Below are 113439 nucleotides of genomic sequence, written 5' to 3'. Positions count from 1 at the left end.
TCTCGTCCCGATCGGGGTCCGGCACCGGCTGGAGAACAAGGGCACCGAGGCCGCGGAGCTCGTCTACCACCTGGGCCCGCTGGCCCCGCGTCCCGACCTCGGGCACGTGGACACCGAGGACCTGCCCTTCCCCGAGCTGGCCCCGGCGGGAGAGCCGCGATGAGCGACTGGGGAGCCGTCGTCACCGGGGTGGGCGTGGTGGCGCCGGGCGCCGTCGGCCGGGCGGCCTACTGGGATCTGCTGACCGCCGGCCGGACCGCGACGCGCGGGATCACACTGTTCGACGCCGCCGGCTTCCAGTCCCGGATCGCGGCGGAGGTCGACTTCGACCCCCTCGCGGCGGGGCTGACGCCGCACGAGGTGGAACGCATGGACCGCAGCGCGCAGTTCGCCGTGGTCGCCGCCCGCGAGGCCCTCGCGGACGCCGGTCTGGAGCCCGGGCAGACCGACCCGGAGCGGGTGGGCGTCAGCATCGGCAGTGCGGTCGGCTGCACCACCCGGCTCGAGGACGAGTACGTGGTGGTCAGCGACTCGGGCAAGAACTGGGAGGTCACGCCCGAGTTCGCCACCGACCACCTCTACCGGGCGCTGATCCCGAGCACCCTCGCGGTGGAGGTGGCGTGGACGGCCGGCGCGGAGGGGCCGACGACGGTGGTCTCCACCGGCTGCACCTCCGGGCTCGATGCGGTCGGCCACGGGGTGCAGCTCATCTCGGAGGGCGCCGCCGATGTCGTGATCGCCGGGGCGACCGACGCCCCGATCTCCCCGATCACGGTGGCCTGTTTCGACGCCATCGGCGCCACCTCGCGCAACAACGAGGACGCCGCGCACTCCTCACGCCCCTTCGACCGGGACCGGGACGGCTTCGTGCTCGGCGAGGGGTCCGCGGTGCTGGTCCTGGAGAGCCGGGAGCACGCGGCCCGCCGGGGCGCGCACGGCTACGCGGAGATCATCGGGTTCGCGCAGCGCAGCAACGCCTACCACATGACCGGGCTCAAGCCGGACGGGCTCGACATGGCCGAGGCGATCGAGATCGCCATGCGCCGGGCCGGCATCACGCCCGACATGATCAGTTACGTCAACGCCCACGGCTCCGGCACGGCGCAGAACGACCGTCATGAGACGGCAGCGGTGAAGAAGGCCCTGGGCGAGGCGGCCTACCGGGTTCCCGTCAGTTCCATCAAGTCGATGATCGGTCACTCGCTCGGCGCCATCGGCGCCCTGGAGGTCGCTGCCTGCGCGCTGGCGATCGAGACCGACACGGTCCCGCCCACGGCCAACCTGCAGCACCAGGACCCGGCTCTGGACCTCGACTACGTGCCGCTGGCCGCGCGCAAGAACGTCAACGACATCGTGCTGAGCGTGGGCAGCGGTTTCGGCGGCTTCCAGTCGGCGATGCTGCTGGCCCGGCCCGGCCTGGCAAGCAGGAAGTGACGGAATGACCAAGAACCGTCGCACCGTGTTCAGTGGTGTGTCAGCGATCGCCCCGAACGGCTCCACCACCAAGGAGTTCTGGGACGCGACCCTCAACGGTGTCAGCGGCATCGGGCCGATCAGTACCTTCGACGCCTCCGGATATCCGGTCCGTCTGGCCGGCCAGGTCGCCGACTTCGCGCCGCGCGACAGCATCGACGGCCGGCTCATGGTGCAGACCGACCGGTGGACGCAGCTCGGCCTGGTCGCCGCGGGACGCGCACTCGAGGACGCGGAGATCGATCCGGCGGCCCTCGACGAGTACGACATGTCGGTGATCACGGCGACCTCGTCGGGCGGAAACGAGTTCGGCCAGCGCGAGATCCAGAAACTGTGGGACAAGGGCGCGCGCTATGTCGGGCCGTACCAGTCCATCGCCTGGTTCTACGCGGCGACCACCGGCCAGATCTCCATCCGGCACGGCATGAAGGGCGCCTGCGGGGTGCTGGTGGGCGAGCAGGCCGGCGGTCTCGACGCGCTGGGCCAGGCCCGTCGGGCGCTGGTCGACGACGCGACGACGGTGGTCAGCGGCGGCACGGACGCCCCGCTCGGCCCCTACGCGCTGGCCTGTCACGCCACGTCCCGACTCCTGACGGAACGTCAGGACCCGGTCGGGGCCTACCGGCCCTTCGACGCCGAGGCGGACGGATACGTCGCGGGCGAGGGCGGGGCGATCTTCATCCTCGAGGCAGAGGACACCGTACGCGCCCGTGACGCCGGTCCGGGCTACGGAGTGCTCGCCGGCTACGCCGCCACCTTCGACCCGCGTCCCGGTTCGGGCCGCGAGCCCGGACTGCGGCGGGCGATCGTGCGGGCGCTGGCCGATGCCCGGGTCGACCCGTCCGAGGTCGACGTGGTCTTCGCCGACGGGCTCGGGGTGCCCGAGGCCGACCGGGCCGAGGCCGAGGCGATCAGCGCGGTCTTCGGGGCGCGCGGGGTGCCGGTGACGGTGCCCAAGTGCCTCGTGGGACGCCTGCATGCGGGCGGAGCACCGCTGGACGTGGCGATGGCGCTGCTGTCCATCCGGGACTCCGTCATCCCCGGCACCCCGAGCCTGGGCGAGCTCGCCCCGGGCATCGACCTGGACGTCGTACACGAGACGCGTCAGGCGACCGTGCGCACCGCGCTGGTGCTGGCGCGCGGCTTCGAGGGCTTCAACGCGGCCGTCGTCATCCGGTCCGTGTAGGACCTCCGACTCACGAACTCACAGAAAGGCACACCCCACCGTGACCGCCACCGTGATCTCCCTTGACGAGTACGCCGAACTGATCAACCGTGCCTCGGGTGCGGGCCTCACCGCCGACCAACTCCTCGACGAGACGGTGTCCTTCGACTCCCTCGGCGTCGACTCGCTCGGCGTGCTCGGCGTCGTCTCCGAGCTGGAGCAGCGCTACGGCCTGGAGCCGGACAGCGGCGCCGACCACAGCAAGAGCGCCACCGCGCTGCTGTTCGCCCTGAACCGGCGGCTGGTCGACGCCGGCCTGCTGACGGCGGGCCACACCGAGCAGAGCATCGTCATCGACGCCCCCTACGACGAGGTGTGGCGGCAGACGAACGACGTCGCCGCCTGGCCCGAGCTGTTCAGCGAGTACGCGAAGGCCGAGATCCTGCAGACCGCCGAGAACTCCGTGACCTTCCGGCTCAGCATGCACCCCGACGAGAACGGAACGGTGTGGAGCTGGGTGTCGGAGCGGACCCTGGACCCGGAGACGGGCACGGTCCGCGCCCGCCGGGTCGAGACCGGCCCGTTCGAGTTCATGGACATCGTCTGGACGTACCGCAAGGTCGAGGGGGGTGTCGAGATGCGCTGGGTCCAGGACTTCGCCATGAAGCCGCAGGCGCCGGTCGACACCGAGACCATGACGGCCCGCATCAGCACCAACTCGTCTCTGCAACTGGCGCTGATCCGCCGCCGGGTGGAGGAGCGCGCCCGCCTCGCCGCGTGACACTCCCGCACCCAGGAGAAGCGGCCCCCCGGCTCCGGGCGGGCCGCTCGTCCTGGCTCAGCCGATGCTCTGCGGGAAGCGGAACAGCCGGTACGGGTCGTACCTGCGCTTGACCTCGACGAGGCGGGCGTAGTTCTCCGCGTAGTACGCGGAGCGCCAGTTCTCCAGCCGCGGGTCGACGAAGTTCTGGTACGTCTCGCCGTTGGCGTGCGGGTCCAGGACGCCGAAACCGGTGTCCGCCCACTGCCGGGCGGCGGCCCGCGCCGATTCCTCCACGGGGCCCACGGCGATCACGCCCAGGCAGCTGACGTTGAACAGGGCGTCGCGGTGGACATAGGCGGTGTCGGTGCGGCCCGGGTCGTTGGCGGCCCCGCCCAGGGCGCCCACCTGGAGGAGATGCCGCTGTCCCGGCACCCGGACCTGGTCGAACAGTCCGACCACGTCCTCCCACATGGTGCGGGCCGGCGGCCCGTCGAAGAGCCGGCTGCGCTCCGTGGCGAAGGCCGCCCGGGGCAGCCGTGCCTCGGGGTCGGAGCCGGTCCGGTGGCACTGTGGCACGGAGTAGTCGCCGCAGCCGTACTGCTCCATCATCGCGGTGACGTAGGGCTTGGTGGTGGTCTGCTGCCGGGCGGGGGCCCGGCCGACCGCGGAGACCAGCCGTGCCGCCTCCGCGGCCAGCACCTCCGGTCCGCCCGTCGAGCCCAACAGGACGGACACCAACGGGGTGTTGCCCGGCGCCGCGTCGGGCAGGGCCACGACCGTGGAGCCGCCGACCGTGCGCGGGGCGTCCACGATCCAGCACGCCCAGGCGTCGAGCACGTCGACAGCGGCGTCGTAGCTCCACTCCAGGGTGGCGCGCGAGAGCTCGGTGACGGGCACGGGGTCGATTTCGTACGACGTCACGATGCCGAAGTTGCCGCCGCCGCCTCCGCGGATCGCCCAGTACAGGTCGGCGTGGCGGTCGGGCGAGACCCGGACGTGCCGTCCGTCGGCGAGCACCACCCGGGCGGCTCGCACGGTGTCGCTGGCAATACCGGCGTAACGGGTGAGCAGTCCGGTGCCCCCGCCCTGCAGGAAACCGCCGAGGGCCACGGTGGGGCAGAACCCGCCGGGCACGGCAAGGCCGTGCGGGGCGAGCGCGTTCGTCGCGTCGACGAGCTGGGTGCCGGCGCCCAGCGTCGCGCGGTCCGGGCCGACGCTCACCCCCGCGAGTCCGGACACGTCGATGACGAGGCCGGTGGTGGTGGAGTATCCGGCGGCGCTGTGACCGCCGCTGCGGGCGGCGAGCGCGAGGTCCTCGTCCTGGGCGAAGGCCAGGCACAGCGCCACGTCGGCGGGGCTCGCGCAGCAGGCGACGGCCTGCGGGTGGATGCTGTCGAACTCGGCGGTGCTGAGCTGTTTGGCCAGCGGATAGGCGCTGTCCCCCGGGAGCACCAGACGGCCCTTCAGATGGGCCCGCAGCCGGTCCCAGTCCGCCGTGCCCCGCGGCCCGGCCGAGGGCGGTGCGGCCCCGAGGGAAAGGGTCATCGCGCCGGCCCCGGCCGCCCCGAGCAGTGCTCTTCGCGTGATCATGCCGTGCCTTCCTGGTCATGGTGAGGCTCGTGACAGGTCGAATCGCATGAGAGGGCTGCCGCTGGCGGGGGATCACAGCGGCAGCCCATGGCCACGATAGCCCAAAACGTTAGCCAGCAAGCTAATTGGTTGATCCGCCGGGCCGTTTGTCGCCCCCTCACAACGGCTTTATCCGTGACATCGAGGATGTCGCCAGGCGGTCGGGGACCGATCGGCCACCGGGAAAAGGAGTGCTCATGCAGTACACGCTCATCGTCGCGCGCATGGCCCCCGAGGACAGCGGGGTCGTCTCCGACATCTGGGCCGAGTCGGACGCCACCGAACTCCCCCGTCTCGTGGGGGTGAAGCACCGCAGGCTCTTCCAGTTCCACGGCCTCTACTTCCAGTTGATCGGCTCCGAGGGCGACATCGGCGGCCGGATCGAGGAGGTGCGCGGCCACCACCTCTTCCAGGACGTCAACGAGAAGCTGAAGCCGCACATCGCCGCCTACGACCCGGTCACCTGGCGCGGTCCGGCCGACGCGATGGCCAAGGAGTTCTACTCGTGGAACGCGTGACCGCGGCCCCGGACGTGCTGCGGATCGTGCGGGGCACACCCGACGCGCACGAGACGGCAGCGGTGGTGTCCCTGCTCGTCGCCCGGCTCGGTGGCCCGTCCACCGAGCCGCCTGCGATCCGGCCCGAGCGGCCCCTCTGGCAGCCCTTCACCGGGCACCGCACCGGCGGTTGGGGGCGGCCGTGATCCGCACCGCACTGGACATGCGCGTCCGCGAAGGATGCACCGACGCCTTCGAGCGGACCTGGCGGGACGCCGCCGAGGTGGCGAGCCGCTACCCCGGCTCCATCGGCCAGACGATGCTGCGCGGCGCCGAGGACCCCCTGCGCTACACCATCACCGCGGACTGGGAGACGGCCGAGCACCTCGGGCGCTACCAGCGCAGCGAGGACCGGCAGGCGCTGTCCGCCGCGCTGGACCAGCTCCGGGACTCGGCGACGAAGACCCTCTTCGAGGTGGTGGCCCACATCGCCTCGCCCGCACCGAGCGAGACCTCACCGACCGAGAAAGGAACGGCTCCGCGATGAGTATCCGCGTCATCATGACCGCGACCATCAGGCCGGAGGACTTCGAGGCCTTCGAGAAGGCGTACATCGAGGTCACCGGCAAGGTCCGGGGAACGCCCGGCCATCTGCGGGACGAACTGGTGCGGGACACCTCCGACCCCACGAAGTACGCGCTGATCGCCGAGTGGGAGTCGGAGGAGCTGTTCCGGACGTGGGCGGACGACCCCGAGCACATGCGGCAGTCGGCCGCCATGTTCCCGTACTGGGCCGACTCCTTCCGGCGCTCGATCCACGAGGTGCGCGCCACGCTCGAGTCGTACCGCACCCCGGGCGACCTGCCCGCGGCCGGCTGAGGGGATCGCCATGTCCGTGCAGAAAGCAGTGGTGATCGGCGCCGGTATCGGCGGCCTCACCACGGCGATCGGTCTGCGGCAGGCCGGCGTCGACGTCAAGGTGTTCGAGCGCAGGACCGAACCGAGCCGGCTGCTCACCGGCGGCGGTTTCATGCTGTGGCACAACGCGTTCGTCGCCCTGCGGAAGCTGTCCCTCGACGACCAGGTCGCCAAGGTCAGTTCGGAGATACTCGTCCACGAGTTCCGCTCCGACAGCGGCCGCACCCTGGCCCGCTGGCAGATCGGGCCCGAGGCGCAGCGCATCGGCGCGCCGGCCGTGGCGCTGCGCCGCTCCGACCTCAACTCCCTCCTCCTGGAGGAGGCGGGTGACTCGGTCGTGATGGGCGCCCAGTGCGTCGGGTTCGAGCAGGACGCCGAGGGGGTGACCGCCCGGTTCGCGGACGGATCCGTGGAGCGTGCCGACGTACTGATCGGCGCCGACGGCATGCGGTCGGCCGTACGCAGCACACTGCGGCACGGCCACGACCTGCCGCCCCGCTACGCCGGCTACACGGCGTGGCAGGCGATCGCCGAGCTCCCCGGCGAGGACGTCGTCCCCAGCGGCACCTTCTTCAACCTGTGGGGGCGTAACGGACTGCGCTTCCTCTACTGCCGGCTCAACGACCGCGAGGTCTACTGGGACGCGATCACCTCCGACGAGACGAGCGCCGCCTTCGACATGTTCCGCAAGACCAAGCGGGACGTGATGTGCGAGACGTACGCGCACTGGCCCGACCCCATTCCGCGGATCCTGGCGGCGACCCGCGAGGACGCGATCCTGCCCATCGACATCGCGGACCGTCCGCCGACGCGTGACGCGGCCTGGGGTCACGGACGGGTCGTGCTGGTCGGTGACGCGGCGCACGCCATGACCCTCAATCTCAGTCAGGGCGCCGGCCAGGCCATCGAGGACGGTGTCGTGCTGTCCGGGCTGCTGGCCCGCGAGCCGGATCTCGGAACCGCCGTCGCACAGTACGAGAAGGTGCGCCGGGAGCGGGTGGAGGCGATGGTGCGCGGCGCGTACCGGATCGGCGAACTCGGCAAGTGGCGCGGCTCGTTGGTGTGCGGGGCGCGCGATCTGTTCATGCGCGCGTTCTTCGGGACCTTCGCGAAGAAGGGGACCTACCGCCTGATGATGAACTTCGACTACTGACGACCGAGGAGCCGGTTACCCATGTTCGTCGACGCCCTGGCGGCCCTGCTCATCCTGCTCAGCGGTGCGCTGGCAGGCGTACTGGTCGCCGTCGAGATCGCGGTGGTCCCCATGCTCGCCGATCTGCCGGGTCGGCGGTACGTGCAGGTCCACCGGCTCCTGGACCCCCGTTTCGACCCGCTCATGCCCACCATCGACAAGATCGCGCTGGGTGTCGGTCTGCTGCTGATCGTCCTGGCACCCGGCGGGGACGCGAAGCTCGCCTTCGCCGTGGCGGAGGCGGGCCTCGTCGGTGTCGCGCTGGTGTCGGAACTGTCCAACGTCCGGATGAACCGGATCATCGACACCTGGGAGCCCGAGCGGCTGCCGGAAGCCTGGGCCGAGACCCGCAGCCGGTGGGCTCGCGCCAACCGCCACCGCACCTGGATCGCCCTGGTCGGCTTCGCCGCGGCGATCGCCGGAATGAGCCTCGTCTGACGTGGCTCCACGTCACCCGAGAACGGGAGCACATCATATGGAGAAGGTACTGGTGGCCAACCGCGGCGAGATCGCGGTGCGCGTCATCCGGGCCTGCCGGGACGCGGGGCTGCGCTCCGTCGCGGTCTACGCGGACCAGGACCGGGACGCGCCGCACGCCCGGCTCGCCGACGAGGCGTACGGCCTGCACGGCAGCACGGCCGCGGACACCTATCTGGACGTCGGCAAGATCCTGGCCGTCGCCGCCGAGTGCGGCGCGGACGCGATCCACCCCGGCTACGGCTTCCTCTCCGAGGACGCCGGATTCGCCCGGGCGGTGCGCGCGGCGAACCTGACCTGGATCGGCCCGCCGCCGGAGGCGATCGAGCAGCTCGGTGACAAGGTGGCCGCCCGCGAGATCGCCCGGCGGGTCCGGGCCCCGCTGGCACCGGGCACCGACCGCCCCGTCGCCGGACCGGACGAGGTCCTCGGCTTCGCCCGCGAGCACGGGCTGCCGCTGGCCATCAAGGCGGTGGGCGGAGGCGGCGGCCGCGGGCTCAAGGTGGCCCGCACCCTGGAGGAGATCCCCCCACTCCTGGAGTCCGCCGCCCGCGAGGCCGCCGCCGCCTTCGGCCGGGGCGACTGCTTCGTGGAGAAGTACCTGGACCGGGCACGGCACGTCGAGACGCAGTGCCTCGCGGACAGCCACGGCAACGTGGTGGTGGTCTCCACCCGTGACTGCTCCGTGCAGCGGCGCCACCAGAAACTGGTCGAGGAGGCGCCCGCGCCCTTCCTCACCCCCGAACAGGAGGAGACGCTGCGCGCCGCGTCGAAGGCGGTGCTCGCCGAGGCCGGTTATGTGGGTGCGGGCACCTGCGAGTTCCTGCTCGGGGAGGACGGCACCATCTCGTTCCTGGAGGTCAACACCCGGCTGCAGGTGGAGCATCCGGTGACCGAGGAGATCACCGGGATCGACCTGGTCCAGGAGCAGTTCCGCATCGCCGCGGGCGAACCGCTCGGGTTCACCGACCCGGTGGACCGGCGAGGCCATTCGGTCGAGTTCCGGATCAACGGCGAGGACGTGGGGCGCGGCTTTCTGCCCACCCCGGGCACCGTCACCGGATGGCGCACGCCGGCCGGCCCCGGCATCCGCGTGGACACCGGGATCGAGGAGGGCGCGGTCGTCGACGGGGCCTTCGACTCGATGCTCGCCAAGCTCATCGTCACCGGCGCCGACCGGGGGCAGGCACTGGCACGGGCGCGGCGAGCCCTGGAGGAGTTCGAGGTCGACGGGATACCGACGACCCTGCCACTGTTCCGGGCGCTGCTGGACAGCCCGGAGTTCACCGCGAGCGACCCCGCCGTCGGCCTCGCGGTGCACACTCGGTGGCTGGAGTCGGAGGCGCCGCTGCGGATCGACCCGTGGGAGGGCGACCCGGCCGAGACCGCCGAGCGGCCCGAGCAGGTGACGTACACCGTCGAGGTGGGCGGGCGCCGGCTGGAGGTGGCGCTGCCCGAGTCACTCGCGGCACCGAAGGCGGTGACCACCGTGCGCCCGGGCGGATCCGCGGTGCGCCGCAAGGCGCGTGTCTCGTCGGTGGCGACGGCATCGGACGGCACGGTCCTGACCAGTCCGATGGTCGGTACGGTGGTCAAGGTGTCCGCCGCCGAGGGCGCGGAAGTCTCGGAGGGCGACGTGCTGTTCGTCATCGAGGCGATGAAGATGGAGCAGCCCGTCAAGGCCCACCGTCCCGGCGTGGTGCACGCCATCAAGGTGGCCGCGGGGACCGGTGTGTCCCGGGGTGCCCCACTGTGCGAGGTGCGTACGGCAGGCTGAACGGCGCTCCCCTTCAGGGCCCTTCGCCCTGGCCGCCCCCACTCCCGGCTCCCCGGAGCACACGAGGAACCCGGCACGGCAGGGACACCGTGCCGGGTTCCTCCGTTCGGACCGTCAGACGGGAACGACCCGGAAGATCGGGATTCCCGGGGCCGCCCGCTCGAAACTCTCGGGGCTCTTGTCGGCGACCACACCGTTCTTCACGAAGATGCCGGCGCCCATCGGAACCTGCGTCGGGAACTCGCGGGCGATCCGCCCCCGCTGCGCCTCCGGAACCTCGATCAGCTGCACGGGCCGGGCCTTGCGGCCGCGGATCATGGTGCCCCGGCCGGCGGCGCGGACGTTCTTCACCCAGTCCGACTTGGGGAAGGCCTGGAGGATGTACATGTCGCCGTCGATCTTCACCGGAGCCACCGGGTTGGTGAACTCCCGGCCGGACACCCGGCCCTTGACGCGCAGCAGGTGCATGGGCCCCACGGGCATGCCCATGGAGTGGAACATCTGCATCATCTTGTTGCCGAACTTCAGGAAGGGTGAAACGGGGGGCCGGGTGGTCGTGGCCATGATCTCGCTCATCTCTCTTCGTGAGTACTGAGGGGATGTCAGAGCCGGCCGACGGCCGCGCGGGGCATCCGCGTGAACCGTGGGCTGCCCGGGCGTACGAGACCGGTTCGGTAGGCCGTGGTGATCACGTCGATCCGGCTCTTGAGTTCGAGCTTGCCCATGAGGCTGTGCACATGGCTCTTGACGGTGGCTTCGCTCAGGTCCAGTGCTTCGGCGATCTCCACATTGCTCCAGCCGCGCAGCATCAGCTGGACGACCTCGGTCTCCCGTGCGGTGAGCCGGTCGAACCGCCATGGCGGACGCCGCTGGACGGGCACGGTCTGGCCCGACTGGCGGTGTTCCGCGATGAGCAGGTATCCGGAGCGCAGCAGCCTGAGCGCGGGCATCAGGGTCGCGTGACTGGTCCGGTTGACCACGACTCCGGCGATGCGGGCACGGGTGAGGTCCCCTTCCCCACGCTTGTGGGTGGGCGATACGACGAGGAGGCGCGGCCGGGGTGTACTGGCCGCCACCGCGTGAATGAGGGGAAGCGCGTCGGCGCCGAACACCACCGCGATGTCGGGCCGGCGCTCGGTGATGATCCGTTGCACCTTGCCCGGGTCGGCGGCATACCCCGCTGCGGAGAATCCTTCCTCCTTGCCGAGAGTCGACACGGTCTCGATCCGACTGAAGAGACTGCCGCCCAGCACGACGACGGATGTGGGTCGTGTGTGCTCGGGATCGCGTAAGTGGTGTTGGTCTGGGAGCACTACGACTGTCCTCCAGCAAGCGGCGCGTCAGCCAGACGGAGCGCCGCGCCTAGATGTCGAGGCGGTAACTTAATTACGTAGCGAGCTATCTAAATGGTGGCATGGGAGTACGGCTGTGTCAACGACGTCCTGCCACGTCAACCTGGTCGCCCAACCCGACCACCCCGTATCCCGGACCCCTCAGCCGCATGATGGCACTCCTGCGGACCACTGACCCGGCAGTGGCCTGAAATCGCGGAAGAGCTGCTGAAACAGGCCACAGCGGACGCACGTGGCAAACACAGCGAGAGCCCCTGCCGACGGCCCGTTCCCGGTCCGTGTCAGGGGCTCGCTGCCCATATCGCCCGGCGCCGGGCTCACGCTCCGGAGGTGGGGCGGGGGGCCGGCACCGAGGCTGCTGCGGCCTGGATGTTCCGGTGGATGTCCAGCGCCGCCGTGGACCGGTTGAGGGTGATGTAGTGCAGCCCCGGCGCACCCTCGGCAAGGAGGCGCTCGGCCATGGCCGTTGCGTACTCGACACCGATGCGGTGGGCCGTGTCCGGGTCGTGGCGGGCATGTTCCAGCCGGTGGGCCAGGTCCTCGGGGAAGGCCGCGCCGGACAGTTCGGCGAAGCGGCGAATCTGGCGCACGTCCGTTGCGGGCATGATCTCGGGGATGATCGGGGTCTCACAGCCCGCGGCCGCGACCCGGTCACGCAACCGCAGATAGTCCTCGACGTCGAAGAACATCTGCGTGATCGCGTAGTCGGCGCCCGCCCGGCACTTGGCGACGAAGTGCCGGAGGTCGCTCTCCCGGTCGGGCGACCGCGGATGCCCTTCGGGAAAGGCGGCCACCCCGATGGTGAAGTCCCCCAGGGAGCTTACGAGTTCGACGAGTTCACGCGCGTAGGTGAAGCCGGCCGGGTGAGGTGTCCACGGGCCGTTCGGGTCGCCGGGCGGGTCGCCCCGCAGCAGGAGGACGTCCCGGATGCCCGCGTCCGCGTACTGGCCGATGATGTGGCGCAGTTCCGCGACCGAGTGGCCGACCGCGGTGAGGTGGGCGACCGGCCGCAGGGTGGTCTCGGCGGCGATACGCCGGGTGACGGACACGGTCCGGTCCCGGGAGGAGCCACCCGCTCCATAGGTGACGGACACGAAGTCGGGACGCAGGGCTTCCACACGGCGGATCGCGTCCCAGAGGGTGCGTTCGCCCGCCTCGGTCTTCGGGGGGAAGAACTCGAAGGAGAAGGTCGTCATCGTCGTTCTCCGGAACTCCTCGGACAGCCGGACCCCGATCCGCTCCGCGGAGCCGCGGCTGTCATCGCCGCACCGCCAGACGAGCGGCGAGCCCGTCCACCGCGGACACGCCGTAGGTGTCGCGGATCCGCCCCAGCAGATCCTGACCGGACAGCATGTACTGCTGTGTACCGGTGGACTCCAGAACCGTGGTGGCCAGGGCACTCCCCAGTCGCGCGGCGCTCTCCAGGCCGAGCCCCCAGGCGACGGCCGCGAGGAAGCCGGCCCGGAAGGCGTCCCCCGCGCCGGTGGGCTCGGTCGCGCCCGACGGCGGCACCGACTTGACGACGACCGGGCGGTGCCCGGCTCGCTGGACGACGGCACCTTCGGCACCCCGCGTGATCACCCAGCCGCCCACCCGGCCGAGGATCTGCTGCTCGGTCCAGCCGCTTCGCTCCTGGATGAGCACGCTCTCGTACTCGTTGGTGAACAGGAACTCGGGTCCCGCCAGCAGCGCTCGGACGTCGTCGCGCGCCATGCGCGCCAACTGCTGCGAGGGGTCGGCGACGAAGGGGACGCCCAGTTCGGTGCACTCGCGGGTGTGCCGCACCATCGCTTCCGGGTCATTGGGCGATACGACGACCAGGTCGAGGGCGCCCGTTCGCTCCTGCACCGTCCGCAGACCGATGAGCCGGGCCTCGCTCATGGCGCCGGCATAGAAGGACCCGATCTGGTTGTGGTCCCGGTCCGTGGTGCAGACGAACCGTGCTGTGTGCCTGGTTTCGCTCACCCGGACCGGTCCGGTGTCGACGCCGTGCCGCTCCAGCCGTGCCCGGTACTGCTCGAAGCCCGGCCCCACGGCGCCCACGAGCAGGGGACGCAGGCCCAGCGAACCCAGGCCGAAGGCGATGTTCGCCGCCACTCCCCCGGCACGGATCTCCAACTCGTCGACCAGGAACGAGAGCGATACCTTGTCCAGGCTCTCGGCGATGAACTGTTCCGTGAACCTGCCCGGGTAGACCATGAGATGGTCCTCGGCGATCGACCCCGTGACTGCGATTCTCATCTGCTGTCCCTACCCCTGTCTCCGGACTGTCGGCGGCCGCGTTCGGGGCCCGTACTGCCCGTACGCGGCGGCGGGTCCGTTCATCGTCCGGGGCGGGGCTTAAGCACCGGTTAGGCGGCCATCAGCCACCGGGCCGACCGCATGTTCAGTAGCGCTGGGCCTTGGCGATCTCGGCGGTCAGCTTCGGCTCGGGGGGCTTGCGGCTGATGACGAGCGGCTGGACCCGCTCCCCCGGGTCGAGGTCCTCCGCGCCCACGAAATGGGTCTCGACGACTTTCCCGTCGGGATCGCGGAAGTCGACCTGGACCGCGTAGGAGGCGGTGCCGGCCGTGCTGTTGGTGATGTTCACGACCAGGGCGAGCAGGCCACCCGTCTCGGATCGCGGCTTGCCGGTGAGCGAGACATCGGACGTCGCATTGCCCCGGCCCTTGACGTCCTTCAACTCGGCCTCGGCCGCAGCATTGGCACGCTCGATCTCCGCCGACACGGACGCCTCGAACTCCGAGGCCCGCGCGTAGGCGGACGACGCCGCGGCCGATGCGGAGGCGCGCGCGGACTCGATCGCGGACTGGGCCGCCGATGCGAGGGGCGCGGGCGGACTGCCCGTGAACGCCTCGGTGGCCGGCGGCGACGGGCGCGGAGTGAACGTGGTATCGCCGCCGCCGCCGTCGCCGTCGCCGCCGCAGGCGGTGAGCGCGACCGCACAGGCACCGGCGGCGGCAAAAGCGGTGAGGGCCCTCGGGGCTCGGTGCCGCGGGCGCTTGTGCGGTCGGTACTGCTGCTGCGCGTCGCTCATGGCATGGAGTCCTCTCCCGGCTGCACACATGACCGATTCATGCCGTTATGTCCTGGCCGGATTACATGCTGCCTGCCATGGCGGTACCCGGCCACCGCACTGCGCCGAGGGGGCGCTTCGACGGACCGCTGTCAGTGGCCGGCGCTACGGTGCGCAGCAGTGGCAGGGGCAGGGAACGGACAGCCGGACGCAGGTTCCGGAAATGAGGCGGGCGTCGCTCACAGCGGAATCGGGGTGAACATCTCCGGCTCCTCGTCCGGCGTCAGCGCGGTCGGGCCGTACACCCAGTCGGTGAAGGAGTAGTCGTAGGTGTCCCGCGCCCGCATGATCGCGTTGCGCCGTCGCCGGGACTCTCCGTCGAGGTGCCACAGCTCGCCCCAGGCGCGGGCCGTGGTCTGCACCCGGCGGCAGTGCTCCACCCGGACCGCCTCGTACGCCGTCAGCGCGGCGTCCCAGTCCGGTCGGGTGCCCGCTTCAGCGGCCTCGGCCAGCCGGGCGTAGTGCCGGGCGAGGACCCAGCCGTCCTCGATCGCCATGATCGCGCCCTGCGCCATGTACTGGAGCGGCGGGTGCGCGGCGTCGCCGAGCAGGGCGATCCGGCCGTGCACCCAGGTCTCGACCGGGTCGCGGTCGAGCATCTGCCACCAGCGGTCGCGCCACATCAGCGGGATGCCCTTGCGGACGGTGTCGCAGGTCCGCTCGAAGGCCGCGTCGAGCTCGTCGGGCGTGCCCCAGTCGTCTCGTCCGGCCAGGGCCTTGGGCGACTCGAACACGGCGACCTGGTTGAACATGTCGCCGCCGCGCAGCGCGTACTGGACGAAGTGGCAGCGCGGGCCGACGTAGACGGTGACGTCCTTCTCCGCGATGCCGTTGTGCCGGACCTGCTCGATCGGGACGGCGGCGCGGTAGGCGACGTAGTCGGAGCTGACCACGTCGTCGCCGACCAGCTTGCGGCGGGCCACGGAGTGCAGCCCGTCGGCGGCGACGACCAGCGGCGCCTCCTCGGCGCTGCCGTCCTCGAGGCGGATCAGGGCGCCGCCGTCCGTGTGCTCGTAGTCGACGACGGTCCGGTCGGTCAGCAGATCGACGCCGGCCCGCCGGCAGGCCCGCAGGAAGATGCCGTGCAGATCGCTGCGGTGGATGACCATGTACGGGAAGCCGTAGCGGCGTTCGAGGTCGCGCAGGTCCAGCCGGGTCAGTTCCCGGGAGTCGAGCGCGTCACGCATCACCATGTGCTCCGGGACGACGCCCAGAGTCCTGGCCTCCTCGAGCAGGCCGTACTCGGCGAGGATGCGGGTGCAGTTGGGCGCGATCTGCAGGCCGGCGCCCACCTCGCCGAACTCCTTGGCCCGTTCGAGGACGCGCACGCGCAGTCCCTGGCGGGCCAGGGCGTAGGCGGAACCGAGGCCGCCGATGCCGCCGCCGACCACGAGGACGTCGGGCCGCCCGGCGGGGCTGGATTCAGGATTCATGATCTGTTCTTTCGGTCGCGGGCAGGCCCGGGGTCAGAGCCAGGCGCCCAGCGTGGGGGCGGGCGTGCCGTCGGCGGTGAGCGGGCCGGTGTCCCGTCCGGTCAGGCAGGCCGCGATGTCGTGCAGTTCGCCCGTGACCAGGGCGGCTTCGCCGTCGCCAGGCAGGTCCCAGGCGGCTCCGGTGGCCGGTGCTCGCAGGGTCATGGCCGGGCCGGGGGCCGTGGCGCGCTTGGCCACCACGTCGTCGCACAGCGCGGTGAGGAAGTCGGCCGGCAGGTCGGCGAAGGACACGCCGTTCGCCAGGTCGACTGCGTGCACGCACACTTCGCGGGAGCGCAGCCAGGGCACCTCGGTGGCCGGCACGGTCCGGCCCTGTGCGGTGACGACCTGCGTGCGCCACTGCTCCTCGCCGAGCGCGGCCATCCCCGTCTCCAGCGCGTCCGCCGAACCGCGCAGCCACGCGGTCAGCTCGGCGGCCGGCAGGGCACGGCCCCGTTCGATGCCGGCGGCGCGTTCCTCGGGCGAGGCGTACATCGGTGTGGGTTCGCCGGTGGCGGCCCAGTGCACCAGGTGGGACAGCGCCTCGGCGTTGGCGGCGACATGCGCCGCCACGTGCCCCCGGCTCCAGCCGGGCAGGGCACTCGGCGCGGCGAACCCGTCGTCGTCGAGGCCGGCGGCGGCCTCGAGCATCAGCTCGGTGCCGAGCCGGACCCAGCGGCGGGCGCCGTCGAAGGTCCGGCGCATCAGGACGCCTGCTCCTTGACGACCCGGTTCTCCAGACGGCCGATGCCCTGGATCTCGGTGACGACCGTCTCGCCTCCGAGGAGGTAGCGCTCGGGCCTGCGGGCGTGGCCGACGCCGCCGGGGGTGCCGGTGGCGATGATGTCGCCGGGGTTGAGGCGGACGATCGTGGAGACGTACTCGACCAGGTCGACCGGGTCGAAGAGCAGGTCGCCGGTGGAGTCGGACTGCATGACCTCGCCGTCGACGAGCAGGCGCACGTCCAGCGACGGGCGGACCCCGCCCGGCAGCTCGTCGGGGGTGACGAGGTACGGGCCGACGGGGGTGGTGGAGTCCCACATCTTGCCCTGCAGCCACTCGCGGGTGCGGAACTGCCAGTCACGGCAGGTGATGTCGTTCAGGGCGGTGAAACCCGCGATGGCCCGCTCGGCCTCCTCCCCGCGGGCGCGGCGTACGTGCTTGCCGACGACCACCGCGAGCTCCACCTCCCAGTCGAACGCGTCGGTCTCGTCCGGCCGGACGATGTCGTCACCGGCGCCGATGAGCGAGTCGGCGAACTTGGCGAACAGGGTGGGGTGTTCGGGGAGGTCTCGGCCCATCTCCTGGATGTGGTTGCGGTAGTTGAGGCCGACGCAGACCACCTTCGCCGGTGCGGGCACCACGGGGGCGAAGTCGGCGGCGGCCGCCGAGTACGTCGGCCCGGACGCCGCGGCGGCACGCTCGGCCCAGCCGTCCTGGCGCAGCAGGGCGCCCACGTCGGGGACGCCGAGGTCGACCAGGACCTCACCGTCGAGCCTGACGGCCCGGGTGGCGCCGCCGCGGCGGATGGTGGCGAGCTTCATCGGGGTGTTCCTTCCACATGGGTACGGTCGAGCCGCAGGGCTTCGAAGACGGGCGAGTCGCTGAACCGGAACAGGTCCAGGGCGCCGGAGTCGGAGTCGGTGGAGCCGGCCTCGGAGCGAACGCTCAGCGGCTGCCAGGAGGGCACGACGAACAGGTCGCCGCGGGTGACCGACCAGGTGGTCTCGCCGACGGCGACGGTGCCGGAGCCGTCGAAGACCTGGTAGACGGACGAGCCCGTCTCGCGCACCGGCGCGGTCTCGGTGCCGCGCGCGATCCGGTGCATCTCGGCCCGGATGGTCGGCAGCACGTCGGCGCCGGTCGCCGGGTCGGTGAACCGGACGGCGGCGTGACCGGGCTCCACGGTGCCGCCGTACCCCTCCGCCTCGAGGGCGAGCTGGTCGGTCAGGGCGCGGTCGGTGTGCTCCCAGCGGTAGGCGAGCAGCGGCGAACCGGGGCCGGTGGTGCCGGCGGACACCGGGCGCAGGCCGGGGTGCCCCCACAGCCGCTCGGCACGCGAACGCTCGGGGGTGATCCGCTCGGCGTCGCTGATCTCGTCCCGCCCGAACTCGAAGAACTGCGTCTCCGTGGCGTACTGGAACGGAATGTCGAGACCGTCGATCCAGGCCATCGGCTCGGCGGTGGCGTTGTGGTGGGCGTGCATGTTCCAGCCCGCCTGCGGGAGGAAGTCGCCGCGCCGCATGGCCACCGGGTCGCGCCCGACGACCGTCCACACGCCCTCGCCCTCGACGACGAAACGGAAGGCGTGCTGGGTGTGCCGGTGCTCCGGGGCGTCCTCGCCCGGCATGAGGTACTGGATCGCGGCCCACAGCGTCGGGGTGGCGAACGGCCGCCCGCCGAGGGAGGGGTTGGCCAGCGCGATGGCCCGGCGCTCACCGCCGCGGCCGACGGGGACCAGGTCGCCGGCGTGGGCTGCCAGCTTCCGCAGCCGCTCCCAGCGCCACAGGTGCGGCACGGCGCGCGAGCGCGGGTGGGCCGGCATCAGGTCGCCGATCTCGGTCCACAGCGGGACGAGCAACTCCTGTTCGAAGCCGCGGTACAGCTCTTCGAGCGCCGGGGTGACCTCGGGCTGCCCCTCCGCGGAGACGGCCTGGAGCCGGACCGGGGAACCCGTGGCGATGTCTTGGGCGATGGAGGACTGAGTCACAGTCCCCAGCGTGCGCGGTGTCTTCCAGGAGAACATGTAGATTCTGGAGAGCAGAATCCATCGGAGGGTGCGCCATGGACAAACCGCTCAAGACACCGCCGCCCTATCCCATCGCCAGCGTGGACCACGCGCTGCGGGCGGCGACCATCCTGCAGATGGAGGGCGGCGCGACCGTGTCGCAGATCGCCGAACGGCTGGGCGTCGCCAGGTCGACCGCCCACCGGGTCCTGGCGATGCTCGTCTACCGGGACTTCGCCGTGCAGGACGAGGACCGCGTCTACCGCGCGGGGCCGGTGCTGGAACTCGCCGCGCACTCCCAGTCCCTCGTGTCGCGACTGCGCACGGCTGCTCTGCCTCATCTGCACCGGGTCGTCGATCTTCTGGACGAGACCACGAACCTGATCGTGCGCACCGGTGACACGGCCCGGTTCATCGCCAGCGTCGAGTGCCGGCGGGCACTGCGGGTCGGCTCCCGGGAGGGCATGGTGTTCCCGGCCCACCGCACGACGGCGGGGCTGCTCCTGCTCGCCGACCTCACCGACGAGGAACTGGAGGAGGTCTACGCCCCCGAGCGTTACCGCGACCGTCCGGCCGATCGCCCGGATCTCGCCCGGCTGCGTACGGAGTTGCGGCGTCTGCGCCGCAACGGGTTCGCCGTCAACAAGGAGCGTTCCGAACGCGGTCTCGTCGCCGTCGGCGTACCGGTGCGCGACCGGGACGGCACCGCGCTGGCCGGTCTGTCGGTGTCGATGCCCAGCGTGCGCTACGACCCGCACACCCTCCAGTCCCTGGTGACCGCCCTGGAGACCACGGCACACGCGCTGGAGAAGGACCTGGCCGAGCAGCACTGAGCCCGCCGGTCAGGGGCGAGTCGGGTGCCGGGTTCGCCCTTCTTCAGGGGGCGAGCCCGAGTGGGCCGGTCAGCCCCGGTGACCCCAGTCCACGCGGTCGGCCAGGCCGGCCGCGGTGAAGGCGGCTTCCAGCTCGTCACGGCCCTCGGTGAAGTGGGCCCAGCTGTCGTAGTGGACGGGGACGATCCAACGGGCGCCGAGGAGCTGGGCGGCCTCGGCGGTCTGGGCACTGTCGAGGACGACGCACTGGCCGTCGTAGATGACGGAGAAGCGGGGCGCACCGGCGAAGAGGAGGGCGGTGTCGACCGGGCCGAAGCGCTCGGCGATCTCCTCGACCGCGCCGAGGGAGGCGTTGTCACCGCTGACGTAGACCGTCGGCAGCCCCTCCCCGGTCAGCACGAAGCCGACGACCTGGCCCGATATGGGCTCGACCTGCTCACGCGGGCCGGGCCCGTGGATGGCGGGGACGCCGGTCACGGTGATCGTGCCTCCGCCGGGACGGTCCAGCTCGACGGACTCCCAGTCGGCCAGGCCCTTGGCCTTGCCCCCGAGGCGCCGGCCGCCCCCGGGCGTGGTGAGCGTCAGGGGAACGTCGGCGAGCAGGGCGCGGCCGGAGGCGTCGAGGTTGTCGGCGTGCTCGTCGTGGGAGAGCAGGACCACGTCGACCCGGCCGAGGTCGGCGGGGCTGCCGACGGAGGGGGCGGTCTTGGTCAGGAGCGGGCCGCCGGGGAGCTGGTAGTCGCCGGGGGCGTCAAAGGTCGGGTCGGTCAGGAAACGCAGGCCGCCGTACTCGAAGAGAGCGGTCGGGCCGCCGAAGACGCGGACGGGGAACTGGCCGGTGGAGGCGTTGACAGAAGCCATGGAAGGAAACCTCACGGATGAATGTTGGTCTATCCGTGAAACACCATGCCACTCCTCACGGATGACTGCAAGACGTACCATGAGGGCCATGAACGAGACCGGCACCGTCGAGCTCGCCCTGCTGCCCGCGCCGGGCGAGGAGCAGTACCCCTCCCTCGCCCTCGCCAACAGCGCCATCGCTCTGCCCGGTGGACAGTTCATCGACCTCCTGGGCACGCCGGCCGCGGCGAACCAGTGGCTCGTCGACCACGGCCTCGCTCCGGCCGACGCCGGTGTGCGGGAGATGTGCGCGGCACAGCTGCGCTCGCTGCGGGAACAGGTCAGGACGCTGCTCGCCTCGCGCGTCGCGGCGCTGCCCGCGATTCCCGCTGCCGTCGCCGCGATCAACGACGCGATGACCCGGGTGCCCACGGCCCCGCTGCTGCAGTGGGACGAGAAGAACGGCCCCTACCGCGCCACGCCGCACCCCACCACCGAGATCGTCGACCATGCCCTGGCGACCCTCGCCGCAGACACCGCCGACCTGCTCACCTCTGCCGAGGCCGAACGCCTGACCGCCTGCGGCTCCACCCCCTGCAACCGCTACCTGCTGCGTCACGGCCGCCGCCACTGGTGCTCCACCCGCTGCGGCGACCGCGCCCGCGCAGCCCGTGCCTACGCCCGCCGCACCCAGCCCACGGCAGACGACCGCACGAAGTAGCGTGGGGGACGACTCCGTTCGGCGTCGACGAGCCGAGGGAGCCCGGGCGGCGGCGTCCGGTACGCCGGGACCACAGCCCCTCACCGAAAGCGCGCTCGATGCCCCCGGCCACCCGCTTCATCATGACCGGCCCGCAACGCCCGCCGGCATCCGGCTGATCGCCGCCGGCGACTGCACTCGGCCCGAATGAGCCGTCACGGAGCGCGGAACCCCCGAAAGGTTACGTGTCGGCGAGTCTCGAAGCCGAGCCGCTCGTAGAGCGCGATCGCGCCGGTGTTCGCCTCGGCCACGTGCAGGAAGGGACGCTCGCCGCGGGCCACGATCCGTGTGACGAGCGCACGGACCAGACGGGCGGCATGGCCTCGCCCGCGTGCCTCGGGAGCGGTGCAGACGGCGCTGATCTCGCTCCAGCCCGGAGGCCGCAGCCGTTCACCCGCCATCGCCACCAGCATGCCGTTGTCGCGAATGCCGAGGTAGGTGCCGAGTTCGTGGGTACGTGGGAAGAACGGCCCCGGCTCGGTCCGCGCGACGAGGTCGAGCATCTCGGGCACGCTGTCCACGCCCAGTTCGACCACATCGGCATCGGCCCCGGCACGAGGGAGACCGGGCCGGCCGCTGGCGGGCCAGATCATCTGGCGCCCTTCGAGGCCGAAGACCGGCTCCCAGTCCGACGGTGGAGTCGCCGGGCAGCTGAACATGTCGGCGAATCCTCCCGGGCCGAGCAGCCGAGCCAGGTCCGCCCAGTCCGCCTCCTCCGCATCGGTGGACACCGCGCAGAAGGTCGCGACCCCCGGCAGATAGGTGGCGGCCCGGCCCAGTCGGCAGGCGAACCGTGCGTGGTGGCCGCGCAGCGACCGGCCCACCGGGTCGTCGAGTGCCGGATCGTCGCAGGTCACCATCATGCCGTACCTCTCCTGTCGTGCGTGAAAGCCCGTCGTGCGAGCCACTCGACGTCAAGGTGCCGCCGTCTCCGAGAACGCAGCGGCCTGACGTCGGCCGGACCATTGCCGGCAAGCCGGACAAGGTTGCGATCGTAGATCATCGTCAGTCGGGGCAACCCACGCGGCCATGCACCTGAAAGGCCATCAGGACGAGCGTCAAGACGGTCTGTCGCCGTGCGGCCCGACAGAAGGCGAAGGACGAGTTCGCGCCCACTCCAGGGGCTGCATACCGTAGGGACAGGGTGCCGCAGCACCTCGGTCGCGCGCCTTCAGGAATCCTTGTCGCCTCGGTCTCCGGGAAACCGCTCGTCGAGAACCGTGACGAAGGCCGAGGCAACGAGGGCGACGGCGCGGTCGTCGTCGTGGGCCAGTCGGCGCAGGACTTCCTGCGCGGTGGTCCCCGGCAGCTCGACCAGCGCCTGGGTCAGGCGTATACGCGTCGCGGAGTCCGCGGTGGGCGCTGAGAGTTCGTCGACCAGTGCGGTCAGAATCCGGTCCGCACGCCCGGGATCCTGGGACAACGTTCCGAGGACCTCCGCCGCTTCGACGTCGTTGGAGCCCTCGACCACCATGCCGACAAGTGTCGGCACGGCCCCGGTCACGCCACGCCTGCCCAACGCGAGAGCCGCGTACCTGCGCACCGTCGTGTCCGGGTCCCCGAGCGCGTCCGCAAGCACCGCGGTCGCCCCAGGGGCATCGGCCATCTCGGCGATCGCCAGCACCGCGCGCCGCCGGATGTCGACGTCCTCCGAGTGCACGCCGGCGGCCAGTGCCGCCACGCCGTCACCGCCCGATCGGGCGAGCGCCCAGCGCAGGGCGCCCGCGACGTTGGGATCGGATTCGGCCAGGACCGCCCCGGCCAGCACCTCGGCGGGAACCGACACGCCCCCCGGCCGGGCCAGAACGGCCTGCTGCCTGCGCGCGGCGCTGGTCGAGTCGAGCCCCTGCATGAGCTCGACGATGCGCAGGACGTCCTGCCAGCCCATAGGCGCCGACGCATCGATCGCGCGGAGACGCTCGAGCAACTGCCGTTCCCGCTCCAAGCGGTCTTCCGTCCACCGGATGAGGTCGCTGACCAAGGCGGACGGTGTGAAGGCCGGGTCCTCCAGCGCCTGCCCGATCTGCTTGAGCGAGAGCCCGAGGGACCGCAGGCCCTCCACGTGGAAGATCCTGCGGACGTCCTCGGCGGAGTACTCGCGGTAGCCGCCGACGGTGCGACCGGTCGGTCGCACCAGCCCAAGGGCGTCGTAGTGCCGGAGCATCCGGGGGCTCACCCCTGAGTGACGGGCCACTTCACCGATCAGCACTCCGCGGTCTCCGCGGCGGAGGCAGCGGCTCGTTCCGGGCCGAGTGCGACGACTCGCTTCGCCTCGTCGATGGCCGCGTCGAAACCGGTCTCCGGGTTCCGCCGGAGCAGCTCGGTGGCACGAGCGTGTGCGGCCACCACCGGGTCGGGACTCGCCGCGGCCTTGTCCAGGGCGGGCTTGGTCATGTCGCCGAGGTCGACGAGGGCCCGGCTCAGGCTCAGCTGCACATTGCGGTCGCCGCGGCCGAGCTGCATGACCAGTTCGTCGGCCAAATCCTTCTTCTCGTCCTCGGGCACGAGGACGACCGCGACGCGCCACGCGGTCCGCGCGACCTCGTCGTCGGCGTCGCGCAGCATGTCGTGCGTGATCCAGGACCACGCGCTCTTGTCGCCGATCTTGGAGAGCGTGTGCAACGCCTGGCTGCGGGCCCGAGTGCGCTCGGAGTCGAGTTCCTGGCGAATCCGGGGCAGGGTGATCTCCGGCGAGAGGCGGGTCAGCGCCCAGGACAGCATGTCCCGCACGAAGAAGTCCGGCTCGACCGCGCACCGCTCGACGAGTGTCTCCAGGAAGCCGGGGTCGGGGTTCGAGCCGACCGCCAGGGCCGCCTGAAGCCGGACCGACGAGTCCTCGGCGCTCAGGGCGTTGGCCACGCGGGCGTTCTGTGGGGTTCCGTTTGTCGGGTTGATCGAAACCACCTCCTGCACCCAGGAGACACCTTGCCACTGTGTCAAGGTCAAGCCGTGACCGGCGATTCAGGAGATCCGCTGGTCATGGGCGCAGTCCGGGCACTTCCACATGCCGTCGAGGATCAGCCGGTACGGCGAGCGGGTGCGGTCGGCGGCGAGGGCCTGCGGGACGTCGGCGTACGGCATGAGCGTGGTGTGCGGCGGCTCTGCGCCGAGACGGAAGACGCCGAATTCCTGCGACGCCGGGGGCCGGCCGGGGGCGGGTGAGCGGGGGTGCGGAGGGTGACACGGGCGAACGCGACATGACCGTGACCTTCCGTGGGCGTGGGGTGGCTCAACGCACGGTGTGGTGAAGGCAGTCGGCGATAGATTGGACCACAACTGCCGGTGACCGGGCGCCTGCTGAGCCGGCTCACCCCAGGGCCGGACACCAGACGAAGCAATGACCCCGTCGGTCTCTGTCGGGTCCTGGTGGTCCGAGGGGAGGATGGGCCAGTCATGGCCGTTCTCCCGCGCCTCGATCATCGCGAGGCGGCCGTTGTGGTAGTTGGAGAACGCCTTGACCCGCGGGGGCATGGACGCCTCGTTGATGCGGGTCCAGGAGCTGACCGCCGCCCGACAGCCGCGCTCGGTGCCCAGACCGCTCGTGAACGTCCAGCTGTCGACGACCACTTCGCAGGTGACACCGGCCGGAACCATCTGTTCCTGGATGACGCCCGCCGGGAACGCCCAGGGCCGCAGGTACACGTCCTCGCGGTACCGGTTGGCGCGCAGGACGTCCAGGACGGCCTCGCGCAGCGTCGGCAGGTCGTAGGGGATGTGGAGGCGGACGATGCGAGCCGAGTCGTACAGGCGCTTGAGGTGCTCGTCCAGCCGGAAGACCAGCAGGCCGCTCCCGTCGTGCGAGACATACGCCTTGATGCCCTCGAAGACCGCCGCGACCGAGGCGTGACCCACAGCGTTGACGTGCACACTGGCCTCGGCCCAGGGCACCAGGGAGTCGCTGCGCCAGAGCCAGTCGGGCCCGTCGCCGTCCGTGCGCACCAGCGAGTCCATGATGGACATGGGGGCGCCGGGCGTTTCTGTTTCTGTCGTCATACGGATTTCACCTTTGGGGACTTGGTGGTTGAGAAGTGCTCCAGGCTGTCGAGCACGAGATCGGCCGCAGGTACAGGTCGGGCGCGGGCTTGCGGGCCCGGACCTGTTCGCCGGTGACCACTTCGGCGAACCGGTCCCGGACGCCCAGGCGGTCGAGGTGGCCGCGGACCCAGGCGCGCTCGGAACTGGAGACGACCGCGCAGGCGATGCCCTGGCTGCCTGCGCTCTCCAGCAGGCGGGCCACGCCTGGCCTCAGCGGTTCCGCCGAGGCCAGGCGGTGCTTGTCCCGCCGCCGCTCCTGGAGTTCACACGCGATCAGGGCGCGGCCCAGCCGCCGGGAGAGGTCCTCGGCGGCGTACGACTCCCCTGTCGCCCGGCCGGGACCGTGACGTGGGCGCAGGGGCAGGCGCAGACGGCGATCGACAAGTGGAAGGAGGGCGTGAAGGCGTCCGAGGAGGCCGCCGACGCGCACCGCAAAAAGGTCGACGACTACAACAAGGCGGTCGACCGCTACAACGCCCAGCCCGCCGACCAGCGCGACCCCGCCACGCTCCCGCCGCGCCCCGCCGCGACGTTCGACGACCCCGGCAAGAAGCTGATGCAGGACGCGCAGGACATCCTCGCCGACGCCCGCAAGCAGCGGAACACGACCGCGGAGACCGCCCGCAGCGCGGTCCGCGCCGCGCGGGACCTGGCTCCCGAGAAGCCGTCGTACGCCGAGCAGTTGGGCGACGGGATCCAGGAATTCCAGATCATGGGAGACCACGTCGGCGGCGGCATCATCAAGGGCACCGCGGGGCTGGTGAACTTCGTGCGCGGGATCAACCCCTTGGACCCGTACAACCTCACCCACCCCGCCGAGTACGCCACCAACCTCAACAGCCTCGCCGCCGGACTGGTGGTCGCCGCCGACGACCCGGTCGGCACCGGCAAGCAGATGGTCAGCGACTTCATGAAGGACCCCTACGAGGACTTCGGCCGTCTGTTGCCGGATGCCGCGCTGACCGCGGCCACCGGCGGAGGCGGTGCCGCGGTCAAGGGCGTGCGCATCGCCGCGGACGCCGCACGCGCGCGCAAGCTGATCGACGACGCCCCCGACGGCACCCACAACCGCCCCGACGGCGAGCGCACCACCGACGGCACCGACCCCGTCGACCTCGCCTCCGGCCGGATGTTCCTGCCCCAGACCGACCTGGCGATCCCCGGCATCCTGCCCCTGGTCTTCACCCGCCGCACCGAGTCCGGCTGCACGGCCGGCCGCTTCCTCGGCCCCTCCTGGACGTCCACCGTCGACGAGCGCCTGGAGATCGACCCGGTCGGCGTCGTCCACATCACCGCCGACGGCCTCCTCATCCCCTACCCGCACCCCGTCCCCGGCGCCCCCACCCGCCCCGAGTCCGGCACCGCGCACACCCTCCTGGCCCGCGACGCCGACGGCGACTACACCATCACCTACCCCGACACCGGCCTGACCCGCCACTTCACCGCCCCGCCCGGCGGCGAACCCGGCGGCGACGGAACCGCCTGGCTGACATCCGTCACCGAACGCAACGGCCACACCATCACCATCGACCGCGCCGACGACGGCCTGCCGCTGGCCCTCGTCCACTCGGCCGGCCACCACGTGAAACTGACCACCGCCGACGGCCGGATCACTGCGCTCTCCTTGACCGGCGCGGGCGAGGCGGGCACGGACCTGCCCCTGATGCGCTATGGCTACCAGGACGGCAACCTCACCACGGTCACCAAACCCTCAGGAGCCACCACCACCTTCGTCTACGACGACCGCCGCCGCGTCACCGCCTGGATCGACTCCAACAACAGCCGCTACGACTACGCCTACGACGACCGCGACCGCGTCGTCGCCGAAGGCGGCGAAGCCGGCCACGTCAAGATCACCCTGACCTGCACGGAACCCGACCCCGAAACCGGCCACCGCACCAAGAAGTACGACTATCCCGAAGTCCCGAAGTCCCGGAGGCACGGAGGGAAGAGCTCACGGACGTCATCCGCAAGGGATTCGCGAATGGATACACCCCTGGACAGATGATCTGTTTCGTGTGGCGGGCCGCAGACTCCGCCGCAGCCTGGAAAGAGCGCAACGCGCGGATGGGGCCGCCGGAGGCCGCCTCTGCCTCGGTGACCGTTCTCAACGGGAAGATCGACAAGGCTATCGAACTCCACCACGCCATTCCTGAGTACGAGGTCCCCCGCTGGCATGAGGCCCCCCTCGCGCTCAGCAGCTTCCGTCGGCTGTCCGCAGATATTCGTTGGGTGTACAACCGCGAAGTCATCGAGGCGTGTCCCCACTGCGACCATCATGGCCTCAAGGAAACCGTTCGTCCCGAGACTGAGGCAACGGCCATGTGGCGCTTCACCCATCCCGTCGAGATCCCGGACCAGGCGCAAGAAGAAGAGCCGAACTGGTGGGACGACGCACCCGATCCAGCCGACGTCTGAGCCCGAAGGTCGCCGGCCGCCGCCATACGAACGGCCGCCTCAGTGCCTCACCGGGCACGATGTCGAAGGGCACGACCGTTCACGGTGGGGCCCTTTCGACGTGTGTGGTCTCGGTTCTGGGTCTCAGTTGTCCGCCGGAGCGGATCGCGGATGCGCTTCATACATGCGGACCGCGACAACGAGGCCGGAGGCGTCGGCGAGACTCCGGCGACCGGTGCTCCGACAGCGAACCCGCCGGAGTCTTCGAGCCGAAGACTCCGGCGTGGCGTCCTCGTTCCGCTCCGGACCGCTCAGCGGCTCAGGCGGCCGCCAGCTTCCGGATGCGCGGGTGGTTCTCCAGCGCCCACCGCACGGTCTTCGCCGGGCGTCCGAGCAGGGTCTCCAGCTCGTCGGTGATGCCGCCGTACCCTCCGCGGCCGATGATCCGGGTCAGGGTCTTCAGGTGCTCCGCGATGTGCGGGTACGCGGACATGTGGGTGTCCACGTAGGTCTCGTTCCAGGTTTCGATGTCCTCGGGAACGTAAGTGACCGGGCGTCCCAGCACGGCCGCGAAGTCCTCCGCGATCCCGTGCATGTCCTTGAACTCCGGGCCGGTGAGCGCGTAGGACTTGGAGATGTGCGGCGCCGGGTCGGCCAGGATCTTCGCGCACAGTTCCGCGACGTCGTAACCGGCGATGGGTGCGAGCCGGTGGTCGGCGAAGGGCAGGCGCAGTTCACCGTCGGCCAGTGAGCTGAGGGCCAGCCAGGTCATGATGGGGTTCTCGACGAAGAAGCCCGCCTGGATGTTGACCGTCGGGAGGCCGGACCACTCCAGCACCCGCTCGGCGACCCAGTGGGCCCGCTGCTGCGGCGACCAGTCGGCGACGATTCCGCCGAGCCGCGCGCGCCGCTCCTCCTCCGGCGCGGTCATGTGGTCGAAGGTCATGAACGACTGCTCGTACTCGGAGATGTTGACGAAGACCTCGATGTCGCCCTGGGCCCGCGCCGCCGCGGCCATCAGGCTGACCGCATCGGTGTAGTACGGCGACAAGCTCATGCTGAAGTAGAGGCGCCGGACGCCCTTCAGCGCGGCGGTCACGTCGGCGATGGTGAGCAGGTCACCGACGAAGACCTCCGCCCCGGCCTGGCGGAGCGAGTGGGCGCGTTCATCGTCCTGCCGTACGAACGCGCGCACGGGGTGCCCTTGTTCGAGCAGCATGTCGACCATCATCCGGCTCACACCACCGATCTCCCCGGCGGCACCGGTGATCAGGATGGGATTGCGCTCTGGCATCAAGGTGTCCTCTGTCTGGTTGGGGTGGGGCAGTTGTCCGGAAGGGTGGGTCGGTGGGCGGCGACCGTCGTGCCGGGTGGCCCTCTCCACGTGAGCCTGCGCGTCAGACCGCCAGGCGGTTGATCTTGCGGATCTGCTTGTCGAAGGCCCGGGCGGGAACGAGACGGCGCAGCGTGCTCACGCGTCCGGCCGTGGGGCCGGCGGTGTAGCGCAGCTTCGGCCTGGCGTCGGTCGCCGCAGCGACGATCGTCTTGGCGACGACGGCGGGTGCGTCGCCGTCCCTGATCGCCTCCGCCATCACGCGGTCGACGGTCTGCCGCTGCTTCGCGTAGGCGTGCAGGGGTGTGTCGGGCTTCGCGCTGTTGGCCTCGAATCCGGTCCTGGTGTAGGCGGGTTCGACGAGAAGCGACCGGATGCCGTACTCCCGGACCTCGTGGTCCAGGGACTCGGAGTAGCCCTCGATCGCGTGCTTGGAGGCGGCGTAGACGGCCATGTACGGCTGGGGCATGAATCCGAGTACGGACGAGATGTTGATGATGCGTCCGCGTTTCTGGGCGCGCATGTACGGCAGGACCTCCGTCACCATGCGCATGACCCCGAAGACGTTGGTGTCGAAGACAGCCTGAGCTTGCTCGACAGAGGTTTCCTCCGCCGCACCCATCGAGCCGACGCCGGCGTTGTTGACCAGGACGTCGATCCGCCCGAACCGCTCGCTCACCTCCTGGACCGCCGCGGCGACCGAGGCGTCGTCGGCCACGTCGAGGTCGAGGAACGTCACACCGTCGAGCGGGGTGACGCGTGAGGTGTCCCGGCTTGTGCCGACCACGTCGAAACCCGCTGCGACCAGTGCGAGCGCGGTTTCCTTCCCGATGCCGGATGACGCACCCGTCACGAGTGCCACCGGCCGATCTGTCGTCATCATGACTCCCGCACTCATTGAAAAACCGATCGGTTTCCGTCACCGTAAACCGATCGGTTTCCGCATGCAAGTTCAAGCAGGGAGAAGGACGGCATGGGCAGGATCAGTGCGCAGGAGAGGCGCGAGAGCGTCATCCGCGCGGCGATCGCCGAGTTCGCGATCGCCGACTACCACGGCACCACCACCGCGGCGATCGCCAGGGCGGCCGACGGGGTGGAGGGCGGCGAACGGGCCCGCCAGGCCATGACGGACGCTTACGCGCGCCTGATCTCGACGCACCCCGAAACGCTCCTGATGCAGATGCAGGGATACGTCACCGTGGCGGCCGCCGAGGCGCAGGGCGATGACCTGATCGGCGAGGTCGTCCGGGCCGGCTGGATGAGGATCTGGGAGACCGTGCACCTGTCGTTGGGTGCCGATGCCGACCGGACCGCAGGCTTCTTCGCCTGCGGCATGCTCGGCAACACGCTTGCGGCTATGGGACTCCCCCAGACGCCGGAAGGCGGGGAAGCTTTCCGGAGGGGCGATCCGTCAGCGCACGCCCGCCGCGTCGAGCAGGGTGACCACCGTCGGGGCGATGAGCCCGGTGAGATTGTCGGCTCCGATCCCCGCGCGGGCGCTGGCGCCGTCGAAGACCAGGCTGAGCTGCCGGGCCAGCAGGTCGGGGTTGCTCGCGCCGCCCCGTTCGGCCTCGGCGCGGAAAAAGCCCGTCAAGTTTCCCTTGACCCGGTGGGCCACCTGGCTCGCGGGGTGGCTCTGGTCCTTGAGCTCGATCTGCACAGCCAGGTACCGGCAGCCCCGGAACTCCGGCGCGCCGGCCTGCCGTTCCACCTGCTCGAAGACGTGCAGGATCCGCTCGCGTGCTGACCGGCCATCGTCCGCCGCGGGCAGGAGTGTCGCCACGAAGGCGGAAGCGCGTTGCTCCAGGCTCGCTGCCAGCAGTTCGTCCTTGCTCTCGAACAGCTGGTACATGGAGCGCTTCGACACCCCCGCCGCCTTGCACAGCGCCTCGACGCCGATGCCGACGCCGTCTCGGTAGGTGAGTGTGGCCGCCGCCTCCAGCAGCCGCTCCCTGGGGCTTCGCTTCACTTCGGTGGTCATACCGCGAGGTTAACCCAAAGGGAAGCAAATGAAAACCGATCGGTTTCCAGGGTGGCGTCCGCGCGGAGGCTCGGCGACGGCCTGGGGGAAGACCGTCGCCGAGCCCTGGTGGCGTGCGTGCCCGTCGTCCGCGGCAGGGCGACACACACCGGGGCCACTCCGAGCGATGGCCCCGTCCTGGGGGATGCGGAGGGCGGCTTGCGCCATGCCGGGGCCGCCGCCTTCTCGGGCGTCGTCTCCACCGGGATGCGGTGCAGCGCCTTGCGGTCGCACCACCCCGGTACGCCGAAGCCGAACAGTGCGGCAGTTACCCCTCGACGTCGCGCGCGGCAGTCATCCGTGCTCCTCGTGACTCGAGTCCGGAACTCGCCCGCCCGCACGACGAGAAACCGATCAGTTTCATCACCGTAAACTGATCGGTTTCCACGCGCAAGCCCGAGTCGCGGGCCCGAGTCGCGGACCAACCCCCTATGAGGCTGCGAGCCCCGCGACCGACCCCTCGCTGTCCCGCCACCCCGTCACCAACGCCCGCAGCGCCCGCTCATAGCAGTCGGCGACCGCGAGCTCCGGCGGCTCGTTCCCGGTGCCTGAGGCGAGGCCAGGCGCCGCCAGTCCTCCCGCCGGATCGTCGTGGAGCGCACCAACACCGAGTCGAGGCCGGTTACACCTGCGTGTACCTGCACCATGCCGGGACGGCCACGCCGCTGGCCGAGCTGTGCCAGGAAGACATCTGATCGACCACCTCGTGACCCGCGGGCACCGGCACATCGGCTACGTCGCGCTGGACGACCCGCGAGAGCGGCCCTTCTGTCTGCCACGCCTGGAGGGAGCCACCCGGGTCTGCCGCGATCTGGGACTGCCGGCGCCGCAGGTGGTCAACATGCGCTACTCGCGGGCCGGCGCCCGGGCCGCCGTCGCGGAGTGGACGCGGGGCGCCACCCCGGTCACGGCGGTCGCCGCGTTCAACGATCTGATCGCTCTCGCCGTCCTGGCGAGCTGCCGCACGCAGCACATCGAGGTCCCGGACGACCTGGCCCTCATCGGCGTCGACGACATCCCCGTGAGCTCGCTCGCCGTACCGGCCCTGACCACCATCGGGATGGACCTCACCGCGGCGGCCGGCAATCTCACCGTCGGCATCCTCTCGACGGTCGGCGCTCCGGCCCCGGCTCCGGCAGTGCCGGGGCGACCTGGCGCGGGCGACATCCTCGCCCTCATCCAGGGTGAGACGACGTAGCCGACGCCCTTCAGGCCGACTGCGCGCCGCCGCTGATCTGCTGGGTGAGCTTGAGCAGTTCCTCGACGTGGTAGATCTCGGTGATCTTGCCATCGACGACGCGCATGATGTCCTGCCCGTCGATGTCGACCGGGTTGCCGCTGGCAGCGAACCCGAAGGCGTCTCCGGTGTGGGTCCCGGTCATGCGCCAGTGGAGCACCACCCAGCCGCCAGGAAGCTCCTGCTGGAATAAGGATCCGGTGCTGTATGTCGGTGAATCCGTCACGGACCGCGGCGATCGACGCTCGCATGCCGTCGATGCCCGAGGCGGCGTCAGTGGCGGGGTTGTGGTCGATCACATTCGAGGCGAACACCTCGTCCGCCCCGTCGACGTCGCCGGTGTCGTAGAACTCCAACTCGCGCGCCGCGACCCGCAGCGCGGTGCTGGTGGCCGAGCGGACCATCTCGCTCGCCGGGGGGAGCGTGAGTGATTCAGAGAACTACGTGAGACCGGTCCGTCTACAACTTTCCCGTCCTGAAGTCCGCGCTGCTCTTGAGAACCGCGGAGTCCATGCTCCAGTTCTCCGGCTGGACCCTCTCCCAGAGACTTCCCTTGCCGAGTTCCCTGCCCAACTGGTCCTCCCGACGGAACCACTCCTCGGCGCTTCTGATCCTGTCGGGGTGAATTTCGTCGAGCAGGGCGTAGTCCCTGGTGATGATCCCGTGCTTCCATACATTCCAGAAGCCGGTGAAATTTTCACGGAAGCTCATGGTGCTCTTGTCGTCGGGGTCGGCGTTGTACCCGGCAGGGTGATCTGCAATCCCCGTCAGGTCCGGACTGTTCCAATACGCGTCCAGATCGGTGTCGATGTACTGCGCCGGGTGTCCGGTGACCTTCTCGAATGCCGCGGCCATGTCGGCATAGGTCATGTGCTCGATGGCGACTTCGAGGTCCATGCCGTTGGCTCGTTCCGGGTGGTCGAAGAGCCAGCGGACATAGAAGCCGCAATCTTCCAGAGCCACGTGCGGGACGGCCCCCTCGCCGAGCGGGACTCGCCACGTGACGACACCGTCCTCGACGGTGGGCGTCATGGGCGTGAGCGGTGAGATCACCATCTCGATATAGGGACCCGAGGTGAAGACCGCCGCTCCCATCCGGTCCCTGTTCTTTTCGTTCTGGAACAGCACCCATTCGGCCATACGGCCCTTGCCGTCATAGTGGCCGGTGCGGAACCTCGAGTCGTAGCCCGACTTCTTGAGGGCGTAGTCGAGGTTTCCGTAGACGAAGAACTTGACACCTTCTTCGATCGCTATCTCATACGTGCGGATGGCCCAGTAGGTCTCCGTTTTCTCGCCGGTGTTGAACCCGTCGATGTTGATGAACGCCCCGTCGCAGCCGCGAAATCCTTCGCGCAGTACGTCCTCGTCAGCGAACGTCCCTTCGAGGATGGAGACGTTGCCGAGCGCGACGAGCGCCTGGGCTCGGGGGGAACTGGCGTCCCGGGTGAGGACCTTGACGGAGTACTTCTTGTCCGCGACAAGAGCGCGGACAACAGGCATCCCCTGGGCCCCTGTGCCGCCGATGACGAAGATGGAGGAGGTGGCATGAGCAGGCATGGTTTTTGACTCCAAGGTGGAAACCGATCGGTTTCCAGCACGGTACACCGATCGGTTTCCGGGCGGCAAGCAGACATCCTCACCGGGGCAGCCGTCGCCGAGGGGCTCGCGGGCGCCGGCCCGGTCATCGCGACACCCGGCCGCATGCTTCCCACAGTGGGCCACTGCACCTGGACGCCTTCGCCCGAATCCGAGCCGGTGGACGGCGAGCGCGGCGTCCTCGTCGCGACCTCTTCGGCCGCCGCCTACGGCGGCCGGATCGGCCAGGCCGCCTACGCTGCGTCAAGGGCGGGTGGCCGCCCTCACCCTCCCCGCCGCCCGGGAACTCGCCCAGCACCTCATCCGCGTGGTCTCGATCGCACCCGGCCTGTTCGACACACCACTCATGGCAGGACTGCCTCAGGAGGCCAGTGACTCCCTCGCACGGCAGGTCCCCCACCCCGCGCGCCTCGGCGACCCGGCCGAGTCCGCCGCCCTGGTACGGCACATCGCCGGGAACCCCATGCTCAACGGCGAGGTCATCCGCCTCGACGGCGCGCTCCGCATGGCACCTCACTGATGGACGAGACGCGGCACGGGGCGCATCGATGCCCGAACACCAGCTCACACTCGGGAACTCGGGGAGAGCAGAAAGCTAATTTGCGCAGCTCAGCAGCCCAGGCCCAGCAAGCGCGGCGGGTCACGGACCTACCTGGTCTCTTCCGGGACATCTGACCAGCAGGACTCAGTAGGTCAGCGCTCAGCGTCGCCGACCCTCGGCGCCCCATCGATGCTCGCCACCTTGACCGGGTCCGACCTGCCCGACAAGCCGTCTGACACTGCATCAGAACGAGCGTCAAATGAGCGTCACGAGCGTCATTTCAGTCAGGATATCGCCCGTAACGCCCACGCCGCACATAATGCGCACGCACAAAACCGCAGGTCAGGAGCCCTTAGCCACCGGCTCAAGGATGGCAACGCACTCCACATGATGCGTCATCGGAAACAGATCGAACGCCCGCAACGTCCGCACCCGGTACCCCCCGTCCCGGAAGTACCCCAGATCCCGCGCCAGTGCCGCCGGATCGCACGCGACGTACGCGATGCGACGCGCGCCCAGCGACGACAGGTGCTCGACGGTCTTCCGGCCGGCCCCGGTCCGGGGCGGGTCCAGGACGATGAGGTCGACCTCGGTGATCCCGGTGCGCGGCAGGACCGACTCGACCTTGCCCTGCTCGATGCGGACCCGGTCGAAGTCGGCGAGGTTGTGCCGGGCGTCCTCGACGGCCCGCTTGCCGGACTCGATGCCGAGGACCGCGCCCTGGTCGCCGACCCGGTCGGCGAGCGCGCCCGCGAACAGGCCGACGCCGCAGTAGAGGTCGAGCGCCATGTCGCCCTTGCGCGGGAGAAGGCCCTGCATCACGGCCGTCACCAGCGTGTCCGCGGCCTTGGGATGGACCTGCCAGAAGCCGCCGCTGCCGACTCGGTAGGTACGCCCGTCCGCGCGCTCGCGGACGAAGGGCCGGCCGTGGACGCGGTGCACCCCGCCGTCCTTCTCCTCCACCCGCATGACGGACACGGGCTTGTCCAGTTCCACGAGGGGCAGGCGCGCGCCCGGCCGGGGCGTCAGAATCACCTGGCGGTCCTGCGAACCCGTCGCCGCGATCGCCTCGACCGAGGCCATGCCGGTCCAGTCGCGCTTCTCGATGCCGAGCTCGCTGACCCCCTCGGCGGCGATCATGCAGTGGTCGATGGGCTCCACCTCGTGCGACCGGTGCCGCCGCAGGCCCGCACGGCCGTCGGCGTCCACCGCGTACTGCACCCGCGTCCGCCACTGCGGCACCTGTCCGGCGGGCAGCTTGTCGCCCTCGGCCGGCATCACCGTGCCGTCCCAGCCGGCCTCCTCGGGCGTCAGGCCCGCGAGCCGCTGCAGCTGCTCGGCGATCACCTCGCCCTTGAGGCGCCGCTGGGCACCCGGCTTCGCGTGCTGCCAGTCGCAGCCGCCGCAGCGGCCGGGACCGGCGTAGGGACAGGGCGCCTCGATGCGGTCCTTGGACGCCGAGAGCACCTCGACCGCGTCCGCGCGCAGGAACCGAGCGCCCTCCTCACCTTCGGTCACCCGGGCCACGACCCGCTCGCCGGGCAGCGCGTGCCGGACGAACAGGACCTGGCCCGACTCGGTGCGGGCGATGCAGTGGCCGCCGTGGGCGACGGGGCCGATCTCGACCTCGTACTCCCGCCCGACCAGGGACCCCGCCTGCGACTTCTTCGGTTCTGCCTGCATGGCGGGGTGACTCCAGAGATGAGAAGGACTACGGCTGGACAACAGCCCACCAGTCTACGTGCTCCTGCACACGTCAGTCCTTGGCGCTGGGCTCCTTCGGCCGCACCTGCGCCGGACCACGCCGCACCGAACCCGGCGCGTTCCACTCCTGCCGCTTGCCGGCCCGCTTCTTGGCCAGCTCGGACGAGGCCAGCTGGTAGGGCACCGAGGTCACCATGACCCCCGGTGTGAACAGCAGCCGGCCCTTCAGCCGGAGCGCGCTCTGGTTGTGCAGCAGGTGCTCGTACCAGTGGCCGACGACGTACTCCGGGATGATCACGGAGACCACGTCGCGCGGGGACTCCTTGCGCAGGCTCTTGACGTACTCGATGACCGGCCGGGTGACCTCCCGGTACGGCGAATCGAGCACCTTCAGCGGTACGTCGATGCCGCGCTGTTCCCATTCCTCGCGCAGACCCTTGGTCTCGGCCGGGTCCACATTGACACTGAGCGCCTCCAGCGTGTCCGAGCGCAGCAGCTTGGCGTAGGCGAGGGCGCGCAGGGCGGGGCGGTGGATCTTGGAGATCAGCACCACGGAGTGCACGCGCGAGGGTCGCAGGCTGTCGTCGCTCGGGCCCTCGGGGGCGGCGAGTTCCTGGGAGACGTGGTCGTAGTGGCGGCGGATCGCCGTCATCGTCACATAGAAGATCACCATGCCGAGCAGCGCGACCCAGGCGCCGTGGGAGAACTTGGTGACCAGGACGACGACCAGGACGAGACCGGTGAAGAAGGCACCGAACGCGTTGATCGCGCGGGAGCGGATCATGTGGCGGCGCTTGGCGGGGTCCTGCTCGGTGGCCAGGTGGCGGTTCCAGTGGCGGACCATGCCGGTCTGGCTGAGCGTGAAGGACACGAACACGCCGACGATGTACAGCTGGATCAGACGCGTGGAGTCGGCTCCGTAGACCCACACCAGGAGGGCGGCCGCGCCGGCCAGGAGCACGATGCCGTTCGAGAACGCCAGGCGGTCGCCGCGGGTGTGCAGCTGACGCGGGAGGTAGCGGTCCTGGGCGAGGATCGAGCCGAGCACCGGGAAGCCGTTGTACGCGGTGTTCGCGGCGAGGAAGAGCACCAGCGCGGTGGCTGCGGCGAGCACGATGAACAGGATGCTGCCCTTGCCGAAGACGGCCTCGGCGACCTGCGAGATCACGGGGTTCTGGACGTAGTCCGAGCCCACCGGGACGCCCTTGTCGAGCAGGTCGTGGGCCGGGTTCTCGGCCATCCGGACGTTGGACGCCATCGCCAGGCCGATGATGCCGCAGAACATGGTGACGGCGAGCAGGCCCATCAGCGCGAGCGTGGTGGCCGCGTTCCTCGACTTGGGCTTGCGGAAGGCCGGCACGCCGTTGGAGATCGCCTCCACGCCGGTCAGCGCGGCACAGCCGGAGGAGAAGGCGCGCAGCAGCAGGAAGAGCAGGGCGAAGCCCGCGAGGCCCTCGTGTTCGGCCTTGATCTCGTACCCGGCGGTCGGCGCCCGCATGGTGTCGTCGAGCACCAGCCCGCGGAAGGCGCCCCACATGATCATGACGAAGACGCCCGTGACGAAGACGTACGTCGGGATCGCGAAGAGCGTGCCGGACTCCTTGACCCCGCGCAGGTTCATCAGCGTCAGCAGCAGGATCACGGCCACCGCGCAGAACACCTTGTGCTCGACGACGAAGGGGATCGCGGAGCCCAGGTTCTCGATGCCGGAGGAGATGGAGACGGCAACCGTCAGGACGTAGTCGACGAGCAGGGCGCTGGCGACGGTGAGGCCGGCCTTGGGACCGAGATTGGTGTTCGCCACCTCGTAGTCGCCGCCGCCGCTCGGATAGGCGTGCACGTTCTGCCGGTAGGAGGCGACGACCGTGAACATCAGCACGACGACCGCGGCGGCGATCCAGGGGCTGAAGTGGTAGGCCGACACGCCGGCGATGGAGAGGACCAGCAGTACCTCTCCGGGCGCGTACGCCACGGAGGACAGCGGGTCGGAGGCGAAGACGGGGAGTGCGACGCGTTTCGGCAGGAGCGTTTCGCCCAGCCGGTCGCTGCGCAGTGCGCGCCCGATCAGGATCCGTTTGGGCACGTCGGTCAGTTTGGACACAACAGAGGATCGTAAGCCTTCGAACAGGGCTTCGCCCACCCGCCTTCCCGGCATCTGCCCCACGAGTGAAATACCGGGGCCGTCAGGCCACGGGTCCGGCCGGCACGACAACCCCCATGCCTATATGACAAAACCCTTATGTCAGAAACCATCCCGTGAACCATCCCGTGAACCATCCCGTCGCCTGCAATCGGAGGTCCCATGTCTGCAACCGCGGAGTGGATCGGCGCCACCGCCGCACTCGTCGGCCTCGGAATCCTGACTGTCTTCAGCGTCTGGAGCATCAGCCGCCGCTGATCTGGGCAAACCGTGCACGGGGGTGCCTTCCGCGGACCGTGCGTGTGTAGCTTGGTGGCCGGTCTGAGAACCTAATCAAGGCAAGTCAGCAACTTGATCTCGGAAGGACGGTCGTGCACATCGTCATCATGGGCTGCGGCAGAGTGGGTTCCGCTCTCGCCCAGACCCTGGAGCAACAGGGGCACACGGTCGCCGTGATCGACCAGGACCCCACCGCCTTCCGACGCCTGGGATCCTCGTTCGGCGGCCGCCGCGTGACCGGGGTCGGCTACGACCAGGACACCCTGCGCGAGGCCGGAATCGAGGAGGCCGGCGCCTTCGCCGCCGTCTCCAGCGGTGACAACTCGAACATCATCTCCGCCCGCGTGGCCCGCGAGATGTTCGGCGTCGAGAACGTCGCGGCCCGCATCTACGACCCCCGGCGCGCCGAGGTCTACCAGCGCCTCGGCATCCCGACGGTCGCCACGGTCCGCTGGCCGGCGGACCAGATGCTGCGCCGGCTGCTGCCGTCCGGTGCCGAGCCGCTGTGGCGCGACCCCACCGGCGGCGTCCAGCTCGCCGAGGTGCACGCCTCCAACGCCTGGGTCGGCCACAAGATCAGCAGGCTGCAGGAGGAGACCGGCGTCCGCGTGGCGTTCCTCACCCGCCTGGGCGAGGCCATCCTGCCCACCTCGCAGACGGTGTTGCAGGAGGGGGACCTGGTGCACGTGATGATGCGCTCGGACGACGTCGAGAAGGTCGAGGCGGCGTTCGCCGAGGGCCCTGAGAAGGAGGGCGGTCACTGATGCGGGTCGCCATTGCCGGAGCCGGCGCGGTCGGCCGGTCGATCGCCGGTGAACTGCTGGAGAACGGCCACGAGGTCCTGCTCATCGACAAGGCGCCGACCGCCATCTCGGTCGAGCGCGTCCCGCAGGCCGAGTGGCTGCTCGCCGACGCCTGCGAGATCACGTCCCTGGACGAGGCGGCGCTCCAGCGCTGCAACGTCGTCATCGCCGCAACGGGCGACGACAAGGTGAACCTGGTCGTCTCGCTGCTGGCGAAGACGGAGTACGGCGTTCCGCGCGTCGTCGCCCGGGTCAACAACCCCAAGAACGAGTGGCTGTTCAACGAGGCCTGGGGCGTGGACGTCGCCGTCTCCACCCCGCGCCTGATGTCGGCCCTGGTCGAGGAGGCGGTGAGCGTCGGCGACCTGGTCCGCCTGCTGCGCTTCAGCCACGGCGACGCCAACCTCGTCGAGCTGACCCTGCCGGACGAGTCGGCCCTGGCCGGCACCCAGGTCGGCGATGTGGAGTGGCCGGAGGACACCTCCCTGGTCACGATCATCCGCGGCACCCGTGTCCTCACCCCCACTCGGGACGACTCCCTGGAGGCGGGCGACGAGCTGCTGTTCGTGGCCGCGCCGGCCCGGGAGGAGCAGCTGGAGGATCTGCTGTCGGTACGGCGGGAAGACGCGACGAGCTGACTCCCGCGGTCGATACGAGGATGGGGCGCCCTGAGATCTCAGGGCGCCCCATCCTCGTATCGACGGCTGTCAGTCCCGCCGGTGGCGAGCGCCGGTCGGCAGCTCCCCGTGCTCCCCCGCAAGGGCGGCCTTACGCTCCTGCTCGGCGCGCTCCTCGGCCTCCATCTCGGCGAAGACGTCGATGGGCGGCGGCGCCTTGGCCAGGAAGACCCAGGTCAGCCAGACCGCCAGCAGGAACGGCGGGATCTTCAGGGTCACCAGCACCCAGCCCAGCTGTGTGGTGTCGGCCCACCAGTACAGCGGGAAGAGGATCGCGCACTTGGCGAGCAGAATCAGGCCCCAGGCCCAGCTGGCCTTGGCGTACGCCTTCTTGCGGCCGGGGTTGCGGGTGCGCCAGGAGAGGTTCTCCTTGAAGACCGGGCCGAGCATCAGGCCGATCAGCGGGACACCGCACAGGGTCGTGATGATGTACGCCAGCGCCAGGCCCAGCGTGTAGAGCATGCCCGGCAGGTAGAAGTCCTTGGCATTGCCGGTCATCATCGCGAAGACGACGCCGAAGGCCACGCCGAAGACACCGCTGAAGGCGTGCTTGACGGTGTCCTTCATCGCCAGGCGGACCACGACGAGCAGCAGGGACACGCCCAGGGCGGCGATCGCCGACAGGTGCAGGTCCTTGTTGATCGTGTAGATGGTCACGAAGAGCAGGCCCGGCAGCACCGTCTCGACCATGCCCCGCACGCCGCCGAACGCCTCGAACAGCGCGGCCTCCGTGACCGCGCGGGCGTCCTGATCGGTGTCTTCGGTGTGTTCAGTCGGCTTGTCGAGCGACGTCACCGGCTACTCCCGTCCGAGGGGTCTCAGTTCGTATTTCGGGTTGAAGAGCACCCGGCGGCCCCGGCTCATCGAGATCCGGCCCGATGCGATCAGCTTGCGCCCCGGTTCTATCCCGACGATGGAGCGCCTGCCGAGCCACACCACGTCGAGTGCGGCGGAGCCGTCGAACAGCTCGGCCTCCAGGGCCGGGACTCCCGCGCGCGGCCGCAGCGTGACCGTGCGCAAGGTACCAGTAACCGTCACTATCTGTCGGTCGTGGCAGTCACCGATCCGCGTACAGCCTGCGGTCTCGGCGTCCTCCCGCAGTTCCTCGGACTCCAGGTCCTCCTGCGAAGAGGAGAGCCGGTCAAGCATGCGCCGGAACCGGCCCGCCGGCTTTTCGGAACGAGGAACAGCACTCATGTCTGAAGCCTACCGGGGTGCAACCGACAGTCACGTACCCGTTGTGTCACAGCTCGAAAGCTCACTTCTCGAAGCGGTATCCCATCCCCGGCTCCGTGACGAAGTGCTTCGGGTGCGACGGGTCCGCCTCCAGCTTGCGGCGCAGCTGTGCCATGTACACGCGCAGGTAGTTGGTCTCCGTCCCGTACGACGGTCCCCACACCTCCTGCAGCAGCTGCTTCTGGCTGACCAGCCGGCCGGTGTTGCGCACCAGCACTTCCAGCAGATGCCACTCCGTGGGGGTCAGCCGTACGTCCTTGCCGCCGCGGTTGACCTTCTTGGCGACGAGGTCGACGGTGAACTCCTCGGTCTCCACCATCACCTCGTCCTCGCCGCCGCCGGTGGGCTCGGCGCGGCGGACGGCCGCGCGCAGCCGGGCCAGCAGTTCGTCCATGCCGAAGGGCTTGGTGACGTAGTCGTCGGCGCCCGCGTCGAGTGCCTCGACCTTCTCGTCGGAGGAGTGCCGGGCGGACAGCACGATGATCGGCACGCGGGTCCAGCCGCGCAGACCCTTGATCACTTCGACGCCGTCCATGTCCGGCAGCCCCAGGTCGAGGACGATGACGTCGGGGTGGCGAGCCGCGGCGAGCTCAAGGGCGGTGGCCCCGTCCTGGGCCGCGTCGACCTCGTACTTGCGCGCCTTGAGGTTGATCACGAGGGCGCGAACGATCTGCGGCTCGTCGTCGACCACGAGCACCCGGTTCATCGAGCCTGCCTTTCTTGGGGTGCGGAGGAAAGAAGCACGGGGCGCGCTCCTGCCGCGTGGAGGGTGAGGACCATGGTGAGGCCGCCGCCGGGTGTGTCCTCGACGTCGAGGGTGCCGCCCATGGCCTCGGCGAAGCCCCGGGCGACCGCGAGGCCGAGGCCGACTCCGGCACCGCGCGGGGCGTCGCCGTAGCGCTGGAACGGCTCGAAGATCCGCTCCTTCGCCTCGTCGGGAACGCCCGGCCCGCGGTCCACGACCCGGACCTCGACGCGGTCCGCGAGGGCACTGGCGGCAACCAGCACGGGCGTACCCGGCGGGCTGTACTTGACCGCGTTCTCCACGACGTTGGCGACGGCACGCTCCAGCAGTCCGGCATCGACCTCGACCATCGGCAGCGTCTCCGGGACGTCCAGCTCCACGCTGTCCTCCGGCACGCCGCCCAGCGCCATCGGCACCACCTCGTCGAGGTCGACCTCGCGGATGAGCGGCGTGACCGTGCCGGTCTGCAGACGGGACATGTCGAGCAGGTTGCCCACCAGGTGGTCGAGGCGGTCGGCGCCCTCCTCGATCGCCTCCAGCAGGGCCGCCCGGTCCTCCTCGGACCACTCGACGTCGTCCGAACGCAGCGACGTGACCGACGCCTTGATGCCGGCCAGGGGCGTCCGCAGGTCATGGCTGACGGCGGCCAGCAGGGCCGTGCGGATGCGGTTGCCCTCGGCCAGCGTGCGGGCCTGGTCGGCCTCCTCCTGGAGCCGGCGGCGGTCCAGGACGACCACGGCCTGCGCGGCGAACGCAGCCAGCACCCGGCGGTCCTCGGCGGGCAGCACCCGTCCGGTCAGCGCGAGGGCCATGTGATCGCCGACCGGCATGTCGACGTCCGCGTCCTCCGGGCTCTGACACGGTCGGAGCCCGACACTGCCCGCGCACGTCCACGGATCGACGTCGCTCTCACGCTCCAGCAGCGCCACCGACTCCATGCCGAAGGTCTCGCGCACCCGCTCCAGCAGCGCCTCCAGGCTGGTCTCACCACGCAGCACGTTGCCCGCCAGGAACGACAGGATCCCCGACTCCGCCCGCAGCCGGGCCGCCTGATGCGTGCGCCGGGCCGCGAGGTCGACCACCGACGCCACCGACACCGCCACGCCTATGAAGATCACCAGGGCGACGATGTTCTTCGGGTCCGCGATGGTCAGGGTGTGGACGGGCGGGGTGAAGAACCAGTTCATCAACAGCGAGCCCACGACTGCCGAGGCCAGCGCCGGGAGGAGCCCGCCGAGCAGGGCCGCCGCCACCGTCAGCGTCAGGAAGAGCAGCATGTCGTTGGCGAGGCCGAGGTGAACGGTGTTCAGCAGGACCGCCAGGATCACCGGCCCGGCCAGGCCGACCAGCCAGCCCCAGATGATCCGGGCCCGCCCCAGCCGTGCACCGCGCGCCACCGGCAGCCCACGCCCCTTGGCGGCCTCGTCGTGCGTGACGATGTGGACGTCCAGGTCGGGACCGGACTCCCGGGCGACCGTCGCGCCGACGCCGGGCCCGAACACGTACTGCCAGCTCTTGCGCCGCGACGAACCCAGCACGATCTGGGTGGCGTTCACGCCGCGGGCGAAGTCCAGCAGGGCCGCCGGTATGTCGTCACCGACCACGTGATGGAAGGTCCCGCCGAGGTCCTCGACCAGCGTGCGCTGCACCGCCAGTTCCTTCGGCGAGGCCGCCGTGAGCCCGTCGCTGCGCGCTATGTAGACCGCCAGCACCTCACCGCCGGCCCCCTTCTCCGCCAGCCGCGCCGCCCGCCGGATCAGCGTCCGCCCCTCCGGACCACCCGTCAGACCCACCACGATCCGCTCCCGCGAACCCCAGATTCTCGACACCTGGTGATCACTGCGGTACTGCTGCAGATACTCGTCGACCCGGTCCGCCACCCACAACAACGCCAGCTCCCGCAACGCGGTGAGATTCCCCGGCCGGAAGTAGTTCGACAGCGCCGCATCCACCTTGTCCGGCTGGTAGATGTTGCCGTGCGCCATCCGCCGCCGCAGCGCCTGCGGCGACATGTCCACCAGCTCGACCTGGTCCGCCCGCCGCACCACCTCGTCCGGGACGGTCTCCCGCTGCCGTATCCCCGTGATCGACTCCACCACGTCACCCAGCGACTCCAGATGCTGGATGTTCACCGTGGAGATCACATCGACCCCGGCCGCCAGCAGCTCCTCCACGTCCTGCCAGCGCTTGGCATGGCGCGAACCGGGGATGTTCGTGTGCGCCAGCTCGTCCACCAGCGCCACCTTCGGCCGCCGGGCGAGGACCGCGTCCACATCCATCTCGGTGAACACCCCGCCCCGGTACCCGAGCTCCTTGCGCGGCACCTGCTCCAGCCCGTGCAGCATCACCTCGGTGCGCGGCCGGCCGTGGGACTCGACGAACGCCACCACGCAGTCCGTGCCCCGCTCCACCCGCCGGTGCGCCTCGGACAACATCGCATACGTCTTGCCCACCCCCGGTGCCGCACCCAGGTAGATCCGAAGCTTGCCGCGTGTCATGGCCTCATTGTCCGTCTTCTGCAAACTGCGCGTACGAAGCGTCGACCTTACGGCCAACGTTCCGGGCAAATGGGGCGGCCAGGAGGGCAGCGGGCGACTTTGACGGAACCCTGACGACACCCCGCTGAGCGAACTAACGTTCGACGACTGCTCCGTCGCTCAGCTCCAGGACCCGGTCGGCCAGGTCGAGCAGGGTCGCGTCGTGCGTGGCGACCAGCGCCGTGACGCCTTCACTGCGTACGACGGCCCGCAGCAGCTCCATCACCGCGTGACCGGTCTCCGCGTCCAGCTGGGCGGTCGGCTCGTCGGCGATGAGGAGCGAGGGGCTGTTGGCGAGGGCACGGGCGATGGCCACCCGCTGCTGCTGACCGCCGGACAGCTCACCGGGCCGCTGGGCGGCGTGGTCGGCGAGGCCGACCAGGGACAGCAGCAGCTCGACGCGTTCCTCGCGCTCCCGCGGGTCGGCCCGACGCAGCCGCATCGGTACGCCGACGTTCTCGGCGGCCGTGAGGATCGGGATGAGCCCGAAGGACTGGAAGACGAAGCCGATGTGGTCCCGGCGCAGTTCCAGCAGGCCGTTCTCGCCGAGCCCCGCCAGATCGAGCCCGTCGACCGCCACCCGCCCCCGGTCCGGCTCGTCGAGACCGCCGACGATGTTGAGCAACGTCGTCTTCCCGGACCCCGAGCGCCCCTTGAGGGCGACGAGTTCACCGCGCGGGACGTCGAAGGAGACCCCGCGCAGGGCGTGCACGGCGGCGGCTCCCTCGCCGTACGACTTGTGGACGTTCTCGACGCGCACCATGGTCTCGGTGACCACCTGGCTCATGTCGCCTCCCCCGTGATCCGGGCGCCAGTATCACGAAGCGACGCCCACCCGTTCAAGCGTTCGCACACGACGAGGGCCGCACCCCTGCGGGGATGCGGCCCTGCGTGCGCTGACGTCTAACGGACCTCGGTGATCTCCGGCCCGCGCTGCAGCTGCCCCATGCCGCCCGAGAACCGGGAACCGGCCTGGTCGTCCTGCTGGACGCCCTCGGGGACCATCTGCGCGTCGTTCGGCAGCTTCAGGACGATCGGGTCGCGGGGCGCCATCGGTCCGTCGCCGCGGACCACGACCGTGTCCCGGAAGATCTGCTCCAGGAGGCCGGCGGCCTGCGGCTGCACGGCACCCTGCCCGGAGATCACACCCCGCAGGAACCAGCGGGGCCCGTCCACACCGACGAACCGGACCACCTGGAAGCCGCCCGTGCCGTCCGGCAGCTGCACCGGCACCTGGGCTCGCAGCTCCCAGCCGAGCGGGCCCTCGACCTCGTCGATGATGCCGCCCTGCTGGGTGATGCCGGCGCCGATCTCCTCGCGCACCTCGCCCCAGATGCCCTCCCGCTTGGGCGCGGCGAAGGCCTGCAACTGGATGGCGCTGTCCCGCAGTACGACGGTCGCCGCGACGATCGCGTCGCCCGCGACCTCGACCCGCAGCTCCATGCCGTCGACGCCCGGCACGAACAGACCACCAAGATCCACCCGGCCCTCGGCCGGGTCCCGGACCTCGGTGCTGTCCCAGGGCCCGTCGGGCCGCGGTTCCGGCTCGAGCCGCACCCGCTCGCGCTCGACCTCGTCCGCCTCAGTGTCGACGCTGTCGACGACCTGCTCGGCCTCGCCGGCCGCGTCCTCGGCGGCACCACTCTTCTTGCGACGTCCGAACACGTCACTGTCCTTCCCGGTCGGATACGACCGAAGCGTATCGATTCCCACCCGTCTTGCCGCCAACGGCGGCCTGACCGTTTGTGCCGCGCCCGCCGTCCACGGCGGCATGGCCGCCGGTGGACCCCAAGCCCCCCTCGGCCCGTGCCGAGTCGGGAAGCTCCGCCACCTCCTGGAAGCGGACCCTCTCGACCTGCTGGACGACCAGTTGGGCAACCCGGTCGAAGCGCTCGAACCGCACGGGCTCGCGCGGGTCGAGATTCACCACGATCACCTTGATTTCCCCACGGTACCCGGCATCAACCGTCCCCGGGGCATTCACGAGGGCCACGCCGCAGCGGGCGGCGAGACCGGAACGCGGGTGCACGAAGGCCGCGTACCCCTCCGGGAGCGCCACAGACACCCCCGTGGGCAGTACGGCCCGCTCACCCGGCTTCAGTTCACGGCTTTCGGTGGTGCGCAGATCGGCTCCCGCGTCGCCGGGGTGCGCATACGTCGGAAGCGGTACGTCCGGATCGACACGCCGAATCAGCACGTTCACGGGGTCGCGGCTCACGGGTTCACCTCGAAGGCACGGACGCGCCGGATCTGGTCGGGGTCGTTCATGGCGGCCTGGATCTCTTCCTTGCGGCCGTGGTCGACGAAATGGTCGACCTTGACCTCGATGAAGAGCGCGTCCGCTCGGACGACGACGGGTCCGTCGGGGCCGCCGACACGTCCGGTGGCCCGCGAGTAGATCTTCCGGCCGGCCACCGCCGTCACCTCGGCCGCAAGATGGAGCGTGGTGCCCACCGGCACCGGCCGTACGAAGTCGGTCTCCAGCCGTCCGGTCACGGCGATGGTGCGCAGCAGCCAGTTCAGCGAGCCGAGGGTCTCGTCGAGGGCGGTCGCCAGCACTCCGCCGTGGGCCAGGCCCGGAGCGCCCTGGTGTTCGGGCCGCACGGTGAACTCGGCGGTGATCGACACCCCTTCGCCGGCCCGCGCCGCGAGGTGCAGTCCGTGCGGCTGGTCGCCGCCGCAGCCGAAGCACTCACCGTAGTGCGGGCCGAGGAGCTCGCCGGGTGCGGGAGCGTCGGGGTGCCGCACCGGCTTGGTCGCGTCGGCGGGAGGCTCCAGAGCTGCGGATGTACCACTCACAGCCGCAGACCTTACCCGGCGTTTCACCCCGGCCCCCCTGACCCTGCCTCCCCGCGGACACCGTGCCAAGCTTGATTCCATGCAGCTTTCCGCCGCCCCGTACGAAGAACGCCTCACCGCGCCCCGCTCCTGGTGGCTGATCAGCCTCCTGGTCGGGGTCTCGATGGCCCTGATCCTGCTGCCCTTCGGCACCCTGCCGTTGCTGGGGGGCCTGGCCGGCGGCACCGCGGTCGCGGCGGTCGCGGCGAGTTCGTACGGCTCGGTCCGCATCCGCGTGGTGAACGACTCTCTGATCGCGGGCGAGGCGAAGATCCCGGTCACGGCCCTGGGCGAGGCGGAGATCCTGGAGCCCGAGGAGGCCCGCGCCTGGCGCACGCACAAGGCCGACACCCGCGCCTTCCTGCTGCTGCGCGCCTACATCCCCACGGCCTTGCGCGTGGAGGTCATCGACCCGGCCGACCCGACGCCGTACCTGTACCTGTCGACGCGTGAGCCCGAGCGGCTGGCGGAGGCCATCCGGGCGGCCAAGGCGGCGTGTACGGCGTAGCCGACCGCGCCGATCACTCGGTCGCGTTCGGGCCCGGACGTCCGGGCTCCTCGAGGGGCTTCTCGATCGACAGCGCGTCCGCGGGCCGCTCCAGCGGCGGCAGCGGTGGCAGCTCCGACAGCTGGTCCCACGGCACCTGCATCCTCCGCAGGTCCGCCCGGATGCGCGCGGCGACCTTCCTGGTGTCCCGCCGGTTCATGACCGCGCCCACCGCGGCTCCCACCATGAACGGCATCAGGTTCGGCAGATTGCGCACCATGCGCTTCATGATCTGCTGCCGCAGCTCCCGCTTCATCTGACCACCGAGAGCCGCATTGACCGTCATCGGCTTCATGGGGTCGATGCCGCGCTCGTCCGACCAGGACTTCAGATACGCGCTGCTGCGGTCCTTCAGATTGCCCGGCGGCCGCACGCCGTAGACCTCGTGGAGCTCGGCGATCAGCTTCAGCTCGATCGCGGCCACCCCGGTGATCTCTGCCGCCAGTTCCGTGGGCATCGCGGGCGGCAGGGGAAGCATGGCCGCCGCGCCGACTCCCGCTCCGACCGTCGCCGACGCGTTCGCCGCGCCCGCCACGAGCTTGTCCGCGAGCTGCTCGGGCCCGAGGCCCGGGAACTGCCTGCGCAGCGTCGCAAGGTCCCGTACGGGGATCCGAGGGGCGATCTCGATGATCCGGTCGGCGAGATACGCCAGGCCCGCCCTGGCGCCGCTGCCGCTCTTGGCGGCGCCGGCCTTGGCCAGGTCCATGGCCCGGGTCACCGCCGCCCGCCGCCTGGCGACGGGGGTGGGACCCTGAGCCGGCACCGGGAGGTCGGCCCGGTCACCGGCCGGTTCGAGCGAGGCTGACTCCGCAGGGACCGGCAGTCCCGTACCGGAGGAGCCTCGCTCGTCGTCACGCACGCCGTGAGGGCCGTCGGACGGCCCCGAGTCCGCTCCCCAGGGGAAGCGGCGCTTCCGAGGTGGGGTCGAGCCAGTCACGGCCGACCCCGTCTCAGTCGCAGTCGCGGCAGATCGGCTGACCGTTCTTCTCCCGGGCCAGCTGGCTGCGGTGGTGCACCAGGAAGCAACTCATGCAGGTGAACTCGTCCTGCTGCTTCGGCAGCACACGGACCGCCAGTTCTTCGTTCGAAAGGTCGGCGCCGGGAAGCTCCAGGCCCTCGGCGGCCTCGAATTCGTCGACGTCGACCGCCGAGGCGGACTTGTCGTTCCGCCTGGCCTTCAGCTCTTCCAGGCTGTCCGAGTCGACGTCGTCGTCGGTCTTGCGTGGGGTGTCGTAGTCGGTTGCCATGTCGCTCTCCCCCTCCGGGTGTCTGCGGTGTCTCCAGCGCACGTAACGCGTGAGAGGCCGGACTTGTGCCCGACCCGAGGCGGAGATTTTGCCTCACATCAAGGTCTGTTACTCAATCGACACCCAACCGGACTCCTCATGAGTGATCGGCTTGGATGGCGATCGGGACCGTACACGGTCCGAATGTCGCACTTCAAAAGGGCCTCATCGTGTACTTCCCGTGATCAAGCCCCTGGAAAACCCGGATTTTCTGGGCTTTCCGGCAACTAAATGATCACGGAGAGTAGATGGCCTGAAAATCGCCCTTGTGATCGATCACACATGGGACAGCTGGACGGGTGCCCCGAAAATTCCGCGCAAAGCGAACATTCCTCGGGCGTGTCGCCCCATGGTCTCAGATCGGGAAGGTGACCCGCATCACGAGCCCTCCGCCCTCCCTGGGCTGCGCCGCGATATGCCCGCCGTGCGCCCGGGCCACGGACCGGACGATGGACAGACCGAGGCCGACGCCCTTGTCGCTCCCCGTGCGCTCGGTACGCAGTCTCCGGAACGGTTCGAAGAGGTTGTCGACCTCGTACGCCGGCACCACCGGCCCGGTGTTCGCGACGACCAGAACGGCCTGCCCGTGCTGGATCTCCGTGGTGACCTCCACCCAGCCTCCTTCGGGGATGTTGTAGCGCACGGCGTTCTGCACGAGGTTCAGGGCGATCCGCTCCAGCAGGACGCCGTTGCCCTGGATGACCGCGCGCTCGCGCTTGCCGCGGATCTGCACGCCCTTGGCCTGCGCCTCGGCATGCACCTGGTCGATGGCCTGCGAGGCCACCTCGGCGAGGTCCACCGGCTTGCGCTCGACGATCTGGTTGTCGCTGCGGGCGAGCAGCAGCAGCCCCTCGACGAGTTGTTCACTGCGCTCGTTGGTGGCCAGCAGTGTCTTGCCGAGCTGCTGCAGCTCCATGGGCGCGCTCGGATCGGACAGGTGCACCTCGAGGAGCGTGCGGTTGATCGCCAGCGGGGTGCGCAGTTCGTGCGAGGCGTTGCCGACGAAGCGCTGCTGAGCGGTGAAGGCCCGCTGCAGCCGCTCCAGCATGTCGTCGAAGGTGTCGGCCAGCTCCTTCAGCTCGTCGTCGGGTCCGTCCAGCTCGATCCGGCGGGACAGGTCGGAGCCGGCCACCGCGCGCGCGGTGCGGGTGATCCGGCCCAGCGGCGACAGGACGCGGCCGGCCATGGCGTAGCCGAAGGCGAAGGCGATCACGGCAAGCCCGAGGAGCGCCAGGAGCGAGCGGCTGAGCAGGTTGTCCAGGGCGTGCTGGCGCTGCTCGTTGGCGCAGTTGTTCATGGCGTGGTTGAGCTCGGTGGCAGTCGGCTGCGACGGGAAGTTGCAGGCCTCGCTCGCCACCTGGCCGGAGAGGATCTTGAAGGGCAGGTCACTGCCCACGTTCAGCGCGTTCGCCGCCAGCAGGTAGATGATCGACAGCAGCAGGATGCCGGCGATCAGGAACATGCCGCCGTACAGCAGCGTGAGCCTTATCCGGATGGTCGGGCGCAGGATCGGGAACGGCGGTGGCTTCCTGGGATCCCAGGTGGGCTTCGGGGGCGCCTGGGGAGGCGCGGGGTTCGCTGCCACGGTCGATCAGATCCGGTAGCCGGAGCCGGGGACGGTGACGATGACGGGCGGCTCGCCCAGTTTGCGGCGCAGGGTCATGACGGTCACGCGCACCACGTTCGTGAACGGGTCGGTGTTCTCGTCCCAGGCCTTCTCCAGGAGCTGCTCCGCGGAGACGACGGCGCCCTCGCTGCGCATCAGCACCTCCAGGACGGCGAACTCCTTGGGCGCGAGCTGGACCTCCTTGCCGTCCCGGAAGACCTCGCGGCGGTTCGGGTCGAGCTTGATCCCGGCGCGCTCCAGGACGGGCGGCAGCGGCACACTGGTGCGCCGGCCGAGGGCACGCACGCGGGCCGTCAGCTCGCTGAACGCGAAGGGCTTGGGGAGATAGTCGTCGGCGCCGATCTCCAGGCCCTCCACCCGGTCGCTGACGTCGCCGGACGCCGTGAGCATCAGCACGCGCGTGGGCATGCCGAGCTCGACGATCTTGCGGCACACGTCGTCGCCGTGCACCAGGGGGAGGTCGCGGTCGAGGACGACCACGTCGTAGTCGTTGACGCCGATGCGCTCCAGGGCGGCCGCACCGTCGTACACGACGTCGACGGCCATGGCCTCCCGGCGCAGTCCGGTGGCCACCGCATCGGCGAGCAGTTGCTCGTCCTCGACGACGAGTACGCGCACGTCGCTTGTCCTTCCTGTATCCACCCGCGTAGCGCCTGAGCACGCGCGGGCAGGGGTCTTCGGGGGTGTGTTGACCTCCATCCTGCCCTTTTCGGCCATAAGTGGGCAGTAAGACGGAGGAGCGGGCACCGGGCGGCCCCTGCGCGAAGGTCGCGCGGACGGGGTGCCGGATCCGGGAATGCGAGATTTTCTCCTCCGGTTGAGGTTTCCGCGGAAGGGAGCGGGGGGAGGACCGAATACACCCCGCGATCACGCTCTGCTTGTGCCGCAGCACCATGCGGTACGCCGCGGTCCGCTTTCCGCAGAGTGGGCGTGGGTGTCCGGCACCGTCGCCGCCCAGCAGGGCAGCGCTGGGCACCCACAGACGTGATCGCCCCTTCCGAACGGCACACCCCCGTGCCACCGACCCACGACCCAGGACGAGGGGGCGCAGCATGGACGCTTTCACCGCAGGACTTCTGCAGCGCATAAGGGCGACCGAGTCCGACCTGACGCGGGCTCGTGACGAGGGCGACGACTTCCTCGTCGAGGTGGAGCAGGGCGAACTCGACGACCTGCGTCGCCTCGCCGCCGAGCATGGCGTGGAAGTCGGCGCGTCCGGCGTCTGACCGGCTCACACGTACGACAGCGGGCCCCGGCGAATCCATCGCCGGGGCCCGCTGCGGTTTTCTTGGCTCGTCAGTCGTGCCAGGCGCCGAAGTCCTCCAGGAGCCGCTGGAGGGGCTCGAAGACGCCCGGGGTGCCCGCTACCGTCAGGTCGCGTGACGGGCGCTCTCCGGGGCGTCCGCCGGTCAGCGCGCCCGCTTCGCGGGCGATCAGGTCGCCGGCCGCGAAGTCCCAGGCGTTCAGTCCACGCTCGTAGTAGCCGTCGAGGCGGCCTGCGGCGACGTCGCACAGGTCGACGGCGGCCGATCCGCTGCGCCGGATGTCGCGCAGGAGCGGGATCAGCCTGCGAGCCACGTCGGCCTGGTGGGTGCGGACCTCGGTGACGTAGTTGAACCCGGTGGAGACCAGGGCCTGGTCCAGGGGCGGCGCCGGGCGGCAGGCGAGGATGCGCTCGCCGTCCCAGGCACCGGTGGCCCAGGCGCCGCCGCCGCGGATCGCGCCATAGGTCTCGCCGCGCATCGGGGCCGCGACGACCCCGACGACGGTCTCGCCGTCCTGTTCGGCCGCGATGGAGACGGCCCAGGTCGGCAGCCCGTAGAGGTAGTTGACCGTGCCGTCGAGCGGGTCGATCACCCAGCGGATGCCGCTGCTGCCCTCGCTGGAGGCGCCCTCCTCGCCGAGGAAGCCGTCGTCGGGGCGCTGGCCGGAGATCAGGTCGGTGATCTGCTTCTCCGCCGCGATGTCCATCTCCGTCACCACGTCGATGGGGCTCGACTTGGTGGCGGCGACCGCGAGGTCGGCCGGACGCCCGTCCCGCAGCAGCTCGCCGGCCCGGCGGGCGGCTTGCCGGGCGAGCCGGAGCAGGTCCGTGTGCAGCGTGTCGGTCACGGTGCTCCTCACGCGTAGGGGCTGTCGGCGCCCGCGGCGGCGGGGCGGGGGGTGCGGGCCGGGCAACAGCCCACCGGGCAGAGGTTGTGGCTCGCGCCGAGGGCGCCCAGGGCGCAGGGGGTGACCTCCTGGCCGCGCTCGACGGCGGCGCGCTCCAGGACGAGGTCGCGGACCGCGGCGGCGAACCGCGGGTCGGCACCGACGGTGGCCGAGCGGCGCACCGGCAGGCCCAGTTCCCCGGCCTTGGCGTTGGCCTCCGTGTCGAGGTCGTAGAGGACCTCCATGTGGTCGGAGACGAAGCCGATGGGGGCCATCACGACGGCCGGGACGCCCGCGGCGTGGCGCTCCTCGAGGTGGTCGCAGATGTCGGGCTCCAGCCACGGGATGTGCGGGGCGCCGGAGCGCGACTGGTAGACCAGCTGCCAGGGGTGGTCGACGCCGGTGCGCTCGCGGACGGCGTCAGCGATCAGCTGCGCGACGTCCATGTGCTGCTTGACGTACGCGCCGCCGTCGCCGTGGTCCTCGACGGGGCCGGAGCTGTCCGCGGCGGAGTTCGGGATGGAGTGGGTGGTGAACGCGATGTGCGCTCCGTCCCGGACGTTGTCGGGGAGGTCGGCCAGGGACCGGAGCACGCCCTCGATCATGGGCTCCAGGAAGCCGGGGTGGTTGAAGTAGTGCCGCAGCTTGTCGGTCTTCGGCAGCGGCAGGCCCTCGGCATCCAGGGCGGCGAGCGAGTCGGCGAGGTTCTCGCGGTACTGCCGGCAGCCCGAGTACGACGCGTAGGCGCTGGTGGCCAGGACCAGAATGCGGCGGCGGCCGTCCCGGACCATCTCGCGCAGGGTGTCCGTGAGGTACGGGGCCCAGTTGCGGTTGCCCCAGTAGATCGGCAGGTCCAGGCCGTGGTCCGCGAAGTCCTTGCGGAGGGCGTCCAGCAGGGCGCGGTTCTGGTCGTTGATCGGGCTGACCCCGCCGAACTGGAAGTAGTGCTGCCCGACTTCCTTCAGGCGTTCCTTGGGGATGCCGCGCCCGCGCGTCACGTTCTCCAGGAACGGGACCACGTCGTCCGGCCCCTCGGGGCCGCCGAACGAGAGCAGGAGCAGGGCGTCGTAGGGGGTGGCATCGAGCGCGTCTGGCATGAGTCGATCCTGCCACCCGGCACTGACAGCCGGGAAACGGCGGGTGACCGACGTGTCCCGGCCTCCTGCCGGGGTGTCTCCGGCGGCAGCCGACTCGTAAGCTGTATCAGCCACCTTTATGCCTTACCGCAGCCGTATCGGCCCCGTCACGTCGGCCGATACGCCGTACCGAGCCGCCGGAGACCCAGTGCCCAGCCCCTATCGCGCCCTGTTCGCCGCCCCAGGCTCCAAGGGCTTCTCCGCCGCGGGACTCCTCGGCCGTATGCCGCTGTCGATGATGGGCATCGGCGTCGTCACGATGGTCTCGCAGCTCACCGGGCGGTACGGGCTGGCGGGTGCGCTGTCGGCCACGATCGCGCTGGCGGCCGCGGTGGCGGGACCGCAGGTCTCGCGCCTGGTGGACCAGTACGGGCAGCGGCGGGTGCTCCGCCCGGCGACCCTGATCGCGCTGCTGGGCGCGGCCGGGCTGTTGCTCGCCGCGCACTACAGGTGGCCGGACTGGCTGCTGTTCGTGTTCTGTGTGGCCATCGGCTGCGTACCGAGCATCGGCGCGATGATCCGGGCACGCTGGGCCGCCCTGTACCGCGGCACGCCGCAACTGCACACCGCGTACTCCTTCGAGTCCGTGGTGGACGAGATCTGTTTCATCTTCGGGCCGATCATCTCCATCGGCCTGTCCACGGCGTGGTTCCCGGAGGCCGGCCCGCTGCTGGCCGCCTGCTTCCTCGCGGCCGGTGTCTTCTGGCTCACCGCCCAGCGGGCCACCGAGCCCGTGCCGCACCCGCGCGAGCGGCACGGCGGGGGCAGCGCGCTGCGCTCACCCGGTCTGCAGGTCCTGGTGACCACCTTCGTGGCGACCGGGGCGATCTTCGGGGCGGTCGACGTGGTCACGGTGGCCTTCGCCGAGGAGCAGGGCCACAAGGGCGCCGCGAGCGTCGTTCTCGCGGTGTACGCGCTGGGCTCCTGTGCGGCAGGAGCCGTTTTCGGACTGCTGCACTTCAAGGGGGCGCCCGAACCTCGCTGGCTCCTGGGCGTCTGCGCCATGGCCGTGAGTATGATCCCCCTCCTACTGGTCGGAAACTTGCCGTTTCTGGCCGTGGCGCTCTTCGTCGCGGGCCTGTCCATCGCTCCCACGATGATCACGACGATGTCCCTGATCGAAGAGCACGTACCACGCGCGCAACTGACCGAGGGCATGACCTGGGTGAGTACCGGGCTCGCGGTGGGGGTCGCCCTCGGCTCCTCCGTGGCCGGCTGGGTGATCGACGCGGCCGGTGCGCGCTCCGGGTACGGGGTTCCGGCGGTGGCCGGGGCCGTCGCGGTCGCGGTCGGTTTCCTCGGGTACCGCCGGCTCAAGCAGCCGGCTCCGGGTCGGGGAGGCACCGTTGAGCAGCACAGCGAGCGGGAAGAACGGCACGTGGCGTAACTGGGGCGGCACGGTCACCGCCCGGCCCGTACGGGAGGTCATGCCCGCCTCCGTGGAGGAGCTGTCCGCGGCGGTGGCGCGGGCTGCGGAGGACGGCCTGAAGGTGAAGGCGGTCGGTACCGGCCACTCGTTCACGTCGATCGCCGCGACCGACGGTGTGTTGATCCGCCCTCAACTGTTGACGGGTATACGCAACATTGACCGGGAGGCCGGCACCGTCACGGTCGAGGCGGGCACGCCGCTCAAGAGGCTCAACATGGCCCTGGCCCGTGAGGGCCTGTCGCTGACCAACATGGGCGACATCATGGAGCAGACGGCCTCCGGGGCCACCAGCACCGGCACCCACGGCACGGGCCGTGACTCGGCGTCGATCGCCGCCCAGATCAAGGCCCTGGAACTGGTGACGGCCGACGGTTCGGTGCTCACCTGCTCGGAGAAGGAGAACCCGGAGGTCTTCGCCGCCGCCCGCATCGGCCTCGGCGCGCTGGGCATCGTCACCGCGATCACCTTCGCCGTGGAGCCGATCTTCCTGCTGACCGCCCGCGAGGAGCCGATGAGCTTCGACCGGGTCACCAGCACCTTCGACGAACTCTGGGCCGAGAACGAGCACTTCGAGTTCTACTGGTTCCCGCACACCGGCAGCACCAACACCAAGCGCAACAACCGCAGCGCCGGCCCGGAGCGGCCGGTGGGGCAGCTGAGGGGCTGGCTGGAGGACGAGTTCCTCTCCAACGGCGTGTTCCAGGTGGCCAACTGGGTCGGCCGCGCGGCGCCGGCCACGATCCCGGCGATCGCCCAGATCTCCAGCAAGGCCCTGTCCGCGCGCACCTACACGGACATCCCCTACAAGGTCTTCACGTCTCCGCGCCGGGTGCGCTTCGTCGAGATGGAGTACGCCGTCCCGCGCGAGGCCGTCGTCGAGACGCTGCGCGAGCTGAAGGCGACGGTCGACCGCTCACGCCTGCGGATCAGCTTCCCCGTCGAGGTGCGCACCGCTCCGGCAGACGACATCACGCTGTCCACGGCATCGGGCCGGGACACCGCGTACATCGCCGTCCACATGTTCCAAGGCACCCCCTATCAGGCGTACTTCACAGCCGCCGAGCGGATCTTCACCGCGCACGACGGGCGACCCCACTGGGGCAAGGTGCACACCCGGGACGCGGAGTACTTCGCCCGGGCCTACCCGCGCTTCGGCGAGTTCACGGCGCTGCGGGATCGGCTTGACCCGGAACGGCGGTTCCAGAACGACTACTTGCGGAGGGTTCTGGGGTCGTAGCGGGCGTGGTGGCCTGCGTCCGGACAGTCGCCGGTGCCGCCTGCGGACCCGGACACGTACCGGCGAAACCGCTGGTTCCGTTTCTGGTGAATCCGTGAAGTACGCCACGTTTGTGATCGAGAAATCCGGCCGGCGGCGGCCAAGTGCGACCCCCTGGACGAAGTTGGGCGGCGCGGCAATCCACGCACGTGGTCCGAATGGAGTACTGTTGCGAGCCCTGGGTCCGGTCTCCCGCCAGGGTGTCCGGGGCCTTCAAGGACCGCCGGGAGGGGGCTTGTTGCACAGGGTGACGGATTTTGTCACTTAGCGTTGCGAATAGGTAACCGTGCCATAACGGCGATCCAGGGCCCACGCCCGACACGCCGGGCAACTCGGCAAGGTTGTGGCAGGCTGCACCCGGGCAGGCCACACTCGACTAGCGGAAGCAGCGACGCACGTGACGTCGGCAGGCACCACCCGGGAGGTCCCCATGCCCGAACTGCGTGTCGTGGCCGTCTCGAATGACGGCACACGGCTGGTGCTGAAGGCTGCGGACAGCACGGAGTACACGCTTCCGATTGACGAACGGCTCCGCGCCGCCGTGCGCGGCGACCGTCCCCGCCTCGGCCAGATCGAGATCGAGGTGGAGAGCCATCTCCGCCCGCGAGACATCCAGGCGCGGATACGTGCGGGTGCGACCGCGGAAGAGGTCGCCCAGATGGCCGGCATCCCCGTCGATCGCGTACGGCGGTTCGAGGGCCCCGTGTTGGCCGAGCGTGCCTTCATGGCCGAGCGCGCCCGGAAGACACCGGTGCGTCGCCCCGGCGAAAACTCCGGCCCGTTGCTCGGCGAGGCCGTGCAGGAACGGCTGGTGCTGCGCGGCGCCGAGAAGGACACGGTGCAGTGGGACTCCTGGCGCCGCGACGACGGCACCTGGGAGGTCCTGCTCGTCTACCGCGTCGCGGGCGAGCCGCACTCGGCGAGCTGGACGTACGACCCGCCCCGGCGGCTCGTCCAGGCCGTCGACGACGAGGCGCGTTCGCTCATCGGCGAGTCCGACGACCTCGGCACGCCCGAGCCCAGCTTCCCCTTCGTCCCGCGTATCGCACGGCTGCCGCGCGACCGCTCGGTGGAGCGTGCCCCGGAGCGGGAGCGGCCGGTCCTGCCGGCCCCGTCGCCGGAGCCTGCCGAGGAGAGCACGGGCGAGCGGGACTCGCTGACCAGTCTGCTGGAGGCGGTACCGAGCTTCAGGGGCGACCTCGTCGTGCCGGAGCGCCCGTCGCCGGAGCCGGCGGAGGAGCCCGCCGAGCCGCCCGCGGCGGAGGAGCCCCCGGCTCCCGCTGCCTCGGCCGGGTCCGCCTATGCGGACGTCCTGATGCCGCGCTCCGTCGGCAGCCACCGCGACCGCCTTGTCGGCGCCACCGACCGCCAGGCCGAGGCCGACGGCGTCCGCCCCGGCCGCAGAGCGGCGGTCCCGAGCTGGGACGAGATCGTGTTCGGGACGCGGCGGAAGAAGCAGGAGTAGTACGCAACGCAGGAAAACGACGACTGCCCGCAGCTGCCATAGCTGCGGGCAGTCGTGCCGCTGGGGCGGCACGGGTGGGCGCTGGGGTCCCCCCTCTGGGGGAGGCACCCCGTCGGCGCAGGGCGAGCGCATCCGCCCACCCCCACCCAGCCGCAACGCCCGCTACTGCGGCTCCGGCCCCACCACAACCGGCCGCGACGGATCCGACGACCACTCCGACCACGACCCCACGTACAGCGCCGCCGGAATCCCCGCGACCGCCAACGCCAGCACCTCATGCGCCCCGGAAACCCCCGAGCCGCAGTACACGCCGACCTTCGCACCGTCGTGCGCCCCCAGCGCACCGAAGCGCGCCCGGAGCTCCTGCGCAGGCAGGAACCGCCCGTCCGCCCCCACGTTCTCGGCCGTAGGCGCCGACACCGCCCCCGGAATATGCCCGCCCACCCGGTCGATCGGCTCCACGTCCCCGCGGTACCGCTCCGCCGCTCGCGCGTCGAACAACACGCCGGAGCGGGCCAGCGCGGCAGCCGCGTCCGCGTCGAGGAACCCCTCACGCCCGGGCACCGGCTGGAAATCGCCTTCCTCGGGTGTCGGCTCCTCCACCGACAGCGGACCTTCCCACGCGGGCAGTCCCCCGTCGAGCACCCGCACGTCCGGATGCCCCGTCCACCCCAGCAGCCACCAGGCCCGGGCCGCAGCCCAGCCCTGCCCACCGTCGTACACGACGACCGGCCGCCCGGACGACACACCCGCCCGACGCATCGCAGCGCCGAACCCGGCCAGGTCGGGCAGCGGATGCCGGCCCCGCTCGCCCGGCGCCCCCGCCAGTTCCCGGTCGAGGTCGACGAAGACCGCGCCGGGGATGTGTCCGGCCCGGTACTCGGCCCGCCCGTCGAACGGCGGCTCACCGGCCGCCTTGGCCACGCTCAACTGCCAGCGGACGTCCAGCAGCACGGGCGGGTTCGCGCCCGCCAGGGCGCCCGCGAGTTCGGATGCGGAAATGATGGCGTTCATGGCCACCATCCTCGCCTACGGGGTGGCCGCATCGTCCATGTCCGACTACTCTGCTCGGCCGGACAGGTCCGATCACAAGGCGTACGGGATCGGGCACATGCTGTACAGCCGATCGACACCCGGGAGCAATCGCCTGGACAAGGCGAGAAACCGCAGATCGGGCATCCTCCGGGCACAGGCAGGCCAGGATGCGGCGGCGCCCTCCGGGGCGCGCGACACCGAGGGCGGTGCGAGCATCGGCACCGGGTCCGGAGAGCGCAGGCGACACGGCCACCGCGAGGGGCCGAGGAGAGGGTGACGATGACCGAGGCACGGGGGTCGGCCGGCGGGAACGGCGAAGCACACGCCCGGTACACGCCCGGCACGCCCTGTTGGGTGAGTCTGATGGTGCACGGGGTGGCAGCGACCCAGGAGTTCTACGGATCGCTGTTCGACTGGGAGTTCCGCCCCGGCCCCCAGCGGCTCGGTCCCTATGTGCGGGCGCTGCTCGACGGCCGCGAGGTGGCGGGCATCGGCCGGCTTCCTCCGGACCGGCACCTGCCGATCGCCTGGACCCCCTACTTCGCCTCCGACGACGTGGATCAGACGGCCGAGACGGTACGGCTGTGCGGCGGCACCCTCGGCGTGGGTCCGCTCGACGCGGAGGAAGCCGGGCGCCTGGCCATCTGTTCGGACCTCTCGGGTGCCGTCTTCGGCGTGTGGCAGGCGGCTGCGCACCGCGGCACCGGCATCGCCGGTGTGCCGAGCACACCGGCCTGGCACGAACTGCGCACGTTCGAGTCCGAGAGTGTCGCCAAGTTCTACGAGACGGTGTTCGGTCATGAAAAGGAGCCGGTCGTCTCCGCCGACTACGACTACCTCACCCTGCACCTCGACGGCCGCCCGGTCGCCGGCATCCACGGCGTGGGCAACTCCCTTCCCCGCGACCGGGGTCCGCACTGGCTGACGTACTTCGAGGTCGCCGACATGGACACGGCGGTCGACCGGCTCGTCGATCTCGGCGGGCATGTCCTGAAACCGGCGCACGACAGCGCGCACGGGCGCGTGGCCATGGTGGCCGATCCGGAGGGCGCGAGGTTCTCGCTGATCCAGAGCGGGCGCTGAGGCGGAAGCGGACGACTCAGCCCGGCGACACCGGCAGCACGTCCGGCGACAGCGCCGCCGCACGGGCCGTCGCGGCGGTCATACGGCGCCGGTGATGACGCCGGCACAGCACCTCGTACCCGATGGTGTCCGCCTGGTTGACGTCCCCGACGACCACCTGGGCGCCCTCGACGACCATCTCACCGTCGATCGTGCGGGCGTTGTGCGTGGCGCGGGCGCCGCACCAGCACAGGGCCTCGACCTGGAGCACCTCGACCCGGTCGGCCAGCTCCACCAGGCGTTGGGAGCCGGGGAAGAGCTTCGTACGGAAGTCGGTCGTGATGCCGAAGGCGTAGACGTCCAGGCCCAGATCGTCGACCACGCGCGCCAGTTGGTCGATCTGCTCCGGCGCGAGGAACTGCGCCTCGTCCGCGATGACGTAGTCGGCGCGGCCGCCCTGCGAGAGGCGGTCGACGAGGTACGCGTACAGGTCCATGCCGTCGACGACCTCCACCGCGTCGGTCACCAGGCCGAGGCGCGAGGACAGTTTGCCCTCGCCGGCCCGGTCGTCGCGGGTGAAGATCATGCCCTGCAGCCCGCGCGCGGAGCGGTTGTGCTCGATCTGGAGAGCCAGCGTCGACTTCCCGCAGTCCATCGTTCCGGAGAAGAAGACCAGCTCGGGCATGGGGAGTTGAGCACCTTTCGGCGAAACGACGGGGCAGGGGGTGTCAGGAGCGTACTTCGAGCAGCGGGACCAGCTGCTCGGCGGGGGTCATCGAGCCGTGGTTGCCGACCATCGACGACTCCTTCGGCTCCCGCTCGGAGGCGATGATCAGCACGTCTTCGCGGGCGGCCGCGACCACGTCGCCGATGCGCGCGTACACGCGGTCGTCGCATGCGCCGGGTGGCCCGAACCAGCCCGCGGCGATCGCCTCGTCCCGCGAGGCCACCCAGAACTGCTCGCCGAGCACCTCACGCCAACAGGTCAGTACGTCGTTCTCGGCGCCCGGCAGCGCGTACACGTGCCGCGCGCGGCCCTCGCCGCCCAGCAGGGCCACCCCGGCGCGCAGTTCCCAGTCCTCGTCGAAGTCGATGCGGTGCTGCTCGTCGAAGGGCACGTCGATCATGCCGTGGTCGGCGGTGACATAGAGCGCGCTGCGCTGCGGGAGCTGCTCGGCCAGCCGCTGCACCAGCCGGTCCACGTACATGAGCTGGCCGCGCCAGGTGTCGGAGGCGACGCCGAAACGGTGGCCGGCACCGTCGAGTTCGGCGTAGTACGTGTAGACCAGGCTCCGGTCCCCGGCGGCGAGTTGCTCCGCGGCGAGGTCCATGCGCTCCTCGCCGGTCAGCCGCCCGTGGAACGTTCCGCCACTGAGCGCGACCTTGGTCAGCGGGGTGCTCTGGAAGGCGGGGGACGAGACCTGCGCGGCGTGCACACCCGCTTTCTGGGCCAGGTCGAAGACCGTGGGATACGGCTGCCAGGCGCGCGGCTCGGTCCACGGCTGCCAGCGCAGCTGGTTCATCAGCTCGCCGGTGGCCGGGTTACGCACGGTGTAGCCGGGCAGGCCGTGTGCGCTCGGCGGCAGGCCGGTGCCGACCGAGGCGAGGGACGTAGCGGTCGTCGCGGGGTATCCGGCGGTGAGGGGACGGCCCGTACCGCCACGGGAGGCGGCGAGGAGCGAGGTCAGGAAGGGGGCCTCGTCCGGGTGCGCCCTGAGCTGCTCCCAGCCGAGGCCGTCGATCAGGAACACGCAGACCCGGTCGGCAGGGGTCAGTTCGGTGATCGTGGCGGTCATGCCCGGCACGCCCATACCCGCGGCCAGCGTCGGCAGCAGGTCGGCGAGCGAGCCGGAGCCGTACTCGGGCCGGGGGGCGGAGTCTACGGCGAGGGGCTCCGGGTGGTCCTCCCAGGCGGCGGGCTGCGCCATCAGCGGTCGAGGTCCGCGGTCGCCTCGGAGACGGACTGCGCGAAGGCGAGCGCCTGGCGCACCGTCTCCGGTCCGTCCCCGGCCTCGCTGACGCGCAGGCTGAGGTCGTCGGCCGTCGAACTGCCCGTGTAGCCGTGATCGGCCTCACAGTTGGGGTCGCCGCAGGCGGCGGGCTCCAGATCGAGGCGGGAGACCGCGCCCCAGCCGATCGTCAGCACGACCTCGCGCGGCAGCGTGCCCGGTGCGTACGACTCCGGGTTGGCGACGACGCGGCTGACGACCACCGACGAGATCCTGCCCAGCTTCACCGACTCCGTCGACGTCGTGGCGTACGGCGTCGGAGAGGTGCTGTCCGCGGCCTGCTCGTCGGTGTGGCTGACGATGAAGCGGTTGTCGGTGAGGACCAGCACGGTCACATGCCGCCGGACCTCGTTCTGGTCGAACGTCGTCTCCTGGTGGACCAGGTACGACCGGATGGGCTCGCCGCCCACGGCGGCCTCCACCGCCTCGGCCACGAGGGCCGGGTAGTAGCCGCTGCGCTCGATCGCCGCTCGCAGCCCCTGGGTCGTCGTACTGGTCTTGGCCATGAGGCCCATCCTACGGGGACCCACTGACTGCGAGGCACCGCTCGGTCACCCCGAGCCCCTCAGTACACCGGGAGCGTCCGCGGGCCGAGGTCATCCCGGGCGGGGGGCGGGGCCAGGCGTACGGAGGCGCCGAGCACGCTCAGACCGTGCGGGGCGACGACGACCGGCTCCAAGGTGACCGCGACCACCTCGGGATGGTCGTCGACCAGCCGGGACACGCGCAGCAACAGCTCCTCCAGGGCGGGGGTGTCGACGGGCGTCGAACCGCGCCAGCCGAACAGCAGCGGTGCCGTACGGATCGAGCGGATCAGCGAGGTCGCCTCGCGGTCGGTGACCGGGATCAGGCGGTGCGCCGTGTCGCCGAGCAACTGGGAGGCCGCCCCGGCCAGCCCGAAGGAGAGCACCGCTCCGGCCGCCGGATCGATCACCGTCCGTACGACCGTGTCCACCCCTCGCGGGGCCATCCGCTGTACCACCGGCCGCAGCTCCTCGGGCGTCCCGAACAGCTCCGTCAACTCGGTGTACGCCCGTCGCAGTTGCTCCTCGTCCGCCAGATCCAGGCGTACGCCGCCGAGGTCCGCGCGGTGACGCAGGTGCGGGGCGGTGGCCTTGAGGGCCACGGGGTAGCCGAGGGTGCGGGCGGCTGCTGCTGCGGCGTCGGGGGCGGGGGCGGGCAGGGCGCGGTGGACGCTGATCCCGTACTTCCCGAGCAGCTCGCACGTCTCCTCCGTACCGAGCGTGAGCCCCTGCCCGCGCGCGAGCAGCCCGCCGATCAGCTCGGCGGCGCCCTCCTCGTCGATGTCCTCGAACTCGGGCACCTTCCCGGGCTCGGCGGCGTCCCGCCGCCACTGCGCGTACTTGACGACTTCGGCAAGAGCCCGGACGGCGCGTTCGGCGGCGGGGTAGGCAGGGATATGTCCTTCCCAGCCGCGGCCAGTCGTTCCTCCCCCGGAGGGGGCACCCCCAGGGGCGGCACGGGTGGACGCTGGGGGTTCCCCCTCCGGGGGAGGCACCCTGTCAGCGCCGGGCAGCGCGGCCCACCCTCGCCCACCCGCAACGCCGGGGCCGCTGGGAGAGGCCTGTGGCGCAGTACTGGCCGCAGCCGACAACGCCTCCGCCAGCCCCCCGAGCTCCACGTGCACCACCAGCACCGGCTTGGAAGGAGCCGCAGCAGCAGCCGACCGCAACGCCTCCGCCAACGCCGCATCCCCCACCGACGCCTCCCCGATCGCCGGTATCGCGGTCACCACGACGGAGTCGCACGTGTCGTCCGCCAGCGCCCGCGACAACGCCGCCTGGAAGTCCTCCGCCGAAGCCCCCGTCGTGAGGTCCAGCGGAGGATGCGGCCGCAACCCCTCGGACAGACACGCGTCGTACGTCAGCAGCCCCAGCGACTCGGAGTTCCCCAGGATCGCCACCCGCGGCCCCGCCGGCAGTGGCTGCCGCGCCAGCAGCAGCCCCGCGTCGACCAGCTCGGTGATCGTGTCCACCCGGATCACGCCGGCCTGCCGCAGCAGCTCGGACACGGTGGCGTGCGGCAGCCGCGTCGCCCGTACGGCGTGGCCCTGCGGCGCGGCACCTCCGTGGCGCGCGCCCTGCACCACGACGAGCGGCTTCGCCGCCGCCGTCCGTCGCGCGAGGCGGGTGAACTTGCGCGGGTTGCCGATGGACTCCAGGTACATCAGGACGACGTCGGTGTCCGGATCGTCGTACCAGTACTGGAGCACGTCGTTGCCGGACACGTCCGCCCGGTTGCCGGACGAGACGAACGTCGACACACCCGTGACTCCGGTGACTCCGCCGCCGCGCCGGTGCAGCCGGGACAGCAGTGCGATGCCGATGGCCCCGGACTGCGCGAAGAGCCCGATCCGTCCGGGGCGCGGCATCTCGGGGGCCAGGGAGGCGTTGAGGCGGACGTCCGGGGAGGTGTTGATGATCCCGAAGGCGTTCGGCCCGATGATCCGCATGCCGTACGCGCGCGCGTGCCGCACGAGCGCACGCTGGCGATCCCGTCCGTCGGGGCCGCTCTCGGCGTAGCCGGCGGAGATCACGACGAGGCCCTGCACTCCGTGCTCGCCGCACCCGGTGACCACCTCGGGCACGTACTCCGCGGGGACGGCAACGACGGCGAGGTCGACGGGCCCGTCGATGTCGCGCACCGAGCGGTACGCCGGCACCCCGTCGAGTTCCTTGACGCCCTCGGGCAGGGCCCTGTTCACGGCGTACAGACTGCCGGTGAAGTCTGCCTCTCGGATGTTGCCGAGGACGCTGCGGCCCACGCCGCCGGGCGTGCGGCCCGTGCCGACGACGGCGATGGAACCGGGCGCCAGCAGCCGCCGTACCGACCGTGCCTCGGCGCGCTGCTCACGCGCGCGCTGCACGGCGAGCGAACGGTCCGTGGGTTCGAGGTCGAACTCCAGGCGTACGACGCCGTCCTCGAAGCTGCGCTTCTGGGTGTATCCGGCGTCCGTGAACACCTTGATCATCTTGCTGTTGGCGGGCAGCACCTCGGCGGCGAAGCGGCGGATGCCGCGCTCCCGGGCGACGGCGGCGATGTGTTCCAGGAGGGCGGAGGCGACACCGCGGCCCTGGTGGGCGTCCTGCACCAGGAAGGCGACCTCGGCCTCGTCGGCGGGCGCGGAGGCGGGCAGGCCGTCGGCGCCGATGCGGTCATAGCGTACGGTGGCGATGAACTCGCCGCCGATGGTGGCCGCGAGTCCCACCCGGTCCACAAAGTCGTGGTGCGTGAAGCGGTGGACGTCCTTGGCGGACAGACGCGGGTAGGGCGCGAAGAAGCGGTAGTACTTCGACTCGTCCGAAACCTGCTCGTAGAAGCTGACCAGGCGCTCGGCGTCATCAACGGTGATGGGGCGGATGCGCGCGGTGCCGCCGTCGCGCAGCACCACGTCGGCTTCCCAGTGGGCGGGGTACTCGTGCCGCTCCGACGAGCTCTGCATGCGCCCCAGAGTACGGCTCGCGTACGACAACGGCGCGAGGCAGTCTGTGCAAGGACGGGAGTCGGACCGAGGCCGCGGTCCGACGCCACCTCCGGACGGGACGAAGGACCGCTCCGGGCATGCTTCACGATATGGGAAACTGGTCTAGACAACCCTGAACACTGAAGGGCAGCATCACATGGCTGAGCGCCGCGTCAACGTCGGCTGGGCCGAGGGCCTCCACGCCCGCCCCGCCTCCATCTTCGTCCGAGCCGCCACGGCCGCAGGCGTCCCGGTGACGATCGCCAAGGCCGGGGGCAACCCCGTCAACGCGGCCTCCATGCTGGCCGTCCTCAGCCTGGGCGCCGAGGGCGGCGAGGAGATCGTCCTGGCCTCCGACGCCGACGGCGCCGAAGCCGCGCTCGACCGTCTGGCCAAGCTGGTCTCCGAGGGCCTCGAGGAGCTGCCCGAGACCGTCTGACCGCCCGCACGGCGGTCGGTGAAGCCGCGTCACCCTTTCCGGGCGGCGCGGCTTCGCCGTTTCCGCAGCGGGCTCATGTGTTTGCCGCAGCGGCTTCGCGTGTTTCCCGCAGCGGCCTCACGCCTTTTCCACGGCGGGCGCGACGCAATTCACGCGGGCACGCCTGTGATGCGCGGACGTGAATTCCCGGCGCGCCAGAAAAAGGGCAGCGGAAATGCACCGCCACCGAATATCTCCTCTTTGTATACGGCGCATATGTTAATGCCGCAGGCTGGACATGTTTACGGGGTGTTGCGAAGTCCTCACACGGTCGGCGCGATCCTGGCCGCCGACGAACCGGAGCCGGTGCGCGGCGGTCGCGCGCTCGGTGTGCAGCGCCGTGACGGCCCGCGCGCGCTCGCCGTCGCCGCGCGCCACGGCGTCCACGATCGCGCCGTGCTCCGTCCAGGACTCCGCGGGGCTGGCCGGCGCCTCCACGGCGTACATCCAGGCGATCTTGTGTCGCAACTGGGTCAGCATGGCGATCAGCGCGGGGCTCCCGGAGGCCTGGGCGAGCGTCTCGTGGAACCAGCCGCCCAGCGAGCGCAGATCCTCGCTGTTGCCCCTCCTCGCCCGCTCCTGGCCCAGCCGGACGAGACCGCGCAGGACCTTCAGATGGGCCTCGGTGCGCCGCTGGGCGGCCCGGGCGGCGCCGAGCGGCTCCAGCAGCATGCGCATCTCCAGCAGGTCGGAGGCCTCCTGCTCGGTGGGCTCCGCGACGCACGCGCCCGCGTGCCGCCGGGTCACCACGAAGCCCTCCGCCTCCAGGGTGCGCAGGGCCTCCCGGACGGGGACGCGCGAGACGCCGTAGCGGCGCGCGAGGAGTTCCTCGGTGAGCCGGCCGCCACGCTCGTAGACACCCGCGACGATGTCGTCCCGGATCGCCGTGCACACCGAGTGCGCCGGAATACGCATGCCCGACCTCCGTCTTAATCCCCGTGAAACGTCGACGATTGACGTGTGTTCAGTGACTCTATTGCAAAGAGCCGGAATTTCCGATGGCGGGCCGGAATCCATGGATATTTTTTGGACAAACAGACCCCTGAAACGCCGAAAGCCCCGGCTCCGGGAGCCAGGGCTTCGGGCAGCATAGCCGCCTGTCGTCAGACGTTCACACCGTGCGAGCGGAGGTAGGCCAGGGGGTCGATGTCCGAGCCGTACTCGGCGGTCGTACGGGCCTCGAAGTGCAGGTGCGCTCCGGTGACGTTGCCGGTGGCGCCGGAGAGGGCGATCTGCTGCCCCGGGGTGACCGTCTGGCCGACCGAGACGGCGATGGACGACAGGTGGCCGTACTGGGTGTACGTACCGTCGTTCATCTTGATCACGACTTGATTGCCGTACGCCCCGCCCCAGCCGGCCTCGACGACGGTGCCGGAACCGACCGCGTTGACGGGCGTGCCGCTCGCGGCGTGGAAGTCGACACCGGTGTGGCTGCCGGAGGACCACAGGGAGCCGCCGGACTGGTAGCCGGTGGAGACGTAGGAGCCGGTGATGGGCAGCACAAAGGTGTTGAGGCGCTTGCGCTCGGCCTCGCGGGCGGCCCGCTCCTTGGCCTCGCGCGCCTCCTTGGCCCGCTCCTCCGCGCGCTTCTCGGCGGCCGCTTCGGCCGCCTTCTGGGCGGCGGCCTCCTCGGCGGCCTGCTGCTGGGCGGCCGCCTGGGCGTCGATCTGGTCGGCGACCGAGTCGCCGATGGTGACGACCGGCAGGAGGCCGGTCTGCTCGAGCGCCGGCTCGGCGGCGAGGGCGGGGGCGGCCAGGGTGCCGACGACGCCGGTGGTGGTGAGCGCGGCGACGCCCGCGGCGCGGGCGGTGGTGCGCTGCATCCGGCTGGGACGACGGTGCTTCCCGGTGGCGCGGGTGAACGCCATGAAGTGGCTGGTCCTTTCCTTCCTTCTCGCCTACCGGGTTAGCTGACGGGTTCGGAGCAGGAAGGTCTCCTACGGACTCCCTCGCTGCGCGCGGGCGTCCGATTCACCCCAGGGACTGCATGGTTGGGTCCCCGGCTCCCCTGGCTCGCGCCGTTCGGGGACTCGGCGATGACTGTCCGGTGCCGCGGACGCGGCGCACTGCCTGACGGACAGCCCGGAAGACGCTAAACGGGGCATCTTTCAATCCCCAAACGGAACACGGCTTTTGTAGCGCATGCCACAGGTCAGACAGGCAACCTCTCCCCCAATTGGGACATAAAGGGGCCCTGGTGACTCTTCCGTCACCAGGGCCCCTGCGCGGGCGTGCCGCTGTCAGGCCTTCTACTCGGCCGTGACGACGGTGACTTCGCCGATTCCGAGGGCCGCGACAGGCTCCTTGATCTGCGCCGCATCGCCGACGAGGACGGTCACGAGACGGTCCACCGGGAAGGCGTTGACGACCGCCGCGGTGGCCTCGACGGTGCCCGTCGCGGCGAGCTGCTGGTACAGCGTCGCCTGGTAGTCGTCGGGCAGGTGCTGCTCGACCTGGTCGGCCAGCGTGCTCGCGACGGCCGCCGCGGTCTCGTACTTGAGCGGCGCCACCCCGACGAGGTTCTGCACGGCGACGTCCCGCTCGGGATCGGTCAGACCCTGCTCGGCGAGCGTGCGCAGCACCGTCCAGAGGTCCTGCAGTGCGGGACCGGTGTTCGGTGTGTCGACGGAGCCGCTGATGGCGAGCATCGCGGCGCCGCTGCCGTCCGGCGCCGAGCGCAGCACCTGGCCGAACGCGCGCACGCCGTAGGTGTAGCCCTTCTCCTCGCGCAGGACACGGTCCAGGCGGGAGGTGAGGGTGCCGCCCAGGCAGTACGTGCCGAGCACCTGGGCAGGCCACACGCGGTCGTGCCGGTCGGAGCCGACGCGGCCGATCAGCAGCTGGGTCTGCACGGCGCCGGGACGGTCCACGATGACGACCCGGCCGGTGTCATCGGCGGTCACCGGCGGCACGGGGCGCGGCTGGGCCGGGGAACCGGTCCAGGCGCCCAGGGTGTCGCCGAGCAGCGCGTCGAGGTCCAGGCCGGTGAGGTCGCCGACGACGACCGCGGTGGCCGTGGCGGGCCGGACATGCTTCTCGTAGAAGGCGCGTACGGCCGCGGAGTCGATGGCGGCGACCGTCTCCTCGGTGCCCTGACGCGGCCGCGACATGCGTGAGGCCGCCGGGAACAGCTCCTTGGAGAGCTCCTTGGCGGCACGGCGGGACGGGTTGGCCAGCTCGTGCGGGATCTCGTCGAGACGGTTGCGCACCAGCCGCTCGACCTCGCTGTCGGCGAATGCGGGCGCCCTGAGGGCGTCGGCGAGCAGGCCGAGGGCCTTGGCCAGACGGGAGGCGGGGACCTCCAGGCTCAGGCGGACGCCGGGGTGGTCGGCGTGCGAGTCGAGGGTGGCGCCGCAGCGCTCCAGCTCGGCGGCGAACTCCTCGGCGGAGTGCTTGTCGGTGCCCTCGGAGAAGGCCCGCGCCATGATCGTGGCGACGCCGTCGAGGCCGGTCGGCTCGGCGTCCAGGGGCGCACCCAGGAGCACCTCGACGGCGACGACCCGCTGACCGGGGCGGTGGCAGCGCAGCACCGTCAGACCGTTGTCGAGCGTCCCGCGCGTGGGCGCCGGGAAGGCCCACGGCCTGGCCTCGCCCGCCCGGGGCTGGGGGTGGAACTCCATCGTGGCGAGCTCGGTCACTGGGCCGCCTCCTCGTTGTTGTCGTCGGTGGGTTCGGCAGCTTCGGCAGCTTCGGCGGCTTCGGCGGCTTCGGCGGCGGTCGGCTCGTAGACGAGCACCGCGCGGTTGTCGGGGCGCAGGCGGGCCTTGGCGACCTCCTGGACCTCTTCGGCCGTGACGCCCAGCACGCGCTGGACGGCGGTCAGGGCGAGCTGCGGGTCGCCGAACAGCACGGCGTACCGGCACAGTTCGTCGGCGCGGCCGGCGACCGTGCCGAGCCGGTCCAGCCACTCGCGCTCCAACTGGGCCTGGGCGCGCTCCATTTCCTCGGCCGTGGGGCCCTCCTCGGCGAACCGGGCGAGCTCCTCGTCGATGGCGGCCTCGATGACCGGCACCTCGACGTCACCGGAGGTCTTCACGTCCAGCCACCCCAGGGAGGGCGCTCCGGCCAGCCGCAGCAGGCCGAACCCGGCCGCCACGGCCGTACGGTCACGCCGTACGAGCCGGTTGTAGAGGCGGGACGACTCGCCGCCGCCGAGGACGGTGAGGGCCAGGTCTGCCGCGTCGCACGCGCGCGTGCCGTCGTGCGGGAGCCGGTAGGCGGCCATCAGGGCACGCGCCGGGACCTCCTCCTCGACGATCTCGCGCAGCTGCTCGCCGATGATCTCGGGCAGCGCGCCGTCGCGCGGGGCGGGCTTGCCGTCGTGGGAGGCAATGGAGCCGAAGTACTTCTCGATCCAGGCGAGCGTCTGCTCCGGATCGATGTCACCGACGACGGACAGCACCGCGTTGTTGGGCGCGTAGTACGTGCGGAAGAACGCGCGCGCGTCCTCCAGGGTCGCGGCGTCCAGGTCGGCCATCGAGCCGATGGGCGTGTGGTGGTACGGGTGGCCCTCCGGGTAGGCGAGGGCGGTCAGCTTCTCGAAAGCGGTCCCGTAGGGAACGTTGTCGTAGCGCTGACGGCGCTCGTTCTTGACGACGTCCCGCTGGTTCTCCATGGACTCGTCGTCGAGGGCCGCGAGCAGCGAGCCCATCCGGTCGGCCTCCAGCCAGAGGGCGAGCTCCAGCTGGTGGGTGGGCATGGTCTCGAAGTAGTTGGTGCGCTCGAAGCTGGTGGTGCCGTTCAGCGAGCCGCCGGCGCCCTGCACCAGCTCGAAGTGCCCGTTGCCCTTCACCTGCGCGGAGCCCTGGAACATCAGGTGCTCGAAAAGGTGAGCCAGACCGGTACGTCCCTTGACCTCGTGGCGCGAGCCGACGTCGTACCAGAGGCACACCGCCGCGACCGGGGTCAGGTGGTCCTCGGAGAGCACCACGCGCAGGCCATTGGCCAGGCGGTGCTCGGTCGCTGTCAGGCCGCCGGAGCCTGCCTGGGCTGTGGCCGTGTGACCCATGGGCATGTACGTCCCTTCGATCGCGGTGCGGTCGGTGAAACCGCCGATTTCCTGCCGTCCTGCCACTGTATGCAAGCGCGCCGACCAGGTGTGAAGTTCCCGGAGCCCGTACGCCGAGAGCGAGAAGCGGGTCACCCGGCGCGAGGGCGTAGCCTGCGGGCAGCGCGGGGCCGGGCTGCCGACGACGGGGTCCAGGGTCCGCGTTGTCAGTGGCGCGGTCCACAATGGACCGCGTCAGATCCGTCGAACGCTTCAGCAAGCGTGAGCCGAAGGGGCGCGACAGCGACCTGAGCGCCCCGTAGGCGAGCGACCAGAAACCAGGAGGAGCCGGCAGCGATGGCCCGCCGCAGCACGAAGACCCCGCCGCCCGACGACTCGTACGAGGAGCGGATCCTCGACATCGACGTCGTGGACGAAATGCAGGGCTCCTTCCTCGAGTACGCGTACTCGGTCATCTACTCCCGGGCCCTGCCGGACGCCCGTGACGGTCTCAAGCCCGTCCACCGCCGCATCGTCTACCAGATGAACGAGATGGGCGTACGCCCCGACCGCGGCTATGTGAAGTGCGCCCGCGTCGTCGGCGAGGTCATGGGTAAGTTGCACCCCCACGGCGACGCCTCCATCTACGACGCCCTGGTGCGCATGGCCCAGCCCTTCTCCATGCGTGTGCCGCTGGTCGACGGCCACGGCAACTTCGGCTCGCTGGGCAACGACGACCCGCCGGCCGCGATGCGGTACACCGAGTGCCGCATGGCCGAGGCGACAAGCCTGATGACGGAGTCGATCGACGAGGACACCGTCGACTTCACCCCCAACTACGACGGCCAGGAGCAGGAGCCGGTGGCCCTGCCCGCCGCCTTCCCGAACCTGCTGGTCAACGGCTCCTCGGGCATCGCGGTCGGTATGGCGACCAACATGCCGCCGCACAACCTGCGCGAGGTCGTCGCGGCCGCCCGCCACCTGATCAGGCACCCGAACGCCGATCTCGACGCCCTGATGCGCCACGTCCCGGGCCCCGACCTGCCCACCGGAGGCCGGATCGTCGGTCTGTCCGGGATCCGCGACGCCTACGAGACGGGCCGCGGCACGTTCAAGATGCGGGCGACGGTGTCCGTGGAGGACGTGACGGCGCGCCGCAAGGGCCTCGTCGTCACCGAGCTGCCCTTCGCCGTCGGCCCGGAGAAGGTGATCGCGAAGATCAAGGACCTGGTCGGCTCGAAGAAGCTCCAGGGCATCGCCGACGTCAAGGACCTCACCGACCGTGAGCACGGGCTGCGCCTGGTGATCGAGATCAAGAACGGTTTCGTGCCGGAGGCGGTCCTGGAGCAGCTCTACAAGCTGACGCCCATGGAGGAGTCCTTCGGCATCAACAACGTCGCGCTGGTGGACGGCCAGCCCCTCACGCTGGGCCTGAAGGAGCTCCTGGAGGTTTATCTCGACCACCGCTTCGAGGTCGTGCGCCGCCGCTCGGAGTTCCGCCGCGGCAAGAAGCGCGACCGGCTGCATCTGGTCGAGGGCCTGCTCACGGCGCTGGTGGACATCGACGAGGTGATCCGCCTGATCCGCTCCAGCGAGAACTCCGCGCAGGCGAAGGAACGCCTGATGGAGCGTTTCGCGCTGAGCGAGATCCAGACGCAGTACATCCTGGACACACCGCTGCGCCGCCTCACCAAGTACGACCGCATCGAGCTGGACGCCGAGAAGGACCGGCTCACCGCGGAGATCGCGGAGCTGACCCGGATCCTCGAGTCGGACGCGGAGCTGCGCAAGCTGGTCTCCTCCGAACTGGCCGCGGTGGCCAAGAAGTTCGGCACCGAGCGGCGTACGGTCCTGCTGGAGTCCGCGGCGACCTCGGCTGCGGCCGTACCGCTCCAGGTGGCGGACGACCCGTGCCGGGTGCTGCTGTCCTCGACGGGCCTGCTGGCCCGCACGGCGAACGGCGAGCCGTTCGCGGAGGACGCCGACGCCCGGCGCACCAAGCACGACGTGATCGTCTCGGCGGTGCCGGCCACGGCCCGCGGCGAGGTCGGCGCGGTCACCTCGGCCGGCCGCCTGCTCCGGATCAACGTCGTCGATCTTCCGCAGCTCCCGGACACGGCGACGGCCCCGAACCTCTCCGGAGGCGCGCCGCTCGCCGAGTTCGTCTCCCTGGAGGACGACGAGACGGTCGTCTGTCTGACCACGCTCGACGAGTCCTCCCCCGGCCTGGCACTCGGCACGGAACAGGGCGTCGTCAAGCGTGTGGTCCCCGACTACCCGGCCAACAAGGACGAGCTGGAGGTCATCACGCTCAAGGAGGGCGACCGGATCGTCGGCGCGGTCGAGCTGCGCACCGGCGAGGAGGACCTGGTCTTCATCACGGACGACGCGCAGCTGCTGCGCTTCCAGGCCTCGCAGGTCCGCCCCCAGGGCCGCCCGGCAGGCGGTATGGCGGGCATCAAGCTGACGGACGGCGCCAAGGTCATCTCCTTCACCGCGGTCGACCCGGCGGCGGAGGCGGTCGTCTTCACGGTCGCGGGCTCGCGCGGCACGCTGGACGACTCCGTCCAGACGACCGCGAAGGTGACCCCCTTCGACCAGTACCCGCGCAAGGGCCGCGCCACCGGCGGCGTGCGCTGCCAGCGGTTCCTGAAGGGCGAGGACTGCCTGTCCTTCGCCTGGGCGGGCACCACCCCGGCGCGGGCCGCGCAGAAGAACGGCTCGCCGACCGACCTCCCCGAGCTCGACCCGCGCCGCGACGGCTCGGGCGTGTCGCTGGCGAAGCCGGTGGCAGCGGTGGCGGGGCCGGTCTAGTACGACGGTTCGCCGGAATCCGGCTGCTCGGAGCTCTGGACATAGCGCAGGACGCCCCACATGCCGTGCTCGTCGGCGGTGTGCGGGGCGTCTGCCTTGCACACCTCGAGCTCCTTGCCGAGGGCGGGCGCGTCGATACCTGAGCCGATGAGAACCAGCTGGGTGAGACGACTGTCACCTGCAGCCCAGGGCTCGGGATAGAAGCGCAGGAACCGGCCGACGGCGTGCACGAGGTAGCGGTTGCGGGGGTCGTGGGCACCGAAGTGGACGTACCCCTTGATCCGGTACAGCCCTTCGGGCCGGCTGTCGAGGAACTCCATCCACCTGCGCGGGTTCAGCGGCACTTCGGAGACGAAGGACAGGCTGTCGTAGGCGGTGTGCAGATGGTCGCCGTGCTCGCCCTCGTGATCGTGGTCGTGCAGGTCGTCGAAGGACAGCTGCCCGATGCGCTCCTGCGAGGGCCGGCAGTCGAAGAGGAACTCCGGATCGATGCGGCCGTACGTCGCCGGGACGACGGCGGCACCGTCGGTGAGGGAGCGGACGAGGGCGAGGGCGTGTCCGGCGTCGGGTGTCCTGTCGATCTTGTTGACCACGACGAGGTCGGCCAGGCCGAGGTGCCGGTCGATCTCGGGGTGCTTCGCGCGGGTGGCGTCGAACTCGGCGGCGTCCACAACCTCGACGAGGCCGCCGTAGACCACGCGGGGATTCTCGCCGGCCAGCACCATGCGCACCAGCTCCTGTGGCTCGGCGAGCCCGCTGGCCTCGATGACGATGACGTCGATACCGGCGCCGGGCCGCGCCAGCCGTTCGAGGTAGCCGTCCAGCTCACTGGCGTCGACGGCACAGCACAGGCACCCGTTGCCCAGGGAGACCGTGGAGTCCCCCAGTGCACCGGCCACGGCCATCGCGTCGATCTCGATGGCCCCGAAGTCGTTCACGATCGCGCCGATACGGCTGCCGCCGCTGCGGTGGAGAAGATGGTTGAGAAGCGTCGTCTTCCCGGAGCCCAGGAATCCGGCGAGTACGACGACCGGGATCTGCTGCGGGCTCGGGCTCTGCCCCACCGTGCGACCTCTCTCACGCCTACGCGTGCACCGGTCCGCGGTCCGGCGCACCCTCCGAGGATTGAATGCCGCCCCAGGATACGAGCACGAAGAATCCCCGCGAAGTGAACGATTGTTAGCAGCACTTGCGGGGCAGACGTTCGGCAAGGCGCCGGTTCGTGCGACCCTCGCTTCCTTCCGTGCGCCTCCTCTCCGCCTCCCCGCCGATCAGAGCCGCTCGGCACTCTGGGAGACGGCAAGCGCCGCCCACCGCTCGCCGGTCCCCTCCAGTCGACCCGCACCCCGACGACCGGCGGACGGCCGCCTGATTCGGGGGTTGACATGGCCACACGGAAGAACACTGCGGGGAGGCTGGCCTCCGCCGCAGCCGGTCTGATGCTCGCGACCGCCACGGTGACGCTGGTTGCCCGCCAGCGGCGTCTTGAGGAGGCCCGCCTGCAAGTGAAGCGACTGGAACTGGAAGAACTCGCGTCCCGCCGCACGACGATCGCTCATCAGCAGCGCATGCACTGGGAACTGCTGGCCAAGGCGATCGACGATCCCTCGCTGGCCGCGGTGATCGACACCTACGACAAGAGCATCCCGGCGGAGAAGCGACGCCAGTTCTTTTACGCGAACGCCTGGTACGTCAACCTCTACCACCTCTACGAGGCAGGAATCCTGGACCAGGAGGAGCTGTTCGGACGCCTGCGCGAGATCTTCCAGAGTTCCCTCCTCCGGGAGTACTGGGAGGCCTCGAGGGCCCAGCGCGCGACTCTGAAGCAGTCGTCCGACGAGGCGAGGATCGGGCTGATGGTCGATGGTCTCATCAGAGACCTCGACGAAGCCGACACCGACGAGTGGTGGGTGGTGGGCAACCCGCCATCGATCTGATGACCGGACAGCGTGTGATCCGCTTGATCACACGCACGGCCGATGTCACGGGAGCGTGATCACCACGCCGCCCGTATGTCACACGGGTCAACTCTTGGGACACCACGATCCTGCTGAGTGAGTTTGGGCCCCTTGAGGCAGCCGCACCTGTCAGAATGCAGCGCGATACAGTGCCCAAACCTTCCGTAAGGACCGGTACCCCTTGAAGATCGTGCGCCGCATCGGTGTGCCTCCGAGCGCCCGTGGCAGTACCTCGGGAGCCAACTGCCCTGACCTCTTCGAGCTGAGCGACGGCAATTTCGCCGTCATCGGCACGGAGGCCACCGAGGCGCTGGAGCGTGAACTGCCTGCCGACGCCTCCCGCGCGGACTACGAGCGCATCGTGATCGTGAGCCGGGAGACCCTGATTCGCGCCAAGGCAGACATCCCCGACGCCTGATATCACCGCGCACGAGATCGCGTCCACCCCCCCAGACTCGTGCCGTCCATCGCCCCGGCCGCCCGCAACCGCCCGGCGAACCGGAGCCCGTCGGGCGAGCAGACCGGCATCCCGCGCCTGTTCGATCCCCCACCGATGAGGCCTGGCGTCGGAACGACACCAGGCCGCACGCGTTCGTCAGGCCGCCTCCGGCACCTTGACCGGCGCCCCCGGCCCCACATACCGCGCCGCCGGGCGGATGATCTTCGGGTCCTGCGCCTGTTCCAGGATGTTGGCGCTCCAGCCCACCACCCGCGCCGCCGCAAAGGTCGGTGTGAACATCTCGCGGGGCAAGCCGCAGAGCTCCATCACCACGCCGGCGTAGAACTCGACGTTGGCGTGCAGTTCACGCCCGGGCTTGAGTTCGGCCAGGATCGCCTCCACCCGGCGCTCGACCTCCACCGCGAAGTCCACCAGAGGGCCACCGAACCGCTGAGCAATGCCGCGCAGCATGCGGGAGCGAGGGTCCTCCGTACGGTAGACGGGGTGGCCGAAACCCATGATGCGGTCACCGGCGAGGACACGTTCCCGGATCCATGGGTCGATCCGGTCCACCGTGCCGATCGCGTCCAGCGTGTCCAGCGCCCGACTGGGCGCACCCCCGTGCAGCGGGCCGGACAGCGCTCCCACCGCCCCCACGAGACACGCCGCGACGTCGGCGCCGGTGGACGTGATGACCCTGGCGGTGAAGGTTGATGCATTGAATCCATGATCAATGGTTGAGATCAGGTATTGCTCGATCGCCCGCGCCTGCTGCGGGTCCGGCTCCGAGCCCGTCAACATGTAGAGGTAGTTCGCCGCATGCGGCAGGTCCTCGCGCGGCGGTACCGGCTCAAGTCCCTTCCCCAGCCGGTGCAACGCCGTGAGTACGGTCGGTACGGCCGCGGCCGCCACGAGGGTGTCGGCGCGGCGCCGGTCCGCGTCGATGTCGTACACGGGGCGGAAGTCCTTCGCCGCACCCAGCAGGGACAGCGCCGTACGCAGCCCGGCGAGCGGGCCCGAGCGTCCGCCGGCCGCCGCGATGGCGGGCAGCGCCGCCGACACCTCGTCGGGCAACCGCCGCAGCGCCGCCGTCTCGGCGGCGAAGGCGGCACCGCGTTCGCCGTCCGGCAGCTCACCGTGGACCAGGAGATGCCAGACGTCCTCGAAGGTGCGGGACTGTGCGAGTTCGACGGCGGAGTACTGGCGGTAGTGGTAGAAGCCCTCGAGACCCCGTACGTCACCGATCTGGGTATCGGTCACGACGACACCCGCGAGTCCCCGCGGTACGTCGACAGAGGTGGCTGCGGACCTGTTGACGGACATGATTTCCTCCCTGAACTTGATTTGACTGTCTATGATTGACTAAGAGCTGTCAATATTGACTCAATCAATGTGTCGTCCAGGCGGATACGGTGACCCCATGCACGATCAAGAACCGGACCCCCTCCGGCGGGAACAGCGGCTGAGCACCAAGGAGGCCGCCGAACTGCTCGGCGTGAAGCCCGAGACCGTGTACGCCTATGTGAGCCGCGGTCAGCTCAGCAGCGAGCGAGTGCCCGGCGGCCGGGGCAGCACGTTCGACGCCGCCGAGGTGAAGGCGCTCGCCCGGCGCAACAGGCGGGAGACCGGAAGGAATTCGGGTACCGGCACCGACCTGGCCGTACGCACCCGCATCACGCTCATCGACAAGGACCGGTACTACTTCCGGGGGGTCGACGCGACCGAGCTCGCCGCGCGCCACTCCTACGAGGAGATCGCCGAGTGGCTGTGGACCGGACACCTGCACCCGGGCGTCACTTTCGACGCACCCAAGGCATCCGTCTCCGTCGCCCGCCGCGCCGTCGACGCCCTGCCCGAACACACCGGCCCCACCGACCGGCTGCGCGTCGCCGTGATCGCCGCCGCGACCGTGGACCCCCTGCGCTTCGACCTCTCCGAGGAAGCCGTGCTGGGCACGGCACGCGTCCTGATCCCCACCCTCGTCGCCGCCCTCCCGCCCGTGCGCCGCGCCCACCGCGACGAGGGCCCGCTGGCGCACCGGCTGTGGGCGCGGCTCAGCGGGCGGGACCCCGACGAGGCGTCGCTGCGCGCCCTGGACACCGCTCTCGGCCTGCTCGTCGACCACGACCTGGCCGCGTCGACGCTCGCGGTGCGCGTGGCGGCGTCGGCCCGCGCACACGCCTACGCCGCCGTCTCCGCCGGGCTCGGCGTGATCGAGGGCCCCCTGCACGGGGCGGCCAGCAGGCTCGCCCATCGGATGCTGCTGGACGTCCTCGACCAGGGCGACGCGGCGCCCGTGGTCGCGGAGGAGCTCCGGGCCGGCCGCCGCGTCCCGGGGCTCGGCCACCGGCTCTATACCGGCGAGGATCCACGCGCGCGTGCCCTGTTCCGCCTCCTGGAGGACATCCCCCAGGCAGCGCCCGCCCTGGCCGCCGCCCGGGACGTGGCGGCCACCGCCGCCCGTCGCACCCCGCTGCACGCCAACGTCGACCTGGCACTGGCCGTGCTCACCACGTCCTGCGCGATGCCGGCCACGGCCGGGGAGACGATCTTCGCAGTGGCCCGTACGGCGGGCTGGATCGCCCACGCGCTGGAGGAGTACCGGGAGCGGCCGTTGCGGATGCGCCCCAGCGGCCACTACGTGGGCGCAAAGCCGCCGCAGCCCCTGCCGGAGTAGGACACGGACGGGGCCGGAAGTCACCCTGAACGAAGTCAGGTTAGGCTCACCTCTGTGAGTACGTGCGCGACCGTCTCGCGGGACTTCGACGAGCCCATTTCCGGAACCGCGGCCACAGCAAGGACCTGGCTCCTGCTGGAGCAGCCGGGTCCGTGGGGCGCCAGGGCGCTCACTTCGAGCCACTTGGACCCTGCGCTGGGCCGAGCCCTGGAGGCGGCCGCCAAGGGCACGGGCGTACGGATCGCGCTCATCCGCCGTCCCGGGCGCCACGCCGACTGCGGTACGCCCGCGGTGCGCCGGCTGTACGCGGCCCACACCACACCGGGCAACGCGTGGCTGCACACGGCCACGACCGCCGACCCGGAGCGGTTGCTCGACCTCGACTTCGCCGCGCTCGGTTCGGGTGACCACCGCACCTTCGACACGGCGCTTCAAGGCCGCCCGCACACCGGCGGTCCGCTCGCGCTCGTCTGCACCAACGGCAAGCGCGACCGCTGCTGCGCCCTCCTCGGCCGTCCCCTCGCGACCGAGCTCGCCGCCTCCGGGGTGGGGGGCATCTGGGAGGTCACTCATCTGGGCGGTCATCGCTTCTCGCCGACCGTGCTCGTCCTGCCGTACGGCTACGCATACGGCCGCGCCGAGGCCCACACCGTCAAGGAGGTCCTGCACGGGGTCCGGGAGGGCCGGATCGTCCTGGAGGGGTGCCGCGGGAGCTCGGCCTGGGAACGGCCCGGTCAGGCTGCCGAGCTGGCCGTGCGTACGGCGGTGCACGAGTTTGCGGCGGACGCGCTGAGCGTCGTACGGACCGAGAACGCGGTACGGACGGACGGTGCGGCGCCTCGCTGGGAGGTGACCGTGGCGCATGCCGACGGACGCCACTGGCGGGTCGTGGTGGCCCAGGGCGCATCCCTGCCGCCCCGCCCGGAGAGCTGCGGAACCTCGGTCCTCGGCGCCCCGGCGCGGATGGACGTGGTGGCCGTGCGCGAACTGACACCGACGGCGCTCGCCGGCTGACCTCCCGGCCCGGCCCGGCCCGGGGGCGAGGTCCGCACCTCCCCTCTACGGCAGAACCGTTCCCCCACGTACCGTCATGGGTATGAGCCGGACTCACCCCATACGCCGCCTGCGCCTCGGCCTGCCACGCCGGGTGTTCTCGCAGGTGCTGCTGATGCAGGTGGCGATCGCCGCGGGAGTCGCGGTGCTCGCCACCGGACTGTTCCTCGCACCGCTGAGTGACCAGCTGGACGACCAGGCCATGCGACGAGCACTCGCGATCGCGCAGACCACCGCGGCCCAGCCGCAGCTCGCCGAGGAGCTGCAGCGGACGCCCGCGACGGCCGACGGGCCGGTCCAGCGGGAGGCGGAACGGATCCGGAAGGCCACCAAGGCCGAGTACGTGGTGGTGATGGACCGGCGGGGCGTGCGCTGGTCGCACACCGAGCCCGCGGAGATCGGCAGGCACGTCTCGACGGACCCCAGCGAGGCGCTGGCCGGCCGGGAGGTCATGGAGATCGACGAGGGCACCCTGGGCCGTTCCGCGCGCGGCAAGGTGCCGTTGCGCGACGGCGACGGAAACGTCGTCGGAGCCGTCTCGGTCGGTATCGCCTACGACAGTGTCCGCGCCCGGCTCATCCACGCGATCCCCGAGCTGCTGGCGTACGCCGGCGGTGCCCTGGCCGTCGGTGCGCTGGCCGCCTGGCTCATCTCCCGGCGGGTCCAGCGGCAGACCCGGGACCTGGCCTTCTCGGACATCGCGGGCCTGCTGGCGGAGCGCGAGGCGATGCTGCACGGCATCCGGGAGGGTGTCGTCGCGCTGGACCGCACCGGCCGCATCCGCCTGCTGAACGACGAGGCGCAGCGCCTGCTGGGGATCGGGAACCAGGCCGTGGGCCGCTCCCCCGACGAGGCGCTCGGCGAGGGCCGTACGGCCGACGTGCTGGCCGGCCGGGTCACGGGCACCGACCTGCTCACCGTGCGCGGCCCGCGCGTCCTGGTGGCCAATCGCATGCCCACCGGCGACGGCGGCGCCGTGGCCACCCTGCGCGACCGCACCGAGCTGGAGGAGCTCGGCCGGGAGCTGGACTCCACGCGCGGCCTGATCGACGCCCTGCGCGCCCAGGACCACGAGTACGCCAACCGTATGCACACCCTCCTGGGGCTGCTCGAACTGGAGATGTACGACGACGCCGTGGAGTTCGCCGGAGAGGTCGTCGGCGCCCACCGGGACACTGCGGAACAGATCACCGAGAAGATCAAGGACCCGCTGCTGGCCGCCCTGCTGGTCGGCAAGGCGACCGTCGCCGCCGAGCGGGGCGTCGCGCTGAGCATCTCGGGCCGCAGCCGGCTCCCGGACCGGGTGATCGACGCCAGGGGGCTCGTCACGATCGTCGGCAACCTGGTGGACAATGCGCTCGACGCCGTCGCGGGCACGCCGCACGCGCGCGTGGAGGTCGAATTGCACGCCGAAGGGCGTACCGCGGTGCTCACGGTGCGGGACACGGGGCCCGGAGTTCCGCCGGAGCTGCGAGAGTTGATCTTCACCGAGGGGTGGTCCACGAAGCGGCCGCCGGCGCACCGGGAGCGGGGCATCGGGCTCGCCGTGGTCCGCAGGCTGGCGGAGCGCCACGGCGGGTCGGCCACCGTGGGCGAGGCGGCGGGCGGCGGCGCCGAGTTCATTGTCGTCCTGCCCGAGGCGCTGGCGCCGGCCGAACCGGACCCGGAACCGTCCCTCACCGTGCCATCAGGTCAACCGGCCGCCGCCGAGGAGGAGTCGCGATGATCGAGGTCCTGGTCGTGGACGACGACACCAGGGTCGCGCGGGTGAACGCCGCGTACGTCGAGAAGGTGCAGGGCTTTCGTGTCGCCGGGGAGGCGCACAGCGCGGCGGAGGCGTTGCGTCAACTGGAGGCGCTGCCTCAGGTGGACCTGGTTCTCATGGACCACTACCTGCCCGACGAGACGGGTCTCGCGGTCGTGCAGGAGATGCGCCGGCGCGGCCACCAGACGGACGTGATCATGGTCACGGCGGCTCGCGACATCTCGACGGTCCAGGCGGCGATGCGGCAGGGCGCGCTGCAGTACCTGGTGAAGCCGTTCGCCTTCGCAGGGCTGCGCGCCAAGCTGGAGGCGTACGCGGAGCTGCGCAGGACCCTCGACAGCGGCGGTGAGGCGGAACAGGCCGAGGTGGATCGCATCTTCGGCGCGCTGTCCGCGCCGTCGGAGCCGGATCTGCCCAAAGGGCACTCCCCCACCACCGCCGAGCTCGTACGGCAGTCCCTGATGAACGCCGAGGGCCCGCTGTCGGCCCAGGAGATCGCCGAACGGACCGGGGTGAGCCGTCAGACCGCTCAGCGCTATCTGAAGCTCCTGGAACGCACGGGACGGGCCACGCTGACCCTCAAGTACGGCGACGCGGGCCGCCCGGAGCACCGTTATGTGTGGGCGACCCGCACCTGAGGACACGGTCGGGAGGGGCTCCGGTTCCTACACGGCACCCGCCCCGGTCAGGGACCGCACCTGGGTCTCCGCGTGCTTGGCCTCGTCCGGTGCCTCCGCCGAGGTGACCGTGCCGAGCCAGCCCGCGAGGAAGCCCAGGGGGATCGAGACGAGGCCCGGGTTCTGCAGCGGGAAGTACTGGAAGTCCAGGTCCGGGAACAGCGATTCGGGGCTGCCGGACACGACCGGTGACAGCAGCACGAGTGCCACGGCCGGGACGAGCCCGCCGTAGACGGCCCACACCGCGCCGCGGGTGGTGAAGCCACGCCAGAACAGCGAGTAGAGCAGCACCGGCAGATTCGCGGACGCGGCGACGGCGAAGGCGAGCCCCACAAGGAAGGCGACGTTGAGGTCGCGGGCGAGGATGCCGAGCGCGATCGCGACCACGCCGATACCCACCGCGGCCGCCCGTGCGACGCTCACCTCGCTGCGCTGCTCGGCCTTCCGACGGCGCAGTGACGCGTACAGGTCGTGGGCCACGGACGCCGAGGAGGCGAGCGTGACTCCGGCGACCACCGCGAGGATGGTGGCGAAGGCGACGGCGGCGACGATCGCGAAGAGAACCGTTCCTCCGGTGGAATCCGCGCCGCCGCCCAGGTCGAGTGCCAGCAGCGGAACCGCCGTGTTGCCGGCCGCGTTCGAGCCTCGTACCGCCCCAGGTCCCACAATCGCCGCCGCACCAAACCCGAGGACGATCGTCATCAGGTAGAAGCCGCCGATGAGCCCGATCGCCCACACGACCGAACGCCGCGCCGCCCGCGCGGTGGGCACGGTGTAGAACCGGGACAGAATGTGCGGCAGCCCCGCCGTGCCCAGCACCAGGGCGAGACCGAGGCTGATGAAGTCGAAACGGGCGGTCCAGTCCCCGCCGTACGTCAGCCCCGGCGCCAGGAACGCGTCACCGTGACCGCTGCGCTCGGCCGCGGAGCGCAACAGGTGGTCGAAGTCACCGTGGAACCGCACCAGGACGAGCACGGTCAGGGCGATCGCCCCGCCCATCAGCAGGACCGCCTTCACGATCTGAATCCACGTGGTGGCCCGCATCCCTCCCAACGACACATAGATGACCATGAGCGCCCCGACACCGATGACGGTCCAGGACTGCGCCGCCTCGCTCGTCCTGCCCAGCAGCAGCGCGACCAGGCTGCCCGCACCCACCATCTGCGCCACCAGATACAGAACGGACACGGTGACGGAGGAAGTTCCCGCCGCGATCCGCACCGGCCGCTCCCGCATCCGCGCGGCGACGACGTCGGCCAGGGTGAACCTGCCGCAGTTGCGCACCAGTTCGGCGACCAGGAACAGCACCACGAGCCACGCCACCAGGAAGCCCACCGCGTACAGCAGCCCGTCGTAGCCGAAGAGCGCAATGAGCCCGGCGATGCCCAGGAAGGAGGCGGCCGACATGTAGTCGCCGGCGATGGCAAACCCATTCTCCATGGGCGAGAAGAGACGTCCGCCCGCGTAGAACTCCTCCGCCGAACCACGCCGGTTGCGGCTCACCCAGGCCGTGATCCCCAGCGTGATGGCGACGAACCCGCTGAACAACAGCAGTGCCAGCGTCTGATGATTTCCCGTCACGCCGCACCGCCTCGCACGCTGCGGGCCAGTTCCTGGGTCTCCCAGCGCAGTTCGAGCGCGGCCCGATCCCTGCGCAGGCGTGCATGCCGGGCGTACGCCCAGGTCAGCAGGAAGGTGCTGAGGAACTGCCCGAGCCCGGCCAGCATCGCCACATTCACCGCGCCCACCACGGGACGGGCCATCAGCCCCGGAGCCGTCGTCGCCGCGACGACGTACGCCACGTACCAGACGAAGAAGCCGGCCACCGCCGGCACCACGAACCTCCGGTACCGGCTGCGCACCTCCTGAAAGGCAGCGCTGCGCTGCACCTCGAGGTAGACCTGGCCCGCGGCCACCGCCCCGTCCGCGGGCTCGGGCCCTCCCGTACGCGCCGCCGGAACGGGCGTCACCAGCTCCGCCGCGCCACCCGACTCGCCCCAGCCGGAGGCCAGGGCGTCGTACCAGGGATCGCCGTACAGGTAGCGATCCCCGGTCTTCTCGAACGGACTCTCGTGACCGGCCCCGCCTTCGCAGGAACGATCGTTGCTTGCGTGCATGCCCAAGCATGGACAGACCGGGAAGATCCCTGACTCTTCTTCCCTCTGCCCTTCACCCCATCAGGTGACCGAATCCGCTGCTGGAGCCGAGGACGACAGTCACCCGCCCCCGGCTCTGGTCCAGCGCACCGGTCACGCGTCGATACGCGACCGGTCCAGCGTCGCCGCCGAGTTGGAGATGAACTCCTTGCGCGGGGCGACGTCGTTGCCCATCAGCAGGTCGAACACCTGCTCCGCGGCCTCCAGGTCGGAGAGGTTGATCCGGCGCAGGGTGCGGTGGCGCGGGTCCATGGTTGTCTCGGCCAGCTGGTCGGCGTCCATCTCACCGAGACCCTTGTAGCGCTGGATCGAGTCCTTGTACCGGATGCCCTTGCTCTGGAACTCCATGAGCTTGTCGCGCAGCTCACGGTCCGAGTACGTGTAGACGTACTTGTCCTGGCCCTTCTTGGGCTGGATGACCTCGATCCGGTGCAGCGGCGGCACCGCGGCGAACACCCGGCCCGCCTCGACCATGGGCCGCATGTAGCGCTGGAACAGCGTCAGGAGCAGGCAGCGGATGTGGGAGCCGTCCACATCGGCGTCGGTCATCATGATGATCTTGCCGTAGCGGGCCGCGTCGATGTCGAACGTCCGGCCCGACCCCGCCCCTATGACCTGGATGATCGCGCCGCACTCGGCGTTCTTGAGCATGTCCGTGACGGACGACTTCTGGACGTTGAGGATCTTGCCGCGGATCGGCAGAAGCGCCTGGAACTCGGAGTTCCGGGCGAGCTTGGCAGTGCCGAGCGCGGAGTCTCCCTCGACGATGAAGAGCTCACTTCGGTCCACGTCGTCACTGCGGCAGTCGGCGAGCTTGGCGGGCAGCGACGAGGACTCCAGTGCCGTCTTGCGGCGCTGCGCGTCCTTGTGCTGGCGGGCGGCGATGCGGGTGCGCGCGGCGGCGACGACCTTCTCCAGCACCACGCGGGCCTGCTGGGCGGCGTCCCGCTTGGTGGCGGTGAGGAAGGCCTTGAGCTCCTTGGAGACCACGTTGTTCACGATGCGACGGGCCGCCGAGGTGCCGAGCACCTCCTTGGTCTGCCCCTCGAACTGCGGCTCGGCGAGGCGGACGGTGACCACCGCCGTGAGGCCCTCCAGGGCGTCGTCCTTGACGACGTCGTCCTCGGCGACGCGGAGCAGCTTCTTGGTGCGCAGCACCTCGTTCACCGTCTTGGTGACGGCCTGCTCGAAGCCGGCGACATGGGTGCCGCCCTTGGGCGTGGCGATGATGTTGACGAACGACCTGACGGTCGTGTCGTAGCCGGTCCCCCAGCGGAGGGCGACGTCGACACCCAGCTCGCGGGTGACCTCGGTGGGAGTCATCTGGCCGTGCTCGTCGAGGACGGGGACGGTCTCCTTGAAGGTGCCGTGTCCGGTCAGGCGGAGGATGTCGCAGACCGGCTTGTCGGTGGCCAGGAACTCGCAGAACTCGCTGATGCCGCCGTCGAAACGGAAGGACTCCTCGCCCTTGCTGCCGCCCTCGCCGAGGCCGTACTCGTCCCGGACGACGATCGTCAGGCCGGGCACCAGGAACGCGGTCTGGCGCGCGCGCTGGTGCAGGTTCTCCAGGGAGAGCTTGGCGTCCTTGAGGAAGATCTGGCGGTCGGCCCAGTACCGCACGCGCGTGCCGGTGCGGGTCTTGGGGATCTTCTTCGCCTTGCGCAGGCCGCCCTCGGGCTCGAACTTCGCGTCCGGTCCCAGCGTGGCGAAGGCGCCGGGGACGCCCCGCCGGAAGCTGATGGAGTGGGTGTGGCCGCCGCGGTCGACCTCGACGTCCAGCCGGGCGGACAGGGCGTTCACGACAGAGGCGCCGACGCCGTGCAGGCCGCCGGAGGCCGCGTACGAGCCGCCGCCGAACTTGCCGCCGGCGTGCAGCTTGGTCATGACGACCTCGACACCGGAGAGGCCGGTCTTGGGCTCGACGTCGACCGGGATGCCCCGGCCGTTGTCCCGCACCTCCACCGAGCCGTCGTCGTGCAGGATCACCTCGATGTGGTCGCAGTACCCGCCGAGGGCCTCGTCCACGGAATTGTCGATGATCTCCCACAGGCAGTGCATCAGGCCACGACTGTCCGTCGAGCCGATGTACATGCCAGGTCGCTTGCGAACGGCCTCCAGCCCCTCCAGGACGAGCAGGTGCCGCGCGGTGTAGTTGGAACCGTCCCGGTCTGCTCCTGCCAGCAGCGCTGTGGACGGCACGGACGTTTCGGCGGTCACGCGGTTCGCTCCTCGCTGAATTTCATTGGGGGCCCATCTGGGTAAGGGCACGGCTTCGGTTGCCGCTCAGAGGGTACCGAGGCCTGGTAGAGCCGTTGTAACGCCACCCTCGCTCCGAACTCAGACTAGTCCAGAGTCGCATACACGTTCGATCCCTCGATGGAGTGAAGCACACATCACGTTCCCTTCGAGGCATGAACCATTTAGGCTCCGGGCACGTCCTCATGAACAAACCGGCAAGCCAGCCGGGAGGACCGACACCGACAGACTGCGCGAACCCGTAAGACACATAGACACGCAATACGGCACATTCGCCGCCAACCGGCAGCAGACAGCCGCCTCGGAAAAAATTTTCGAGGAAAAGCCGCGAGCGGGAACGTTTTCGGGCTGGTTGGATGTTGACCCTGGTACGACAGCTCGTCGAGCTAGAGAAGAGGCGACGTGACTACTGTTCTGACCCCCGCGAGCCCGCTGACGGCCGCTGATCGCTGCGACCGCTGCGGCGCCCAGGCGTACCTGCGCGTGGTCCTGCTCAGCGGCGGAGAACTGCTCTTCTGCGCCCACCACGGCCGCAAGTTCGAGCCGGAACTCAAGAAGATCGCCGCCGAGATACAGGACGAGACGGAACGCCTCACCACCGTTCCGGGCAGCGCTACCGAAGAAGAGCGCTGACCCTCCGTCCACGACGAGCCAGCCCGATACAGGCCGGTGACCGGGCGGCCGCCCCTGCTGTCAGGGTCGGCCGCCCGTCCTCGTCCCAGGCGGTCCCGCTCGGGCTCCGCCAGGGCCCCTACGTCGTCCTTTGTACGGCGCTCTCCCAGCCCAGCCTCCGGATGACGTCGGACACCCGCGTGTAGACACCCGGGCTGCCGGCCCGTCCGCAGCCGCTCCCCCAGGACACAAGCCCGATCAGCTTGCCCTGGGCAACCAGCGGCCCCCCACTATCTCCCTGGCAGGCATCCCGGCCGCCCACCTTCTCCCCCGCACACACCATGGCGTCGGCCAGATACGCACCGCCGCCCATGCTGGGGTAGGCCTCCTCGCAAAGGGTGTGGGGCAGTACGTGCACACGTGCGGCCCGCAGTCCGGCGGCGTAGTCCCCGGCCCCTGTGACATCGCCCCAGCCGTAGACCATGGCGCCGGTACCGGCCTCGTATGCCGGATCGCCCGCGGCGGCCATGCTCATGACCGCGCCGCGCGGCAACGACTCGGCGAGGGTGAGCACGGCGAAGTCCCCGGCGTTGCTTTCACTGTCGTACTTCGGATTCACCCAGCTTTCGCGTATGGGGATCTCCCGGCCCTCGGCCGAGCGCAGATCCGTACGCCCCGTTATGACCTTCAGGTCGCGCGTCTGCTCCAGCGGTGCCCCCAGCGCGTCCTCGGAAAGGCAGTGGGCCGCGGCGAGGACGGTCTTCGGGCCGACCGCCACAGCGCCGCAGAACTGTCCCGACCGCGTACCCCCGAACCGGTCACGGCTGGACAGGGCCACCACCCAGGGGCTCTCGGAGGCATCGACCGGGAAGCCGCCCACGACAATGCCGTCTGCGGCCGCCGGGGCGACGGAGGCCAGCGGTATCGCGGACAGGGCGGCCGCCAGGACGAGCGGCCGGGCCAGCGCACGGACAAAGGGACGACGCATGCGCACTCCTCACTCTGGGGTATTCATGGGAAACCCAGAGTGATCCAGTCGCCGGAGCGCCGCACCCGCTCCGCCCCACGTCGAAGGCCCGGCACCCCGAGGGGTGCCGGGCCTTCGACGTCGTACGACCGCGACCTAGTCGAGGTAGTCCCGCAGCACCTGCGAACGCGACGGGTGGCGGAGCTTCGACATGGTCTTGGACTCGATCTGGCGGATGCGCTCACGCGTGACGCCGTACACCTTGCCGATCTCGTCGAGGGTCTTCGGCTGACCGTCGGTGAGACCGAAGCGCATCGAGACGACGCCCGCCTCGCGCTCCGACAGGGTGTCGAGGACGGAGTGCAGCTGCTCCTGCAGGAGCGTGAAGCTGACCGCGTCAGCCGGGACCACGGCCTCGGAGTCCTCGATGAGGTCACCGAACTCGCTGTCGCCGTCCTCGCCCAGCGGGGTGTGCAGGGAGATGGGCTCGCGGCCGTACTTCTGGACCTCGATGACCTTCTCCGGGGTCATGTCGAGCTCCTTGGCCAGCTCCTCCGGAGTGGGCTCGCGGCCCAGGTCCTGGAGCATCTGGCGCTGCACGCGCGCGAGCTTGTTGATGACCTCGACCATGTGCACCGGGATACGGATGGTGCGGGCCTGGTCGGCCATGGCGCGGGTGATCGCCTGACGGATCCACCAGGTGGCGTACGTGGAGAACTTGTAGCCCTTGGTGTAGTCGAACTTCTCGACCGCGCGGATCAGACCGAGGTTGCCCTCCTGGATGAGGTCCAGGAAGAGCATGCCGCGGCCGGTGTAGCGCTTGGCCAGGGAGACCACCAGACGGAGGTTGGCCTCCAGGAGGTGGTTCTTGGCACGGCGGCCGTCCTCGGCGATGATCTCCAGCTCGCGCTTGAGCTTGGGCGCGAGCTTGTCGGAGTTGGCGAGCTTGTCCTCGGCGAAGAGACCCGCCTCGATGCGCTTGGCCAGCTCGACCTCCTGCTCAGCGTTGAGCAGGGGGACCTTTCCGATCTGCTTGAGGTAGTCCTTGACCGGGTCGGCGGTGGCACCGGCTGCGGCGACCTGCTGGGCGGGAGCGTCGTCCTCGTCCTCGTCGGACAGCACGAAGCCGGCGCTCTCGGCACCCTCGGGCTCCTCCGCGCCACCCTTGGCCTCCTCGAGCACCTCCTCCTCGATGAGCTCGGCGTCGTCCTTCTTGGCGGCGGTCTTCTTCGCGGGCGCCGCCTTCTTGGCGACGGTCTTCTTGGCGGCCGCCTTCTTGGCGGTCGTCTTCTTGGCAGCAGCCTTCTTCGCAGGCGCTGTTTCCTCGGCCGGATCGTCGACGGCAGGCGCGGCGGGGGCAGCCGTGGAGGCGGTGGCCTTGCCGGCCGCCACCGTCTTCGCCGCGACCGTCTTGGTGGCCGTGCGCTTGGCCGGACTCTTCGCTGCGACGCTCTTGCGGGTGCGCTTGGGCTCTGCGGCACTGACCATCAGCGTCACACCCTCTTCCTCGAGGATCTGGTTGAGGCTGCGCAGTACGTTCTTCCACTGAGTGGCCGGAATCTGGTCGGCTTCGAAGGCCCGACGCACGTCATCGCCGGCGATCTGCCCCTCAGCCTTTCCCCGCTCAATGAGCGCCATGACAGAGACGGACTCGGCGATCTCCGGCGGGAGCGTACGGGATGTGCTGGCCGACACGAACAACCTCTCGGAATGTTGGAAAACGACTTCGGCCCCGTCCACGGCGGACAGGAGCCGACCGCCGACTGGGGATGGCCGACGGCGCGGGCGGGGGCCGGGAAGATGCACAGCGCCATGAATGGCGTCCGTATTCCCTCCGCGGCTGTCACCTCTTAGGTCATCGCGGTGCCGCCGCGAGCGTTACGCCCAATCTGCGTGGCCCGAGTCACACCACGTAAGCGCTCAAAAACGGTCAGACACAGACAGAGGAGGACGCCTGGGGGCGCAGAGAGGTCGCCCGGTGGGTGGCCTCGACCGGCATCACCCTCAGGGCGCCACCGCGCCGCGCACACCGTCGGGCCTCAAGGCCTCACCGCGTCGCGCCGTCGGACCCCGCGGATCGAGAAGGATCCTGCGGGGTCCGACGGAGGACGGCTCGCCGGCCGAGCGATGCCGGGGAAGGAAACACCTTTCGGCCGCGACGCCCCGCGGTGTGCGGTCAGTGCTCGCGCGGGGCGGGCACCACGCGCTCCACCTCGGGGTGGACGGTGAGCAGCTGCCGCATCGCCGCCTCGGCCGCGGCACCGTCGCCGGCGGCCAGGGCGTCGACGATGCGGCCATGGTGGGCCAGGGAGCTCTCGTTCGGCCGGTCACAGCCCGTGGCAGGGCCGCCCGACACCTGGAGGGCGGCGGAGACGATGCCGGAGAGGTGCTCCAGCATGCGGTTGCCCGCGACCTGGATGAGCAGGGAGTGGAACTCGGCGTCGGCGCGAGCGAAGGTGAGCGCGTCACCTCGCCCCAGGGCGTGGCCCATGATCTCCACCATGTCGGCCAGCCGCTGCTGGACATCCTCGCGTCCGTGCCCGGCGGCGAGCCGCGCGGCGAGCGGTTCGATCGTCCACCGTAGCTCGCTCAGCTCACGATGCTGATCGTCACGCTGCGGCCCGAAGGCCCGCCATTCGATGATGTCCGGGTCGAGCAGGTTCCAGTCACTGACGGGACGCACGCGCGTGCCCACATTGGGGCGGGCACTGACCAGGCCCTTGGCCTCCAGGACGCGGAGCGACTCACGGACGACGGTGCGGGAGACTTCGAAGCGCTGGCCGATCTCCTCGGGCACCAGCGGACGGTCGGCCCCGAGGTCGCCCGAGACGATCATCTGGCCCAGCTGCTGGACGAGTTGGCCGTGCAGTCCGCGCCCGCGGCTGCCCGCGGCGCGCCGGCCCGCACGGCCCAGCTCGGGGTCCGCGCCCTCCCAGGCGGGGGCGCCGACGCGGTCGGGGGCAGGGGCCTCGGCGTAGGGGTAGCGGTCGGCTTCGCCCGGGCCGGAGAGGCCGGAGTCTGCGGAGCGGGCGGGGGTCATCATGGTGTGCGCAAGGGTACTCACGGATCCTTTGTCGGCGCCCTCTTCAACTGCCTTGAGGTCTTTGGTGAAAAGCACACGAAAGGGTGATCGCTCACCCCGTCGCAATTGACGCCTTATCGGAAAGAAATGGGCTTTCCCGAGGGAGTTGTGCACAGTCCGGGACCGGAAGGATGCGGACGGTGTTCATCGGGCCCTGCTCCGTAGGGTCGTGAGCAGAAACGCGCAGAGCAGGGCGGTCAGGGACAATGTCAGGGCGCCGCCCACGGGTTGGACAATCACCCGGGCCAAGGCGGACAGATAGCGCTCTCCGCCGAAGGGCCACTGCAGCAGGAACAGCTCGCGCGCCCGCACGGGAAGACCGGCCGCGGTCCGCACGGAAGGCCCCTCGAAGGCCTTTTGTACGAGGGGTACGACGACAATCGGCACGGCGACCACCGCGGCAAGCCCGCCCGCTGCGGACCGGAAGACGCCGGCGGCCAGCACACCGGCCCAGGCACATCCCACCGTGAGCCCGAGCCAACTCGCGGTCAGGGAGAGCCAGTCCGAGGGAACCTGCACGAGCTCCCGTCCGTATACGAGATAGAGCACTTCGGCGTCGCAGCCCAATGTGAGGACGGCCAGGATCAGCGCAGTGGCCGCGGAGACGAGGAGCTTGGCGGCGAGCAGCCCCAGCCGACGGGGCACCGTGCCGCGGTCCGCCGCCAGTGCGGGGTAGCGGAACTCGTCTCCGAAGGCCAGCGCCCCGAGCAGGCCCGCACCGAGCGCCGCGGGCGGCAGCGGCACCTCCTGCGGCCATGCGGCGAGGAGGCGTGCCTGTGGTGTGTGTCCGACGCCGGCGAGAAATACGGCGGTCAGCGCGGACACGACGAGTACGACGGCCCCCGTGACAAATCCGGTACTCACTCCGGCAGCCCGCCGCAGCTCGTATCGCAGAGGGCGGAGAGGGCTGGGAGCTGGGCGGACGGAGATGGGGGGTGGGAGCGGAGGGAGGGCGTCGGGGATACGCGGGGCGTTTGGGGCGGGGTGGGCGGGCAAGGGGGCCGGGTCGGTGGCGGCCGAGGCGGGGCGAGCGGCGGAGGGGGTGGCGCGAGCGGCGGGTGGAGGGCGATGGGCAGCAGGGGGGGTGGGATGAGCGGGTTGCTTCGCGGAGGGCGTGACCACGGAGGCGGAGGGTTGTGACTCCGGGCCTGTCGACGCGTCGGGGTGCGGTGAGTGGTTGGTCGTCGGGGGTGGGTCGGCGGGCGACGTGCGGGCTGCGGCCTGGGAAGCCGCGGCATCCGGCCGGGGGGCCGCGACCGAGTCCGCTCCGTGGTCGGCGTCGGCGTGTGGCGTGTGGCCGGCCGAGGGGGACGTCGCAGCGTGGGACGTGGCGACCGTGCCCTGGGAAGCCGCGGCATCCGACCGAGGGCCGGGGACCGAGTCCACGCCATGGTCGGCGTCGGCGTGCGGGGTGTGGCCGGCCGAGAGGGACGCCGTGGCGTGGGACGTGGCGACCGTGCCCTGGGAAGCCGCGGCATCCGACCGAGGGCCGGGGACCGAGTCCGCGTCGGAGTCGGCGTCGGTGTGGGGCGTTGCGGCGTGGGGCGTGGTGCTGCCCGACGAGGGGGTGGCGGCGGGCGTTGTCGCCGGAGTCGCATCGGGAGGCGTTTTGTCGACAGTTGCCGAGTGCGTGGCAGTGCGGCTGCGTGACGCATCGTCAGGTCCTTGCGGAAGGTGGGCCGTCCAGCGCGTCTCCGGGTCGGGCCTTTCCGCGGTGGCCGACCGCTCATGGACCGCCTGCGGCCCCTCCGGAGCGGCCGCTCCCGCGCCCGGCCCCATGTCCCCGATCTCGTCGGCGAGTTGGAGCACGAGGATGCCGTGCCGGTACGCCGTCTCACCGACGTCGGCGCAGGTGCTGCCGTACACGGAGAGGCGATTGCCGCGTTCCTGTACGACTTCGACGGAGCGCTGCGCCGTCCGGGCCTCCCTGGTGAGCAAGGCGGCGAGCCGGGCGGACTGCGGACTGCGAACGGCGACACGTGGCCGCAGCCGGGTACGGGCGAACTCGGTCGCCTCCTGGTCGGCGACGAGCCTGCCCCGCTCCAGGGTGACGACGCGGTCCACGGTGCGCGCGGCCTCCTTGGGGTCGGCCGTGGTGACCAGGACCGTACCGCCCTGGCCCGCGTGCGCGCGCAGCATGCCGTACAGCCAGCGGCTCTCACGCGCCGAGAGTCCGTCGGAGGGCTCGTCGAGCACGAGAGTGTGGGGGTCGGACAACAGGGCGCAGGCCAGGCCGAGCCGCCGGTCCATGCCTCGGGAGAGCGTGCCGAGTCGTTCCTCGCTCAGGCTGACGAGACCGACCACCTCGAGGACTTCGTCGGCACGCCGGACCGAGATCCCGGCGGCGGCGCACAGCATCCTCAGGTGACTGCGTACCGTTCGGCCCGGGTGCCCCGGCACATCGCCCAGCAGGACACCGACTTCGCGCGAGGGATGAGCGATGCGATGGAGCGGACGGCCTCTGAAGTAGGTGACTCCGCGACCCTGTTGGAGTTCGAGCATCAGTCTGAGCGCGGTCGTCTTACCCGCGCCAGGGTCGCCGAGCAGCGCGGTGACGCAGCCGGCGCGCGCTTCGAAGGAGACGTCGTCGACGGCAGGCGGAAGGCCTTTGCGGGAATTGCTGGTCAGTCCGAATGCCTGGATCACCTGTAGCAAGATAGCGGGCCATTTCGGATTTTTCGGGCATCAATGGCTCCAGTACACGAGCGTGATCGGATGGATCAACCCGTGTTGGCCCTTCCGTGCACCTCCGGTCGGCTGCCCGTTGGCTGGAGCCGGCGTCACACCTCGGGACGCAGCATCGGCGGGTTCAGGAGCGTGGCACCGCCCGCGCGGAAGAGCTGGGCCGGGCGGCCACCCTGACGTGTGGTCGTACCGCCGGTGGGGACGAGGAAGCCGGGCGTGCCCGTCACCTTGCGGTGGAAGTTGCGGGGATCGAGCGCCACACCCCAGACAGCCTCGTAGACGCGGCGCAGCTCGCCGACGGTGAACTCGGGCGGGCAGAACGCCGTGGCCAGGGACGAGTACTCAATCTTGGACCGGGCGCGCTCCACGCCGTCCGAGAGGATCTGGGCGTGGTCGAAAGCGAGTGGGGCCACCGGTTCGCCGTCGCGGCCGTAGCCGCCCTGTTGCAGCAGTTCCTCGACCGGCGCCCAGCGCGCGTTGCTGGCGTCGCCGCCGGCGCGCGGCGCGGGCAGGTCGGGGGCCAGCGCGAGATGGGCGACGCTGACCACACGCATCCGGGGGTCCCGCTTGGGGTCGCCGTACGTCGCGAGCTGTTCCAGATGAGCGCCGTTGTCCTGGGCAGGGACGGACGGATCATGGACGCGCAGCCCCGTCTCCTCGGCAAGCTCGCGCGCGGCGGCCTGAGCCAGATCCTCGTCGGCCCGTACGAAGCCGCCGGGAAGCGCCCAGCGCCCCTGGAACGGCGGCTCGCCCCTGCGTACCGCCAGCGCACACAGAGCATGGCGGCGCACGGTCAGCACGACCAGGTCCACGGTGACGGCAAAGGGCGGAAAGGCTGACGGGTCGTAGGGCATGTCGCGATCATAGTCGTCTGCCTGACGATAAACACTCCCTTCGTGGGCCGCATCGGCGGCTGGTCCGGATCCGTGCAGCAGGGTCTCCCGCAGCTCCCGGCCGTCGTGTGCGGACGCATCATTCGAGGTCACGGTCGTTGACGTGTGGATCGCACGCCTGGTCGCCGCACGAGGTCACAGAGTCGACCGCCGCACTACGTCGCGCCCTCCATCGGCGCGCAGAGTCACCCACACTCACCATCGCGGTACCAGGTCCCCTCCAACTGCAGCCCGTCGGCCGCCTCCTCGACCATGGCGAGGCCGAGGCGACTGCCCCGTACGGAGAAGGGGCCTCCGCGAGCCGCAGTCCCGTCAGTCCGAGCTCGCCGAGCGGCGCGCTGGGCATGGGACGCAGTGTGACGGCGCCGCCGGGGCATCGGGACGGATGCCGAGGACGGCTTCCTCTGCGCTCTGTGCGCCTCGGGCGGGTTCGGGGCCAGGAGTGGCGCTCCGGAATGGCGTGGCGGTATGCCGGTACGGCCCGTGACCGGGCAACCCCACCGAATGGCGGCCAGAGCACACACTCTCGGCGTCGATTCGGGCAGATCGCCCAGCCACCACCCCCGACGGGAAGGCGCCGGTCCGACGACGCACATCCGCACCCTCCCGCCAGTCGCTCACGCGTCCCCCTCGATACGGCTGCCCCCAGAACCCACGCCCCCCTTACGGGCGCCGCGACGCCGCAGCGCTGCCTTCCCGACCGTGCGCGGACGTGTACTGCCGCTCCGCCCGGCCCCCGGCCCCGTGCCACCCTTCGGCATTGCACGGGGCTTGTCGACACCCCCCTTGTCCTCGCATGCCGACACCCCCGACGAGCAGGGGCGCCCGGCGCCACCGGAGGGAAGTGCTGGGCGCTTCTGCCGAGACGTCGGTCCCGCAGCCGTCCCGGGGGCGGGCGCGGGTTCGGATCCGTCGGCGTCGCGGCTCACCGCGGATTCGGTGTCCTGGGGCCTGTCGAGTCGCTCGGCTGCGCCACGAACACTGCCCTCGCGTTCCGCGCGCAGGCAGCGGCGGATCGACTCCGGATCCAGTCCTTCGTTGACGGCCTGGTGCAGGAGGCGGGCGAACAGATAGCCGGGGTCCGCACCCAGCGCCATGGCGAGCGCCTCCCGGGCCTCGATGTCGTCCCCGGTCGACCACGCGACCCAGCCCGCGAGGGTGAGAGGCGCCGCGGCGTGTTCGCCGTAGGGTCCGACACAGCGGCGGGCCAGCGCACGCCAGAGCCGGAGTGCGGGGCCGGCCTCGTCGCCTTCCATCCACTCGGCTGCGCGATCGCGGGTGGTGCGGTCCTGCAGGCCCAGAATCAGCGCTGCGGCTTCGTCGTGTCCGAGCAGATCGTCGTCGCGAAGGTCCGCCCTGAGCGCGCCGGAGGCGGGCGGCGCTGCGGCGAGACGGCTCATGACCCGTTCGGCCAGCTGCAATGTCTCGTCGGCCACACACAGGCGACTGGATTCGTCCAGGATCCTGGGGACGAGGGCCATGCTGGCGGTGTCCAGGGCGACCTCCTGCTCCAGGGCTGCGGTGGTTTCCCAAGGCAGGAGCCTCGCCCGCAGCTCACGGAGGGTGCCGCGCACCTGAATCCCGGCGTAGGTGGCCGCGGCGGCGAGGACGGAGGTGCCGGGCATTCCCGTCGGCAGGCCTTCGACGGGGCAACATCGCTCGTTCTCGCAGCAGTACGACCAGAAGCGGCCGTCCGAAATGCACAGGGCCTCGATCACCGGTACGCCGAGGAGGCCGCACTCCACGCGCAGGTTCTGAGCCAGCGGGCGGAGCCGCTCCATGACCTGCCTGCCTGTTTCGCCCTTGCCCGGTTCCTGGCAGAGGTAGGCCACCATCTGTTCGGGGCGGGCACCTCGGCGTTCGCTTCCCGTCACCAGCCCGTGCGCCAGCTGCGAGGCCACGGGCACCCAGTCGTCCGGATTCTCGGGAATACCGAGCCGGGCCCGGCCGCCGAACCTGCCGCGTCCGTCACGGTCGTGGAGGGCGACAAGCACAATGCTGTCCTCGGGGCGGTAACCGAGCAGGTACGGCAGGGCATCGACCAACTCGGCCGGGGTGCGCAGCGTGACGCGATGTGTGTCGGCAGGTGCGTCGTACATGGTGGATTCGACATTTTCGGTGTGTTGAAGGTGCTGTGTGTGGCCCTCGGGCGTTCCATGGCCGTTGGGGCTCTTTCGTCCCTCCCGTCCGGCGGTGTCGTCGTTTTCGAAGGATCCAGTGGTTTCGCCGTGATTCGTCATGCGCCGACGATCTCGCGGATCGCAGAATTCCGCTTGCGCCTGTGGATAAGTCCAGTCAGGGACACGTCATACCGCGGCCCGCCACACATCCACGGCAGACGCCATCGCACTCGCACAGCCCAGATGTCCCCAGCGCCCGACCGCCCACGCCCGGCCCGTTTGTCAGTGCCGTCCTGTTGTATGGGACGCATGGAGCACACGAGCAACACGGATCTCCGCACGAACGCCGACGCGGTCCTCGCCCGCCTCGTCGGGGACGCCACAGGCGCGGCCCGGCTGCGCGAGGACCAGTGGCGGGCGATCGAGGCGCTGGTTGCCGACCGCCGCCGGGCCCTGGTCGTCCAGCGCACCGGGTGGGGTAAGTCCGCGGTCTACTTCGTGGCGACCTCACTGCTGCGGGCCCGCGGCAGCGGCCCCACCGTGATCGTCTCTCCGTTGCTGGCGCTGATGCGCAACCAGGTCGAGGCCGCGGCCCGGGCCGGAATTCACGGACGGACCATCAACTCCTCGAACACCGAGGAGTGGGACGCCATTCAGTCGGAGATCGCTGCCGGCCAGGTCGACGTCCTGCTCGTCAGCCCGGAGCGGCTCAACAACCCGGAATTCCGGGATCAGGTGCTTCCCGAACTCGCGGCCGCGACCGGTCTTCTCGTCGTGGACGAGGCCCACTGCATCTCCGACTGGGGCCACGATTTCCGTCCGGACTACCGTCGGCTGCGAACCATGCTCACCGATCTGCCGCCCGGTGTGCCCGTACTCGCCACGACCGCCACTGCCAACGCGCGCGTAACGGCGGACGTCGCTGAGCAGCTCGGCACGGGTGGCACGTCGGACGCCCTGGTGCTGCGCGGCCCACTGGACCGGGAGAGCCTGAGCCTCGGTGTGCTGCCGCTGCCGGACGCCGCGCACCGGATGGCCTGGCTCGCAGACCACCTCGACGAGCTGCCGGGCTCGGGGATCATCTATACGCTCACCGTGGCCGCCGCCGAGGAGGTCACCGCCTTTCTGCGCCACCGTGGGCACACTGTTTCCTCGTACACCGGAAAGACGGAGAACGCCGAACGCCAGCAGGCCGAGGACGATCTGCTCGCCAACAAGGTGAAGGCACTGGTCGCCACGTCGGCCCTCGGCATGGGCTTCGACAAACCCGACCTCGGCTTTGTCATTCACCTCGGCTCACCTTCCTCCCCCATCGCCTACTACCAGCAGGTCGGCCGCGCCGGTCGCGGCGTGGAGCACGCCGAGGTCCTCCTCCTGCCCGGGAAGGAAGACGAAGCCATCTGGGAGTACTTCGCCTCTCTCGCGTTCCCGTCCGAAGACCTGGTGCGCCGCACTCTGGAGGTCCTCGCGCGCGCGGAGCGGCCCATGTCGCTGCCCGCTCTGGAACCACTCGTGGAGCTGCGCCGCTCCCGCCTGGAGACCATGCTCAAGGTCCTCGACGTGGACGGTGCGGTGCGGCGGGTCAAGGGCGGCTGGGTCGCCACGGGGCAGCCGTGGACGTACGACTCGGAGCGTTACGACTGGGTCGCCCGGCAGCGCAGGGCCGAGCAGCAGGCGATGCGTGACTACGCGGCGACGACGGGATGCCGCATGGAGTTCCTGCAGCGCCAGCTCGACGACGAGGGTGCCAAACCCTGCGGGCGCTGCGACAACTGCGCGGGCGCGCGCTTCGCCGCGGACACGTCGACCGGCGCGCTGGACGCCGCGCGCGTCGACCTGGGGCGGGCGGGCGTCGAGGTGGAACCTCGCCGTATGTGGCCGACGGGACTGCCGGCGATCGGCATCGATCTCAAGGGGCGTATCCCGGCCGGTGAACAAGCCGCCTCGGGGCGGGCGCTGGGGCGGCTGTCCGACATCGGCTGGGGCAACCGGCTGCGGCCGATCCTCGCCCCGCAGGCACCTGACGGCCCCGTGCCGGACGATGTGGCAAGGGCCGTGGTCGGCGTACTGGCCGACTGGGCAAAGGGACCCGGGGGCTGGGCCTCGGGGGCGGCGGATGCCCCGGCGCGTCCCGTCGGCGTGGTCACCGTCGCCTCGCGCACTCGCCCCGCACTGATCCACTCCCTGGGTGCGCGCATCGCGGAGGTCGGCCGACTGCCGCTGCTGGGGTCGGTGGAGTACGCGGTCGACGCTTCCCCGGTCTCGCGGAGCAACAGCGCCCAACGCCTCAAAGCGCTCGACGGAGCACTGACCGTACCGCCACCCCTCAGCGCAGCGCTCACCGAGAACCGCGGCCCCGTCCTCCTCGTGGACGACTTCACGGAGACGGGTTGGACCCTCGCGGTCGTGGCGCGCATGCTGCGGCGTGTCGGCGCGCAGGAGGTGCTGCCTCTCGTTCTGGGCGTGCAGAGTTGACCAGGTGTACCTGTGCCGTCCACCCAGGCGTTACTCAACGCCCCGCTGGGTACGGATATAAGCCACAGTCCACGCATTAAGGGTCGGTGGCCCCAATTGCTCGTTGCCGCATCCCAGTTCGGCAGGAAGAATTGAAGTCCGCTCCCCGCACGGCTCATCCGTGATCAGGTACGGCTCCGCTGCGGTGTGCGCTCCCCCGAACCAGACCCCGCCCGCAGTGTGGGCGCGTAGCCGAAGGGAGGATCGTGACCTTCGGATTCGCTCCGTCCTCCGCGGCATCCACGTCGACGTCAGCCGACCTGTCCGCCGCCTCCGCCAATCCCGTGGCCCGCCTGCTGGAACCCGCGGAGTGGGCTGCCGCCGGTATTCCCCTGCTGCGCAACCCCCGTGAGGTCGTCAGCGGACTGCACGCACGGCACCACCCCAGGCCGGCAACGGCGATCGTGGCCGTGCTCGACGCCGACGAACGACTGCGGGCAAGTGCCTCGTTCACTCGACGTCCGGCCCCCGCCGACGGCTGGATGTTCCGCAACGCGCTGCTGGCCCAACTGCGCCGGGTCATCCCGCACGATCTGCGCCGCCGCACTCCGGTGCGCACCGCCGTGCTGCTCTACTGTCGCGAGGGCGACGCGCGTTGGACGGAGGAGGACGGCGCATGGATGTGGGGCCTGCGTGACGCCTGCACTCTGCACGGGCTGCGCTGTGGTGCCTACATCACGCTCACGCGCGACGGCTGGCAGGTCCTCGGTGAGGGCCGCGGCGGACGCCGCCCCAGCGCCGACTCGGCGCCCGAGCCCTTTGCCACCTCCGAGGCACCGGCCCCACTGCCGCGCACCGGTGGTGCCGCCTCCGAGGTCCTGCGCCGCGCGGCGGCCCGCTGAGGCCGACGGACATCAGGTCCTGCCACAGGCACTACGGCGCCCGACCAGGCGCACGACCGCGTGCGTGCGACGACCGGCCGGAGGCACATGTCCGCCCAGTCGTCCGCGCATGCCGAAGTCACCGCCGTGCAGCTGCCGAGCCGACGGGACGGCTCCTACGCGGCCCACGCCGGGACCTGCCGGGGCGGGCTCAGACGCCCGCGCCCAGCAGCGAGTTGATCTGCTGCGGGTCGCCGCAGACGATCAGCAGGGCGCCAGCCCGGCCGAGAGCCAGCGGCAGGGCGCCGGCGGCAACGGCGTCGGAGCCACCGTTGACGGCGACCACGACCACGGGCCGGGAGGCGGCACGACCAGCCACGGCGGCGTCGGCATAGAAGACGTCGTCGCGCGCATCGTGCTGCGCCCAGTAGGACGCCTCGCCGAAGGACAGCTCGTGGGCGGCCCACGGGTGCGGCTCACCGGTGGTGATCACCAGCACGTCACCGGGGGAACGCCCCGACTCCAGGAGCAGGTCCACGGCTTCCTCTGCAGCGTCGAGCGCGCCCTCGGCCGAAGCCGGGATCAGCTGGATCTGCGGGGTCGCCGAGGACCGAGCGGGGGCAGCGTGGGTTGCAGGGCCTGCAGGCCCGGGCTTGGGCGCACCCCCATGGGGCGTACGTTGCGCCTGCTGCGCGGGCCGGAGAGGGCCAGGACGACCAGGACGCGGCGGAGCCGCGGGGCGGGGGCCGGGTACGGGACGGGGGGTCGGCGCGGTGCGGCCGTTGGCCGGCGTGGCGCGGGGACCCTGGGCACTCTCGTGAATCTGAGGCTCCTCGGGGATGAGAGGCATGAGTTGATGTCTATCAAACGTTGGTACGGCTCACGCCAGCGGGTGGCACATACGTGCGATCGGGACCGTCAGAAATCGAAGCCGAGCTGACCCTCGATCTCCGGAACGCTCCCGTCCGCCCAGCTGCGGGCTTTCTTGAGGTGCCGCCACTGGGGCAGCGCATCAAGATACGCCCACGACAACCGGTGGTACGGGGTGGGGCCCCGCTCCGCCAGTGCGGCCTTGTGCACGGGCGACGGATACCCGGCGTTGTCCGCAAAACCGAAGTCTGCATGGTCGATACCCAGTTCGGCCATCATTTTGTCGCGCTGAACCTTGGCGATCACAGAAGCCGCAGCGACGGCCACGCACGACTGATCACCCTTGATCACCGTACGGACCCTCCACGGGGCTCCGAGATAGTCGTGCTTCCCGTCAAGGATCACCGCGTCGGGCCGAACCGGCAGCCCCTCCAGGGCACGCACCGCCGCGAGCCGTAGCGCCGCCGTCATGCCCACGTCGTCGATCTCCTCCGGAGAGGCATGCCCCAGGGCATACGAGGTCACCCAGGTCCGCAGTTCCTCGGCGAGTGCGGTCCGTCGTTTGACCGTGAGCAGTTTGGAATCGGTGAGACCCACGGGAGGGCGGCGCAGTCCGGTGACCGCCGCGCAGACCGTGACAGGACCGGCCCAAGCACCGCGCCCCACCTCGTCGACACCGGCAATGATCTTCGCTCCGGTCGTGGCGCGAAGGGAGCGCTCGACGGTGTGAGTGGGCGGTTCGTACGGCATGGCGCCCTTAGATTACGCCGCCCGCAACTGCCTACGACACCCCGGTCACCCGGAGCCGGGCTGACAGCCGAACAACCCGGTGTCAGACACCCGTCTGCCGGAGCAGCGGAACCATCAACTGCTCGACCATCTCCTCGATGTCCCGGTCGCTCCATTCGCTCGCGCACACCTTTGACCGATACATCATCATCGCCGGGATGGCGTCGTAGACGTATCCGTTCGCAGCGTCGGATCGAACCTCACCCCGCTCGATTCCACGGTTGATCACCTCGCGGAGCAGACTGATCATTGGCTCCACGACACCCTCGACGATCACGTCATGGAAGCGTTCGGCTTGCAGGGTGTCGCATTCGTGAATCACAGAGCGCAAGGCCGAACCGGGCCGCGAATACATGGCGTCGCGCGCTTGGCGGCAGAGGGCCACCAGATCCTGGCGCACACTTCCCAGGTCAGGGGCAGCATCAATGCGCGGCAGTCCGGCCTGGAGTGCGTCCGCGACGAGGTCCTCCTTGGACGGCCAGCGGCGGTAGACCGCAGCCTTGCCGGTATGGGCTCCGGCGGCCACGCCCTCCATCGTGAGGCCGTTCCAGCCGACCGTACTGAGCTGCTCCAGCGCGGCCTCGAGGATCGCGCGTTCGAGTACGGCACCGCGCCGACGGGGAGTGGCCGCCTGAGCAGGGGCGGCCGTCCAGCGCGAAGTAACCATCCGAGTGTCTCCAACGAACAGGGAAGCGGGGATTTGAAGGGGGATTTGGGGATATGGGGACGTGCCACGCGGCAGCGGCGGGGACGGTGCGACGCGACGGCAACTTAAGTGAACGCTTGCGTTCACTACTGGGGAGTCACTACCGTTGGCGGCGACAGTGAACGCTTGCGTTCACTAAGCTATTTGTGGGGGACCCATAGTGACGACCTCTCCATCGATCCAAGACCGGAAACCGGGTACTGCCCGCCGACAGGGCCATCCCGGCATCGCGCTCACCGTCATCGCGGCCTGCCAGCTCATGGTGGTCCTCGACGCGACGATTGTGAATATCGCGCTTCCGCACATTCAAACCGCACTCGAGTTCAGCACCACCGACCTCACCTGGGTGGTCAGCGCGTACACGCTGACCTTCGGCGGCCTGCTGCTGCTCGGCGCCCGGGCGGGTGACATCCTCGGCCGACGCCGGGTTTTCATGGCCGGCATCCTGCTGTTCACCTTCGCCTCGCTGCTGGGCGGAATCGCCCAAGAGCCCTGGCAATTGCTGGCCGCGCGTGCCCTGCAGGGCGTGGGTGGCGCGATCGCGTCGCCGACATCGCTGGCCCTGATCACCACCACGTTCGCCGAGGGGCCGGAGCGGAATCGCGCCTTCGGTGTCTTCGCCGCCGTGTCCGCGGGCGGTGGCGCCATCGGTCTGCTCGCCGGCGGGATGCTCACGGAGTGGCTCGACTGGCGCTGGGTGCTCTTCGTCAACGTACCGATCGGTGTACTGATCGCCGTACTCACCCCGCTCTACATAAGCGAGTCCGAACGACACCCCGGGCGCTTCGACATCGCGGGCGCACTGACCTCGACCATAGGCATGGCGTCCTTGGTGTACGGCTTCATCCGCGCGGCGGAGGAGGGCTGGCGGGACAATGTGACCCTCGCGTCCTTCGGTGCGGCGTTGGTCTTGCTGGTCGCCTTCGTGTTTATCGAGATGCGGGCGAACGAGCCGATCACCCCGCTGAAGATGTTCGCCGACCGCAACCGCTCCGGGACATACGTGATCATGCTGAGTCTGGCAGCGGCCATGTTCGGCATGTTCTTCTACATCGTTCTGTTCGTGCAGAACGTGCTGGGGTTCAGCCCGATCGAGGCAGGCCTGGCCTTTCTTCCCATCACAGTCGCGATCGTGGTCGGAGCGGGTCTCTCGCAGCGCTTCCTCCCCGTGCTCGGCCCCAAGCCGTTCATGCTCGTCGGCTCGGCCGCCGTAGTGGTAGGGCTCGCCTGGCAGACGTTCATCAGCCCCGACAGTTCGTATGCAAGCGGAGTCCTGGGCCCGATGCTGGTGTTCGGCTTCGGCATGGGCCTGAACTTCGTCACGGCGACGGTGACCGCGGTCTCCGGTGTCGCCCAGCACGAGGCAGGCGCCGCGTCCGGCTTGCTCAATGCCACGCAACAGGTGGGCGGTTCGCTGGGTCTGTCCATCCTCACCACTGTGTTCGGCACGGCCAGCAAGGACGAGGCGGAGAAGCAGATTCCGCACTTCCTCGCCGACGGCTCGGCCACGCAGAAGGCAGAGTTCGCGCAGACGCATCAACTGCCCGCGCCCTGGGGGCATGAGGTGCTCGCGCAGGGTATTTCGACGGCGTTCATCCCGGCCGTTGCCATGGCCGTCCTCGCCACCGTCACCGCGTGGTGGGTGATCCGGGTACGCAAGAGCGACCTGGATGCGCTCGCCGGTACTGCCGGCCCTATGGGCGGCTGACGGGAGACGAGTGCGGGCCGGTCCGGGAGGCTGGTCGACGGGCGCCACGGGGGTGTGTCCGCGGCCGACCGGCCGGCCCGCGACAGGCCGCGCACGGCTGACACCTGTCGGGCGGGCCGACGGCGAGAGCGGCGGTCCGGACCTCCGTACACCGCCCCACCAACCGGGAGCCGCAGCGGCAGCGTCCGACGGAAACAGCAAAGGGACGCTCCGCGCGGCGGCCGCAACACCGAGCAGGACAAACAGCACCGGCAACACCTCCATGACCACCCCCTGCAGCGCTCGTGTGTACCGATGAGCAGTCTGCGCACAGCAGATGCCACTACAACGAGCCCGCGGTCACAGAGAGTTCCCAGGATGCACAGAGAGTTTCGAAGGGCTGAGCCAACTCGGCGGAGAGCCGCGTCGGCGACACAGGGACACAGCCCGCGTTATACCGACGCCGGCATCCAGTCCGGCAGGTCCTCCGTCCGCCCCACCCATTCCGCCGGCGGCGTCCCCGCCTTCCCCGAGGCGATCACGCCGCCGACAATGGCGCAGGTGGTGTCCACGTCCCCGCCGACCTGCGCCGTCGTCCAGAAAGCCGCCTCGTAGTCGCCGAGGGAGCGTGCCGCCGACCACAAGGCGAAGGGCACCGTGTCATGAGCCGTCGTACGCCGCCCGCAGCCCAGTACGGCCGCGACCGTGGCAGCGTCGCCGTAGTCGAGCATGTCCCGGGCGCGACGCAGACCTGCGCCGACCGCGCTCTTCGGCACGAGCGCGATGACGTCGTCCAGGAGCGACTCGGCACTGGGCGGCCCGCCGGGAGCTGCGACCAGGGCGGCGGCCGCTGCGACCGCCATGGCGCCGACCACGGCCTCACGGTGCTGGTGTGTGGTGTACGCGGAGATCTCGGCCTGGTGCGTGGCCTGCTCCGGATCGTCCGCGTACCAGGCGCCCAGTGGGGCGATCCGCATCGCGGCGCCGTTGCCCCAGGATCCCTGCCCGTTGAACAGCGCGGCGGCGAGCTCCCGCCAGTCACCACCTTCCCGGACGAGCCTGAGAAGCCGGTTGACCGCGGGTCCGTACCCCCGGTCGAAGTCGTGGTGCTCCGCGAAGGAGCGGGCCAGTGCGTCCTGGTCGATGCGCTGGTGGGCGGCGAGTACGGCGACCACGGAGCAGGCCATCTCCGTGTCGTCCGTCCACGGCCAGGGTCCGGGTGGCAGCTCTCGGTGCTTGAGCAGCGGGTAGTTCACCGGCACGAAGAACTGGGAGCCCAGCGCGTCCCCCACCGAAAGTCCGCGCAGGCTGCCCAGGGCGCGGTCCAGGCGCCCGTCGGGAGAGGAGTCAGTCATCGCCCTGCCACTCTATCCGTTGCCCGTACGGTTCCGGATCTCGCCAGCGTTCGAACGGCCGGTCAAGCACGTACTTGCCGTCGTCCCCCAGAACGAGCATCCGCATCTCCCCGTTCCCGGGATTCGACAGCGACTCGAACTCCGCGACCGTCCAGTGGAACCAGCGCATGCAGAACAGCCGCATGGCCAGGCCGTGCGTCACGAGCAGCACGTTCGGTGGATGGTCGGGGGCCTCGAAACTGCGGTACAGGCTCTCCAGGAAACCGCCGACCCGGTCGTACACGTCTGCGCCGCTCTCACCCTGTGCGAAGCGGTAGAAGAAGTGCCCGTACGCATCGCGGTAGGCCTTCTGCTGCCGTACGTCGTCGCAGTCCTGCCAGTTTCCCCAGTCCTGCTCGCGCAGCCGGGGCTCCTCCCGCACGCGTATGAGGTCCGGGTCGAGGTGGAAGGCACGGAGTGTCTCGTGCGTCCGGCGGTACGGGGAGACGTACACGCTGACGCGTTCGCGCCCGAACAGCTCACGAAGCCGCTTACCCGTCTCCTCGGCCTGCCGCCAGCCCCGCTCGGTCAGGGCCAGCGCGTGGTCGGGCTCACGCTCGTACACGGAGTCATCAACATTGCCCGTTGACTCGCCGTGCCGGACAAGGACGATGCGCCGTGGTCGTGCCATGCCAAAACACTAGATCGGGTGACGAGATGTCGAGCACTCGGGCGGGCATCATACGGCGTAGGTCACACAGTTTCCGCACCATGCGCCACACAGGGCGCACGATTGGCGCGTCCAGAAATCAAACCGTCCAGGCCGGTTCCAGCTCCACGATGTCGCCCGTGAGCGCGGCGACATCCGCTTCCGTCTGGGCCCGCAAAGCGAGGCGTTCCACGCGCTCGGTGCGGTACTTGCCGTGCTCGGCGGCCGACCGCCACATCGACAGAACCATGAACTCGTGCCCGGGCGCCTCGGCGAACAGCCCACGGATCATCCCGGGCGAGCCGGCCATTGCGGGGTTCCAGACCTTCTCCTGCATCAGCGTGAAGTTCTCGACGCGCTCCTCGCGGACACGGCAGAGGGCCACCCGGATCAGGTCGGCGTCCGTGAAGCGCGGTTCGAAGCCGGTCTTCACATCGAAGCGGTAGTCGAACAACCTGACCTGGGCGTCCTTGAACGTTCCCGACTGAGCCGCCGCAAGCCGGTCGTGGGAGCGGGCCATGAACGAGTCGTAGAAGGCACGGCTTTCCCAGAACGCGAAGATATGGGCCACCGCAGGCCGCTCCCGGCTCCAGCCCCCGCCCTGTCCCCGAAATCCCGGCTCCCCCAGAAGCCCCGCCCACTTTCGCTGCCCCCGCTCGAACCCGCGGCGGTCCACCACGGTGCAGCGAATCCACTTGACCAGCACCGCGCCATCGTAAGGCCACGGAGCGTGGCGCTGGTCACTCTCGCGCGGACAGGAACCGCGCACGCTTCTCCGCGCGCGTGGCAGGATGGACAACCGGCTTTGGCCGCCCCGCAGTTCGGGCTGCGGGCACTCGGGGAAGGGGGACGACTGATGAACGGCATCAGCAAGGGAATCCACAAGGTCGAGATCGCGCTGAAGTGGGACCCGAGTCCAGTGGGGCAGCCACCCACCGACATGGACATAGTCGCCGCCACCTACCTGGCGAGCGACCCGTACGGCGATCCCGCCTATGTGGTGCACTTCGACAGTCGGTCCCCGGACGGCACCATCTACCTCAACCGGGACAGCAAGGACGGCAAGGGCTTCGGCTGGGACGAGGTCCTGACCGTGGAGTTCGACCGGCTCGATGCCCGCTACGCGCGCGTGGTGGTCGGCGTCATCATCCAGCAGCGTCCGGCACGCCGGACCTTCGTCAGCGTGATCAACCCGGCCCTGCGGATCCGTGAGGGCTACACCGACCTGGCGGTGGACGACTTCGGAGAGGTCCTCGGTTCCACGGCGGCCAAGGTCGCCGAGTTCGTGCGCGACGACACGCGTGTGTGGGATTTCCACGCCGGAGTCCATGGCTTCGAAGACGATCCGGCCACCTTCACGAGGACGATGGGCGCGCCCCTCAAGTCCTGACGTCTCTTCAGCCGACCACACGAAGACGAGGGGCGCCCGCCAGGTCCGGCGGACGCCCCTCACCCTTGACCACCCGGACGTCCTTCATGGCTGGTGCCAGGCGTACGGGTATGCAGCGCCTGGTCGCCTCGACGCAGTGAAGGGGACCAACCAGTGGTTGGTCCCCTTCACCAGACTCACCAGGTGCTGATCAACAACGCACAGGCGTTACATCGAGTGCTGCAACCCACGCGATTCCGCTGGGACTTCAGCTGCAGCCGCTGGTCGAGCCGCAGCCCTCGCAGATGTAGCAGGAGCCGGCCCGCTGCATCTTCGTACCGCAGGAGAAGCACAGCGGGGCGTCGGCCTGAATGCCCAGCTGCATCTCCACCAGCTCGGCGCTGGTGTGGGCCTGCTTCGGAGCCGGCTTGGCCGCCTCGATGTCGGCCTTCGGCGTGACGACGGCTTTGAGCTCTTGGGCACGCGGCGCCGACTGGGCCAGACCCTCGACGTCGACGTCCTCCTCCAGCGGCTCGTACGAACCGGTCTCCAGGTGACGCTGGCGCTCCTCGGCGGAGTGGATGCCGAGGGCGGAACGCGTCTCGAAGGGCAGGAAGTCGAGCGCCAGGCGGCGGAAGATGTAGTCGACGATCGACTGGGCCATCCGCACGTCCGGGTCGTCCGTCATACCGGCCGGCTCGAAGCGCATGTTCGTGAACTTCGAGACGTACGTCTCCAGCGGCACGCCGTACTGCAGGCCCACCGAGACGGCAATGGAGAAGGCGTCCATCATGCCTGCGAGGGTCGATCCCTGCTTGGACATCTTCAGGAAGACCTCGCCGAGACCGTCGTCCGGGTAGGAGTTGGCGGTCATGTAGCCCTCGGCGCCGCCGACCGTGAAGGACGTGGTGATACCAGGGCGCCCCTTGGGGAGGCGCTTGCGGACCGGGCGGTACTCGACGACCTTCTCGACCGTCTCACGGATCGTGGCCTCGGCCTTCTCCGTGATCTCGGCCTTCTCCTTCTCCTTGGTCTTGGCGGAGAGCGGCTGGCCGACCTTGCAGTTGTCACGGTAGATCGCCAGGGCCTTGATGCCCATCTTCCAGGCCTCGAAGTAGATCTCCTCGACCTCCTCGACGGTCGCCGACTCCGGCATGTTGACCGTCTTGGACAGGGCTCCGGAGATCCACGGCTGGATCGCGGCCATCATGCGGACGTGACCCATCGGGGAGATGGCCCGCTCGCCCATGGCGCAGTCGAACACCTCGTAGTGCTCGGGCTTGAGGCCCGGGGCGTCGATCACGTTGCCGTGCTCGGCGATGTGGGCGACGATCGCCTCGATCTGCTCCTCCTGGTAGCCCAGGCGGCGCAGGGCCTGCGGGACGGTGCCGTTGACGATCTGCATCGAGCCGCCGCCGACCAGCTTCTTGAACTTGACCAGGGCGAGGTCGGGCTCGAGGCCGGTGGTGTCGCAGGACATCGCCAGGCCGATGGTGCCGGTCGGAGCGATCACGGACGCCTGGGCGTTTCGGAAACCGTTCTTCTCACCGAGGCGCAGCACGTCCTGCCAGGCCTCCGTGGCGGCGGCCCAGACCGGCGTGTCCAGGTCGTCCATGCGGACGGCCTCGGCGTTGGCGTCGGCGTGCTGCTTCATGACGCGGTTGTGGGCGGACGCGTTGCGGGCGTAGCCGTCGTACGGGCCGACGACCGCGGCGAGCTCGGCGGAGCGACGGTAGGCCGTACCGGTCATGAGGGACGTGACGGCACCGGCCAGGGCGCGGCCGCCGTCGGAGTCGTAGGCGTGGCCGGTCGCCATCAGCATGGCGCCGAGGTTGGCGTAGCCGATGCCGAGCTGGCGGAACGCGCGCGTGTTCTCGCCGATCTTCTGGGTCGGGAAGTCCGCGAAGCAGATGGAGATGTCCATCGCCGTGATGACGAGCTCGACAACCTTGGCGAAGCGCTCGACCTCGAAGGACTGGTTGCCCTTGTCGTCGTCCTTGAGGAACTTCATCAGGTTCAGCGAGGCGAGGTTGCAGGACGTGTTGTCCAGGTGCATGTACTCGCTGCAGGGGTTCGAGCCGTTGATACGGCCGGACTCCGGGCAGGTGTGCCAGTGGTTGATGGTGTCGTCGTACTGGATGCCCGGGTCGGCACAGGCCCAGGCGGCTTCGGCCATCTTGCGGAACAGGGACTTGGCGTCGATCTCCTCGATGACCTCGCCGGTCATCCGCGCGCGGAGGCCGAACTTGCCGCCCTGCTCGACCGCCTTCATGAACTCGTCATTCACTCGGACCGAGTTGTTGGCGTTCTGGTACTGGACGGACGTGATGTCGTCGCCACCGAGGTCCATGTCGAAGCCCGCGTCGCGCAGGGCGCGGATCTTCTCCTCTTCCTTGACCTTGGTCTCGATGAAGTCCTCGATGTCGGGGTGGTCGACGTCGAGGATGACCATCTTGGCGGCCCGGCGGGTGGCGCCACCGGACTTGATCGTTCCTGCAGAGGCGTCGGCACCGCGCATGAAGGAGACCGGGCCGGAGGCGTTGCCGCCAGAGGAGAGCAGCTCCTTGGAGGAGCGGATGCGGGAGAGGTTCAGGCCGGCACCGGAGCCGCCCTTGAAGATCATGCCCTCTTCCTTGTACCAGTCGAGGATCGACTCCATGGAGTCGTCGACGGACAGGATGAAGCAGGCCGAGACCTGCTGCGGCTGGGGCGTGCCGACGTTGAACCACACGGGGCTGTTGAAGCTGAAGATCTGGTGCAGGAGCGCGTACGCCAGCTCGTGCTCGAAGATCTCGGCGTCGGCGGGCGAGGCGAAGTACTTGTGGTCCTCGCCGGCCTTCCGGTACGTCTTCACGATGCGGTCGATCAGCTGCTTGAGGCTGGTCTCGCGCTGCGGGGTGCCGACGGCACCGCGGAAGTACTTGCTGGTGACGATGTTGACCGCGTTCACCGACCAGAAGTCGGGGAACTCGACGCCACGCTGCTCGAAGTTGACCGAGCCGTCGCGCCAGTTGGTCATGACGACGTCACGGCGCTCCCAGGCCACCTCGTCGTACGGGTGTACGCCGGGGGTGGTGTGGATGCGCTCGATACGCAGTCCCTTGGTCGCCTTGGTGCCCTTGGCGCGGGAACTCCGTGCCGGACCGCTCGCCGTCTCTGTCATGCCGCCTCCCTGTACGGGCTAAAACGCCCTGAAGTGCCACGATGTTCCCGTGGCACGGTGTTCTGTCTTGTGTTGCGGGTCCTCGCGCTGCCGCCCGCAACAGGCCTTCATCGCCGCCGACCGGCCGGATCCGGAGCCGTGTCCGGGACCGGCCCCGTCGATCAGTCGGCGGCGGCTGCGTGCTCGGGGACCTGAGCAGTCCCCCCGGACCCGCGATCGTCTTCCTGGCTCCCCCGGCCGCCGTCTTCGTCGTCCGCGGCGGGGTGTTCCGGCTTTTCCCTGAGTTCCGCGATCGCCGCCTCGAAGTCCTCCAGCGACTCGAACGCCCGGTAGACAGACGCGAATCGCAGGTAGGCGACAAGGTCGAGCTCCTGCAGTGGGCCGAGTATGGCCAGCCCCACGTCATGGGTGGTCAGCTCGGCGCTCCCGGTGGCACGCACCGCCTCCTCGACCCGTTGGCCGAGCTGGGCGAGTGCGTCCTCGGTGACAGGCCGTCCCTGGCATGCCTTGCGCACACCATTGATGACCTTGGTACGACTGAAAGGCTCGGTGACTCCGGACCGCTTGACCACCATGAGCGAGCACGTCTCCACGGTCGTGAAACGACGGGAGCAGTCAGGGCACTGGCGGCGCCGGCGGATCGACGTGCCGTCGTCGGTCGTACGACTGTCGACGACACGGCTGTCGGGGTGCCTGCAGAAGGGGCAGTGCATGAACTCCCAACCCTCCTCACAGCAGACTCAATAGCCTCAGCAGGCCCTCGGGCCCCTCGAAGCGACCACAAGCATAGGCGATCAGCAGAGGCTCGAAGACCGGGGGGACCACAACTTCTGGGCCACTGTTGCTATCCAACCACTAGATGTGGGGATTGGCTCTTACATCGACCCCTGTCGCGCGTGTCGTCATCACGCGCCACGCGCGCGTGCGCCACGCCGGACACGGGGCCGCGCAGACGTATCGCGGCAGCCCGTGGGGAGATACGGTGGGCGCCGCAGGGAGAAGCCGTGGGACTCCCGCGCAGACGGGGGCCGGTACCCGGTTGACGGGGCGCTGGATGGCAGACTGGACCACACCCCACGAGGGCACCACCCGGCGGTGAAGAGTACAACAATGGACGCTTTTGTCCGCAGGGCACCGCGTTAGCCATACACCCAGGCATCTGATCGCGTCCGGCGATTCGCATTTTTTCACTCGAACGTGTGTTTGGCGCAACCTTTCGAAAGCAACTACCGTTGTGCTGCAGGGAGACCATCGAGAGGGGCCGACGTGACCACCACCGCAGACAGTGCCACCATCACTGCCCAGGACCGCTCCCAGGGCCGACTCGAGCCGGTGCATGCGATGAACGAAGCCACGAATCCCGAGGGGCCCAAGCGCTCCCTGCCGGGCCGACCTCCAGGCATCCGGGCGGACAGCTCGGGGCTCACCGACCGGCAACGTCGGGTGATCGAGGTCATCAGGGACTCCGTGCAGCGGCGCGGCTACCCGCCGTCGATGCGGGAGATCGGCCAGGCGGTCGGCCTGTCCAGCACGTCCTCCGTCGCACACCAACTGATGGCACTGGAGCGCAAGGGCTTCCTGCGCCGCGACCCGCACCGCCCGCGCGCGTACGAGGTCCGCGGCTCCGACCAGGCCGCCTCCGTGCAGCCCACCGACACCGCGGGCAAGCCCGCCGCGTCATACGTCCCGCTGGTCGGCCGCATCGCCGCCGGTGGGCCGATTCTCGCCGAGGAATCGGTCGAGGACGTTTTTCCCCTTCCTCGGCAGCTCGTCGGCGACGGCGAACTGTTCGTTCTTAAAGTTGTCGGTGACTCCATGATCGAAGCCGCGATCTGCGACGGCGACTGGGTCACGGTGCGCCGCCAGCCGGTCGCCGAGAACGGTGACATCGTGGCCGCGATGCTCGACGGCGAGGCCACCGTCAAGCGCTTCAAGCGCGAGGACGGCCACGTCTGGCTCCTCCCGCACAACTCCGCGTACGAGCCGATCCCCGGCGACGACGCCACCATTCTGGGCAAGGTGGTCGCGGTGCTGCGGCGGGTGTGACGCCGGCCAAGGGCGGCCATGTCACGACCGCCCTCCCCTGACCGGGCCCCGGGACCCCTGCGCCGGTTCCGGGGTCCTGTGCTGTGCGAGCCCAGTCGCCGGGCTGTGCGGGCCCAGTCGCCGGATGGACTTGGCTGGCGGGTCGGATGAATTGGATGGCGGGTTGGGGGGGGGGGGGGGGCCGCCGCGGGCCCCCCCCCCCCCCCCCCCCCCCCCCCCCCCCCCCCCCCCCCGC

Annotated in this window: 101 protein-coding genes, 7 pseudogenes and 1 riboswitch (1 of these 109 cut by a window edge); of the genes and pseudogenes, 41 read left to right on the top strand and 67 right to left on the bottom strand. The window is 70.4% G+C overall.

The window, feature by feature from the left end; translation table 11 throughout:
* From ACFV7R_RS22810 to ACFV7R_RS22790, 5 genes and pseudogenes are all read left to right on the top strand, one after another.
* On the top strand, positions 1-163 hold the 3' end of the coding sequence (locus tag ACFV7R_RS22810; protein WP_224736392.1) for a cupin domain-containing protein. 281 nt of this gene lie to the left of the window's left edge; 163 of the gene's 444 nt are visible here — the last part of the coding sequence; its start codon lies off the left edge, out of view; the stop codon is at positions 161-163.
* Entirely contained in the window at positions 160-1434 is a 1275-nt protein-coding gene (locus ACFV7R_RS22805; protein WP_385266199.1) for a beta-ketoacyl-[acyl-carrier-protein] synthase family protein, read from the top strand. The genes ACFV7R_RS22810 and ACFV7R_RS22805 overlap by 4 nt, the downstream gene beginning before the upstream one ends.
* A 4-nt stretch (positions 1435-1438) precedes the next feature.
* Positions 1439-2659: a ketosynthase chain-length factor gene (locus ACFV7R_RS22800; protein ID WP_385266197.1), complete on the top strand. Its 1221-nt coding sequence runs from the start codon at positions 1439-1441 to the stop codon at positions 2657-2659.
* Between the two features lie 40 nt (positions 2660-2699).
* A pseudogene (locus tag ACFV7R_RS22795) lies at positions 2700-2870 on the top strand (acyl carrier protein); the annotation flags it as partial.
* Positions 2871-2957: 87 nt separating this feature from the next.
* The gene (locus ACFV7R_RS22790; RefSeq protein WP_224736450.1) at positions 2958-3419 is read left to right on the top strand and encodes an SRPBCC family protein; all 462 of its coding nucleotides are present in this window, start codon (positions 2958-2960) and stop codon (positions 3417-3419) included.
* A 57-nt stretch (positions 3420-3476) separates the two neighbouring features.
* On the opposite strand, the gene ACFV7R_RS22785 is transcribed toward ACFV7R_RS22790, so the two are convergent.
* Positions 3477-4991: an FAD-binding oxidoreductase gene (locus ACFV7R_RS22785; protein WP_385266194.1), complete on the bottom strand. Its 1515-nt coding sequence runs from the start codon at positions 4989-4991 to the stop codon at positions 3477-3479.
* A 236-nt stretch (positions 4992-5227) separates the two neighbouring features.
* On the opposite strand from ACFV7R_RS22785, the gene ACFV7R_RS22780 reads away from it, so the two are divergent.
* From ACFV7R_RS22780 to ACFV7R_RS22750, 7 genes are read left to right on the top strand one after another with little or no spacing between them, the layout of a single operon-like run.
* Positions 5228-5548 (top strand): TcmI family type II polyketide cyclase, encoded by a 321-nt coding sequence (locus ACFV7R_RS22780; protein ID WP_224736389.1) that lies wholly within the window; start codon positions 5228-5230, stop codon positions 5546-5548.
* Positions 5536-5733 (top strand): acyl-CoA carboxylase epsilon subunit, encoded by a 198-nt coding sequence (locus tag ACFV7R_RS22775; RefSeq protein WP_385266190.1) that lies wholly within the window; start codon positions 5536-5538, stop codon positions 5731-5733. Before ACFV7R_RS22780 ends, ACFV7R_RS22775 begins: the two co-directional genes overlap by 13 nt.
* Positions 5730-6074: an antibiotic biosynthesis monooxygenase family protein gene (locus ACFV7R_RS22770; protein ID WP_385266187.1), complete on the top strand. Its 345-nt coding sequence runs from the start codon at positions 5730-5732 to the stop codon at positions 6072-6074. The genes ACFV7R_RS22775 and ACFV7R_RS22770 overlap by 4 nt, the downstream gene beginning before the upstream one ends.
* Entirely contained in the window at positions 6071-6406 is a 336-nt protein-coding gene (locus ACFV7R_RS22765; protein ID WP_385266184.1) for an antibiotic biosynthesis monooxygenase family protein, read from the top strand. Before ACFV7R_RS22770 ends, ACFV7R_RS22765 begins: the two co-directional genes overlap by 4 nt.
* A gap of 10 nt (positions 6407-6416) precedes the next feature.
* Positions 6417-7598 carry an FAD-dependent monooxygenase gene (locus ACFV7R_RS22760; protein WP_385266181.1) on the top strand — a complete coding sequence of 394 codons (1182 nt, stop codon included), beginning with the start codon at positions 6417-6419 and terminating at the stop codon, positions 7596-7598.
* 21 nt (positions 7599-7619) lie between these two features.
* Positions 7620-8075, top strand: a complete 456-nt coding sequence (locus ACFV7R_RS22755; RefSeq protein ID WP_385266178.1) for an anthrone oxygenase family protein — start codon at positions 7620-7622, stop codon at positions 8073-8075.
* Between the two features lie 37 nt (positions 8076-8112).
* The gene (locus ACFV7R_RS22750) at positions 8113-9891 is read left to right on the top strand and encodes an acetyl/propionyl/methylcrotonyl-CoA carboxylase subunit alpha (protein WP_385266175.1); all 1779 of its coding nucleotides are present in this window, start codon (positions 8113-8115) and stop codon (positions 9889-9891) included.
* Positions 9892-10005: 114 nt separating this feature from the next.
* Here the strand turns inward: ACFV7R_RS22750 and ACFV7R_RS22745 are convergent, their stop codons facing one another.
* The 9 genes from ACFV7R_RS22745 to ACFV7R_RS22705 all read right to left on the bottom strand — a co-directional run bounded on the left by ACFV7R_RS22745 (position 10006) and on the right by ACFV7R_RS22705 (position 18501).
* Positions 10006-10455: a nitroreductase/quinone reductase family protein gene (locus tag ACFV7R_RS22745; protein WP_385266172.1), complete on the bottom strand. Its 450-nt coding sequence runs from the start codon at positions 10453-10455 to the stop codon at positions 10006-10008.
* 38 nt (positions 10456-10493) lie between these two features.
* A complete protein-coding gene (locus ACFV7R_RS22740; protein ID WP_385266169.1) occupies positions 10494-11108 on the bottom strand; it encodes a response regulator transcription factor in 615 nt (204 codons plus the stop codon).
* A 452-nt stretch (positions 11109-11560) separates the two neighbouring features.
* Positions 11561-12439 (bottom strand): methylenetetrahydrofolate reductase [NAD(P)H], encoded by an 879-nt coding sequence (gene metF, locus ACFV7R_RS22735; RefSeq protein ID WP_385266166.1) that lies wholly within the window; start codon positions 12437-12439, stop codon positions 11561-11563.
* A gap of 61 nt (positions 12440-12500) precedes the next feature.
* Entirely contained in the window at positions 12501-13484 is a 984-nt protein-coding gene (locus ACFV7R_RS22730; RefSeq protein WP_385266163.1) for a carbohydrate kinase family protein, read from the bottom strand.
* 145 nt (positions 13485-13629) lie between these two features.
* Positions 13630-14280, bottom strand: coding sequence for a hypothetical protein (locus tag ACFV7R_RS22725; RefSeq protein WP_385266160.1), 651 nt, complete (start codon positions 14278-14280; stop codon positions 13630-13632).
* A gap of 218 nt (positions 14281-14498) precedes the next feature.
* On the bottom strand, positions 14499-15752 hold the full coding sequence (locus ACFV7R_RS22720) for an FAD-dependent oxidoreductase (protein ID WP_385266157.1): 1254 nt from the start codon (positions 15750-15752) through the stop codon (positions 14499-14501).
* A gap of 33 nt (positions 15753-15785) precedes the next feature.
* Entirely contained in the window at positions 15786-16496 is a 711-nt protein-coding gene (locus ACFV7R_RS22715) for a maleylpyruvate isomerase family mycothiol-dependent enzyme (RefSeq protein ID WP_385266154.1), read from the bottom strand.
* Positions 16496-17335, bottom strand: coding sequence for a fumarylacetoacetate hydrolase family protein (locus ACFV7R_RS22710; RefSeq protein WP_385266151.1), 840 nt, complete (start codon positions 17333-17335; stop codon positions 16496-16498). Before ACFV7R_RS22710 ends, ACFV7R_RS22715 begins: the two co-directional genes overlap by 1 nt.
* On the bottom strand, positions 17332-18501 hold the full coding sequence (locus ACFV7R_RS22705; protein ID WP_385266148.1) for a cupin domain-containing protein: 1170 nt from the start codon (positions 18499-18501) through the stop codon (positions 17332-17334). The genes ACFV7R_RS22710 and ACFV7R_RS22705 overlap by 4 nt, the downstream gene beginning before the upstream one ends.
* A gap of 74 nt (positions 18502-18575) precedes the next feature.
* On the opposite strand from ACFV7R_RS22705, the gene ACFV7R_RS22700 reads away from it, so the two are divergent.
* A complete protein-coding gene (locus ACFV7R_RS22700) occupies positions 18576-19352 on the top strand; it encodes an IclR family transcriptional regulator (RefSeq protein ID WP_385266145.1) in 777 nt (258 codons plus the stop codon).
* A gap of 69 nt (positions 19353-19421) precedes the next feature.
* Here the strand turns inward: ACFV7R_RS22700 and ACFV7R_RS22695 are convergent, their stop codons facing one another.
* Positions 19422-20213, bottom strand: a complete 792-nt coding sequence (locus ACFV7R_RS22695) for an MBL fold metallo-hydrolase (RefSeq protein ID WP_385266142.1) — start codon at positions 20211-20213, stop codon at positions 19422-19424.
* A 79-nt stretch (positions 20214-20292) separates the two neighbouring features.
* Here ACFV7R_RS22695 and ACFV7R_RS22690 point away from each other — a divergent pair, with 79 nt between their 5' ends.
* Entirely contained in the window at positions 20293-20913 is a 621-nt protein-coding gene (locus ACFV7R_RS22690) for an ABATE domain-containing protein (RefSeq protein WP_385266139.1), read from the top strand.
* Positions 20914-21107: 194 nt separating this feature from the next.
* Here the strand turns inward: ACFV7R_RS22690 and ACFV7R_RS22685 are convergent, their stop codons facing one another.
* The 5 genes and pseudogenes from ACFV7R_RS22685 to ACFV7R_RS22665 form a co-directional block, all read right to left on the bottom strand.
* The gene (locus ACFV7R_RS22685; RefSeq protein WP_385266323.1) at positions 21108-21812 is read right to left on the bottom strand and encodes a GNAT family N-acetyltransferase; all 705 of its coding nucleotides are present in this window, start codon (positions 21810-21812) and stop codon (positions 21108-21110) included.
* A 311-nt stretch (positions 21813-22123) separates the two neighbouring features.
* Positions 22124-23161 (bottom strand): MerR family transcriptional regulator, encoded by a 1038-nt coding sequence (locus tag ACFV7R_RS22680; protein ID WP_385266136.1) that lies wholly within the window; start codon positions 23159-23161, stop codon positions 22124-22126.
* Positions 23155-23865, bottom strand: coding sequence for a HEAT repeat domain-containing protein (locus ACFV7R_RS22675; protein WP_385266133.1), 711 nt, complete (start codon positions 23863-23865; stop codon positions 23155-23157). The genes ACFV7R_RS22680 and ACFV7R_RS22675 overlap by 7 nt, the downstream gene beginning before the upstream one ends.
* Before the next feature lie 447 nt (positions 23866-24312).
* Positions 24313-24903 (bottom strand): annotated as a pseudogene (locus tag ACFV7R_RS22670) (aminotransferase class IV); the annotation flags it as partial.
* 49 nt (positions 24904-24952) lie between these two features.
* Positions 24953-25417, bottom strand: a complete 465-nt coding sequence (locus ACFV7R_RS22665; RefSeq protein WP_385266131.1) for an HAD hydrolase-like protein — start codon at positions 25415-25417, stop codon at positions 24953-24955.
* On the opposite strand from ACFV7R_RS22665, the pseudogene ACFV7R_RS22660 reads away from it, so the two are divergent.
* Positions 25322-26887: pseudogene (locus ACFV7R_RS22660) on the top strand (putative T7SS-secreted protein); the annotation flags it as partial. The gene ACFV7R_RS22665 and the pseudogene ACFV7R_RS22660 sit on opposite strands and share 96 nt — an antisense overlap.
* Positions 26888-26991: 104 nt before the next feature.
* Positions 26992-27405: a hypothetical protein gene (locus tag ACFV7R_RS22655; protein WP_385266129.1), complete on the top strand. Its 414-nt coding sequence runs from the start codon at positions 26992-26994 to the stop codon at positions 27403-27405.
* Between the two features lie 298 nt (positions 27406-27703).
* On the opposite strand, the gene ACFV7R_RS22650 is transcribed toward ACFV7R_RS22655, so the two are convergent.
* Together ACFV7R_RS22650 and ACFV7R_RS22645 are read right to left on the bottom strand one after the other, a co-directional pair.
* On the bottom strand, positions 27704-28678 hold the full coding sequence (locus ACFV7R_RS22650) for an NAD(P)H-binding protein (RefSeq protein WP_385266126.1): 975 nt from the start codon (positions 28676-28678) through the stop codon (positions 27704-27706).
* Between the two features lie 103 nt (positions 28679-28781).
* A complete protein-coding gene (locus ACFV7R_RS22645) occupies positions 28782-29597 on the bottom strand; it encodes an oxidoreductase (RefSeq protein WP_385266320.1) in 816 nt (271 codons plus the stop codon).
* A gap of 93 nt (positions 29598-29690) precedes the next feature.
* Between ACFV7R_RS22645 and ACFV7R_RS22640 the strand changes: the two are divergent.
* A pseudogene (locus ACFV7R_RS22640) lies at positions 29691-30086 on the top strand (TetR family transcriptional regulator); the annotation flags it as partial.
* Between the two features lie 42 nt (positions 30087-30128).
* On the opposite strand, the gene ACFV7R_RS22635 reads toward ACFV7R_RS22640, so the two are convergent.
* The gene (locus ACFV7R_RS22635; RefSeq protein ID WP_385266124.1) at positions 30129-30698 is read right to left on the bottom strand and encodes a TetR/AcrR family transcriptional regulator; all 570 of its coding nucleotides are present in this window, start codon (positions 30696-30698) and stop codon (positions 30129-30131) included.
* Between the two features lie 745 nt (positions 30699-31443).
* On the opposite strand from ACFV7R_RS22635, the gene ACFV7R_RS22630 reads away from it, so the two are divergent.
* Positions 31444-31935: a substrate-binding domain-containing protein gene (locus tag ACFV7R_RS22630; protein WP_385266122.1), complete on the top strand. Its 492-nt coding sequence runs from the start codon at positions 31444-31446 to the stop codon at positions 31933-31935.
* Between the two features lie 10 nt (positions 31936-31945).
* Here ACFV7R_RS22630 and ACFV7R_RS22625 read toward each other — a convergent pair whose 3' ends face one another.
* From ACFV7R_RS22625 to ACFV7R_RS22615, 3 genes and pseudogenes are all read right to left on the bottom strand, one after another.
* Positions 31946-32134, bottom strand: a complete 189-nt coding sequence (locus tag ACFV7R_RS22625; protein WP_385266318.1) for an ester cyclase — start codon at positions 32132-32134, stop codon at positions 31946-31948.
* Between the two features lie 46 nt (positions 32135-32180).
* Positions 32181-32378: pseudogene (locus tag ACFV7R_RS22620) on the bottom strand (ester cyclase); the annotation flags it as partial.
* Between the two features lie 55 nt (positions 32379-32433).
* Positions 32434-33531 (bottom strand): NmrA family NAD(P)-binding protein, encoded by a 1098-nt coding sequence (locus tag ACFV7R_RS22615; RefSeq protein WP_385266119.1) that lies wholly within the window; start codon positions 33529-33531, stop codon positions 32434-32436.
* A 192-nt stretch (positions 33532-33723) separates the two neighbouring features.
* On the opposite strand from ACFV7R_RS22615, the pseudogene ACFV7R_RS22610 reads away from it, so the two are divergent.
* Positions 33724-34090, top strand: a pseudogene (locus ACFV7R_RS22610) (SDR family NAD(P)-dependent oxidoreductase); the annotation flags it as partial.
* A gap of 363 nt (positions 34091-34453) precedes the next feature.
* On the opposite strand, the gene ACFV7R_RS22605 reads toward ACFV7R_RS22610, so the two are convergent.
* On the bottom strand, positions 34454-35794 hold the full coding sequence (locus tag ACFV7R_RS22605; RefSeq protein WP_385266117.1) for a class I SAM-dependent RNA methyltransferase: 1341 nt from the start codon (positions 35792-35794) through the stop codon (positions 34454-34456).
* A 73-nt stretch (positions 35795-35867) separates the two neighbouring features.
* Entirely contained in the window at positions 35868-37916 is a 2049-nt protein-coding gene (locus tag ACFV7R_RS22600) for an APC family permease (RefSeq protein ID WP_385266114.1), read from the bottom strand.
* A gap of 410 nt (positions 37917-38326) precedes the next feature.
* Between ACFV7R_RS22600 and ACFV7R_RS22595 the strand changes: the two genes are divergently transcribed.
* Together ACFV7R_RS22595 and ACFV7R_RS22590 are read left to right on the top strand one after the other, a co-directional pair.
* Positions 38327-38998: an NAD-binding protein gene (locus ACFV7R_RS22595; protein ID WP_385266111.1), complete on the top strand. Its 672-nt coding sequence runs from the start codon at positions 38327-38329 to the stop codon at positions 38996-38998.
* A complete protein-coding gene (locus ACFV7R_RS22590) occupies positions 38998-39675 on the top strand; it encodes a TrkA family potassium uptake protein (protein ID WP_224733555.1) in 678 nt (225 codons plus the stop codon). Before ACFV7R_RS22595 ends, ACFV7R_RS22590 begins: the two co-directional genes overlap by 1 nt.
* Positions 39676-39744: 69 nt before the next feature.
* Here the strand turns inward: ACFV7R_RS22590 and ACFV7R_RS22585 are convergent, their stop codons facing one another.
* The 8 genes from ACFV7R_RS22585 to ACFV7R_RS22550 all read right to left on the bottom strand — a co-directional run bounded on the left by ACFV7R_RS22585 (position 39745) and on the right by ACFV7R_RS22550 (position 47031).
* Positions 39745-40509: a DUF3159 domain-containing protein gene (locus tag ACFV7R_RS22585; RefSeq protein WP_385266109.1), complete on the bottom strand. Its 765-nt coding sequence runs from the start codon at positions 40507-40509 to the stop codon at positions 39745-39747.
* 3 nt (positions 40510-40512) lie between these two features.
* Positions 40513-40911, bottom strand: a complete 399-nt coding sequence (locus ACFV7R_RS22580; protein ID WP_079048543.1) for an OB-fold nucleic acid binding domain-containing protein — start codon at positions 40909-40911, stop codon at positions 40513-40515.
* Positions 40912-40972: 61 nt separating this feature from the next.
* A complete protein-coding gene (locus ACFV7R_RS22575) occupies positions 40973-41656 on the bottom strand; it encodes a response regulator (RefSeq protein ID WP_129801024.1) in 684 nt (227 codons plus the stop codon).
* On the bottom strand, positions 41653-44193 hold the full coding sequence (locus ACFV7R_RS22570) for an ATP-binding protein (protein ID WP_385266106.1): 2541 nt from the start codon (positions 44191-44193) through the stop codon (positions 41653-41655). Before ACFV7R_RS22570 ends, ACFV7R_RS22575 begins: the two co-directional genes overlap by 4 nt.
* 133 nt (positions 44194-44326) lie before the next feature.
* A complete protein-coding gene (locus ACFV7R_RS22565; protein ID WP_385266103.1) occupies positions 44327-45019 on the bottom strand; it encodes an ABC transporter ATP-binding protein in 693 nt (230 codons plus the stop codon).
* Between the two features lie 116 nt (positions 45020-45135).
* Entirely contained in the window at positions 45136-45897 is a 762-nt protein-coding gene (locus tag ACFV7R_RS22560; RefSeq protein ID WP_129801026.1) for a DUF3710 domain-containing protein, read from the bottom strand.
* Between the two features lies 1 nt (position 45898).
* Positions 45899-46450 (bottom strand): dUTP diphosphatase, encoded by a 552-nt coding sequence (dut, locus tag ACFV7R_RS22555; RefSeq protein WP_385266100.1) that lies wholly within the window; start codon positions 46448-46450, stop codon positions 45899-45901.
* The gene (locus ACFV7R_RS22550) at positions 46447-47031 is read right to left on the bottom strand and encodes a PaaI family thioesterase (protein WP_129801028.1); all 585 of its coding nucleotides are present in this window, start codon (positions 47029-47031) and stop codon (positions 46447-46449) included. Before ACFV7R_RS22550 ends, dut begins: the two co-directional genes overlap by 4 nt.
* A gap of 79 nt (positions 47032-47110) precedes the next feature.
* Here ACFV7R_RS22550 and ACFV7R_RS22545 point away from each other — a divergent pair, with 79 nt between their 5' ends.
* Positions 47111-47578, top strand: a complete 468-nt coding sequence (locus tag ACFV7R_RS22545; protein WP_129801029.1) for a DUF3093 domain-containing protein — start codon at positions 47111-47113, stop codon at positions 47576-47578.
* A 13-nt stretch (positions 47579-47591) separates the two neighbouring features.
* Here the strand turns inward: ACFV7R_RS22545 and ACFV7R_RS22540 are convergent, their stop codons facing one another.
* The 4 genes from ACFV7R_RS22540 to ACFV7R_RS22525 all read right to left on the bottom strand — a co-directional run bounded on the left by ACFV7R_RS22540 (position 47592) and on the right by ACFV7R_RS22525 (position 51148).
* Complete coding sequence (locus tag ACFV7R_RS22540; protein ID WP_385266098.1) at positions 47592-48554, bottom strand: hypothetical protein; 963 nt, start codon at positions 48552-48554, stop codon at positions 47592-47594.
* A 13-nt stretch (positions 48555-48567) separates the two neighbouring features.
* Positions 48568-48864 carry a DUF4193 domain-containing protein gene (locus tag ACFV7R_RS22535; RefSeq protein WP_003993510.1) on the bottom strand — a complete coding sequence of 99 codons (297 nt, stop codon included), beginning with the start codon at positions 48862-48864 and terminating at the stop codon, positions 48568-48570.
* A 394-nt stretch (positions 48865-49258) separates the two neighbouring features.
* Positions 49259-50488 (bottom strand): HAMP domain-containing sensor histidine kinase, encoded by a 1230-nt coding sequence (locus ACFV7R_RS22530; RefSeq protein ID WP_129801031.1) that lies wholly within the window; start codon positions 50486-50488, stop codon positions 49259-49261.
* A 6-nt stretch (positions 50489-50494) separates the two neighbouring features.
* Positions 50495-51148 (bottom strand): response regulator transcription factor, encoded by a 654-nt coding sequence (locus tag ACFV7R_RS22525; RefSeq protein WP_007385219.1) that lies wholly within the window; start codon positions 51146-51148, stop codon positions 50495-50497.
* Positions 51149-51582: 434 nt separating this feature from the next.
* Here ACFV7R_RS22525 and ACFV7R_RS22520 point away from each other — a divergent pair, with 434 nt between their 5' ends.
* Positions 51583-51756, top strand: coding sequence for a hypothetical protein (locus tag ACFV7R_RS22520; RefSeq protein WP_165396400.1), 174 nt, complete (start codon positions 51583-51585; stop codon positions 51754-51756).
* Between the two features lie 70 nt (positions 51757-51826).
* Here ACFV7R_RS22520 and ACFV7R_RS22515 read toward each other — a convergent pair whose 3' ends face one another.
* On the bottom strand, positions 51827-52642 hold the full coding sequence (locus ACFV7R_RS22515; RefSeq protein ID WP_385266094.1) for an inositol monophosphatase family protein: 816 nt from the start codon (positions 52640-52642) through the stop codon (positions 51827-51829).
* A gap of 8 nt (positions 52643-52650) precedes the next feature.
* A complete protein-coding gene (locus ACFV7R_RS22510) occupies positions 52651-53778 on the bottom strand; it encodes a ferrochelatase (protein WP_385266091.1) in 1128 nt (375 codons plus the stop codon).
* 187 nt (positions 53779-53965) lie between these two features.
* Here ACFV7R_RS22510 and ACFV7R_RS22505 point away from each other — a divergent pair, with 187 nt between their 5' ends.
* The 3 genes from ACFV7R_RS22505 to sepH all read left to right on the top strand — a co-directional run bounded on the left by ACFV7R_RS22505 (position 53966) and on the right by sepH (position 57987).
* The gene (locus tag ACFV7R_RS22505) at positions 53966-55204 is read left to right on the top strand and encodes an MFS transporter (RefSeq protein ID WP_385266089.1); all 1239 of its coding nucleotides are present in this window, start codon (positions 53966-53968) and stop codon (positions 55202-55204) included.
* Positions 55164-56483, top strand: a complete 1320-nt coding sequence (locus tag ACFV7R_RS22500) for a D-arabinono-1,4-lactone oxidase (RefSeq protein ID WP_385266087.1) — start codon at positions 55164-55166, stop codon at positions 56481-56483. Before ACFV7R_RS22505 ends, ACFV7R_RS22500 begins: the two co-directional genes overlap by 41 nt.
* A 469-nt stretch (positions 56484-56952) precedes the next feature.
* Positions 56953-57987 carry a septation protein SepH gene (gene sepH, locus ACFV7R_RS22495; protein ID WP_129801036.1) on the top strand — a complete coding sequence of 345 codons (1035 nt, stop codon included), beginning with the start codon at positions 56953-56955 and terminating at the stop codon, positions 57985-57987.
* A gap of 162 nt (positions 57988-58149) precedes the next feature.
* Here the strand turns inward: sepH and ACFV7R_RS22490 are convergent, their stop codons facing one another.
* Positions 58150-59001 carry a sulfurtransferase gene (locus ACFV7R_RS22490; RefSeq protein ID WP_385266084.1) on the bottom strand — a complete coding sequence of 284 codons (852 nt, stop codon included), beginning with the start codon at positions 58999-59001 and terminating at the stop codon, positions 58150-58152.
* A 300-nt stretch (positions 59002-59301) separates the two neighbouring features.
* Here ACFV7R_RS22490 and ACFV7R_RS22485 point away from each other — a divergent pair, with 300 nt between their 5' ends.
* Positions 59302-60105, top strand: a complete 804-nt coding sequence (locus ACFV7R_RS22485; protein ID WP_385266081.1) for a VOC family protein — start codon at positions 59302-59304, stop codon at positions 60103-60105.
* Between the two features lie 16 nt (positions 60106-60121).
* Here ACFV7R_RS22485 and ACFV7R_RS22480 read toward each other — a convergent pair whose 3' ends face one another.
* From ACFV7R_RS22480 to ACFV7R_RS22465, 4 genes are read right to left on the bottom strand one after another with little or no spacing between them, the layout of a single operon-like run.
* Positions 60122-60769, bottom strand: a complete 648-nt coding sequence (locus tag ACFV7R_RS22480) for a thymidine kinase (RefSeq protein ID WP_385266078.1) — start codon at positions 60767-60769, stop codon at positions 60122-60124.
* A gap of 43 nt (positions 60770-60812) precedes the next feature.
* A complete protein-coding gene (locus ACFV7R_RS22475; RefSeq protein WP_385266075.1) occupies positions 60813-62012 on the bottom strand; it encodes an alkaline phosphatase family protein in 1200 nt (399 codons plus the stop codon).
* The gene (locus ACFV7R_RS22470) at positions 62012-62599 is read right to left on the bottom strand and encodes a DUF5998 family protein (protein ID WP_129801048.1); all 588 of its coding nucleotides are present in this window, start codon (positions 62597-62599) and stop codon (positions 62012-62014) included. Before ACFV7R_RS22470 ends, ACFV7R_RS22475 begins: the two co-directional genes overlap by 1 nt.
* A gap of 59 nt (positions 62600-62658) precedes the next feature.
* The gene (locus tag ACFV7R_RS22465) at positions 62659-65556 is read right to left on the bottom strand and encodes a GNAT family N-acetyltransferase (protein WP_385266072.1); all 2898 of its coding nucleotides are present in this window, start codon (positions 65554-65556) and stop codon (positions 62659-62661) included.
* 178 nt (positions 65557-65734) lie between these two features.
* Here ACFV7R_RS22465 and ACFV7R_RS22460 point away from each other — a divergent pair, with 178 nt between their 5' ends.
* The gene (locus ACFV7R_RS22460; protein WP_129801049.1) at positions 65735-66016 is read left to right on the top strand and encodes an HPr family phosphocarrier protein; all 282 of its coding nucleotides are present in this window, start codon (positions 65735-65737) and stop codon (positions 66014-66016) included.
* A 258-nt stretch (positions 66017-66274) separates the two neighbouring features.
* On the opposite strand, the gene ACFV7R_RS22455 is transcribed toward ACFV7R_RS22460, so the two are convergent.
* The 4 genes from ACFV7R_RS22455 to ACFV7R_RS22440 all read right to left on the bottom strand — a co-directional run bounded on the left by ACFV7R_RS22455 (position 66275) and on the right by ACFV7R_RS22440 (position 71069).
* Positions 66275-66970 (bottom strand): GntR family transcriptional regulator, encoded by a 696-nt coding sequence (locus tag ACFV7R_RS22455; RefSeq protein ID WP_385266069.1) that lies wholly within the window; start codon positions 66968-66970, stop codon positions 66275-66277.
* 188 nt (positions 66971-67158) lie between these two features.
* Complete coding sequence (locus ACFV7R_RS22450; protein ID WP_385266066.1) at positions 67159-67923, bottom strand: M23 family metallopeptidase; 765 nt, start codon at positions 67921-67923, stop codon at positions 67159-67161.
* Between the two features lie 13 nt (positions 67924-67936).
* A riboswitch (cyclic di-AMP (ydaO/yuaA leader) is annotated at positions 67937-68101 on the bottom strand.
* 203 nt (positions 68102-68304) lie between these two features.
* Complete coding sequence (locus ACFV7R_RS22445) at positions 68305-69693, bottom strand: M16 family metallopeptidase (protein WP_385266063.1); 1389 nt, start codon at positions 69691-69693, stop codon at positions 68305-68307.
* The gene (locus tag ACFV7R_RS22440; protein WP_385266315.1) at positions 69690-71069 is read right to left on the bottom strand and encodes a M16 family metallopeptidase; all 1380 of its coding nucleotides are present in this window, start codon (positions 71067-71069) and stop codon (positions 69690-69692) included. Before ACFV7R_RS22440 ends, ACFV7R_RS22445 begins: the two co-directional genes overlap by 4 nt.
* Positions 71070-71399: 330 nt before the next feature.
* Between ACFV7R_RS22440 and ACFV7R_RS22435 the strand changes: the two genes are divergently transcribed.
* Positions 71400-73856 (top strand): DNA topoisomerase (ATP-hydrolyzing) subunit A, encoded by a 2457-nt coding sequence (locus tag ACFV7R_RS22435; protein ID WP_385266060.1) that lies wholly within the window; start codon positions 71400-71402, stop codon positions 73854-73856.
* Here the strand turns inward: ACFV7R_RS22435 and ACFV7R_RS22430 are convergent.
* Positions 73853-74920, bottom strand: a complete 1068-nt coding sequence (locus ACFV7R_RS22430; protein WP_385266057.1) for a CobW family GTP-binding protein — start codon at positions 74918-74920, stop codon at positions 73853-73855. The genes ACFV7R_RS22435 and ACFV7R_RS22430 overlap by 4 nt on opposite strands.
* A 321-nt stretch (positions 74921-75241) precedes the next feature.
* Here ACFV7R_RS22430 and ACFV7R_RS22425 point away from each other — a divergent pair, with 321 nt between their 5' ends.
* Complete coding sequence (locus ACFV7R_RS22425) at positions 75242-75793, top strand: DUF6082 family protein (RefSeq protein WP_385266054.1); 552 nt, start codon at positions 75242-75244, stop codon at positions 75791-75793.
* 202 nt (positions 75794-75995) lie between these two features.
* On the top strand, positions 75996-76232 hold the full coding sequence (locus ACFV7R_RS22420; RefSeq protein WP_129801056.1) for a hypothetical protein: 237 nt from the start codon (positions 75996-75998) through the stop codon (positions 76230-76232).
* A gap of 177 nt (positions 76233-76409) precedes the next feature.
* Here the strand turns inward: ACFV7R_RS22420 and ACFV7R_RS22415 are convergent, their stop codons facing one another.
* A complete protein-coding gene (locus tag ACFV7R_RS22415; protein WP_385266051.1) occupies positions 76410-77576 on the bottom strand; it encodes a citrate synthase/methylcitrate synthase in 1167 nt (388 codons plus the stop codon).
* Positions 77577-77673: 97 nt separating this feature from the next.
* On the opposite strand from ACFV7R_RS22415, the gene ACFV7R_RS22410 reads away from it, so the two are divergent.
* From ACFV7R_RS22410 to ACFV7R_RS22395, 4 genes are all read left to right on the top strand, one after another.
* On the top strand, positions 77674-78930 hold the full coding sequence (locus tag ACFV7R_RS22410; RefSeq protein WP_385266050.1) for a citrate synthase: 1257 nt from the start codon (positions 77674-77676) through the stop codon (positions 78928-78930).
* A 54-nt stretch (positions 78931-78984) separates the two neighbouring features.
* The gene (locus ACFV7R_RS22405; RefSeq protein ID WP_385266048.1) at positions 78985-79944 is read left to right on the top strand and encodes a sucrase ferredoxin; all 960 of its coding nucleotides are present in this window, start codon (positions 78985-78987) and stop codon (positions 79942-79944) included.
* An 82-nt stretch (positions 79945-80026) separates the two neighbouring features.
* A complete protein-coding gene (locus ACFV7R_RS22400; RefSeq protein ID WP_385266045.1) occupies positions 80027-81709 on the top strand; it encodes an ATP-binding protein in 1683 nt (560 codons plus the stop codon).
* Positions 81706-82386: a response regulator gene (locus ACFV7R_RS22395; protein WP_129801061.1), complete on the top strand. Its 681-nt coding sequence runs from the start codon at positions 81706-81708 to the stop codon at positions 82384-82386. Before ACFV7R_RS22400 ends, ACFV7R_RS22395 begins: the two co-directional genes overlap by 4 nt.
* Positions 82387-82413: 27 nt before the next feature.
* Here ACFV7R_RS22395 and ACFV7R_RS22390 read toward each other — a convergent pair whose 3' ends face one another.
* From ACFV7R_RS22390 to ACFV7R_RS22380, 3 genes are all read right to left on the bottom strand, one after another.
* Positions 82414-84006 (bottom strand): cation acetate symporter, encoded by a 1593-nt coding sequence (locus tag ACFV7R_RS22390; RefSeq protein WP_385266042.1) that lies wholly within the window; start codon positions 84004-84006, stop codon positions 82414-82416.
* A complete protein-coding gene (locus ACFV7R_RS22385; protein WP_385266039.1) occupies positions 84003-84542 on the bottom strand; it encodes a DUF485 domain-containing protein in 540 nt (179 codons plus the stop codon). The genes ACFV7R_RS22390 and ACFV7R_RS22385 overlap by 4 nt, the downstream gene beginning before the upstream one ends.
* A gap of 132 nt (positions 84543-84674) precedes the next feature.
* The gene (locus ACFV7R_RS22380) at positions 84675-86798 is read right to left on the bottom strand and encodes a type IIA DNA topoisomerase subunit B (protein ID WP_385266036.1); all 2124 of its coding nucleotides are present in this window, start codon (positions 86796-86798) and stop codon (positions 84675-84677) included.
* Between the two features lie 441 nt (positions 86799-87239).
* Here ACFV7R_RS22380 and ACFV7R_RS22375 point away from each other — a divergent pair, with 441 nt between their 5' ends.
* Positions 87240-87470, top strand: coding sequence for a hypothetical protein (locus ACFV7R_RS22375; RefSeq protein WP_385266033.1), 231 nt, complete (start codon positions 87240-87242; stop codon positions 87468-87470).
* 118 nt (positions 87471-87588) lie between these two features.
* Here the strand turns inward: ACFV7R_RS22375 and ACFV7R_RS22370 are convergent, their stop codons facing one another.
* From ACFV7R_RS22370 to ACFV7R_RS22340, 7 genes and pseudogenes are all read right to left on the bottom strand, one after another.
* On the bottom strand, positions 87589-88437 hold the full coding sequence (locus ACFV7R_RS22370; protein WP_385266030.1) for a S1 family peptidase: 849 nt from the start codon (positions 88435-88437) through the stop codon (positions 87589-87591).
* A 135-nt stretch (positions 88438-88572) separates the two neighbouring features.
* The gene (locus ACFV7R_RS22365; RefSeq protein WP_385266027.1) at positions 88573-90111 is read right to left on the bottom strand and encodes an RNA polymerase sigma factor; all 1539 of its coding nucleotides are present in this window, start codon (positions 90109-90111) and stop codon (positions 88573-88575) included.
* A gap of 481 nt (positions 90112-90592) precedes the next feature.
* On the bottom strand, positions 90593-91480 hold the full coding sequence (locus tag ACFV7R_RS22360; protein ID WP_129801068.1) for a FadR/GntR family transcriptional regulator: 888 nt from the start codon (positions 91478-91480) through the stop codon (positions 90593-90595).
* Positions 91481-91642: 162 nt separating this feature from the next.
* Positions 91643-94144: an ATP-binding cassette domain-containing protein gene (locus tag ACFV7R_RS22355; RefSeq protein ID WP_385266024.1), complete on the bottom strand. Its 2502-nt coding sequence runs from the start codon at positions 94142-94144 to the stop codon at positions 91643-91645.
* A 134-nt stretch (positions 94145-94278) separates the two neighbouring features.
* Positions 94279-95037, bottom strand: a complete 759-nt coding sequence (locus ACFV7R_RS22350) for an NUDIX domain-containing protein (protein ID WP_129801069.1) — start codon at positions 95035-95037, stop codon at positions 94279-94281.
* Between the two features lie 224 nt (positions 95038-95261).
* Positions 95262-95475: pseudogene (locus tag ACFV7R_RS22345) on the bottom strand (hypothetical protein); the annotation flags it as partial.
* A 218-nt stretch (positions 95476-95693) separates the two neighbouring features.
* Positions 95694-97316 carry a DUF4192 domain-containing protein gene (locus ACFV7R_RS22340; protein ID WP_385266020.1) on the bottom strand — a complete coding sequence of 541 codons (1623 nt, stop codon included), beginning with the start codon at positions 97314-97316 and terminating at the stop codon, positions 95694-95696.
* 189 nt (positions 97317-97505) lie between these two features.
* Between ACFV7R_RS22340 and ACFV7R_RS22335 the strand changes: the two genes are divergently transcribed.
* Together ACFV7R_RS22335 and ACFV7R_RS22330 are read left to right on the top strand one after the other, a co-directional pair.
* Entirely contained in the window at positions 97506-99671 is a 2166-nt protein-coding gene (locus tag ACFV7R_RS22335; protein ID WP_385266017.1) for a RecQ family ATP-dependent DNA helicase, read from the top strand.
* A 245-nt stretch (positions 99672-99916) separates the two neighbouring features.
* Positions 99917-100552, top strand: coding sequence for a hypothetical protein (locus tag ACFV7R_RS22330; RefSeq protein ID WP_385266014.1), 636 nt, complete (start codon positions 99917-99919; stop codon positions 100550-100552).
* Positions 100553-100742: 190 nt separating this feature from the next.
* Here the strand turns inward: ACFV7R_RS22330 and ACFV7R_RS22325 are convergent, their stop codons facing one another.
* The 3 genes from ACFV7R_RS22325 to ACFV7R_RS22315 form a co-directional block, all read right to left on the bottom strand.
* Positions 100743-101381, bottom strand: a complete 639-nt coding sequence (locus ACFV7R_RS22325) for a hypothetical protein (RefSeq protein ID WP_385266012.1) — start codon at positions 101379-101381, stop codon at positions 100743-100745.
* Positions 101382-101449: 68 nt separating this feature from the next.
* A complete protein-coding gene (locus tag ACFV7R_RS22320) occupies positions 101450-102151 on the bottom strand; it encodes a ribonuclease HII (protein WP_385266009.1) in 702 nt (233 codons plus the stop codon).
* 82 nt (positions 102152-102233) lie between these two features.
* Positions 102234-102857: a TetR/AcrR family transcriptional regulator gene (locus ACFV7R_RS22315; protein WP_129801166.1), complete on the bottom strand. Its 624-nt coding sequence runs from the start codon at positions 102855-102857 to the stop codon at positions 102234-102236.
* A 199-nt stretch (positions 102858-103056) separates the two neighbouring features.
* Here ACFV7R_RS22315 and ACFV7R_RS22310 point away from each other — a divergent pair, with 199 nt between their 5' ends.
* Positions 103057-104604 carry an MFS transporter gene (locus ACFV7R_RS22310; RefSeq protein ID WP_385266006.1) on the top strand — a complete coding sequence of 516 codons (1548 nt, stop codon included), beginning with the start codon at positions 103057-103059 and terminating at the stop codon, positions 104602-104604.
* A 431-nt stretch (positions 104605-105035) separates the two neighbouring features.
* Here the strand turns inward: ACFV7R_RS22310 and ACFV7R_RS22305 are convergent, their stop codons facing one another.
* From ACFV7R_RS22305 to ACFV7R_RS22295, 3 genes are all read right to left on the bottom strand, one after another.
* Entirely contained in the window at positions 105036-105938 is a 903-nt protein-coding gene (locus tag ACFV7R_RS22305; RefSeq protein ID WP_385266003.1) for an ADP-ribosylglycohydrolase family protein, read from the bottom strand.
* The gene (locus ACFV7R_RS22300; protein ID WP_385266001.1) at positions 105931-106608 is read right to left on the bottom strand and encodes a histidine phosphatase family protein; all 678 of its coding nucleotides are present in this window, start codon (positions 106606-106608) and stop codon (positions 105931-105933) included. Before ACFV7R_RS22300 ends, ACFV7R_RS22305 begins: the two co-directional genes overlap by 8 nt.
* Positions 106609-106726: 118 nt before the next feature.
* Complete coding sequence (locus ACFV7R_RS22295) at positions 106727-107332, bottom strand: YdbC family protein (protein WP_385265998.1); 606 nt, start codon at positions 107330-107332, stop codon at positions 106727-106729.
* A 150-nt stretch (positions 107333-107482) separates the two neighbouring features.
* Here ACFV7R_RS22295 and ACFV7R_RS22290 point away from each other — a divergent pair, with 150 nt between their 5' ends.
* The gene (locus tag ACFV7R_RS22290; RefSeq protein WP_385265995.1) at positions 107483-108016 is read left to right on the top strand and encodes a TerD family protein; all 534 of its coding nucleotides are present in this window, start codon (positions 107483-107485) and stop codon (positions 108014-108016) included.
* Positions 108017-108263: 247 nt separating this feature from the next.
* On the opposite strand, the gene ACFV7R_RS22285 is transcribed toward ACFV7R_RS22290, so the two are convergent.
* Together ACFV7R_RS22285 and nrdR are read right to left on the bottom strand one after the other, a co-directional pair.
* Positions 108264-111158: a vitamin B12-dependent ribonucleotide reductase gene (locus ACFV7R_RS22285; protein WP_385265992.1), complete on the bottom strand. Its 2895-nt coding sequence runs from the start codon at positions 111156-111158 to the stop codon at positions 108264-108266.
* Between the two features lie 161 nt (positions 111159-111319).
* Positions 111320-111871: a transcriptional regulator NrdR gene (gene nrdR / locus ACFV7R_RS22280; protein WP_385265989.1), complete on the bottom strand. Its 552-nt coding sequence runs from the start codon at positions 111869-111871 to the stop codon at positions 111320-111322.
* Positions 111872-112424: 553 nt separating this feature from the next.
* Between nrdR and lexA the strand changes: the two genes are divergently transcribed.
* Positions 112425-113204, top strand: coding sequence for a transcriptional repressor LexA (lexA, locus tag ACFV7R_RS22275; RefSeq protein WP_129801080.1), 780 nt, complete (start codon positions 112425-112427; stop codon positions 113202-113204).
* The last annotated feature ends 235 nt before the right edge of the window (positions 113205-113439 follow it).

It is taken from the genome of Streptomyces sp. NPDC059866, assembly GCF_042731325.1.
Classification (GTDB): domain Bacteria; phylum Actinomycetota; class Actinomycetes; order Streptomycetales; family Streptomycetaceae; genus Streptomyces; species Streptomyces flavusporus.
Note: the sequence above shows the minus strand (reverse complement) of the source record. Positions and strands in the feature narration are given on the sequence as shown.

Excerpts from the sequence above, each read along its gene's own strand:
- ACFV7R_RS22385 (WP_385266039.1), bottom strand. The coding sequence starts at position 84,542 with ATGCACGCAAGCAACGATCGTTCCTGCGAAGGCGGGGCCGGTCACGAG.
- ACFV7R_RS22780 (WP_224736389.1), top strand. The coding sequence starts at position 5,228 with ATGCAGTACACGCTCATCGTCGCGCGCATGGCCCCCGAGGACAGCGGG.
- ACFV7R_RS22450 (WP_385266066.1), bottom strand. The coding sequence starts at position 67,923 with ATGGCGTTCACCCGCGCCACCGGGAAGCACCGTCGTCCCAGCCGGATG.
- ACFV7R_RS22490 (WP_385266084.1), bottom strand. The coding sequence starts at position 59,001 with ATGAACGCCATCATTTCCGCATCCGAACTCGCGGGCGCCCTGGCGGGC.
- ACFV7R_RS22590 (WP_224733555.1), top strand. The coding sequence starts at position 38,998 with ATGCGGGTCGCCATTGCCGGAGCCGGCGCGGTCGGCCGGTCGATCGCC.
- ACFV7R_RS22480 (WP_385266078.1), bottom strand. The coding sequence starts at position 60,769 with ATGCCCGAGCTGGTCTTCTTCTCCGGAACGATGGACTGCGGGAAGTCG.
- ACFV7R_RS22695 (WP_385266142.1), bottom strand. The coding sequence starts at position 20,213 with ATGGCTTCTGTCAACGCCTCCACCGGCCAGTTCCCCGTCCGCGTCTTC.
- ACFV7R_RS22760 (WP_385266181.1), top strand. The coding sequence starts at position 6,417 with ATGTCCGTGCAGAAAGCAGTGGTGATCGGCGCCGGTATCGGCGGCCTC.
- ACFV7R_RS22465 (WP_385266072.1), bottom strand. The coding sequence starts at position 65,556 with ATGCAGAGCTCGTCGGAGCGGCACGAGTACCCCGCCCACTGGGAAGCC.
- ACFV7R_RS22725 (WP_385266160.1), bottom strand. The coding sequence starts at position 14,280 with ATGAGCGACGCGCAGCAGCAGTACCGACCGCACAAGCGCCCGCGGCAC.
- ACFV7R_RS22750 (WP_385266175.1), top strand. The coding sequence starts at position 8,113 with ATGGAGAAGGTACTGGTGGCCAACCGCGGCGAGATCGCGGTGCGCGTC.
- ACFV7R_RS22475 (WP_385266075.1), bottom strand. The coding sequence starts at position 62,012 with ATGGCGCAGCCCGCCGCCTGGGAGGACCACCCGGAGCCCCTCGCCGTA.
- ACFV7R_RS22650 (WP_385266126.1), bottom strand. The coding sequence starts at position 28,678 with ATGCCAGAGCGCAATCCCATCCTGATCACCGGTGCCGCCGGGGAGATC.
- ACFV7R_RS22575 (WP_129801024.1), bottom strand. The coding sequence starts at position 41,656 with ATGAACCGGGTGCTCGTGGTCGACGACGAGCCGCAGATCGTTCGCGCC.
- ACFV7R_RS22805 (WP_385266199.1), top strand. The coding sequence starts at position 160 with ATGAGCGACTGGGGAGCCGTCGTCACCGGGGTGGGCGTGGTGGCGCCG.
- ACFV7R_RS22510 (WP_385266091.1), bottom strand. The coding sequence starts at position 53,778 with ATGCCAGACGCGCTCGATGCCACCCCCTACGACGCCCTGCTCCTGCTC.
- ACFV7R_RS22285 (WP_385265992.1), bottom strand. The coding sequence starts at position 111,158 with ATGACAGAGACGGCGAGCGGTCCGGCACGGAGTTCCCGCGCCAAGGGC.
- ACFV7R_RS22470 (WP_129801048.1), bottom strand. The coding sequence starts at position 62,599 with ATGGCCAAGACCAGTACGACGACCCAGGGGCTGCGAGCGGCGATCGAG.
- ACFV7R_RS22350 (WP_129801069.1), bottom strand. The coding sequence starts at position 95,037 with ATGCCCTACGACCCGTCAGCCTTTCCGCCCTTTGCCGTCACCGTGGAC.
- ACFV7R_RS22370 (WP_385266030.1), bottom strand. The coding sequence starts at position 88,437 with ATGCGTCGTCCCTTTGTCCGTGCGCTGGCCCGGCCGCTCGTCCTGGCG.
- metF (WP_385266166.1), bottom strand. The coding sequence starts at position 12,439 with ATGACGACCTTCTCCTTCGAGTTCTTCCCCCCGAAGACCGAGGCGGGC.
- ACFV7R_RS22400 (WP_385266045.1), top strand. The coding sequence starts at position 80,027 with ATGAGCCGGACTCACCCCATACGCCGCCTGCGCCTCGGCCTGCCACGC.
- ACFV7R_RS22710 (WP_385266151.1), bottom strand. The coding sequence starts at position 17,335 with ATGAAGCTCGCCACCATCCGCCGCGGCGGCGCCACCCGGGCCGTCAGG.
- ACFV7R_RS22290 (WP_385265995.1), top strand. The coding sequence starts at position 107,483 with ATGAACGGCATCAGCAAGGGAATCCACAAGGTCGAGATCGCGCTGAAG.
- ACFV7R_RS22720 (WP_385266157.1), bottom strand. The coding sequence starts at position 15,752 with ATGAATCCTGAATCCAGCCCCGCCGGGCGGCCCGACGTCCTCGTGGTC.
- ACFV7R_RS22645 (WP_385266320.1), bottom strand. The coding sequence starts at position 29,597 with ATGACGACAGATCGGCCGGTGGCACTCGTGACGGGTGCGTCATCCGGC.
- ACFV7R_RS22315 (WP_129801166.1), bottom strand. The coding sequence starts at position 102,857 with ATGGTTACTTCGCGCTGGACGGCCGCCCCTGCTCAGGCGGCCACTCCC.
- sepH (WP_129801036.1), top strand. The coding sequence starts at position 56,953 with ATGCCCGAACTGCGTGTCGTGGCCGTCTCGAATGACGGCACACGGCTG.
- ACFV7R_RS22730 (WP_385266163.1), bottom strand. The coding sequence starts at position 13,484 with ATGAGAATCGCAGTCACGGGGTCGATCGCCGAGGACCATCTCATGGTC.
- ACFV7R_RS22765 (WP_385266184.1), top strand. The coding sequence starts at position 6,071 with ATGAGTATCCGCGTCATCATGACCGCGACCATCAGGCCGGAGGACTTC.
- ACFV7R_RS22755 (WP_385266178.1), top strand. The coding sequence starts at position 7,620 with ATGTTCGTCGACGCCCTGGCGGCCCTGCTCATCCTGCTCAGCGGTGCG.
- ACFV7R_RS22580 (WP_079048543.1), bottom strand. The coding sequence starts at position 40,911 with ATGAGTGCTGTTCCTCGTTCCGAAAAGCCGGCGGGCCGGTTCCGGCGC.
- ACFV7R_RS22655 (WP_385266129.1), top strand. The coding sequence starts at position 26,992 with ATGATCTGTTTCGTGTGGCGGGCCGCAGACTCCGCCGCAGCCTGGAAA.
- ACFV7R_RS22745 (WP_385266172.1), bottom strand. The coding sequence starts at position 10,455 with ATGGCCACGACCACCCGGCCCCCCGTTTCACCCTTCCTGAAGTTCGGC.
- ACFV7R_RS22785 (WP_385266194.1), bottom strand. The coding sequence starts at position 4,991 with ATGATCACGCGAAGAGCACTGCTCGGGGCGGCCGGGGCCGGCGCGATG.
- ACFV7R_RS22340 (WP_385266020.1), bottom strand. The coding sequence starts at position 97,316 with ATGACGAATCACGGCGAAACCACTGGATCCTTCGAAAACGACGACACC.
- ACFV7R_RS22455 (WP_385266069.1), bottom strand. The coding sequence starts at position 66,970 with ATGCGTATTCCGGCGCACTCGGTGTGCACGGCGATCCGGGACGACATC.
- ACFV7R_RS22685 (WP_385266323.1), bottom strand. The coding sequence starts at position 21,812 with ATGGTGACCTGCGACGATCCGGCACTCGACGACCCGGTGGGCCGGTCG.
- ACFV7R_RS22800 (WP_385266197.1), top strand. The coding sequence starts at position 1,439 with ATGACCAAGAACCGTCGCACCGTGTTCAGTGGTGTGTCAGCGATCGCC.
- ACFV7R_RS22300 (WP_385266001.1), bottom strand. The coding sequence starts at position 106,608 with ATGGCACGACCACGGCGCATCGTCCTTGTCCGGCACGGCGAGTCAACG.
- ACFV7R_RS22320 (WP_385266009.1), bottom strand. The coding sequence starts at position 102,151 with ATGCCGTACGAACCGCCCACTCACACCGTCGAGCGCTCCCTTCGCGCC.
- ACFV7R_RS22460 (WP_129801049.1), top strand. The coding sequence starts at position 65,735 with ATGGCTGAGCGCCGCGTCAACGTCGGCTGGGCCGAGGGCCTCCACGCC.
- ACFV7R_RS22440 (WP_385266315.1), bottom strand. The coding sequence starts at position 71,069 with ATGCCCATGGGTCACACGGCCACAGCCCAGGCAGGCTCCGGCGGCCTG.
- ACFV7R_RS22305 (WP_385266003.1), bottom strand. The coding sequence starts at position 105,938 with ATGACTGACTCCTCTCCCGACGGGCGCCTGGACCGCGCCCTGGGCAGC.
- ACFV7R_RS22425 (WP_385266054.1), top strand. The coding sequence starts at position 75,242 with ATGGCCACACGGAAGAACACTGCGGGGAGGCTGGCCTCCGCCGCAGCC.
- ACFV7R_RS22700 (WP_385266145.1), top strand. The coding sequence starts at position 18,576 with ATGGACAAACCGCTCAAGACACCGCCGCCCTATCCCATCGCCAGCGTG.
- ACFV7R_RS22690 (WP_385266139.1), top strand. The coding sequence starts at position 20,293 with ATGAGGGCCATGAACGAGACCGGCACCGTCGAGCTCGCCCTGCTGCCC.
- ACFV7R_RS22615 (WP_385266119.1), bottom strand. The coding sequence starts at position 33,531 with ATGCCTGCTCATGCCACCTCCTCCATCTTCGTCATCGGCGGCACAGGG.
- ACFV7R_RS22325 (WP_385266012.1), bottom strand. The coding sequence starts at position 101,381 with ATGCCTCTCATCCCCGAGGAGCCTCAGATTCACGAGAGTGCCCAGGGT.
- ACFV7R_RS22335 (WP_385266017.1), top strand. The coding sequence starts at position 97,506 with ATGGAGCACACGAGCAACACGGATCTCCGCACGAACGCCGACGCGGTC.
- ACFV7R_RS22605 (WP_385266117.1), bottom strand. The coding sequence starts at position 35,794 with ATGCAGGCAGAACCGAAGAAGTCGCAGGCGGGGTCCCTGGTCGGGCGG.
- ACFV7R_RS22565 (WP_385266103.1), bottom strand. The coding sequence starts at position 45,019 with ATGAGCCAGGTGGTCACCGAGACCATGGTGCGCGTCGAGAACGTCCAC.
- ACFV7R_RS22535 (WP_003993510.1), bottom strand. The coding sequence starts at position 48,864 with ATGGCAACCGACTACGACACCCCACGCAAGACCGACGACGACGTCGAC.
- ACFV7R_RS22520 (WP_165396400.1), top strand. The coding sequence starts at position 51,583 with ATGGACGCTTTCACCGCAGGACTTCTGCAGCGCATAAGGGCGACCGAG.
- ACFV7R_RS22485 (WP_385266081.1), top strand. The coding sequence starts at position 59,302 with ATGACCGAGGCACGGGGGTCGGCCGGCGGGAACGGCGAAGCACACGCC.
- ACFV7R_RS22715 (WP_385266154.1), bottom strand. The coding sequence starts at position 16,496 with ATGCGCCGGACCTTCGACGGCGCCCGCCGCTGGGTCCGGCTCGGCACC.
- ACFV7R_RS22435 (WP_385266060.1), top strand. The coding sequence starts at position 71,400 with ATGGCCCGCCGCAGCACGAAGACCCCGCCGCCCGACGACTCGTACGAG.
- nrdR (WP_385265989.1), bottom strand. The coding sequence starts at position 111,871 with ATGCACTGCCCCTTCTGCAGGCACCCCGACAGCCGTGTCGTCGACAGT.
- ACFV7R_RS22415 (WP_385266051.1), bottom strand. The coding sequence starts at position 77,576 with ATGTCCGTCAACAGGTCCGCAGCCACCTCTGTCGACGTACCGCGGGGA.
- ACFV7R_RS22410 (WP_385266050.1), top strand. The coding sequence starts at position 77,674 with ATGCACGATCAAGAACCGGACCCCCTCCGGCGGGAACAGCGGCTGAGC.
- ACFV7R_RS22570 (WP_385266106.1), bottom strand. The coding sequence starts at position 44,193 with ATGACACGCGGCAAGCTTCGGATCTACCTGGGTGCGGCACCGGGGGTG.
- ACFV7R_RS22635 (WP_385266124.1), bottom strand. The coding sequence starts at position 30,698 with ATGACCACCGAAGTGAAGCGAAGCCCCAGGGAGCGGCTGCTGGAGGCG.
- ACFV7R_RS22395 (WP_129801061.1), top strand. The coding sequence starts at position 81,706 with ATGATCGAGGTCCTGGTCGTGGACGACGACACCAGGGTCGCGCGGGTG.
- ACFV7R_RS22545 (WP_129801029.1), top strand. The coding sequence starts at position 47,111 with ATGCAGCTTTCCGCCGCCCCGTACGAAGAACGCCTCACCGCGCCCCGC.